109 protein-coding genes, 2 pseudogenes and 1 riboswitch (1 of these 112 only partly in view) are annotated in these 112,883 nt (G+C 70.1%); of the genes and pseudogenes, 44 read left to right on the top strand and 67 right to left on the bottom strand.

Annotation, left to right across the window (positions count from 1 at the left end):
* The 6 genes in view from QE377_RS14685 to QE377_RS14660 are tightly spaced (each overlapping or abutting the next) and all read left to right on the top strand, a layout consistent with a single transcriptional unit that may run on beyond the window.
* Positions 1 to 1,017: the 3' portion of a polyprenyl synthetase family protein gene (locus tag QE377_RS14685; RefSeq protein WP_307324639.1), read on the top strand. Its footprint begins 42 nt before the window's first position; the window shows 1,017 of its 1,059 coding nt (coding positions 43-1,059); its start codon lies beyond the left edge, outside the window; its stop codon occupies positions 1,015 to 1,017.
* Entirely contained in the window at positions 1,014 to 1,886 is an 873-nt protein-coding gene (locus QE377_RS14680) for a squalene/phytoene synthase family protein (RefSeq protein ID WP_307324637.1), read from the top strand. Before QE377_RS14685 ends, QE377_RS14680 begins: the two co-directional genes overlap by 4 nt.
* Positions 1,883 to 3,436 carry a phytoene desaturase family protein gene (gene crtI, locus QE377_RS14675; RefSeq protein ID WP_307324634.1) on the top strand — a complete coding sequence of 518 codons (1,554 nt, stop codon included), beginning with the start codon at positions 1,883 to 1,885 and terminating at the stop codon, positions 3,434 to 3,436. Before QE377_RS14680 ends, crtI begins: the two co-directional genes overlap by 4 nt.
* The gene (locus QE377_RS14670) at positions 3,436 to 3,762 is read left to right on the top strand and encodes a lycopene cyclase domain-containing protein (RefSeq protein WP_307324633.1); all 327 of its coding nucleotides are present in this window, start codon (positions 3,436 to 3,438) and stop codon (positions 3,760 to 3,762) included. The genes crtI and QE377_RS14670 overlap by 1 nt, the downstream gene beginning before the upstream one ends.
* The gene (locus QE377_RS14665; protein WP_307324631.1) at positions 3,759 to 4,064 is read left to right on the top strand and encodes a lycopene cyclase domain-containing protein; all 306 of its coding nucleotides are present in this window, start codon (positions 3,759 to 3,761) and stop codon (positions 4,062 to 4,064) included. Before QE377_RS14670 ends, QE377_RS14665 begins: the two co-directional genes overlap by 4 nt.
* Positions 4,061 to 4,945: a prenyltransferase gene (locus tag QE377_RS14660; RefSeq protein ID WP_307324628.1), complete on the top strand. Its 885-nt coding sequence runs from the start codon at positions 4,061 to 4,063 to the stop codon at positions 4,943 to 4,945. Before QE377_RS14665 ends, QE377_RS14660 begins: the two co-directional genes overlap by 4 nt.
* A 1,040-nt stretch (positions 4,946 to 5,985) precedes the next feature.
* Here the strand turns inward: QE377_RS14660 and QE377_RS14655 are convergent.
* Entirely contained in the window at positions 5,986 to 8,886 is a 2,901-nt protein-coding gene (locus QE377_RS14655; RefSeq protein ID WP_307324626.1) for a UPF0182 family protein, read from the bottom strand.
* A 63-nt stretch (positions 8,887 to 8,949) separates the two neighbouring features.
* A complete protein-coding gene (locus QE377_RS14650; RefSeq protein ID WP_307324624.1) occupies positions 8,950 to 10,071 on the bottom strand; it encodes a PDZ domain-containing protein in 1,122 nt (373 codons plus the stop codon).
* 123 nt (positions 10,072 to 10,194) lie between these two features.
* Here QE377_RS14650 and QE377_RS14645 point away from each other — a divergent pair, with 123 nt between their 5' ends.
* Positions 10,195 to 11,550 (top strand): zinc-dependent metalloprotease, encoded by a 1,356-nt coding sequence (locus QE377_RS14645; RefSeq protein WP_307324622.1) that lies wholly within the window; start codon positions 10,195 to 10,197, stop codon positions 11,548 to 11,550.
* Between the two features lie 720 nt (positions 11,551 to 12,270).
* On the opposite strand, the gene QE377_RS14640 is transcribed toward QE377_RS14645, so the two are convergent.
* Both QE377_RS14640 and nudC read right to left on the bottom strand, forming a co-directional pair.
* Positions 12,271 to 14,031 carry an ATP-dependent helicase gene (locus QE377_RS14640; protein WP_307324620.1) on the bottom strand — a complete coding sequence of 587 codons (1,761 nt, stop codon included), beginning with the start codon at positions 14,029 to 14,031 and terminating at the stop codon, positions 12,271 to 12,273.
* On the bottom strand, positions 14,028 to 14,918 hold the full coding sequence (nudC, locus tag QE377_RS14635; protein WP_307324618.1) for an NAD(+) diphosphatase: 891 nt from the start codon (positions 14,916 to 14,918) through the stop codon (positions 14,028 to 14,030). Before nudC ends, QE377_RS14640 begins: the two co-directional genes overlap by 4 nt.
* A 63-nt stretch (positions 14,919 to 14,981) precedes the next feature.
* Between nudC and QE377_RS14630 the strand changes: the two genes are divergently transcribed.
* Positions 14,982 to 16,232, top strand: coding sequence for a phosphotransferase (locus tag QE377_RS14630; protein WP_307324614.1), 1,251 nt, complete (start codon positions 14,982 to 14,984; stop codon positions 16,230 to 16,232).
* 18 nt (positions 16,233 to 16,250) lie between these two features.
* Here QE377_RS14630 and QE377_RS14625 read toward each other — a convergent pair whose 3' ends face one another.
* Entirely contained in the window at positions 16,251 to 19,553 is a 3,303-nt protein-coding gene (locus QE377_RS14625; RefSeq protein WP_373459537.1) for a UvrD-helicase domain-containing protein, read from the bottom strand.
* The gene (locus QE377_RS14620; RefSeq protein ID WP_307324607.1) at positions 19,514 to 22,645 is read right to left on the bottom strand and encodes an ATP-dependent DNA helicase; all 3,132 of its coding nucleotides are present in this window, start codon (positions 22,643 to 22,645) and stop codon (positions 19,514 to 19,516) included. The genes QE377_RS14625 and QE377_RS14620 overlap by 40 nt, the downstream gene beginning before the upstream one ends.
* 149 nt (positions 22,646 to 22,794) lie before the next feature.
* Here QE377_RS14620 and QE377_RS14615 point away from each other — a divergent pair, with 149 nt between their 5' ends.
* The 3 genes from QE377_RS14615 to QE377_RS14605 are packed head-to-tail and all read left to right on the top strand — an operon-like array spanning position 22,795 to position 23,728.
* Positions 22,795 to 23,019 (top strand): DUF3107 domain-containing protein, encoded by a 225-nt coding sequence (locus tag QE377_RS14615; RefSeq protein WP_307324605.1) that lies wholly within the window; start codon positions 22,795 to 22,797, stop codon positions 23,017 to 23,019.
* Positions 23,020 to 23,022: 3 nt separating this feature from the next.
* Positions 23,023 to 23,313 (top strand): hypothetical protein, encoded by a 291-nt coding sequence (locus QE377_RS14610; protein WP_307324601.1) that lies wholly within the window; start codon positions 23,023 to 23,025, stop codon positions 23,311 to 23,313.
* Between the two features lie 4 nt (positions 23,314 to 23,317).
* A complete protein-coding gene (locus tag QE377_RS14605; RefSeq protein ID WP_307324598.1) occupies positions 23,318 to 23,728 on the top strand; it encodes a RidA family protein in 411 nt (136 codons plus the stop codon).
* Between the two features lie 18 nt (positions 23,729 to 23,746).
* Here the strand turns inward: QE377_RS14605 and QE377_RS14600 are convergent, their stop codons facing one another.
* On the bottom strand, positions 23,747 to 24,463 hold the full coding sequence (locus QE377_RS14600) for a ferritin-like fold-containing protein (protein ID WP_307324596.1): 717 nt from the start codon (positions 24,461 to 24,463) through the stop codon (positions 23,747 to 23,749).
* A gap of 175 nt (positions 24,464 to 24,638) precedes the next feature.
* Here QE377_RS14600 and QE377_RS14595 point away from each other — a divergent pair, with 175 nt between their 5' ends.
* Positions 24,639 to 26,093: a DEAD/DEAH box helicase gene (locus QE377_RS14595; RefSeq protein WP_307324593.1), complete on the top strand. Its 1,455-nt coding sequence runs from the start codon at positions 24,639 to 24,641 to the stop codon at positions 26,091 to 26,093.
* Between the two features lie 23 nt (positions 26,094 to 26,116).
* Here QE377_RS14595 and QE377_RS14590 read toward each other — a convergent pair whose 3' ends face one another.
* Positions 26,117 to 26,986, bottom strand: a complete 870-nt coding sequence (locus tag QE377_RS14590) for a PHP domain-containing protein (RefSeq protein ID WP_307324590.1) — start codon at positions 26,984 to 26,986, stop codon at positions 26,117 to 26,119.
* A 77-nt stretch (positions 26,987 to 27,063) separates the two neighbouring features.
* Here QE377_RS14590 and QE377_RS14585 point away from each other — a divergent pair, with 77 nt between their 5' ends.
* On the top strand, positions 27,064 to 28,074 hold the full coding sequence (locus QE377_RS14585; protein WP_307324587.1) for an endonuclease/exonuclease/phosphatase family protein: 1,011 nt from the start codon (positions 27,064 to 27,066) through the stop codon (positions 28,072 to 28,074).
* Positions 28,075 to 28,107: 33 nt separating this feature from the next.
* Positions 28,108 to 29,517, top strand: coding sequence for an aminopeptidase P family protein (locus QE377_RS14580; protein ID WP_307324584.1), 1,410 nt, complete (start codon positions 28,108 to 28,110; stop codon positions 29,515 to 29,517).
* 30 nt (positions 29,518 to 29,547) lie between these two features.
* Here QE377_RS14580 and QE377_RS14575 read toward each other — a convergent pair whose 3' ends face one another.
* Positions 29,548 to 30,174, bottom strand: coding sequence for a general stress protein (locus tag QE377_RS14575; protein WP_307324582.1), 627 nt, complete (start codon positions 30,172 to 30,174; stop codon positions 29,548 to 29,550).
* Between the two features lie 70 nt (positions 30,175 to 30,244).
* Between QE377_RS14575 and QE377_RS14570 the strand changes: the two genes are divergently transcribed.
* The 3 genes from QE377_RS14570 to QE377_RS14560 are packed head-to-tail and all read left to right on the top strand — an operon-like array spanning position 30,245 to position 33,235.
* Positions 30,245 to 31,495, top strand: coding sequence for a magnesium transporter MgtE N-terminal domain-containing protein (locus QE377_RS14570; protein WP_137417397.1), 1,251 nt, complete (start codon positions 30,245 to 30,247; stop codon positions 31,493 to 31,495).
* A complete protein-coding gene (locus QE377_RS14565) occupies positions 31,495 to 32,094 on the top strand; it encodes a DUF1003 domain-containing protein (RefSeq protein WP_307326042.1) in 600 nt (199 codons plus the stop codon). The genes QE377_RS14570 and QE377_RS14565 overlap by 1 nt, the downstream gene beginning before the upstream one ends.
* A complete protein-coding gene (locus QE377_RS14560) occupies positions 32,084 to 33,235 on the top strand; it encodes an Mrp/NBP35 family ATP-binding protein (RefSeq protein ID WP_307324580.1) in 1,152 nt (383 codons plus the stop codon). The genes QE377_RS14565 and QE377_RS14560 overlap by 11 nt, the downstream gene beginning before the upstream one ends.
* Before the next feature lie 12 nt (positions 33,236 to 33,247).
* On the opposite strand, the gene QE377_RS14555 is transcribed toward QE377_RS14560, so the two are convergent.
* Entirely contained in the window at positions 33,248 to 33,628 is a 381-nt protein-coding gene (locus tag QE377_RS14555; RefSeq protein ID WP_307324578.1) for a Sec-independent protein translocase TatB, read from the bottom strand.
* Between the two features lie 71 nt (positions 33,629 to 33,699).
* Here QE377_RS14555 and QE377_RS14550 point away from each other — a divergent pair, with 71 nt between their 5' ends.
* The gene (locus QE377_RS14550) at positions 33,700 to 34,338 is read left to right on the top strand and encodes an O-methyltransferase (protein ID WP_137417399.1); all 639 of its coding nucleotides are present in this window, start codon (positions 33,700 to 33,702) and stop codon (positions 34,336 to 34,338) included.
* A 57-nt stretch (positions 34,339 to 34,395) separates the two neighbouring features.
* Here the strand turns inward: QE377_RS14550 and QE377_RS14545 are convergent, their stop codons facing one another.
* The 3 genes from QE377_RS14545 to dapE form a co-directional block, all read right to left on the bottom strand.
* The gene (locus QE377_RS14545) at positions 34,396 to 34,566 is read right to left on the bottom strand and encodes a DUF3117 domain-containing protein (protein ID WP_137417400.1); all 171 of its coding nucleotides are present in this window, start codon (positions 34,564 to 34,566) and stop codon (positions 34,396 to 34,398) included.
* A gap of 68 nt (positions 34,567 to 34,634) precedes the next feature.
* The gene (locus QE377_RS14540) at positions 34,635 to 35,840 is read right to left on the bottom strand and encodes a hypothetical protein (protein ID WP_307324575.1); all 1,206 of its coding nucleotides are present in this window, start codon (positions 35,838 to 35,840) and stop codon (positions 34,635 to 34,637) included.
* Positions 35,825 to 36,898, bottom strand: coding sequence for a succinyl-diaminopimelate desuccinylase (gene dapE, locus QE377_RS14535; protein WP_307324572.1), 1,074 nt, complete (start codon positions 36,896 to 36,898; stop codon positions 35,825 to 35,827). The genes QE377_RS14540 and dapE overlap by 16 nt, the downstream gene beginning before the upstream one ends.
* A gap of 43 nt (positions 36,899 to 36,941) precedes the next feature.
* Between dapE and dapD the strand changes: the two genes are divergently transcribed.
* Positions 36,942 to 37,880, top strand: a complete 939-nt coding sequence (dapD, locus tag QE377_RS14530; protein WP_307324570.1) for a 2,3,4,5-tetrahydropyridine-2,6-dicarboxylate N-succinyltransferase — start codon at positions 36,942 to 36,944, stop codon at positions 37,878 to 37,880.
* The gene (gene ppk2 / locus QE377_RS14525; RefSeq protein WP_307324568.1) at positions 37,877 to 38,677 is read left to right on the top strand and encodes a polyphosphate kinase 2; all 801 of its coding nucleotides are present in this window, start codon (positions 37,877 to 37,879) and stop codon (positions 38,675 to 38,677) included. Before dapD ends, ppk2 begins: the two co-directional genes overlap by 4 nt.
* Positions 38,678 to 38,682: 5 nt before the next feature.
* Here the strand turns inward: ppk2 and ddaH are convergent, their stop codons facing one another.
* The 7 genes from ddaH to QE377_RS14490 all read right to left on the bottom strand — a co-directional run bounded on the left by ddaH (position 38,683) and on the right by QE377_RS14490 (position 43,786).
* Positions 38,683 to 39,444 carry a dimethylargininase gene (gene ddaH / locus QE377_RS14520; protein ID WP_307324566.1) on the bottom strand — a complete coding sequence of 254 codons (762 nt, stop codon included), beginning with the start codon at positions 39,442 to 39,444 and terminating at the stop codon, positions 38,683 to 38,685.
* Between the two features lie 2 nt (positions 39,445 to 39,446).
* Positions 39,447 to 40,745 carry a citrate synthase gene (locus QE377_RS14515; protein WP_307324563.1) on the bottom strand — a complete coding sequence of 433 codons (1,299 nt, stop codon included), beginning with the start codon at positions 40,743 to 40,745 and terminating at the stop codon, positions 39,447 to 39,449.
* 168 nt (positions 40,746 to 40,913) lie between these two features.
* Positions 40,914 to 42,026 carry a succinyldiaminopimelate transaminase gene (gene dapC / locus QE377_RS14510; protein ID WP_307324561.1) on the bottom strand — a complete coding sequence of 371 codons (1,113 nt, stop codon included), beginning with the start codon at positions 42,024 to 42,026 and terminating at the stop codon, positions 40,914 to 40,916.
* 8 nt (positions 42,027 to 42,034) lie between these two features.
* Positions 42,035 to 42,355: a ferredoxin gene (fdxA, locus tag QE377_RS14505; RefSeq protein WP_137417408.1), complete on the bottom strand. Its 321-nt coding sequence runs from the start codon at positions 42,353 to 42,355 to the stop codon at positions 42,035 to 42,037.
* A gap of 9 nt (positions 42,356 to 42,364) precedes the next feature.
* On the bottom strand, positions 42,365 to 42,742 hold the full coding sequence (locus QE377_RS14500) for a histidinol dehydrogenase (protein ID WP_307324557.1): 378 nt from the start codon (positions 42,740 to 42,742) through the stop codon (positions 42,365 to 42,367).
* Positions 42,743 to 42,776: 34 nt separating this feature from the next.
* Entirely contained in the window at positions 42,777 to 43,091 is a 315-nt protein-coding gene (locus tag QE377_RS14495) for an AzlD domain-containing protein (protein WP_307324555.1), read from the bottom strand.
* Positions 43,088 to 43,786 carry an AzlC family ABC transporter permease gene (locus tag QE377_RS14490; protein WP_307324553.1) on the bottom strand — a complete coding sequence of 233 codons (699 nt, stop codon included), beginning with the start codon at positions 43,784 to 43,786 and terminating at the stop codon, positions 43,088 to 43,090. The genes QE377_RS14495 and QE377_RS14490 overlap by 4 nt, the downstream gene beginning before the upstream one ends.
* Before the next feature lie 64 nt (positions 43,787 to 43,850).
* Between QE377_RS14490 and QE377_RS14485 the strand changes: the two genes are divergently transcribed.
* Positions 43,851 to 44,399, top strand: a complete 549-nt coding sequence (locus QE377_RS14485) for a helix-turn-helix domain-containing protein (RefSeq protein WP_307324551.1) — start codon at positions 43,851 to 43,853, stop codon at positions 44,397 to 44,399.
* 7 nt (positions 44,400 to 44,406) lie between these two features.
* Here QE377_RS14485 and typA read toward each other — a convergent pair whose 3' ends face one another.
* The 7 genes from typA to QE377_RS14450 form a co-directional block, all read right to left on the bottom strand.
* Positions 44,407 to 46,320, bottom strand: a complete 1,914-nt coding sequence (gene typA, locus QE377_RS14480; RefSeq protein WP_243227493.1) for a translational GTPase TypA — start codon at positions 46,318 to 46,320, stop codon at positions 44,407 to 44,409.
* Between the two features lie 76 nt (positions 46,321 to 46,396).
* Positions 46,397 to 46,837 carry a PH domain-containing protein gene (locus tag QE377_RS14475; protein WP_307324548.1) on the bottom strand — a complete coding sequence of 147 codons (441 nt, stop codon included), beginning with the start codon at positions 46,835 to 46,837 and terminating at the stop codon, positions 46,397 to 46,399.
* Between the two features lie 101 nt (positions 46,838 to 46,938).
* Positions 46,939 to 48,609, bottom strand: coding sequence for an ABC transporter ATP-binding protein (locus QE377_RS14470; RefSeq protein ID WP_307324545.1), 1,671 nt, complete (start codon positions 48,607 to 48,609; stop codon positions 46,939 to 46,941).
* A complete protein-coding gene (locus QE377_RS14465) occupies positions 48,606 to 49,556 on the bottom strand; it encodes an ABC transporter permease (RefSeq protein ID WP_137417416.1) in 951 nt (316 codons plus the stop codon). Before QE377_RS14465 ends, QE377_RS14470 begins: the two co-directional genes overlap by 4 nt.
* Positions 49,546 to 50,475 carry an ABC transporter permease gene (locus QE377_RS14460; protein ID WP_307324540.1) on the bottom strand — a complete coding sequence of 310 codons (930 nt, stop codon included), beginning with the start codon at positions 50,473 to 50,475 and terminating at the stop codon, positions 49,546 to 49,548. Before QE377_RS14460 ends, QE377_RS14465 begins: the two co-directional genes overlap by 11 nt.
* Before the next feature lie 171 nt (positions 50,476 to 50,646).
* The gene (locus tag QE377_RS14455; protein ID WP_307324538.1) at positions 50,647 to 52,269 is read right to left on the bottom strand and encodes an ABC transporter substrate-binding protein; all 1,623 of its coding nucleotides are present in this window, start codon (positions 52,267 to 52,269) and stop codon (positions 50,647 to 50,649) included.
* A 194-nt stretch (positions 52,270 to 52,463) separates the two neighbouring features.
* Positions 52,464 to 54,209: an ABC transporter substrate-binding protein gene (locus tag QE377_RS14450; RefSeq protein ID WP_307324536.1), complete on the bottom strand. Its 1,746-nt coding sequence runs from the start codon at positions 54,207 to 54,209 to the stop codon at positions 52,464 to 52,466.
* Between the two features lie 131 nt (positions 54,210 to 54,340).
* Between QE377_RS14450 and QE377_RS14445 the strand changes: the two genes are divergently transcribed.
* Together QE377_RS14445 and QE377_RS14440 are read left to right on the top strand one after the other, a co-directional pair.
* Positions 54,341 to 55,171: a CPBP family intramembrane glutamic endopeptidase gene (locus tag QE377_RS14445; RefSeq protein ID WP_307324533.1), complete on the top strand. Its 831-nt coding sequence runs from the start codon at positions 54,341 to 54,343 to the stop codon at positions 55,169 to 55,171.
* 253 nt (positions 55,172 to 55,424) lie between these two features.
* Positions 55,425 to 56,393: a hypothetical protein gene (locus tag QE377_RS14440; RefSeq protein ID WP_307324530.1), complete on the top strand. Its 969-nt coding sequence runs from the start codon at positions 55,425 to 55,427 to the stop codon at positions 56,391 to 56,393.
* Positions 56,394 to 56,530: 137 nt separating this feature from the next.
* Here the strand turns inward: QE377_RS14440 and gcvP are convergent, their stop codons facing one another.
* The 4 genes from gcvP to QE377_RS14420 all read right to left on the bottom strand — a co-directional run bounded on the left by gcvP (position 56,531) and on the right by QE377_RS14420 (position 62,439).
* Entirely contained in the window at positions 56,531 to 59,344 is a 2,814-nt protein-coding gene (gcvP, locus tag QE377_RS14435) for an aminomethyl-transferring glycine dehydrogenase (protein WP_373459565.1), read from the bottom strand.
* A gap of 53 nt (positions 59,345 to 59,397) precedes the next feature.
* Positions 59,398 to 59,778 carry a glycine cleavage system protein GcvH gene (gcvH, locus tag QE377_RS14430; protein ID WP_307324525.1) on the bottom strand — a complete coding sequence of 127 codons (381 nt, stop codon included), beginning with the start codon at positions 59,776 to 59,778 and terminating at the stop codon, positions 59,398 to 59,400.
* Complete coding sequence (locus tag QE377_RS14425) at positions 59,775 to 60,971, bottom strand: glycine cleavage system aminomethyltransferase GcvT (RefSeq protein WP_307324523.1); 1,197 nt, start codon at positions 60,969 to 60,971, stop codon at positions 59,775 to 59,777. Before QE377_RS14425 ends, gcvH begins: the two co-directional genes overlap by 4 nt.
* Before the next feature lie 133 nt (positions 60,972 to 61,104).
* A riboswitch (glycine riboswitch) is annotated at positions 61,105 to 61,199 on the bottom strand.
* 55 nt (positions 61,200 to 61,254) lie between these two features.
* Positions 61,255 to 62,439, bottom strand: a complete 1,185-nt coding sequence (locus QE377_RS14420; protein ID WP_307324521.1) for a MarP family serine protease — start codon at positions 62,437 to 62,439, stop codon at positions 61,255 to 61,257.
* A gap of 110 nt (positions 62,440 to 62,549) precedes the next feature.
* On the opposite strand from QE377_RS14420, the gene QE377_RS14415 reads away from it, so the two are divergent.
* From QE377_RS14415 to QE377_RS14390, 6 genes are read left to right on the top strand one after another with little or no spacing between them, the layout of a single operon-like run.
* Complete coding sequence (locus tag QE377_RS14415) at positions 62,550 to 63,308, top strand: NUDIX domain-containing protein (RefSeq protein ID WP_307324520.1); 759 nt, start codon at positions 62,550 to 62,552, stop codon at positions 63,306 to 63,308.
* Positions 63,305 to 64,630, top strand: a complete 1,326-nt coding sequence (gene nadA, locus QE377_RS14410; protein WP_307324517.1) for a quinolinate synthase NadA — start codon at positions 63,305 to 63,307, stop codon at positions 64,628 to 64,630. Before QE377_RS14415 ends, nadA begins: the two co-directional genes overlap by 4 nt.
* The gene (gene nadB / locus QE377_RS14405; RefSeq protein WP_307324514.1) at positions 64,627 to 66,141 is read left to right on the top strand and encodes an L-aspartate oxidase; all 1,515 of its coding nucleotides are present in this window, start codon (positions 64,627 to 64,629) and stop codon (positions 66,139 to 66,141) included. The genes nadA and nadB overlap by 4 nt, the downstream gene beginning before the upstream one ends.
* A complete protein-coding gene (gene nadC / locus QE377_RS14400; protein WP_307324511.1) occupies positions 66,135 to 67,001 on the top strand; it encodes a carboxylating nicotinate-nucleotide diphosphorylase in 867 nt (288 codons plus the stop codon). Before nadB ends, nadC begins: the two co-directional genes overlap by 7 nt.
* Positions 67,002 to 67,009: 8 nt before the next feature.
* Positions 67,010 to 68,146 carry a cysteine desulfurase family protein gene (locus QE377_RS14395; RefSeq protein WP_307326040.1) on the top strand — a complete coding sequence of 379 codons (1,137 nt, stop codon included), beginning with the start codon at positions 67,010 to 67,012 and terminating at the stop codon, positions 68,144 to 68,146.
* A complete protein-coding gene (locus tag QE377_RS14390; RefSeq protein WP_307324508.1) occupies positions 68,143 to 69,108 on the top strand; it encodes a glycosyltransferase family 2 protein in 966 nt (321 codons plus the stop codon). Before QE377_RS14395 ends, QE377_RS14390 begins: the two co-directional genes overlap by 4 nt.
* A gap of 7 nt (positions 69,109 to 69,115) precedes the next feature.
* On the opposite strand, the pseudogene QE377_RS14385 reads toward QE377_RS14390, so the two are convergent.
* A pseudogene (locus QE377_RS14385) lies at positions 69,116 to 70,980 on the bottom strand (ABC transporter ATP-binding protein).
* Positions 70,981 to 71,182: 202 nt separating this feature from the next.
* Here QE377_RS14385 and QE377_RS14380 point away from each other — a divergent pair.
* Complete coding sequence (locus QE377_RS14380) at positions 71,183 to 72,682, top strand: DHA2 family efflux MFS transporter permease subunit (protein WP_307324505.1); 1,500 nt, start codon at positions 71,183 to 71,185, stop codon at positions 72,680 to 72,682.
* Between the two features lie 21 nt (positions 72,683 to 72,703).
* Here the strand turns inward: QE377_RS14380 and QE377_RS14375 are convergent, their stop codons facing one another.
* Positions 72,704 to 72,826, bottom strand: a complete 123-nt coding sequence (locus QE377_RS14375; RefSeq protein ID WP_307324502.1) for a hypothetical protein — start codon at positions 72,824 to 72,826, stop codon at positions 72,704 to 72,706.
* Positions 72,827 to 72,874: 48 nt separating this feature from the next.
* On the opposite strand from QE377_RS14375, the gene QE377_RS14370 reads away from it, so the two are divergent.
* Together QE377_RS14370 and QE377_RS14365 are read left to right on the top strand one after the other, a co-directional pair.
* A complete protein-coding gene (locus QE377_RS14370) occupies positions 72,875 to 73,204 on the top strand; it encodes a hypothetical protein (protein WP_307324500.1) in 330 nt (109 codons plus the stop codon).
* A 35-nt stretch (positions 73,205 to 73,239) separates the two neighbouring features.
* Positions 73,240 to 73,773, top strand: a complete 534-nt coding sequence (locus tag QE377_RS14365; RefSeq protein WP_307324497.1) for a gluconokinase — start codon at positions 73,240 to 73,242, stop codon at positions 73,771 to 73,773.
* On the opposite strand, the gene QE377_RS14360 is transcribed toward QE377_RS14365, so the two are convergent.
* The 4 genes from QE377_RS14360 to QE377_RS14345 form a co-directional block, all read right to left on the bottom strand.
* A complete protein-coding gene (locus QE377_RS14360; protein ID WP_307326037.1) occupies positions 73,749 to 74,540 on the bottom strand; it encodes an SDR family NAD(P)-dependent oxidoreductase in 792 nt (263 codons plus the stop codon). The two genes, QE377_RS14365 and QE377_RS14360, sit on opposite strands and share 25 nt — an antisense overlap.
* 120 nt (positions 74,541 to 74,660) lie before the next feature.
* Entirely contained in the window at positions 74,661 to 74,960 is a 300-nt protein-coding gene (locus QE377_RS14355) for a DUF6510 family protein (RefSeq protein WP_307324495.1), read from the bottom strand.
* Complete coding sequence (locus QE377_RS14350) at positions 74,960 to 75,682, bottom strand: FAD-binding oxidoreductase (protein WP_307324493.1); 723 nt, start codon at positions 75,680 to 75,682, stop codon at positions 74,960 to 74,962. Before QE377_RS14350 ends, QE377_RS14355 begins: the two co-directional genes overlap by 1 nt.
* On the bottom strand, positions 75,679 to 76,272 hold the full coding sequence (locus tag QE377_RS14345; protein WP_307324490.1) for a sulfite oxidase-like oxidoreductase: 594 nt from the start codon (positions 76,270 to 76,272) through the stop codon (positions 75,679 to 75,681). Before QE377_RS14345 ends, QE377_RS14350 begins: the two co-directional genes overlap by 4 nt.
* Before the next feature lie 208 nt (positions 76,273 to 76,480).
* Here QE377_RS14345 and QE377_RS14340 point away from each other — a divergent pair, with 208 nt between their 5' ends.
* Entirely contained in the window at positions 76,481 to 77,695 is a 1,215-nt protein-coding gene (locus QE377_RS14340; RefSeq protein ID WP_307324487.1) for an MFS transporter, read from the top strand.
* Complete coding sequence (locus QE377_RS14335) at positions 77,692 to 78,042, top strand: UBP-type zinc finger domain-containing protein (protein ID WP_307324485.1); 351 nt, start codon at positions 77,692 to 77,694, stop codon at positions 78,040 to 78,042. Before QE377_RS14340 ends, QE377_RS14335 begins: the two co-directional genes overlap by 4 nt.
* Positions 78,043 to 78,072: 30 nt before the next feature.
* Here the strand turns inward: QE377_RS14335 and QE377_RS17390 are convergent.
* The 4 genes and pseudogenes from QE377_RS17390 to QE377_RS14315 form a co-directional block, all read right to left on the bottom strand.
* Positions 78,073 to 78,781, bottom strand: a pseudogene (locus QE377_RS17390) (alpha/beta fold hydrolase).
* Positions 78,782 to 78,826: 45 nt separating this feature from the next.
* Positions 78,827 to 79,741, bottom strand: a complete 915-nt coding sequence (locus tag QE377_RS14325) for an alpha/beta fold hydrolase (protein WP_307324480.1) — start codon at positions 79,739 to 79,741, stop codon at positions 78,827 to 78,829.
* Complete coding sequence (locus QE377_RS14320) at positions 79,741 to 80,901, bottom strand: helix-turn-helix domain-containing protein (protein WP_307324479.1); 1,161 nt, start codon at positions 80,899 to 80,901, stop codon at positions 79,741 to 79,743. Before QE377_RS14320 ends, QE377_RS14325 begins: the two co-directional genes overlap by 1 nt.
* Before the next feature lie 81 nt (positions 80,902 to 80,982).
* Positions 80,983 to 81,840 (bottom strand): helix-turn-helix domain-containing protein, encoded by an 858-nt coding sequence (locus QE377_RS14315; RefSeq protein WP_307324477.1) that lies wholly within the window; start codon positions 81,838 to 81,840, stop codon positions 80,983 to 80,985.
* A 187-nt stretch (positions 81,841 to 82,027) separates the two neighbouring features.
* Here QE377_RS14315 and QE377_RS14310 point away from each other — a divergent pair, with 187 nt between their 5' ends.
* Both QE377_RS14310 and QE377_RS14305 read left to right on the top strand, forming a co-directional pair.
* On the top strand, positions 82,028 to 83,077 hold the full coding sequence (locus tag QE377_RS14310) for a Dyp-type peroxidase (protein WP_307324474.1): 1,050 nt from the start codon (positions 82,028 to 82,030) through the stop codon (positions 83,075 to 83,077).
* A 17-nt stretch (positions 83,078 to 83,094) separates the two neighbouring features.
* On the top strand, positions 83,095 to 83,895 hold the full coding sequence (locus QE377_RS14305) for a family 1 encapsulin nanocompartment shell protein (protein ID WP_307324472.1): 801 nt from the start codon (positions 83,095 to 83,097) through the stop codon (positions 83,893 to 83,895).
* 5 nt (positions 83,896 to 83,900) lie between these two features.
* Here QE377_RS14305 and QE377_RS14300 read toward each other — a convergent pair whose 3' ends face one another.
* The 3 genes from QE377_RS14300 to QE377_RS14290 are packed head-to-tail and all read right to left on the bottom strand — an operon-like array spanning position 83,901 to position 86,778.
* Positions 83,901 to 84,488, bottom strand: a complete 588-nt coding sequence (locus QE377_RS14300; RefSeq protein WP_307324470.1) for a TetR/AcrR family transcriptional regulator — start codon at positions 84,486 to 84,488, stop codon at positions 83,901 to 83,903.
* 35 nt (positions 84,489 to 84,523) lie between these two features.
* Entirely contained in the window at positions 84,524 to 86,191 is a 1,668-nt protein-coding gene (locus QE377_RS14295; RefSeq protein WP_307324468.1) for an AarF/ABC1/UbiB kinase family protein, read from the bottom strand.
* A 41-nt stretch (positions 86,192 to 86,232) separates the two neighbouring features.
* Positions 86,233 to 86,778 (bottom strand): PadR family transcriptional regulator, encoded by a 546-nt coding sequence (locus QE377_RS14290; RefSeq protein ID WP_307324466.1) that lies wholly within the window; start codon positions 86,776 to 86,778, stop codon positions 86,233 to 86,235.
* A 169-nt stretch (positions 86,779 to 86,947) separates the two neighbouring features.
* On the opposite strand from QE377_RS14290, the gene QE377_RS14285 reads away from it, so the two are divergent.
* Positions 86,948 to 87,604, top strand: a complete 657-nt coding sequence (locus QE377_RS14285) for a hypothetical protein (RefSeq protein ID WP_307324465.1) — start codon at positions 86,948 to 86,950, stop codon at positions 87,602 to 87,604.
* Positions 87,605 to 87,623: 19 nt separating this feature from the next.
* On the opposite strand, the gene QE377_RS14280 is transcribed toward QE377_RS14285, so the two are convergent.
* The 6 genes from QE377_RS14280 to QE377_RS14255 all read right to left on the bottom strand — a co-directional run bounded on the left by QE377_RS14280 (position 87,624) and on the right by QE377_RS14255 (position 95,621).
* The gene (locus QE377_RS14280; RefSeq protein WP_307324464.1) at positions 87,624 to 89,003 is read right to left on the bottom strand and encodes an HNH endonuclease signature motif containing protein; all 1,380 of its coding nucleotides are present in this window, start codon (positions 89,001 to 89,003) and stop codon (positions 87,624 to 87,626) included.
* A 364-nt stretch (positions 89,004 to 89,367) separates the two neighbouring features.
* Positions 89,368 to 91,104, bottom strand: a complete 1,737-nt coding sequence (locus QE377_RS14275) for a glycoside hydrolase family 3 protein (protein ID WP_307324461.1) — start codon at positions 91,102 to 91,104, stop codon at positions 89,368 to 89,370.
* A complete protein-coding gene (locus QE377_RS14270; RefSeq protein ID WP_373459564.1) occupies positions 91,101 to 92,648 on the bottom strand; it encodes a carboxylesterase/lipase family protein in 1,548 nt (515 codons plus the stop codon). The genes QE377_RS14275 and QE377_RS14270 overlap by 4 nt, the downstream gene beginning before the upstream one ends.
* Positions 92,645 to 93,949, bottom strand: coding sequence for an MFS transporter (locus QE377_RS14265; RefSeq protein ID WP_307324456.1), 1,305 nt, complete (start codon positions 93,947 to 93,949; stop codon positions 92,645 to 92,647). The genes QE377_RS14270 and QE377_RS14265 overlap by 4 nt, the downstream gene beginning before the upstream one ends.
* Positions 93,950 to 94,126: 177 nt before the next feature.
* Positions 94,127 to 95,128, bottom strand: a complete 1,002-nt coding sequence (locus tag QE377_RS14260; protein ID WP_307324453.1) for a LacI family DNA-binding transcriptional regulator — start codon at positions 95,126 to 95,128, stop codon at positions 94,127 to 94,129.
* 79 nt (positions 95,129 to 95,207) lie between these two features.
* On the bottom strand, positions 95,208 to 95,621 hold the full coding sequence (locus QE377_RS14255; protein ID WP_307324451.1) for a VOC family protein: 414 nt from the start codon (positions 95,619 to 95,621) through the stop codon (positions 95,208 to 95,210).
* Between the two features lie 6 nt (positions 95,622 to 95,627).
* On the opposite strand from QE377_RS14255, the gene QE377_RS14250 reads away from it, so the two are divergent.
* Entirely contained in the window at positions 95,628 to 96,047 is a 420-nt protein-coding gene (locus tag QE377_RS14250; protein ID WP_307324448.1) for a LysR family transcriptional regulator, read from the top strand.
* Between the two features lie 32 nt (positions 96,048 to 96,079).
* Positions 96,080 to 96,628 carry a dihydrofolate reductase family protein gene (locus QE377_RS14245; protein ID WP_307324445.1) on the top strand — a complete coding sequence of 183 codons (549 nt, stop codon included), beginning with the start codon at positions 96,080 to 96,082 and terminating at the stop codon, positions 96,626 to 96,628.
* On the opposite strand, the gene abc-f is transcribed toward QE377_RS14245, so the two are convergent.
* The 6 genes from abc-f to QE377_RS14215 all read right to left on the bottom strand — a co-directional run bounded on the left by abc-f (position 96,615) and on the right by QE377_RS14215 (position 102,555).
* Positions 96,615 to 98,255: a ribosomal protection-like ABC-F family protein gene (gene abc-f / locus QE377_RS14240; protein WP_307324441.1), complete on the bottom strand. Its 1,641-nt coding sequence runs from the start codon at positions 98,253 to 98,255 to the stop codon at positions 96,615 to 96,617. The genes QE377_RS14245 and abc-f overlap by 14 nt on opposite strands.
* Before the next feature lie 27 nt (positions 98,256 to 98,282).
* Positions 98,283 to 99,131, bottom strand: coding sequence for a transposase (locus QE377_RS14235; RefSeq protein WP_307324439.1), 849 nt, complete (start codon positions 99,129 to 99,131; stop codon positions 98,283 to 98,285).
* Positions 99,132 to 99,631: 500 nt separating this feature from the next.
* Positions 99,632 to 100,297, bottom strand: coding sequence for an alpha/beta fold hydrolase (locus QE377_RS14230; protein ID WP_307324437.1), 666 nt, complete (start codon positions 100,295 to 100,297; stop codon positions 99,632 to 99,634).
* A gap of 111 nt (positions 100,298 to 100,408) precedes the next feature.
* Positions 100,409 to 100,870 (bottom strand): aromatic ring-opening dioxygenase LigA, encoded by a 462-nt coding sequence (locus QE377_RS14225; protein WP_307324434.1) that lies wholly within the window; start codon positions 100,868 to 100,870, stop codon positions 100,409 to 100,411.
* A 91-nt stretch (positions 100,871 to 100,961) separates the two neighbouring features.
* Positions 100,962 to 102,038, bottom strand: a complete 1,077-nt coding sequence (locus QE377_RS14220; RefSeq protein WP_307324432.1) for a hypothetical protein — start codon at positions 102,036 to 102,038, stop codon at positions 100,962 to 100,964.
* Between the two features lie 70 nt (positions 102,039 to 102,108).
* Positions 102,109 to 102,555, bottom strand: coding sequence for a TetR/AcrR family transcriptional regulator C-terminal domain-containing protein (locus tag QE377_RS14215; RefSeq protein ID WP_307324429.1), 447 nt, complete (start codon positions 102,553 to 102,555; stop codon positions 102,109 to 102,111).
* Here QE377_RS14215 and QE377_RS14210 point away from each other — a divergent pair.
* Complete coding sequence (locus QE377_RS14210; RefSeq protein WP_307324426.1) at positions 102,545 to 103,906, top strand: MFS transporter; 1,362 nt, start codon at positions 102,545 to 102,547, stop codon at positions 103,904 to 103,906. The genes QE377_RS14215 and QE377_RS14210 overlap by 11 nt on opposite strands.
* Positions 103,907 to 103,917: 11 nt before the next feature.
* Here the strand turns inward: QE377_RS14210 and QE377_RS14205 are convergent, their stop codons facing one another.
* From QE377_RS14205 to QE377_RS14190, 4 genes are read right to left on the bottom strand one after another with little or no spacing between them, the layout of a single operon-like run.
* Positions 103,918 to 104,283, bottom strand: a complete 366-nt coding sequence (locus QE377_RS14205; protein ID WP_307324423.1) for a cupin domain-containing protein — start codon at positions 104,281 to 104,283, stop codon at positions 103,918 to 103,920.
* A complete protein-coding gene (locus tag QE377_RS14200; protein ID WP_307324421.1) occupies positions 104,280 to 104,759 on the bottom strand; it encodes a GNAT family N-acetyltransferase in 480 nt (159 codons plus the stop codon). Before QE377_RS14200 ends, QE377_RS14205 begins: the two co-directional genes overlap by 4 nt.
* Entirely contained in the window at positions 104,756 to 105,220 is a 465-nt protein-coding gene (locus QE377_RS14195) for an FAD-dependent monooxygenase (RefSeq protein ID WP_307326035.1), read from the bottom strand. Before QE377_RS14195 ends, QE377_RS14200 begins: the two co-directional genes overlap by 4 nt.
* Positions 105,123 to 105,992 (bottom strand): FAD-dependent monooxygenase, encoded by an 870-nt coding sequence (locus QE377_RS14190; protein WP_307324419.1) that lies wholly within the window; start codon positions 105,990 to 105,992, stop codon positions 105,123 to 105,125. The genes QE377_RS14195 and QE377_RS14190 overlap by 98 nt, the downstream gene beginning before the upstream one ends.
* A gap of 66 nt (positions 105,993 to 106,058) precedes the next feature.
* Here QE377_RS14190 and QE377_RS14185 point away from each other — a divergent pair, with 66 nt between their 5' ends.
* Positions 106,059 to 106,553, top strand: a complete 495-nt coding sequence (locus tag QE377_RS14185; protein ID WP_307324416.1) for a hypothetical protein — start codon at positions 106,059 to 106,061, stop codon at positions 106,551 to 106,553.
* Between the two features lie 39 nt (positions 106,554 to 106,592).
* Positions 106,593 to 107,147 carry a GrpB family protein gene (locus QE377_RS14180; RefSeq protein WP_307324415.1) on the top strand — a complete coding sequence of 185 codons (555 nt, stop codon included), beginning with the start codon at positions 106,593 to 106,595 and terminating at the stop codon, positions 107,145 to 107,147.
* Positions 107,148 to 107,162: 15 nt separating this feature from the next.
* On the opposite strand, the gene QE377_RS14175 is transcribed toward QE377_RS14180, so the two are convergent.
* Both QE377_RS14175 and QE377_RS14170 read right to left on the bottom strand, forming a co-directional pair.
* Positions 107,163 to 107,594 carry a hypothetical protein gene (locus QE377_RS14175; protein WP_307324413.1) on the bottom strand — a complete coding sequence of 144 codons (432 nt, stop codon included), beginning with the start codon at positions 107,592 to 107,594 and terminating at the stop codon, positions 107,163 to 107,165.
* 286 nt (positions 107,595 to 107,880) lie between these two features.
* Positions 107,881 to 108,102 carry a hypothetical protein gene (locus QE377_RS14170; RefSeq protein WP_307324410.1) on the bottom strand — a complete coding sequence of 74 codons (222 nt, stop codon included), beginning with the start codon at positions 108,100 to 108,102 and terminating at the stop codon, positions 107,881 to 107,883.
* A 306-nt stretch (positions 108,103 to 108,408) separates the two neighbouring features.
* Here QE377_RS14170 and QE377_RS14165 point away from each other — a divergent pair, with 306 nt between their 5' ends.
* Positions 108,409 to 108,741: a hypothetical protein gene (locus QE377_RS14165; protein ID WP_307324408.1), complete on the top strand. Its 333-nt coding sequence runs from the start codon at positions 108,409 to 108,411 to the stop codon at positions 108,739 to 108,741.
* Positions 108,742 to 108,795: 54 nt separating this feature from the next.
* On the opposite strand, the gene QE377_RS14160 is transcribed toward QE377_RS14165, so the two are convergent.
* Entirely contained in the window at positions 108,796 to 109,212 is a 417-nt protein-coding gene (locus tag QE377_RS14160) for a hypothetical protein (RefSeq protein ID WP_307324405.1), read from the bottom strand.
* Between the two features lie 52 nt (positions 109,213 to 109,264).
* The gene (locus tag QE377_RS14155) at positions 109,265 to 109,831 is read right to left on the bottom strand and encodes a hypothetical protein (RefSeq protein WP_307324402.1); all 567 of its coding nucleotides are present in this window, start codon (positions 109,829 to 109,831) and stop codon (positions 109,265 to 109,267) included.
* A 32-nt stretch (positions 109,832 to 109,863) separates the two neighbouring features.
* Here QE377_RS14155 and QE377_RS14150 point away from each other — a divergent pair, with 32 nt between their 5' ends.
* The gene (locus QE377_RS14150) at positions 109,864 to 110,220 is read left to right on the top strand and encodes a hypothetical protein (RefSeq protein ID WP_307324400.1); all 357 of its coding nucleotides are present in this window, start codon (positions 109,864 to 109,866) and stop codon (positions 110,218 to 110,220) included.
* Positions 110,221 to 110,723: 503 nt separating this feature from the next.
* Here QE377_RS14150 and QE377_RS17385 read toward each other — a convergent pair.
* From QE377_RS17385 to ychF, 3 genes are all read right to left on the bottom strand, one after another.
* Positions 110,724 to 111,071, bottom strand: a complete 348-nt coding sequence (locus QE377_RS17385) for a ribonuclease E inhibitor RraB (protein ID WP_373459536.1) — start codon at positions 111,069 to 111,071, stop codon at positions 110,724 to 110,726.
* Positions 111,072 to 111,208: 137 nt separating this feature from the next.
* Entirely contained in the window at positions 111,209 to 111,526 is a 318-nt protein-coding gene (locus QE377_RS14140; protein ID WP_307324394.1) for a glutamyl-tRNA amidotransferase, read from the bottom strand.
* A 31-nt stretch (positions 111,527 to 111,557) separates the two neighbouring features.
* Positions 111,558 to 112,631, bottom strand: coding sequence for a redox-regulated ATPase YchF (gene ychF / locus QE377_RS14135; RefSeq protein WP_234075039.1), 1,074 nt, complete (start codon positions 112,629 to 112,631; stop codon positions 111,558 to 111,560).
* Positions 112,632 to 112,883: the final 252 nt, after the last annotated feature.

Genomic DNA, 112,883 nt, shown 5'->3' with positions numbered 1-112,883 from the left:
GCCGCCGTCGATGCGGCTCTGGCCCGCATCCGTCGTCGCGCGACCGACGGCGCAGAAGCGTACGCCGCGCTCACCGCGGCGGTGACGCGCGCGGCCACCGGCGGCAAGCGGTTCCGGCCGGCGAACGTGGTGGGCGCGTATCTCGCGTTCGACGGCCCGGACGAGGCGCTGACGCCCGTGTACGAGGTCGCCGCCGCCTTCGAACTGCTGCACGCGGCCTTCGTCGTTCACGACGACGTGATCGACCACGACGTACAGCGCCGCGGCGTCCTGAACATCTCCGGCGAGTTCCGCACGCGAGCCGCCGCCGCCGGCGCGTCCGCCTCGGGCGCCGACGATCTCGGCGACGCGGCCGCGATCCTCGGCGGCGACCTGCTGCTGTACGAAGCCACTCGCATCCTCGCGCTGGTCGATGTCCCCGCGGCGACGAGGACAGCACTCGTGGAGCTCTTCGACGATGCCGTCTCGGTGTCGGCCGCCGGCGAGCTCGCCGACGTCGAGAACGCGCTCGGACTGCACGCGGCGGAGGCCGCCGCCGTGCTCACCACGGCGCACGACAAGACCGCCGTCTACTCCTTCGATGCGCCGCTGCGTGCCGGTGCGCTCCTGGCCGGTGCGAGCGAGCCCGAGCTCGAGGCGCTCCGCCGGGCCGGCGGCGCTCTGGGGCTCGCCTTCCAGCTCGTCGACGATCTGATCGGCGCCTTCGGCACGGCCGACCAGGCCGGTCGGGATGTGGGCAGCGACCTTCGCGAGGCCAAGCGCACTCCCCTCGTCGTCCTGGCGCAGCAGGGAGCAGCCCGCGACGCGGTCGCGGAGGCCCTCGCGGTCGCGCACACGGGCCCGGTCGCCGTGCTCGCCGCACAGCGCGCGCTGGACGCGACCGGCGCCCGCGAGCGCCTCGCGGTCCTCATCGACGAGACGCTCCGCTCCGCTCGAGCCGACGCCGCCACACTCTCACCGGCGGCTCTCGGGCTCGTCGACGAGCTCGCGACCCGCATCGCGGAGAGGATGCCGTGAGCGCACGGGACCAGCCGAGCGGACTCTCCCTCTACGACCGGACGGCGGTGGCCGCGGCCGCATCAGTGATCCGCGCGTACTCCACCTCGTTCGCCCTGGCGACGGGTCTGCTCAGCCCGCGCACCCGCCCCCACATCCGCAACGTCTACGCGCTCGTCCGCGTCGCGGACGAGATCGTGGACGGACCGGCCGGCGAAGCGGGTCTGGTCCCCGATCAGCAAGAGGAGATCCTCGACGCGTTCGAACGGGAGACCCGCGCGGCCGTCGAGCGGGGCTTCAGCGCGAACCTCGTCGTGCACGCGTTCGCCCTGACGGCCCGGGAGTGCGGAATCGGCGAGGACCTGACGGCCCCGTTCTTCGCCTCGATGCGCACGGATCTCGGCGTGCGCGAGCACGACGACGTCTCGCACGACACCTACGTCTACGGATCGGCGGAGGTGGTGGGACTCATGTGCCTCGCCGTCTTCGAGAATGCGGGGCGCCGTTCCCCCTCCGCTCCCCCGGCAGATCTCATCGCCGGGGCGCGAGCTCTCGGGCGAGCCTTCCAGGACGTCAACTTCCTTCGCGACCTGGAGCACGACGCGGGCGCTCTCGGGCGTGACTACCTCGCCGTCGACGGCGTCGAGCGCACGAGGGACGACGTGCTCGACCGGATCGACGCCGACCTCGCCATGGCGGCCGCCACCATCCCCCTCCTCCCCCCGGACTGCCGCAGGGCCGTCACCGCAGCCCACGACCTCTTCGCCGCACTCTCCGTGCGCCTCCGAGGGGCGAGCACCGAGGGGCGGGTGCGCGTGCCCACGTCGCAGAAGGCCGTTCTCGCCGCACGCGCCTGGCTGGGCGCCGGACCACTGAAGGAACGCTCATGAGTCGTACCGTCGTCATCGGAGGCGGCATCGCAGGGCTCGCCACGGCCGCGCTGCTCGCGACCGACGGGCACGACGTCACCCTGCTCGAGGGGCGTGCCGAGGTGGGCGGCCGGGCGGGATCGTGGGAGCGCGACGGCTTCCGCTTCGACACCGGCCCCAGCTGGTATCTCATGCCGGAGGTGTTCGACCACTTCTTCCGGCTACTCGGCACGACGACCGCGGAGCAACTCGATCTCGTCGACCTGGTCCCCGCCTACCGCGTCTACGCCGAATCGCACCTGGACGAGGCGCCCGTCGACGTCGTGTCGGGTCGCGAGGAGGCGACCGCGCTGTTCGAGTCGATCGAACCGGGAGCCGGCGCGCGCCTGGACGCATACCTGGACTCGGCCGGCGAGGCGTACGACCTCGCGGTCGACCGCTTCCTCTACGACACGTACGAGTCGCTCGGCAACCTCACCGACCCCGCGATCCTGCGCCGGCTGGGCCACCTGACGCGACTGCTCACGCAACCACTGCAGTCCAGGATCGACAGACGTTTCACCGACACCCGGCTCCGCCAGATCCTCGGCTACGCAGGAGTCTTCCTGGGCGGCTCGCCGTATCAGCTGCCGAGCCTGTACCACCTCATGAGCCACCTCGATCTCGACGATCGGGTGCGCTACCCGCAGGGCGGCTTCACCGCGCTGATCGACGCCATCGCGCGCCTCGCCACGGAACGCGGTGTCGTGATCGAAACCGGCGCGAGCGTCGAGCGCATCCTCGTCGCCGACGGCGTCGCGCGCGGAGTCGTGACCGCCGACGGGCGCCGCTTCGACGCCGACGTCGTGGTTTCCAGCGCCGACCTGCACCACACCGAGACCCGCCTCGTCCCGGAGCGCTACCGCACCTACCCGGAGTCCTGGTGGCAGTCGAAGACACCCAGCTACGGCGCGCTGCTCGTGCTGCTCGGCGTGAAGGGCGAGCTTCCCGAGCTCACGCACCACACGCTCCTGTTCACCGAGGACTGGCGCACGAACTTCGCCGCGATCTTCGGCGATGCGACCCGCATCCCGGATCCGGCGTCGCTGTATGTCTGCCGACCCAGCGCGACCGACCTCTCCGTCGCGCCGGAGGGCCACGAGAACCTGTTCGTCCTGGTGCCGATCCCGGCCGACCCGGGCCTCGGCCACGGCGGTGTCGACGGGGCCGGTGACGCCGTGATCGAACGCGCGGCGGATGCGGCCATCGATCAGATCGCCGCCTGGTGCGGCGTGCCCGACCTGCGCGATCGCATCGTCGTGCGCCGCACGATCGCCCCCGGCGACTTCGAGACCGACCTGCACGCCTGGCGCGGCAATGCCCTCGGTCTCGCGCATCCGCTCAGGCAGAGTGCGCTGTTCCGCCCTCGCAACGCGTCTGCGAAGGTGGACGGGCTGTACTACGCGGGCGCCTCCGTGCTACCGGGGATCGGGCTTCCGATGTGTCTCATCTCCGCCGAGCTCGTCGTGAAGCGGATGCGCGGCGACCGCACCGCGGGCCCCCTCGCCGAGCCGGCGGCCGAGGCGGTGTGATGCCGGGTCTCTACCTGCTGGCGCTGCTCATCAGCATCGCCGGGGTGGGCGCACTCGACGCTCGGTTCCGGCTGGCGCTGTGGGCGCGTCCGGGGCGCACAGCGGCCGCCGTCGGCATCGGCACCGCCTTCTTGCTGCTCTGGGACGCCGTCGGCATCGTGACGGGTGTCTTCGTCAAGGGTGGCAGCCCGCTGCTGGTGGGCATCGACCTTGCGCCGCACCTCCCCCTCGAGGAGCCGGTGTTCCTCGCGTTCCTGTGCTACCTCGCGCTCGTCGTGCACGCCGCATCCCTGCGGGTCGCCCAGCGCCGACGGGACGCGGCATGACCTACCCGCTGATCGTTCTGCCCTTCGTCCTGGTGACCGCCGTCGTGACCGCGATCAGTGCCCGCCGGCCCGGCTTCGCCCGAAGGATGCGGGCCAGCGTCGTCGCCGCCGTCGTGCTGTTCACGCTGACCGCCGTCTTCGATAACGTGATGATCGCCCTCGATCTGTTCACCTACCCCGCGGAGCATCTGAGCGGCATCCGGATCGGACTGGCGCCGATCGAGGACTTCTCTTATCCGCTGTGCGCAGCGTTCGGCGTTCCCGCCGTGCTCTCGCTGCTCCCGACCCGGAAGACCGCATGACCGACCTTCGCCCCGCCGGCGTGCTTCGCACGCTGTTCGTCTCGTCGCGCCCCGTGAGCTGGATCAACACGGCGTTCCCGTTCGCGGCGGCCGTGGTGATGACCACGCGCACGGTCGATCTGACGCTGGTCGTCGGCACGCTGTTCTTCCTCGTCCCGTACAACCTCGCGATGTACGGCGTGAACGACGTCTTCGACTACGAGTCGGACCTGCGCAATCCGCGCAAGGGCGGCGCGCACGGAGCCGTCCTCGATCGCCGGATGCACCGGATCACGCTGTGGGCGGCAGCTCTCTCCTGCCTGCCGTTCGTCGTCTACCTCGTCGTCGTCGGCTCGCCCGCATCCTGGGTCGTGCTCGCGATCAGCCTGTTCTTCGTGGTGTTCTACTCGGCGCCGCCGCTGCGCCTCAAGGAGGTGCCGTTCGCCGATTCGATGACGAGCAGCATCCACTTCTTCTCTCCCGCGGTCTACGGCCTCGTGCTCGCCGGCGCGACCTTCACGCCGGGCCTCATCGCCGTCCTCGTCGCCTTCGCGCTGTGGGGCGTCGCCTCCCACGCGTTCGGCGCCGTGCAGGACGTCACTGCCGACCGCGAGGCCGGCATCTCCTCGATCGCGACCGTGCGCGGCGCACGGTGGACGGTGTGGTTCGCGCTCGGGTGCTATCTCGCAGCGGGTCTCGTGATGCTCGCGTCGGCCTGGCCGGGACCGCTCGGCGCCCTGCTCGTCATCCCGTACCTGCTCACCCTCTGGCCCTACCGCTCGATCACCGATGAGACGTGCGAGCGCGCCACGGTCGGGTGGGGTCGGTTCCTGTGGCTCAACCAGCTGGGCGGCTTCGGCACGACCCTGCTGCTCATCTGGTACGCCATGCTCACCGCCTGACGCGCGCCCCCGCATCCTCCTCTCCGCACCGCGAGACTGCATCTCGAGCACGAGATCACGGGTAAGTACCGTGATCTCGTCGCGAAGATGCAGTCTCGCGGGGTGGTGAAGACGAACGCGCCGGCCCCGCGAGATGCGGGACCGGCGCGAGCCGAAGCGGATGCGGCTCAGCCGCCGAGCTGGATCAGCTTGTCGACCGCGGCGGTGAGCCGGCTGTCCGCCTCGCCGTACTTGGTCCAGTCGCCGGCCTTGAGAGCGGCATCGCGGTCGAGCAGCGCCTGTCGGGCATCCTGCAGCGCGGCCTGGTAGTCCGGGCTTCCGGTCGCGCCACCGGACGAGCCGTCGCTGCCACCGGTCTGCTCGGGCGAGGGAGTCGTCCCCGGATCGGGCGCGACGTCCTGATCACCCGCGTTGGCGCCGGAGTCGCCTCGGTGCTATCTCGCAGCGTCTCGCGGGGTGGTGAAGACGAACGTCTCATCGGTGATCGAGCGGGTAGGGCCAAGGGTGAGCAGGTACGGGATGACGAGCAGGGCGCCGAGCGGTCCGGCCAGCCGACGCGAGCACACGAGACCCGCTGCGAGGATAGCACCCGAGCGCAACCACACCGTCCACCGTGCGCGGCGCACGGTGGACGTGTGGTTCGCGCTCGGGTGCTATCTCGCAGCGGGTCTCGTGATGCTCGCGTCGGCCTGGCCGGGACCGCTCGCGCCCTGCTCGTCATCCCGTACCTGCTCACCCTCTGGCCCTACCGCTCGATCACCGATGAGACGTGCGAGCGCGCCACGGTCGGGTGGGTCGGTTCCTGTGGCTCAACCAGCTGGGCGGCTTCGGCACGACCCTGCTGCTCATCTGGTACGCCATGCTCACCGCCTGACGCGCGCCCCGCATCCTCCTCTCCGCACCGCGAGACTGCATCTCGAGCACGAGATCACGGGTAAGTACCGTGATCTCGTCGCGAAGATGCAGTCTCGCGGGGTGGTGAAGACGAACGCGCCGGCCCCGCGAGATGCGGGACCGGCGCGAGCCGAAGCGGATGCGGCTCAGCCGCCGAGCTGGATCAGCTTGTCGACCGCGGCGGTGAGCCGGCTGTCCGCCTCGCCGTACTTGGTCCAGTCGCCGGCCTTGAGAGCGGCATCGCGGTCGAGCAGCGCCTGTCGGGCATCCTGCAGCGCGGCCTGGTAGTCCGGGCTTCCGGTCGCGCCACCGGACGAGCCGTCGCTGCCACCGGTCTGCTCGGGCGAGGGAGTCGTCCCCGGATCGGGCGCGACGTCCTGATCACCCGCGTTGGCGCCGGAGTCGCCGCCGAACAGCGCGTTGAGCGCTTCGTTTAGGGTGTCCTCGAACGCGACCTCGGTGCCGAAGGCGACGAGCACCTTCTGCAACTGGGGCAGCTGCGTACCGCTGGAGGCCTGCACGAACACCGGCTGCACGTACAGCAGTCCGCCACCGACGGGCAGGGTCAGCAGGTTGCCGTTGATGACGTTCGACTGGCCCTGCTTCAGGATGTTGATCTGCGCAGAGATCCCGGGATCCGAGTTGAAGGTGTTCTGCACCTGGCCGGGACCGGGGATGGTGGCGCCGGCCGTGATCTCCAAGAGCCTCAGCTTGCCGTAGTCGGGGCTCTTCACGCCCGCCTGACTGCCGGCATCCGAGTCGACCGAGAGGTAGCCCATCAGGACGTTGCGCGACTCCGTGCCCGTCGACTGCGGGATGAAGCTCGTGAACATCGAGTAGCTCGGCTCGTCCTGACCCGGCATCTTCATGCTCAGGTAGTACGGCGGCTGGTTGACGTCGGGGTTCTGCGGGTCGGCCGGCGTGGACCAGGCGTTGTCGCGCTCGTAGAGCGACTGGGCCGTGTCGACGTGGTACTCGCCGAGCATGGCGCGCTGCACCTTGAACAGATCGGTCGGATACCGCACGTGGCTCATGAGGTCGGCGGACATGTCCGAGACCGGCTTGATCGTCGTCGGGAAGACGTTCTGCCACGCCTTCAGCAGCGGGTCGGTGTCGTCCCAGGCGTAGAGGGTGACCTTGCCGTCGTAAGCGTCGACGGTCGCCTTCACCGAGTTGCGGATGTAGTTGACGTTGTCGAGCGCGACGCGCGGAGTCGGGTTGTTCGCGTCCTCGATGGCCTGCGACATGCTCGTCGCCGTCGAGTACGGGTACTGGTCGCTCGTCGTGTAGCCGTCGACGATCCACACCACGCGGCCGTCCACGACGCTCGGGTACGGGTCGGAGTCGAGAGTGAGGTACGGCGCTGCCTTCTGCACGCGTACCGCGGGGTCGCGGTCATACAGGATCTGCGACTTCTCGTTGATGGAGTCGGAGAAGACGATCTGCTCCGACTGGAACTTCAGTGCGTAGATCAGGCGGTTGAACATGTTCCCGATGGACGGGCCGCCGTCGCCGTCGAAGGTCGTGCGGGTGTCGTTGCCGCCGTCGCTCGCCGACGGGTAGTCCAGCTCGATCGGCGTCGTGCCGTCTGGCGCACCCACGATGGAGTACGCCGGGGAGTTCTCGCCGAAGTAGATCCGCGGCTCGTACTTCTCGTCGGTCAGGAACCCGGATGCGGGAATGCTGCCCTCGATGAAGACGGGGTCGCCGTCGGTCGTGCGCTCGTTGCCCTTGGCGACCACGAGACCGTAACCGTGGGTGTAGACGAGGGTGGAGTTCTGCCACGACGCCGCATCGCCGAGACCAGCGGTGTTCACCTCGCGCACCGAGACCACGGTGTCCTGCGTCTGACCGTCGATCTTGTACCGGTCCACATCGAGCGGGTCCTCGAAGCGGTAGTACGGGCGATACTGCTGCAGCTGGCGCACGGTCGGCTGGATGATCGCGGGGTCCATGATGCGGATGGATGCGGTCGTCTCGGCGTCCGAGCGCAGCTGTCCGGGCTCGGCATCGGTCTTCGCGTCGTACGACGTCGTGTCGAGACCCTCGATGTTGAACGCCGCCTTCGTCGCGTCGAGGTTCCGCTCGAAGTACGGCATCTCGAGCGTGCGCTGGTTGGGCCGCACCTGGACGGTGTTGAGGATCCACGGGTACGCGACCCCGACGACGAGCGAGGTGACCACCAGCAGCGCGGTCGCGATCAGCGGGTAGCGCCAGCGTCCGATGACGGCCGTGACGAAGAAGAGGACGGCGACGAAGGCGGCGACGATCGAGAGGATCGTGAGCCCGGGGATCGTCGCGTTGACGGTCGTGTAGCTCGCACCCGTGATCCGGTCGCCCGCCTGCGTCAAGGTGCCGAAGCGGTCGAGGAACAGGCTCGCGCCCTGCAGCAGCAGGTAGAGACCGGCGATGATCGCGAGCTGGATGCGGGCAGGCTTCGAGATGCGCAGTTCGCGCTGGCCGATGCGCACCGAACCGTACAGGTAGGACACGAGCGCCGTCACCAGCAGCGCCACCAGCACGACGGCCGAGGCGAAACCGACCGCCCCCTGGTAGAACGGCAGCGCGAACAGGTAGAAACCGGTGTCCATGCCGAACTGCGGGTCGGCGGTGTCGGTGTGCACGCCGCCCAGCCAGAGCGCCGCTGTCTCCCACTGCGCGGAGGTCGCGAAGCCTGCGAAGAAGCCGAAGAAGACCGGGATTCCCCACATCGCGAGGCGGCGCAGCGGCTCGACGACCTCCTGGTACCGGTCGAGCTGGGAGCTCAGACGCACATAGACCGGGCGCAGCCGATACGCGAGCTGGATCGTGATCCAGATGGGGATGGCCATCCCCAGGAAGCCGACGACGAACATCGCCGCGCGCCAGAGCCACTGCGTGGTCAGAACCGACGAGTAACCGAGCTGGTCGTACCAGAGCCAGTCGGCGTAGAGGCTCGCGAAGAGGAAGAACGCCACCGCGAGCGCCGCGATGACGGCAAGCGAGATCGCGATCACCCGCCGGGATCTATTGACAGGGACGGGCGTCGGCGCTGCGGTCGAAGTCACCCCTTCATCCTACGAGGGGCATACGCCGACGGTCGCCGTGAGCCCGCTATGCACGGCGATCGGTCAGCTGCAGGTGGGAAGCGCGTCCAGATCGGCGTCGGAGGAGATCGCACCCAGCACGTCCACGGCGTCATCGAGCGTCGACACCGAGAAGACCCGGAGACCGTCGGGGATGTGACCCACGACCTCGTCGCAGTTGCTCTCGGGGGCGAGGAAGTACTGGGCACCCGCGTCGTGCGCGCCCCACAGTTTCTGGCGGATACCGCCGATGGGTCCCACCTGCCCGTCGGCGCTGATGGTTCCGGTCCCGGCGACCTGCGCGCCTCCGTTGAGCTCGCCCGGTGTGAGCTGATCGATCATTCCGAGTGCGAACATCATGCCCGCCGACGGCCCCCCGACGTTGTTGAGCTGCACCTGCACGTCGAAAGGGAAGGTGTAGGAGACGGTGAGGGTGATGCCGATCTGCCACACGCCCGCGGCCTCGCCCGTCCCCTCCTGCGGTGTGACCGTGACGGTCTCCTGAGCACCGCCGCGGTCGACGAGGACCTGGACGGGGGCGCCTGCGCCGTCGTTGATGATGCGCCGCAGACCCTCGGCGGTCGTGACAGCCGTGCCGTTCGCCTGCAGGACGCGATCACCCGCCTGGAGCTGACCGCTCGCGGGCGATCCGTCGGCGACGGCGGTGACTTGAAGCTGCGGGTTCACGTCGTAGCCGAGATGCGTGAGCGCGGCGGCGGTGGCATCCGCCTGCGAGTCCACCATCATCGCGGTGTTCTGCTCCGACCGCTGCTCGCTCGTCTGCCCGGTCGGAAAGATCTGCTCCATCGGGACGACGGCCTTGGTCGGGTCGAACCACGCGACGGCCGCATCCAGCCAGGACAGCCGCTGCTCGGGCGAGCCGACGACCTGCACGGTCAGCAGGTCCAGCGATCCGTCCGTGGGATAGGTCTCGGCACCGTCGATGGCGATCAACGGCACGTCCTTGCCGTCGGCGTCGGTGACCTCGCCGAGCGTGTTGTAGACGGGCCCGGGACGCTCGATCACGTACGGGCTCGGCAGGAAGGACATCCCCAGCAGCGCCAGCAGAGCGACGACCAGCGCCCAGATTCCGGCCACCGCGCCCCGCGGCATGCGTCGACGCGGCGGCTCGGGCGCGAGCGCGCCGGGGGTCTCGAACAATGTCACTGTGCCTCTTTCGTCGGCCGTTCGCGGCCGGCGTACGGCGAAGTCGTGTTCGCCCGGCTGTGCGATGTATCCCTGCGACTAGCGTAGAACGGGACGTTATCCCCCGGCTGAAAGGCGCCTGACGTGGCAGACGAGGACGACCGGAGCCCCGAAGACCAGTTCCAGGAGCTGCTTCGCCAGCTGTTCGGAGCCGACGGTCTCGACCCGGAGCAGCTACGACAGCTCCAGCAGATGGGCATCGATCCCGCGATGATGCAGCAGATGATGGGCCAGATGCAGCGCGCCTTCACGAGCTCGGACGGCTCCATCGCGTGGGACGCGGCCGAGCGTCAGGCTCTGCACATCGCGAACCAGAGCGACCTCGGCGTGGCCGCAGGATCCCGCAGCGACCTCGACCAGGCCTTCTCGCTGGCCACTCTGTGGCTGGGTGAGGCCACCACGATCTCCGAGCTCGCCGAGGCGCCTCGCGCTCTCACCCGCGGCGCCTGGGTCGAGGCGACGATGCCGGTCTGGCGCGAGCTCGCCGAGCCGGTCGCCACGAGCATCGCCGACGCCCTCACGGCGACGCTGGCCGAGCAGGCCCCGGAGGACATGCAGGCCATGCTCCAGGGTGCAGGACGCATGATGCGCTCGATCGGCGGCTCGCTGTTCGCCACTCAGCTGGGCCAGGTCGTCGGGCGACTTTCCATGGAGGTCGTCAGCGGCGGCGACGTGGGGCTTCCCGTCATGCCCGCCGGTGCCGCGGCGATCCTGCCGCAGAACTTCGCCGACTTCGGCCAGGGTCTGGAGATCCCCGAGGACCAGCTCGCGCTGTACGTGGCGACACGGGAGCTCGCCCACGCCCGCCTCTTCCGCCATGCCCGCTGGCTGCGACTGGATGTCATCGCCCAGGTGACCGAGTTCGCCCGCGGCATCCACGTCGACACGAGTCGGCTCGAAGAGCTCGCGGAGCGGTTCGATCCCAGCCAGCCCGAAGAGCTGCGCCAGGCTCTCGAGAGCGGCGCGCTGCTTCCCGAGCGCACTGAGCAGCAGGATCTGGCCCTCACCCGCCTCGAGACCCTTCTCGCGCTCATCGAAGGCTGGGTCGACATCGTGACCGCCGACGCGACCCACCGGCTGCCCAGCGCCGACCGCATCGCGGAGGTCGTCCGGCGCCGGCGTGCGGTCGGCGGTCCCGCCGAGAAGGCGCTGGGCTCTCTCGTCGGCCTCGAACTGCGTCCACGGCGGATGCGGGAGGCCGCGGCGATGTGGCGACAGGTCACCGACGCGGTCGGTGTCGCCGGTCGCGACGCCCTCTGGGACTATCCGGACCTGCTCCCTGGCGCAACGGACATCGACGACCCGACGGCACTGATCGAGCGACTCTCCGCCCGTGCGCGGGGCGAGGCTCCGGAGCGGGATGCGATGGACGAGGCTCTCGAGCAGCTGCTCGCCGAAGAGGAGGGCGGTGAGGGACCCGAGGGTCCCCGTCCCGTCTGATCTCTCCTCCCCAGCCGGCCCGCACGCGGCTCCGGCGGTGTGGACAACCGCGGCGTCGGTGTCGGCGGGAACAGAATCGGGGCATGCTCCGACTCGATCCCGCCTATCCGCCGGTGTGGCGCGACGAGCGCACGCTGCAGTTCGGATACCCGGCCCGCGTCGAGATCACAGCGGCGGAGCCGTGGCACGAATGGCTCGTGCATGCGCTTCGCGCAGGTGTCAGCGCCAACGACGCGATGACCCTCGCCGCCTCGCTCGGGGCCGACCGAGCGGCCGTCGCCGACATGCTGGAACAGCTCGCGCCCGTCCTGTGCTCGGACGCTCCGCGCACGCGCGTGGGCTTCGAGGTCTCGGACGCCATCGACGGCGCCGTCGCCGTCGCCGTGATCCGACTGCTCGACACCTCGGTGGAGCTCGTGACCGATCCCGACGAGCGCTGCACCGTCATCATGCTGGAGTCGTTCGTCGCGGACCCCGGACGCTATCGCGGGCATCTGCGGGACGAGCGGCCGCACCTGCCGGTCATCCTCGCCGGCGACCAGGTGCACGTGGGGCCCCTGGTCACGCCCGGCGACGGTCCCTGCCTCGCGTGCGAGGCCGCGCATCGTCGTGACGAGGATGCCGCGTGGCCGAGCATCGCGGCGCAGCTCATGTCCCAGCCCGCGCCGCCGGTGACGGCGGCGCTCGTCGGCGAGGCCGTCGCCTACGCCGCGCGCCTGCTCACCGGTCAGTTGCCGCCGTCGGCCGCCCGGCGCCGGATGACGTTCGCTGCTTCCTCACCCCACCGGCGGTCGGCCTGGCCGGTCGTTCATCCAGCGTGCGCGTGCCGATCTCTTGCAGAAATCTCGACGGCTGACGCGCCTGACGCGCCGACTGCGATGCCCACGAGAGCGACAGCGTACGCGCGGCCCGCGTGATGCCGACGTACGCCAGCCGCCGCTCCTCGTCGATCTGCTCGAAACCCTGCGCGTAGGAGATCGGCAGCAGCCCCTCCGACAATCCGACGAGATGCACGTGGTCCCACTCCAGCCCCTTGGCCGCGTGCAGCGTCGCGAGGGTGACCGTGGCCAGCGAGGGCTCGTGCTGGTCTCGAGCCCTGGCCATCAGATCGTCCGTGAACGCGCGCAGCGTGGTGTCCTCGGGTTGCTCTACGGCGAGCGCCAGCAGCGCGGCGCGCGCCTCCCACGCGTCGCGCAGGGCCCCGCCGACGGCCGGCGGCTCGTCGGTGTACCCGCATCCGCGAAGCACGTCGCGAACCGTGTCGCGGAATCCTCCCTGCATCGGCGCCACCGTCGCGGCCCGCAGCGCCATGACGGCCTGGCGCACCTCCGGCAGGTCGAAGAAGCGTTTGCCGCCCATGACACTGGTGGGAACGCCCGCATCCGCGAGTGCCGTCACGAGCTCCGCCGACTGGGCATGAGCCCGGTACAGCACGGCGATCTGGCGCGGATCCACCCCGTCGTCGAGCTGGGAACGGATGCGGGCGGCCACACCCGCGGCCTCGTGGGCGTCGTCGTCGAAGCGGGTCACCGTGGGCACGGGAGAGTCCGCGCCGCGGTCGGTGACCAGCTGCAGCGCGCCGGGACGGCCTCGCATGAGAGCGTTGGCCACCCGGAGCACGGGCTGGTCGCTGCGGTAGTTGTGCTCGAGGGTGAAGCTGCGCGCGTCAGGGTGGTGCCTGGGGAAGTCCAGGAGGTAGTCGGCGCGCGCGCCGGCGAAAGAGTAGATGGTCTGGCTCGCGTCGCCCACGACGCACAGGTCTCGTCGCTCGCCGAGCCACAGCTCGAGGAGTCGGTTCTGCAAGGGCGAGACGTCTTGGAACTCGTCCACCGTGAAGTGCCGGTACTGCTCGCGCACCGACTGGGCGACGCGCGGCTCCGCCTCGATCATGCCCGCGCAGGCGAGCAGGACGTCCTCGAAATCCAGCTGATGACGTTCGTCCTTCAGCTTCTCGTAGGCGGCGTGCAGATCGCGGATCTGTCCGGTGTCGAGTGTGCCGATCGTGACGGGGCGCGTGCTGCCGATCTCGTCGATCCGCTGCATCGCGACCTTCCGCTGCTCGATGTGGGACGCGACGTCGCGCAGCGTCGCGGTGTCGAGGTGCAGACGCTGCTGCTCCGCCGCCTGCGCGAGAAGGCGAACCTTGTTGTCGACGATGCGCGGGGCGGGGGCGCCCGCCACCTGCGGCCAGAAGTAGTTCAGCTGGGACAGGGCGGCGGCATGGAACGTGCGTGCGGCGACACCCACGATCCCGAGCGCGCGCAGGCGCCCACGCATCTCGCCGGCCGCCTTCGCCGTGAAGGTCAGAGCCATCACACGGCCCGGTGAGTACGTGCCGCTGTCGACGCCGTAGGCGATGCGCCGCGTGATGACGCGGGTCTTGCCGGTGCCCGCTCCGGCCAGGACCCGCACCGGTCCCCGCACCGCCATCACCGCCGCGTGCTGCTGCTCATCGAGTCCGGCCAGGATGTCGACGCTCACGCGCGCTCCTCGTACCACTCGCGGATCAGACGCCAGGAGATGGATGCGGAACCGGGCAGCACGACCTCTCCCCTGCCCTCGAGCGCCTCTCCGATCTCCTCGCGCGTGAACCAGCGGACCTCGACGATCTCGTCGCCGTCGGGGCGCGCCGCGTCCGCCACCCGCGCGGCGGCATGGAAGCCGAGCATCAGCGAACGCGGGTACGGCCAGGCCTGGGATCCGCGATAGCGCACCCCGACCAGCTCCACCCCGGCCTCCTCCGCGACCTCGCGGGCCACGGCGTCCTCCAGCGACTCGCCCGCCTCCGCGAAGCCGGCGAAGCAGGAGTACCTTCCCACGGGCCAGGCGGCGTTGCTGCCCAGGAGCAACCGATCCGGATCGTCGGCATCGTGCACCGCGACGATGATCGCGGGGTCCGTGCGCGGGAAGTGCTCTCGCCCGCAGTGCGGGCAGTGACGGGCCCAGCCCGCCTGACGCAGTTCGGTGCGCGTACCGCAGAACGGGCAATACCCCTGTTCACGCAGCCAGCTGCTCAACGCCACGGCGGTCGTCGCCGCATCCGATTCCGCCTGCGGAAGCAGGCCGCCGATCTCCCGCAAACGGGCGAACGGCTCGGCCACGGTCTCGGTCAGCGCCGCGAGCACGCCTCGCCCATCGGCTGTACGCCCGAGGAAGGCCCACGCGGATGCGGTGACTCCGGCCGCGTCGACCAGGCGCAGACGGGGGCTCTCGGCGCTGCCGGAGATCGACACGAGGTCACCCGCCACGGCCAGGGCGAGGGTCGTCGCGTCGGCGCGCAGCCTGTCGACCAGCGCCGGATCCTGCCGCTCGTCCGCGGCGCGCCGGAGTGGGAACAGAGCCTGTGCACCGGTGTCGGAAACGCTCACCGATACCTCCTCGACGGGCGTGGCGACCGGCTCGGGCCAGGGGTGGACGCCTACCCTGAGTGCATGCCACGCTCACCTCTCACTCTAGCCGCGTCGGTGACGGCGGCTCTCCCGGAGGCCGTCGTCGTGAGCGCGGGGCAGCTGGGCAGCACAGACGAGGCCGGCACCGCCGCGGCCCTCGTTGACCTCGCCGACGGTCGCCGCGTCGTGGTACGCGTGGCGGGAGACGACGAAGCCGGTCGCACGGCTCGCGCCGACGCCCGCGTGCTCTCCTCGCTGAGCGCCGGTGTGCGCAGTCTGCTCCCCTTCCGGGCCCCCACGGTACTGGGCGAGACCTCGATGGGTCCCGACCAGGTCATCGTCACCGACTACCTCGTCGGCTATCGCGTCGACGCCGCCGACCTGCCGCCTGGTCCCGGGTTCACGGGACTCGTCGGCCGAGCGATCGCCGCCGTGCACGACCTCCCCCTGACGGTGATCCGCGCCGAGGGCTACCCGGTGCGCTCCGCGCAGCAGGTGCGCGCCGACGCCCGGCGCCTCGTCGAGCGCGCGGACGACACCGGTCGCCTCGTGTCCGAGCTCCGGGAGCGCTGGCTGAGCCTTCTCGACGACGACGCCGCGTGGCAGTACGAGCCCACGGTCGTTCTCGACGGTCTCGATGTGTCCTCCTTCGTCTTCGACGACCTGGACGGGACGCCCGAGGTGGTCGCCCTTCTCGACTGGCAGGGCCTGTCGATCGGGGATCCCGCGGTCGACCTGAGGTGGCTGGGGTCCGCACCGGAGTCGGTCGAGGGCGTTCACGCGGGCTACACGGCCGCGTCGCATCACTCGCCCGACCCTGCCCTGATCTCCCGTGCGCGATTGTTCGCCGAGCTCGAGTTCGCCAAGTGGCTGGTGCACGGCGTCGACCGGGGCGACGAGTTCGTCGTCGAGGACGCCACGAAGCTTCTGGTGTCCCTCGCCGATGCGACCGCGGGCACCGACCTCGTTCGGACCGGTTCCGCCGATGTCGACGACGCCATCGCCCTTCTCGGGCGGGTGCCCGAGACCGAGCCCGCCGGTGGGCAGACCTCGATGCAGACCGACGCCTACGACCCGGTCGAGCTGGGCGCGTACCTCGCGGAGGAGCAGGACCGATCGGGATCTGGGTCTGCGGAAGGCACGCCGACGCTGCCGGTCGACCTCTCCGAGTGGACGGGACGGCCGCAGCCTGCGCACGAGGACACCGCCGACACCGCGGAGGACGACGAGGCGAGCCGCGAGGAGACCGCGCGCGCGTCCCGCGAGGCGCTGCGCCGCTGGACCGAGGGCTGAGCGGGCTCGAGCGCCGGATCAGTCGCGGATGACGAGATCGTCGGCGACATAGTAGAGCGCCACGTCGATCTGCTCGATCGGGACGCCGTGCCGGGCGTGATACGCCTGACGGTACAGCTCGAGCTGCACCAGACGCTCACGTCGCTCGGACTCCGAGCGCGGAGCGCGTCCCGTCTTCCAGTCGACGATCTCGATGCGCTCGCCCCGACGGTAGACCGCATCCAGCTTGCACACCACGACGTGGGGCCGTTCGTCGAGGCCGATGTAGCGGAAGTCGATCTCCGTCTCGACCTCGATGGGCTGGAGCGCCCCCCATTCGCTCGCCTCGAAGATCTCGACGAGACGATGGAAATCCGCATCGTCTCCGCCCTGCTCGGCATCGGTCGACCAGAGCGGGTCATCGAGCGAGGCGGAGGCGCTCACTCCTGAGCGGCGTTCCACCCACGCGTGGAACCGCGTGCCGAGCGAGGTCTCTCGATACGGCCGCTCCGGCATCGGGCGCTCGAGCGCCGCGACGGCGGCGTCGTAGTCGGTGACGAAGTCCTTGTACGCGGATGCCGGGATGCGCACCGGCGCACCGGAGCGCGCGGGTCGCAGGCGTTCGGTGCGCTCGGCGAGCAGCAGGGCGAGCTCGTCGTCCGCCTCGCCCGGGTCCGCGCGCGCGGCCTCCACCGCCGCGGCGGCATCGGTCACCCGCGGCCTGCGCGCGCCGAGGGCGTCGAGCGGCCAGTGCAGTGTGCGTGCCGCATCCGCCAGCGGGTTCTCGCCCGGATCGATGCGGGGATCGCCCTGATCGAGCGCCTCCGCGATCTCCACAGTGAAGCGGCTCAGCTCGCGCGGCTTCGTCGTTCCCGCCCAGGGCGATCCGCTCAGCAGCAGATGGTCGCGCGCGCGGGTGACCGCCACATACGCGAGACGCCGATCCTCCTCGAGCGCGCGGTCCCGGTGGGCGTCGACGAACGCGGTGCGGCGATCACGCAGCTGCTGCTGGCTCTCGGCGCTCTGCCACGGATACAGCGGCAGCCACGCGGAATCCCCCCGGAAGACGTAGGGCAGCACCCCCGCGCCGAGCCAGCCTCGCGTCTCCTTCGGCGTCGAGGGCAGCTCGCCCTCGACGAGCCGGACGACGGCGACCGCATCCCACTCCAGCCCCTTCGAACCGTGGATGGTCAGCAGCTGAACCACGTCCGACTCCGGCGGATCGGTCCGCGGGGCCAGGTCGTCGCTGCGCTCGGCGTGCTCGAGCCAGGCCAGCAGGCTCGTGAGGGATCCGTGTTCGTCGGCCGCGAGGAACGCGTTGACCTCGTCGACGAACGCGCGCACCTGGGCAGCGGCCGTGCGCGCCGGCCCGCGGCTCTCGTTGGCGGCGAGCTCGATGTCGAGCCGCAGCTCCACCTCGATCGCGCGCACGAGCTCCGTCAGGGGCAGTGTCGACGCGACCTGCCTGAGTCCGGCGAACACCGCCGCCGCCTCGCGCAGTCGATCCCGCGCCGCGGGGGTGAACGTCTGGAACCAGGAGTGTTCCGGGCGGAGCCTCGTGAACAGATCGAGGGCGTCGATGAGCGATCCGGTCTCGATGCGTGCGCTCTGACGCAGCCGCGCCAGCAGATCCGGCTCGCCCTCGCCGGCAGCCTGGGAACGCACCTGGCGTCGGGCGAGATCGTTCAGAGCGGACAGGTCAGCCAGCCCGATCGCCCATCGCGGACCGCTCAGCAGGCGGATGAGAGCGGAGCCCTGCGTCGGATCGCTGACGACGCGCAAAGCGCTGACGATGTCGACGATCTCGGGCGTGCTCAGCAGTCCGCCGAGGCCGAGGATGCGATGCGGGATGCCGTGACGGGCAAGTGCTTCGGCGAAGCGCGGCATGTGCTTCTTGGCCCGGAAGAGCACGGCGCCCGTCGTCGAGCGTCCCTCGGCGCCGCGCACGCGGATCACCTCGGCGAACCAGCGCGCGACCGCATCCGCTTCGCTCTCCAGGTCGGGCTCCGTCACGATGTCGACCCGCCCGTCATCGGCGCCGGGCCTGGCGCGAAGGGTGCCCACAGCGACCGCGCTGCGTTCCGCGAGCGGCGCCAGCACCGCGGTAGCCGCGCGCAGCACGGCGGGAGCGTTACGCCAGCTCGTGAGCAGGTCGAAGCGGGCGCACGTGCCGTGGCTCGAGAAAGCCGCTGCGAAGCCCGCCAGGTTGCCGGCGCTGGCGCCGCGCCACCCGTAGATCGCCTGGTGAGGGTCGCCCACCGCCATGACCGCCGAATCGGCGAACAACCTCGACAGCAGCAGGCTCTGTACGACGGAGGTGTCCTGGTACTCATCCAGCAGCACGACGCGGTACTGCTCGCGCAGCTCGTCGACCAGCCTCGGATCGCCCCGCACGATCTCGTAGGCGCCCGCGACCTGATCGGCGAAGTCGATCACCCCGGTCCGGCGCTTGTTCCGGTCGTACTCGCGGGCGAGGCGCGCGTAGAGCGGGAGCTTGCCGACCGCTGCGACGTCGTCCAGCACGTCCTTGTAGACCGTGGTGCGCGCGCTCTCCGAGGGGATGTCGACGACGCGGGCGAACCTCTCGGGGAATCGTTCGAGGTCGTCGAGATCGACGAGGTTGTCGACGGCGTCGCGCGCGATGCGCAGCGCGCGATCGACCAGGGTCCGCAGCGACTCCTCGGTCGTCTCGAGCTCGGGATCTTCCGACGCGAGCACGGTGCGGCGCATCAGCAGCCAGGCGGCGGACTCGGACAGCACGACCGCCTCCGCGTCGCGCCCGATACGGGCCGCGTGTTCGCGCACGATGCCGTCGGCGAAACTGTTGTACGTCGAGACGGTGGGCCGATCGAGCAGGTCGTCGGCGTCGGCGGCGGGCGCGGTGTCGACGGCGTGCTCCTCGGCGAGGCGATCCAGCAGTCTGCGTCGATCGTCGTCGGATCCACTGGACCGCTCGATCTCGCCGAAGCCCTCCAGCTCGCCCCGATGGTGGAGCTCCTCGAGGCTGCCGAGAAGACCGCGCCGCTCGAACTCCGCGAGACGCGCCAGGCGACGCTGGATGCGCTCGGCCAGCTCCCCCGCCGCCTTGCGCGTGAAGGTGAGCCCCAGGATCTGGTCTCGGCGGACCAGACCGTTCGCCACGAGCCACACGACGCGACCCGCCATCGTCTCGGTCTTGCCACTGCCGGCTCCCGCCACCACGAGCGCCGGCTCCAGATCGGACTCGATCACGGCCGCCTGCTCGGCCGTCGGAGGGAACTGCCCGAGGGCGGCGGCGATCGCCGCCGCCCTGATCAAGCCGGTCACGGGGCGCTCACCGGCGCGACGGTGTGGATGCGGCATACGCCGTGCGAGAAGTCGTCACGGCAGTGCGTCTCGTAGTGCGCCTCGAAGGAGCGCGCACTCATCGCTGTCGCCGCAGCGTTCAGTCGGCCGAGGAAGGCGGCGCGCGCCGCATCGTCGAGGGGAGGCTGCGTGGGCGTCGCGAAGATCGACCGGGACGACGTGGGCTGCAGGACCAGCAGCTTTGCCCCCGCGCTCTCCCGCCCCTGCGCGTCGGGCACCATGCCCGCATCCACCGCGACCTGGTAGGCCGCCAGCTGGGCGTTGTCGGCGACCTTCGCGTCCGTGCTCGCCACGGATCGCCCGGTCTTGAGATCGACGATCTCCACGCGCCCGTCGGGCAGGAGCTCGACGCGGTCGATGGTTCCCGACAGCACCATGGGCTGAGCCCCGTCGCCCGCCGGATGCGGCAGCGCCACCTCGAACCTCGACTCGGCTCCCAGCAGCATCCCGCCTCGTGCCTCGAAGTCCCGGAGGTAGGCCGAAAGCCGCCGGACCAGGTCTCGCGCGCGGTCCCGTTCGACGCGCTCGCGCCACGGCGCATCGAACTCCAGTTCGTCCCAGCGCTCTTGGACCGCTCGCCAGAGCGAGTCCTCGTCCGGCCCCGCGGTCTCCATCGCATGGTGCAGGAGCGTCCCGAGGCCGGCCGTCGTCTCGGTGCGCGCACCGCCGAGATCCGCGATGACCCAGTCGAGCTGACAGGTCTCCAGCGCTTCGAGTCGCGAGGGCGAGAGTCGCACGGACGTCTCCGCGGCGTCGTGCAGCGGAGCGTCTGACGTGGCGGGAGGCATGCCGTACCACTGCGCGGGTGCGGCGCCGGCGACGCGGGCATCGGCCAGATGAACGAGCTGCCGCGCCGCGTGCGAGCGCGCCGCAGGGGCCGTCGCGGTGGTCAGGGTGCGCCGGTGGGCGGCAACGAGTCCTCTGAGCGACAGCGGGTGCCGGGTGGGTGCGGGCTGGGCGTCCGGCAGCAGCTCCAGGAGCGGACTCGGAACCGACGTGTCGTCCGAGACCGCGGTCACCACCACACGGCCGCGCGCGCGGGACAGCGCCCGGGCGAACAGACGCAACTCGTCGTGCAGTACCTCTCGTCGCCGATCGCGAGTGCTCGGAGCGGCCGCGCCGATGCGGGCCTCCGCGAGCCGCCATGCCTGCAGCAGAGTGCCGCGCAGACGCGTGTTGGGCCACACGCCCTCCTGCACACCGGCGATCACGACCGTGTCGAACTCGGCGCCCAGAGCCGCCGCCGGCGTGAGCACCTGCACCCGCTCCCGGCGGCTCGGCGGGGCGAAGAGATCCTCGGCCACATCGCTGTCGAGCACGCCGCGCACGAACACCATCGGATCGCGGGGGCCGCCTTCCTCGGCACGCTCTCCGAAGCGTTTGGCGGCTTGGAAGAGCGCCACGACCGCATCCAGGTCGCGGTCGGCCTGTTCGGCGAGCGGACCCGATCCGCGGGCGAGCGTCGACCATGCGGACTCGAGCCCGCTGCGCGACCACGCGGTCCACAACAGCTCGTGAGCCGTGGCACCGCGCCCGAGGTCGTCCCGCAGCCGCGCGAGCGTCTCGGCGATGGCCGCGGCACGCGATCCCTCGCGTGTGCCGAGCGCCTCCAGGCGCGCGGGCTCGTGCAGCGCCTCGACGAGCAGTTCCGCGACGGGTCGCGTCCCCGCCACCAGCACCTCCGCGCGGCGCAGCGCCGCTCGGAGCCTGCGGAGGTCCACGGGGTCGAAGCCCGCGGACAGGAGCGTCTCTGCCGGATCGATCTCCTCCGCGGCCGCGCGGACGACCGTGAGCAGACGCCTCACGCTCCCCCGGGTCCCCAAGGGCTCGACGAGACCCGGCGCGCGCGCAGGCACCTCCCGCGCACCGAGCTCTGCCTCCAGGGTCGCGACCTGCCGCGAGTCGTGGGCGATCACGGCGCAGTCGGCCCACGCCACCCCGTCGCGCAGGTGTCGCTCCCGCAGCACCCTTGCGATGAGGTCGTGCTCCTCGGGCGCGGAGCGCGCGAGATACACCCGGAGGCTCTCATCGACGGGCGCCCCCTGCGGAGCCCGCCGGTGGGCGACGACCCCCGCGGCGCCGATCCTGCTCGTGACGCGCCGCACGGCATCCGTCTGCAGAGCGGTTCCGCGATGGGCCCGCTCGAGCACCGCGGTGCGTCCGAGGGAGGCGGCAAGACGCGCGAAGTGCTCGGGACGCGCACCGCGGAAGGCGCCGGAACCGATGTCGGGATCGCCGAAGGCCGTGACCGCGATCCCTCGCTCGTGCAGCGCCTCCAGCAGAGCGACGGCGCCCGGGGTGAGCTCCTGCGCGTCGTCGACCAGCACGGTTCGCAGGCGCCGCACGGCAGCGAGTGCCGGGTCTGCTGCCTCGAGCCGGCCGAGCAGCGATACGGCCTCGGCCACGAGCCCCGCCGCATCGCGGTGCGAGGAGCGCAGATGACCGCGGGCATCGTCGTACTCGACGAGGAACGAGCTGAGCGCCTCCCACACCGGCACGCCTTCGGATGCGGCCAGCCCAGCGAGCTCCGTCGCGTCGATGCCCCACGTGGTGCATTCGGCGAGGAACGCCCGCAACTCGCTGCGGAAGGCTCGCGAGGAGCGCACCGCGGCGCCGAAGCCTTCCGGCCAGCGGGATGCGGCGCCGTCCTGCTCGTCGAGTTCATCGCCGCGCAGAAGATCGTGCACGATCTGGTCGTCGTCCGCTCCCGTGAGAAGACGCGGCGCGGGGCGGTCATGGCGCACCTCGTGGGTACGCACGATCTCGAACGCGAGAGACGCGACCGACCGGGCGGGCGCACCCGATCGGGCACCCGTCATCGCGAGCGACAGGCGGTCGCGCAGCGCGGTCGCGCTCTGGCGTGTCGAGGTGAGCACCAGCACCTCGTCGGGATCCAGTCCTCGGGCCGTGAGCTGCGCCACACGCGCGATCAGCAGGGTGGTCTTGCCCGATCCGGGCGCGCCGACGACCACCAGCGACCGGTCCGCGTCCGCGTCCAGCACCGCCCGCTGCGAAGCATCCCAATCGGGCGTCTCGAACACCGGCTCGGCGTCGGCGGCGGCGCTCGCGGAAGCGGAGAGAAGAGGCATCGGCAAAACGGTAACCCGCCCCGGCGACACGAGCCCGAAGCGACGCGTTCGCCCACAGCGTGCACCGTCAGCCGCCCCGCCGGGCATCGGCATTCTGCGGTGCCGTAGAGTCGGAACGTCCCCGAAGACAGACGAGAGAGGCGACATCCGTGGAGATCCGCATCGGCATCGCGAACACCGGCCGCGAGCTCAACTTCGAGACCGACCAGGCAGCCGACGACGTGAAGAAGTCGCTCGCCGACGCCCTCGGCTCGGGCGCTCCGTTCGTGTCGTTCTCCGACACCAAGGGAAACTCCTACATCGTCCCCGCCGCGAGCCTGGCCTACGTCGAGCTCGGCACCGAAGAGGCCCGTCGGGTCGGCTTCGTTGCCTGAGCGATGGAGATCCTGCTCGCGCTGATCTACGGCGCGGCCGTGGGCACCGCGGCGCATTTCGCCCTCCGCGGCCGTGAGCTGCGCGGCGTCGCGCTCGCGCCGATGATCGGGGCCGTCGTCAGCGGTGCCGCCTGGCTCGCGCTGACATGGGCCGGCACGACCACGGCCGAGCCATGGCTGTGGCTGGCCGCGCTCGTCGCCGCCCCGGTCATCGTCGTGCCCGTTCTCGTGGTCGTGGAACGCGTCCGCTCGGCGCACGATGCGCGCCAGCGCCAGCGCCTCCACATCGGCTGAGCGGATGAGCGCCTCCGCGGTCCGCCTGATCCGGGCGGAACAGCTGAGCGGTGTGGCCGAGTACGCCTACGCGGCCACCGCTCCCGCCGGCACCCGTCTGATCTTCCTGGCGGGAGCGTGCCCTCTCGCCGACGACGGTTCCACCGTCGCGGTCGGCGACTATGCAGGTCAGGCGTCTCGATGCGTCGAGACGCTCATCGAGGCCCTCGCGGCCGCCGGCGCCGAACTGCACGACGTGATCAGCACCCGCGTGCTTGTCGCCTCGGCACGCCAGAGCGACCTCGTCGCGGCGTGGGAGGTCGTCAGGGACGCGTTCGGCGATCATGACGTCCCGAGCACCCTGATGGGCGTGACGGTGCTCGGCTACGACGACCAGCTCGTCGAGATCGAGGCGGTCGCCGCCGTCGCGGACTGACACCGGCCGCGCCGCCCGTCAGGACGAGAGGCCGAGCGACTCCATCCGACGCGCGTGCGCCGCCATGAGCTCGGTGAACACCGGCTCGACGGTCTCCTGGATCGCCGTCGGATTCTCGGTGCCCTTCAATGCCGCGCGCGCGATCAGCAGGGTGTCGCCGACGAGTCGGCGTCCCCACAGCGCGAGCAGAGACGGCCACTCCTCGCTCTCGCCGAGGGTCTCACGCAGGATGTCGACGAGCGCGCTGCGGGCATCGTCCGCCTCCAGCGCGCGAGCGACCCGCAGCCCCGTCTCGCCGTAACTCGCCGAGAGGGCGAGGTAGAAGTCGTCGAGCATGCCCGCGGTCAGGTGCACCGAGAGCATCGTCTCCGGCCACCGCACGCCGTGCACCTGGGCGCGGAACGCGTCGAGCGGCTCGCGGAAGGGCAGCATGAGCGCGGTCGGATCCTCGTCACGATCACGGATGACCGCGACGAGCTCCTCGTGCTTGCGCAGTGCAGCGCCCGCGGCGCGCGAGATCGCTTCTTTGCGGGCGAGCTCGGGCGTCAGCGCGATGAGCTCGGTGAGCGTCTCGAAGAAGCCGAGCTGCAGATAGGCGGCCTGTCCGAGGAAGGTGTCGGTGTCGGGGGCGAGCTCGGCGAAGTCGACGCGCGTGATGCCGTCGTACTCCCCCCGTGAGCGCAGGCGCAGCGTGCGACCCGCAGGCCTCGAACGACGTCGGAACCAATCCCACACACGACCAGCCTAGAAGGTTCCCTGCCCGCGCGCCGGAGCGCCAGGCGGACCCGAGGGCGTGCTCCGGTATCCTGGTGGGGTCCCGGCATCGGATCGGGACCTGCGCGCCTGGGGCTGACAAGGGCGCGGACATCCGGCGGCGCGCCCCGCGCCCACAACCAGACAGGTGCATATTGTGACGACCTTCGCCGAGCTCGGCGTCGACCAGGACATCGTCGACGTTCTCGCCGCTCGCGGCATCGCCGACGCGTTCCCCATCCAGGAGCAGACCATTCCGCTCTCCCTGCCCGGGCAGGACATCATCGGCCAGGCCAAGACCGGCACCGGCAAGACCTTCGGCTTCGGGATCCCCGTCGTGCAACGCCTCGGCGCCTCGCCGGAGCCCGGCGTGAAGGCCCTCATCGTGGTTCCCACGCGCGAGCTCGCGGTGCAGGTCTACGAAGACATGGACCTGCTGACCTCGGGTCGCAGCACCAGCGTCGTTGCCATCTACGGCGGCAAGGCCTACGAGGGCCAGATCGACCAGCTGAAGGCCGGCGCGCAGATCGTCGTCGGCACGCCGGGCCGGCTGATCGACCTCGCGAACCAGCGTCTGCTCGACCTCTCCCACGCGACCGAAGTCGTCCTGGACGAGGCCGACAAGATGCTCGATCTCGGCTTCCTGCCCGACATCGACAAGATCTTCTCCAAGGTGCCCGCGGTGCGCCACACACAGTTGTTCTCCGCCACCATGCCGGGGCCGATCGTCGCGCTCGCGCGACGCTTCATGTCCAACCCGATCCACATCCGCGCCAACGACCCCGATGAGGGTCTGACGCAGGCGAACATCCGCCACCTGGTGTACCGCGCCCACAGCCTGGACAAGGACGAGATCATCGCCCGCATCCTGCAGGCCGAAGGTCGCGGCAAGACCGTCGTGTTCACGCGCACCAAGCGCGCGGCGCAGCGCCTGGTCGACGAGCTCAACGACCGCGGCTTCAACGCCGGCGCCGTCCACGGCGACATGAGCCAGGAGTCGCGCGAGCGGTCCATGGCGGCCTTCAAGGCGGGCAAGAAGGATGTCCTCATCGCGACGGATGTGGCCGCGCGCGGCATCGACGTCGACGACGTCACGCACGTGATCAACCACACGATCCCCGACGACGAGAAGACCTACCTCCACCGTGCCGGCCGCACCGGCCGCGCCGGCCGCACCGGCATCGCGGTGACCTTCGTCGACTGGGAGGACCTGCACAAGTGGGCCCTCATCAACCGCGCCCTCGAGTTCGGACAGCCCGAGCCCGTCGAGACCTATTCGTCGAGCCCGCACCTGTTCACAGAGCTCGACATCCCCGAGGGCACCAAGGGGCGCCTGCGCAAGGCCCCCGCCACGGCCACCGTCACGACCGTGTCCGGTGACGCACCCGCCGCAGACGGCGCGCCGCGCAAGCGCCGCCGTCGGCGTACGGGCTCGGGCTCGGGCTCGGACGCATCCGCTGCGCCCGCCGCATCCGGTTCCGAGGCGCCGCGCACGGATGGTGGCGGCACGCACGACGGCGGCGGTGCCGAGCACCATGACGGAAAGCCCGCGGCGCGGCGTCGGCGGCGCCGGCGCGGTCCCCGCCCCGACGCATCGGCCCCCTCGGCCTGAGAGCTCGCAGCGCGCCGGTCCCCTCAGGGATGGATCGGCGCGCTGCCGCTTGCGCGGGCGATGATCCGAGCGAGCATCTCGGCCGACGTCGTGTTCTCGCCCGGCCGGTTGGGCTTGCCCGCGCCGTGATAGTCACTGGAACCGGTGACGATCAGACCGTTCTCGTGCGCGACCCTGCGCAGCACCGCCTTGCCGTCCGGCGTGTTCTCGCGATGCTCGATCTCGAAGCCGCCCAGTCCGTGCGCGATGAGCTCGTCGATCACGGGCATCGGCAGCATCCGGTCACGACCGTGAGGGGTCGGATGAGCGATGATCGGCACGCCGCCCGCGGCCACCACGAGGTCGACGGCGGTGAGCGGGTCGGGCGCGTAGTGCGGCTCGTAGTAGCCCGCGCGCGGATGCAGCACGCCGTCGAACGCGGCACCGCGGTCGGCGACGATGCCGCGCGCGACCAGCGCATCCGCGATGTGCGGGCGCCCCACGGTCGCGTCGGCGCCGGTCTGGGCGAGCACGTCCGCCCAGGTGAGGTCGTAGTCGCGAGCGAGGCTGGCAACGATGCGCTCCGCGCGGCCGATGCGGTCGTCCCGGATGCGGGCGAGCTCCGCCGTCAGCGCCGAGTCCGTGGGATCGAACAGGTACGCGAGGACGTGGACGCTGCGCCAGCCCTGGCGCGCGCTCATCTCCATGCCCGGCAGGAACGCCATACCCAGTCGCACGGCCTCGGCGGCCGCCTCGTCCCACCCCGCGGTCGTGTCGTGGTCGGTGAGCGACACCGTCGCCAGTCCCGCCGCGCGCGCCTGGCGCATGACCTCGGCCGGAGACTCGGTGCCATCCGAGCGGGTGGAGTGCAGATGCAGGTCGGCGGGCGTCGATACGCGGCCGTCTGCACTCATCCCCCGAGCGTACCGCGCGCCCGGACGCGCCCTGCTGCGTGCGGCCGACGCTCAGGTGTGCTGCCTAGGCTCGGAGGGTGTCACGTCTGCTGGGAATCCTGCTGAGCCTGCTCTGCGCGATCGCGGCGGCCGTGCTCACCTGGCCGGAGTTCTTCCGCCTCTCGCGGACGTTTCCGCTGACCCAGATCGTGTCGTTCCGCTCTCTCGTCGCGCTGGCGTTCGCGGCCCTCGCCGTCGTCGCCCTGCTGCTGTCGGTCGCACGCCCGCTGCGTCGCGTCGTCCTGCCGATCGCTCTTGTCGCCGTGCTCGCTGTCGGCGCCAACGCGGTGATCATCGTCTCGCGCGGCACGGGCACGACGGCGCTTCCCGCGAAGACCGAGAACAGCATTCGAATCATGACGTGGAACACCGCCGGCGACGCCACCTCCCCCCAGACGATCGCGCAGACCGCCATCGCCATGGGCGCGGACATCGTGAGCCTGCCCGAGACCACGATCGAGACCGGCGCGGAGGTCGCGGTCGCGATGCGGGATCTCGGCAGTCCCATGTGGGCGCACCACACCGAGTACGGCACCGATGGGTGGGCGGCGGATTCGACGACGCTGCTCATCAGCCCGTCGCTCGGCACCTACTCGGTCATCGCGTCCTCTCAAGAGGGCACGAGCACAGTTCCGAGCGCCGTCGCCATGCCGACAGACGGCAACGGCCCCACGGTCGTCGCCGCCCACGCTGTGGCCCCTCGGGAGGACCACATGGAGCAATGGCGCCATGACCTGCAGTGGCTGGCCGACCAGTGCGCGGGTGGCGACGTCATCATGGCGGGCGACTTCAACGCCACCCTCGATCACATGGCGGGCCTCGGAACCGACGGCGGAACGCTCGGCGCGTGCCGGGATGCGGCATCGCAGACGGGCAACGGCTCGGTCGGCACCTGGCCCACCGACCTCCCGGCCCTCGCGGGCGCGCCGATCGACCACGTGCTCGCCACGCCGCAGTGGACCCCCACCGGCTCTGTGGTGCTGAGCGGGATGGACGACGCCGGCAGCGACCACAGGCCGCTGGTCGTGCAGTACGAGCGCACCGGCTGAGCGCGCCGCCGAGGAGGGTGGGAGACTGGAACCATGTCGGAATCCACGGACACCTCACCCGCGACCACTGAAGAGCCGGTCGTCTCGAACCGCAAGCAGCCCTTCCCCCAGGGATTCCTGTCGACGATCTCGACCGGATGGGCCGAGCGCGCGGAGACGATCGCTCCGCCGCGCATCGAAGCGGCCTACGCCGCCGCACGCCGCGTCGCACTCTCCGCGCTGTTCCCGGGCTCGCGCCTCGTGATCCCCGCCGGCGAGCTCAAGCAGCGCAGCAACGACACCGACTACCCGTTCCGTGCGCACTCCGCCTTCGCCCACCTGACCGGATGGGGCGCGGACAGCGAGCCGGGCTCCGTGCTCGTCTTCGAGCCCCGCGGCGACGAGGGCCATGACGTCATGCTCTACTTCCGCGAGCGCGCCGACCGCACCACGAGCGAGTTCTACGCCGATGCGAGTGTGGGCGAGTTCTGGATCGGTCCGCGCCCGTCGCTGGCCCAGGTCGCGGCGGATCTCGCCATCGCGACGGCTCATCTCGACGCGTTCACGGCGAGCGACGCGGACCGCGTGGTCGACGAGGACGCCGAGCTGAGCCGCATCGTGTCGGAGCTGCGCCTCATCAAGGACGAGCACGAGATCGCCCAGTTGCAGCTGGCCGTGGACGTCACCGGTGCCGGCTTCGACGACATCGTCCGAGAACTCCCCCGCATCGTCACGCATCCTCGTGGCGAACGGGTCGTGGAGGGCGTCTTCCACCAGCGGGCTCGCAGCGACGGCAACGGGGAGGGCTACGACACGATCGCGGCGTCCGGCCCCCACGCCTGCTACCTGCACTGGACCCGCAACGACGGCCGCGTCCTGCCGGGCGATCTCATCCTGATCGACGCCGGCGTCGAGGTGGACAGCCTGTACACCGCCGACATCACCCGCACGCTGCCGGTCAACGGCCGCTTCACCGAGGTCCAGCGCCGCGTGTACGAGACGGTGCGCGAGGCCGCCGACGTCGCCTTCGCCGCCGCTCGTCCCGGCGTGAAGTTCCGTGAGATCCACGAGGCGGCCATGTCGGTCATCGCCGCCCGCGTCGCGGAGTGGGGCCTCATCCCGGTGACGGCGGAGGAGGCACTCGACGCCGACCGCGGCGGTCAGCACCGGCGATACATGGTGCACGGCACGAGCCACCACCTCGGCCTCGACGTACACGACTGCGCACAGGCGCGCCGCGACATGTACTACGAGGGCGAGCTCGCTCCCGGGATGGTGTTCACGATCGAGCCCGGCCTGTACTTCCAGGCCGACGATCTCACCGTCCCCGAGGAACTGCGCGGCATCGGCGTGCGCATCGAAGACGACATCCTCATGACGGCGGAAGGTCCCGTCAACCTGTCCGCGGGCATCCCCCGCACCGCGGACGAGATCGAGGCGTGGATCGCGCGCCTGTCCGACTGAGCGTCGCGGCCCGGGCCGGATGCGGCGCGCTCAGGCGCGGTCGTCGTCCTGATCCGGCTGCGGCTCTGCCGGCGCGGGCCGCTCGACCGGTGCCGCCTGCGGCGGCTGGCCGCCCGGCGTGATCCGCTCGCCGTAGCGGGGCGGGGTGTCGAGCCGCTGCGGTGCCGCCGCCGGCCGCGTCGCGGCCGGCGCGGTGCCGAGCGCGGCGCGGGCCTTGTGCACACTGGCGGGCGCGACCTTGACCTCGTAGTGGTCCGCGACGACCTGCATGACGGAGGCGTAGTCGCGCCGACGGCGCACGATCGAGAACATCAGGATGTTCAGCAGCATCCCGAGCGCGATGCCGACCAGCAGCACGCCGACGAAGGCCTGGATCGGAGCGGCGGGTGAGCCGAGCACGAAGATGAACGAGAAGAGCACACCCAGCATGAGGCCGTTGATCGCGCCCGACCTGGCGGCGGTCGCGTAGCCCAGTCGGCCGGTGATGCGCTCGATGGAGCGCAGGCCTGCGCCCACGATCGCGATCTCCTTGGCCGGGACCTCGGCCGCGATGAGAGCGGACACGGCCTTCTGCGCCCCCTCGTACTGCGTGAACGACGCGACGGTCTCGCCCGTCTCGGCGGAGCCTTGCGAGAACGGTGCACCCTGGTTGCTCATCACCCCATCTTCCCACGCCGTGCCGCAGCGCTCCCTGCTCGGTCATCGGGGCCGGGGCTAGGCTGGTCGGGTGAGCACACAGCGGGTTTTCGTCGCGCGTCTGGCCGGATGCGCGGTCTTCGATCCCGCCGGCGACCGCCTCGGACGCGTGCGCGACGTCGTCGTGATCTACCGCCCCGACGATGCTCCCCGGGTGATCGGCCTCGTCATCGAGATCCCCGGTCGACGCCATGTCTTCGTCTCGATCGGGCGCGTCACCTCGATCGACACCGGCCAGGTCATCACGACCGGCCTCATCAACGTGCGCCGTTTCCAGCAGCGCGGCGGCGAGGTGCGGGTTCTGGCCGAGCTCGTGGGACGCAAGGTGTCCCTGCGCGACGGCTCCGGCCAGGCCGTCATCGAGGATGTCGCGATCGAGCGCAACCGCCTCGGCGAGTGGGACGTGTCGCAGCTCTTCCTGCGCAAGCCCAAGACGAGCCCCTCGCCCTTCGCGAAGGGCGCGACGACCTTCGCCTCGTGGCATGACGTCAACGACGGACAGACCCGCGGCGAAGCGCAGTCCGCCGAGCGGCTGGTCGCCAGCTACGCCGAGCTCAAGGCCGCCGACCTGGCCAACACCCTGCTGGATCTTCCCGAGGACCGTCTCCTCGAGGTCGCGGAGGAGCTTCCCGACGATCGTCTCGCCGACGCTCTGGAAGAGATGCCGGAAGAGGAGCAGGTGCACATCCTCGAGGCCCTGGGCGATGAGCGTGCCGCCGACATCCTCGACGCGATGGAGCCCGACGACGCCGCCGACGTGCTCGCCCAACTGCCGGCCGAACAGCGCGAGGAGCTGCTCGAGCTGATGGAGCCGGATGAGGCGGAGGATGTGCGCGCCCTCCTGCAGTACGGCCCCGACACAGCAGGTGGTCTCATGACGCCGGAGCCCATCGTGCTGTCGGCCGACAACACGATCGCCGAGGCGCTCGCGCTCATCCGCCGGCACGAGACGCACCCGGCCCTCGCCGCGGCCGTCTTCGTGACGCTGCCCCCCTACGAGACTCCGACGGGCCGCCTGCTCGGCACGGTGCACTTCCAGCGGATGCTGCGCTATCCCCCGCACGAACGGCTCGGCGCGCTGCTCGATGATTCGCTCGAACCCGTGCCCGCCACCGCCTCCGCGGCCGTCGTCGCCCGCCTGCTGGCGACCTACAACCTCGTCTCCGTGCCGGTCGTCGACTCCGCACAGCGTCTCGTCGGCGCCGTGAGCGTCGACGACGTGCTCGACTACCTCCTTCCGGAGGACTGGCGCACGGGAGACTCGGAAGGACGGCCGCAATGATGGCCCGGTCCCCCCGCAAAGGAGCACTGGACGCACCCCGGGGCCGGGGCGGCATGCTGTCGCGGTCCTCGCAGCCCTCGCGCGATCGCTTCGGGCGGTTCACCGAGGTGATCGCCCGGGGCATGGGCACGCCGTGGTTCCTGGTGGGCCTGAGTGCGTTCTGCGCCGCCTGGCTCGCCTGGAACACCATCCTGCCCCCGGAGCTGCGCTTCGACTCCTCCGACAACGGCTTCACGGCGCTGACACTCGTGCTCTCGCTGCAGGCGTCCTACGCCGCACCCCTGATCCTGCTCGCGCAGAACCGACAGGACGATCGCGACCGCGTGCAGATCGAGCAGGACCGTCAGCGCGCGGAGCGCAACCTCGCCGACACCGAGTATCTCGCCCGCGAGATCGTCGCGCTCCGGATGGCGCTGACGGACGTCTCGAGCGAGTCGGTCACGCGCGAGGTGCTCCGCGACGAGCTGCGCGCGCTGCTGGAGGATCTGCAGGCGCACGAGGCCGGTGAGAAGCCGGAGCAGGTGCGAGCCGAGCGCGAAGAGAAGCGCCGTCGGGCCGAACGACGCGAGAAGGCGGAGCGCGAAGCCCGTGAGCTCTGAGACCAATCGCGTCGCCCGGGTCAGGGAGGCGGTCGGCGCCGTCACCGATCCCGAGCTGAGACGCAGCCTCGCCGACCTCGAGATGCTGCGCGAGGTGACGGAGACCGCCGACGGCGGTGTGCGCGTCGCTGTGGCGCTCACGATCGTCGGCTGTCCCGCATCCGATCGCATCGAACGCGACGTGCGCGCTGCCGCCGAGCGAGTGGTGGGAGAGGCCCCGGTCGAGGTCGCGCTGGGCGTCATGAGCCCCGACGAGCGGGAGGCGCTGACGACGCGCCTGCGCGGCGGTCGGCGGCGGGGGAATCCCTTCACACCCGAGTCGCTGACGCGCGTGGTCGCCGTCACGAGCGGCAAGGGCGGCGTCGGCAAGTCGACGCTCACCGCCAATCTCGCCGTCGCCCTGGCGGAACGCGGGAGACGCGTGGGCGTCGTGGACGCCGACGTGCACGGCTTCTCGATCCCTGCGCTGCTCGGGCTCGTCGACGCCGACGGGGCGAGTGTGCGACCGACCCGGATCGACGAGCTCATCGTCCCGCCGGTCGCCTTCGACGTGAAGGTCGTCTCGATAGGGATGTTCCTGCCCGAGGGCGCCGCCCGCAGCGCCGTCGCGTGGCGCGGCCCCATGCTGCATCGCACAATCCAGCAGTTCCTGACCGAGGTGTACTTCGGCGACCTGGACGTCCTGCTCATCGACATGCCCCCCGGTACGGGCGACATCGCCATCTCGATCGGACAGCTCCTGCCCCACGCCGACGTCCTCGTCGTCACGACCCCGCAGGCGGCCGCATCCGACGTGGCGGCGCGCAGCGCGCTCGTGGCGAGACAGACCGGTCAGAGCGTCCTGGGAGTCGTCGAGAACATGACCGCCATGACGCTGCCGGACGGTACGAGATTCGATCTGTTCGGCTCCGGCGGCGGGGATCACATCGCACGGGAGCTGAGCACCGACGCCGAGACGGTCGAGGTGATCGCGCGCGTGCCGCTGAGCCCTGCCCTTCGCCACGGTGGGGACACCGGCGAGCCGGTCGTGCGCAGTGCTCCGGAGGATGCGGCCTCGCTCGCGATCCAGCAGGTCGCCGACCGCATCCTGCGATCCGGACGCTCGCTCTCCGGCAGACAGCTGCCCGTCACACCGCGCTGAGCGCCGGAGGCGTCAGGTCGCCTCGTCGTCGAACGGGGGCCGCTCCCCCGACTCGAGGTCGAAGCTCTCTGCCGCGCGCGTCGTCGACACGGTCATGGCCGCCGTCGCACCGGCGGCACGCACGGTCGCCGTGGGCGGATCGTCGAGCAGCGCCTCCCGGATGATGCGCCGGGGGTCGTACTGGCGCGGGTCGAGCTTGCGCCAGTCCACCTCGTCGAACTCCGGACCCATCTCGTCCTTCACGCGGCTGCGCGCACCGCGCAGGAACTCGCGGGAGCGGTTCGTGAACCGTGCGAGGGCCTCCGCATAGCGAGGCAGTCGTTCGGGTCCGATGAGGAAGGCGGCGATCACGGCGATCACCAGCAGCTTCTCGATCGTGAGCCCGAACACCATGCCTTCAGATTACCGCCGCGCCTGACCGCCGCCGCCCATCGGCGACCGTAGGCTTGCCGAGGAGGAACACCATGGCCGGACATGACGCGAGCGACCGCTTCGCTCGCGAGGCGACCGTCGAACCCGACGCGATCGCCCGCGCACGCACGCACGCTCTTGAACTGGGTGCGGATCCGGTGAGCCCGCCGATCGGTGCGCAGCTCGCGCTGCTCGCGCAGGTCTCACGCGCCCTGAACATCGTCGAGATCGGCACGGGCGCGGGTGTGTCGGGGCTGTGGCTCATGCACGGGGCGCCGCGGGCCATCCTCACGACCATCGACAAGGAGCCCGAGCACCTCCAGGCGGCCCGTCGCGCGTTCTCGGACGCGCGCATCGCGCCGGCTCGCGCCAGATTCATCACCGGTCGCGCCTCCGATGTCCTGCCGCGCATGAACGAAGCCTCCTACGACATCGTGCTCGTCGACGCGGATGCGGACGGCGTGATCGAGTACGTGGAGCACGGGCTGCGTCTCGTTCGCCCGGGCGGACTCGTGCTCGTGCCCCGCATCCTCGCCGGCGGCGCCGTGGCCGACCCGGTGCGCCGCGACCCCGTGACGACCGCCTACCGCTCGCTCATCCAGGAGACGCAGTCCTCCCCCGCGGTCATCGGCGCGCTGTCGATCGTGGGCGAGGGCCTCCTCCAGCTCACGACCATCGACGAGAACCACTGACATGCCACTGCGGCCGGTCCCGAAGGACCGGCCGCAGTGGAACAGGAAGTGAACAGCTCAGGCGCCGACGACCCCCGCGAGCACGTCGTGCAGTTCCTTGGCCTCGGCGTCGTTGACCGACACCACAAGACGCCCGCCGCCCTCGAGCGGAACACGAACGATGATCAGGCGCCCCTCCTTCACAGCCTCCATCGGCCCGTCTCCGGTTCTCGGCTTCATGGCTGCCATCGTGGCTCCTCTTCGTCAATGGTGAGTTCCCAGTTTATCGTGCGTGAGAGCGCGCCCGACGCTTGTCCTCAGGGGATCTGCCAGAGAGTGTTCCCGAGCGCGTACATGTTGTAGATCCACCACCACTGTGCGGCGAGACCCGCCACCAGTACGCCGATACGCCAGGCCGGATGACGCCCGACCGCGACGGCGCCCCACAGGGGCGACAGCGGCACGAGCAGCCGGAAGGTGCTCGACTGCGGGAAGAAGACGGCGAGCAGGTAGAGCAGGTAACTCGCCGACCACAACCGCACCTCGACGCCGAGCCGGCGCACCCCCGGCGCGAACAGCAGGACGGCGGCCGCCGCCAGCACGATCACGGTCAGCAACGCGAACCCGAGCCACAGCGGCCAGCCCCACAGCCGCGCCCAGAAGGCGGTGCCGGCGAGGAAGCCCTCGAACGGGAAGAAGTGAGCGGCCGCATCCGGGATCCAGTTGCGCCGCCACGCGAGCTCCGTCATCAGGTAGGCGCCCGGGTCGCCCGTCGAGACGGCCGCGATCACCTGCCAGGAAAAGCCGACGACCGTGGCCAGGGCGGCGAGGGCGACCAGGTGCAGGATCTCCCGTGCGGGGAGGGGATCCGCACGCCTGCGCAGCCAACGCCAGATGCCCACGAGCCCGAGCGTGAGGGCGAAAGCGAGGATGCCGGGGCGCGTGAACCCCATGAGCGGGACGAGGAGGTAGAGCCAGATGTAACGGCGCCGGAGCAGGGCGTCCAGCGCGAGGATCAGCCACAGGAGGAACAGCGACTCCGCGTAGGCGATCTGGAACAGCGCGGCCAGCGGACCCGCCACGAAGAAGACGACCGCCCAGGTCGACGTCGACCGGTCGAGACGCTGACGCATCAGGCGATAGAACGCGAGCGCCGCGAAGTAGCCGGCGATCAGCGCGACGAGGGGACCCGCCACGGGCCACCCGCCGGTGATGAGCCCCACTCCCTGCGACAGCCACGGATACAGCGGCAGGAAGGCCCACGCGTTCTCGGCAACCTGGCCCGCCTCGGTCAGCGGCAGCGGCGAGGGGTACCCGTTGGCGGCGACCACCCAGTACCACTGCGCGTCCCAGCCCATGAGCAGCTTGCCGATGCCGGGATCCACGCCGAACCGCGATGCCGGAGTCGACAGCGCGGAGGCGAGGGCGAAGAAGCCGAGCGTCACCAGACGCGCGGCGACATAGATCAGCCCGATCCGCGCGGCGGCGGGCCAGCGGCCGACGCGCGTCAGCTGCTCAGCCACGTGCGCAGTCCGCGCTCGACGTCCTCGATCTGCGCGATCGGCACGCGCTCCTGGTCGTGGTGGGCCAGGCTCGGGTCGCCCGGGCCGTAGTTCACCGCGGGGACTCCCAGCGCCGAGAAGCGCGCCACATCCGTCCAGCCGTACTTCGGATGCGGTCGGGCACCGACCGCGCGCACGAATTCCTGAGCGAGGGGGGCGTCCAGACCCGGCCGGGCCCCCGCGGACGCATCCGTCAGCTCGACCTCGTAGCCTGCCAGTACCTCGCGCACGTGCGCCTCCGCCTCGGCCACCGACCTGCTCGGCGCGAAGCGGTAGTTGATCTCGACCTCGCAGAGATCGGGGATGACGTTGCCTGCCACGCCGCCGGTCACGCGCACGGCGTTCAGGCCCTCGCGGTAGGCGAGTCCCTCGACGTCGATCGTCGCCGGCTCGTACGCGGCGAGGCGGGCGAGGATCGGAGCTGCGGCGTGGATCGCGTTCTCCCCCACCCAGGCGCGTGCGCTGTGGGCCCGGACGCCGTGCGTGCGCGCCACGACGCGCAGCGTGCCGTTGCAGCCTCCCTCCACCTGGCCGTTGGAGGGCTCGCCGAGAATGGCGAAGTCCGCCTCGAAGAGGTCGGGGCGCAGGCGCGCCACGCGTCCGAGACCGTTGAGGGAGGCTTCCACCTCTTCGTGGTCGTACCACATCCAGGTGATGTCGACGCGCGGATCGGTGAGCTCGGCGGCGAGCTTCAGCTGGACCGCGACGCCCGCCTTCATGTCGACCGTGCCGCGCCCCCAGAGGCTCGGCTCGCCCTCGTCGTCGATCAGACGGGTCGGGAGGTTGTCGTTGACGGGGACCGTGTCGATGTGCCCGGCGATCGCGACGCGCTGCGGCCTGCCGAGGCGGGTGCGGGCGACGATCGTGTCGCCGTCGCGGAAGACCTCGAGGTGCGACAGGGGCGCGAGGGCCGCGGCGATGGCGTCCGCCAGCGTCGCCTCATCTCCGGACACGCTCCGGATGTCGCAGATCGCCTGCGTGAGCTCGACGGCGGACGCGGACAGATCCAGCACGGGCATGAGCTCAGTCTATCGAGGCTCCCCGGGCCGATAACCTGAGGGGATGAGCATGAAGCGCACGGTGTGGGGCACGGGTCTGTCGACGACGAGCGAGGACGGCACCGTCCTCGACGCGTGGTTCCCGACGGTGGCGGTCCAGGCGCAGCCCGCCTCGACCGCCGACCTCGCGGAGTTCGCGGGCGCAGACACCCGCCGCCGGGTCACGGTCGCTCCCGTCGAGCTGACGATCGATGTGGATGCGGCCCCGGCATCCACGGTCGACGCCTACCTGCGTCTGCACGCCCTCTCCCACCGGGTCGTGGCCCCGAACGAGATCAACCTCGAGGGTGTCTTCGGCCACCTGCCGATCGTCGCGTGGACGACCGCGGGACCGATGCACCCCGCCGACGCCGAGCGTCTGCGTCCGGCGCTGACCCGCGCCGGTATCCAGGTGCACAGCCTCGACAAGTTCCCGCGGCTGCTCGACTACGTCACCCCGCCCGGGGTGCGCATCGCCGACGCCTCGCGCGTGCGCCTGGGCGCCTACCTCTCCCCCGGGACCACGGTCATGCACGAGGGATTCGTCAACTTCAACGCCGGCACCCTGGGCGCCTCGATGGTTGAAGGGCGCATCTCCCAGGGCGTCGTGGTCGGTGACGGCAGCGACATCGGCGGCGGCGCGTCGATCATGGGCACCCTCTCGGGCGGCGGCACCCACCGGGTCTCGATCGGATCGCGCACGCTCCTGGGCGCGAACGCGGGCATCGGCATCTCGCTCGGCGACGACTGCGTCGTGGAAGCCGGCCTCTACGTCACCGCCGGATCCAAGATCGTCCTCGCCGACGAGCAGCCGGGCGCCGACGGAACACGCCCCGTCGTGAAGGGCGCGGAGCTGTCCGGACGCGACGGCATCCTCTTCCGCAGGAACTCGGTGACCGGAGCGATCGAAGCCGTGCGACGCGCGGGCGTGGGAGTCACCCTCAACGAAGCGCTGCACGCATGAGCGCGCCGCGGCTGCCGAAGAAGCTCTACGAGCGCGAAGTCGCGCGTCTGCAGGCCCAGCTCGTCGACATGCAGGCGTGGGTGCAGGCGACCGGCGCGCGCGTCGTGGTGATCTTCGAGGGCCGCGACGCTGCGGGCAAGGGATCGACGATCAAGCGGGTGGCGGAGTACCTGAATCCCCGCGTCAGCCGCATCGTCGCTCTGCCGACGCCCACGGATCGCGAGAAGTCGCAGTGGTACTTCCAGCGCTACATCCCGCATCTGCCCGCGGCGGGCGAGATCGTGCTCATGGACCGCTCCTGGTACAACCGGGCCGGCGTCGAGCGGGTCATGGGCTACTGCACGGATGCGGAATACCAGAGGTTCCTGCGCCAGGCCCCGCTGTTCGAGCGGATGCTGGTCGAGGACGGCATCCTGCTGCTCAAGTACTGGTTCAGTGTCTCCGATGTCGAGCAGGAGGCGCGTTTCCGCTCGCGGGCCAGCGACCCGATGAGGCGCTGGAAGCTGAGCCCGAACGACGTGCTGTCCATCACCAAGTGGGAGGACTACTCACGGGCGAAGGATGCGATGCTCGTGCACACCGACATCCCCGAGGCGCGCTGGTACGAGGTCGACAATGAGGACAAGCGTCGTGGCCGGATCAACATGATCCACCATCTGCTCGGGCAGATCCCCTGGCAGCCGCTCCCGCACGAGACAGTGGAGATCCCGGAAAGACCCGCCTCACGCGGATACGAACGCCCGCCGCGCAGCGCGGACGCGATGGTCCCCGACTACGCCGCCACGCTGGAGCGCTGACGGCGTCAGTCGCGCAGCCGCACCGACAGACAGGTGACGCAGCCCTCGAGCTTCTCGAACTCGGTCACCGGCGTGGTGATGACCTCCAGCCCCCTCTCCCGGAAGAGAGCAGCGGATGCCGGAGCGTCCGCCGACATGAGCACGGTGTTCTCGTCGAGCACCACCACAGCAGTGCCGTGCTCCTCGGGAACCGGCAGGAACGCCGGGAACGCGTCGGCGTCGTCCACCAGCGGCGGGTAACCGATGACGGTGCCGTCCGGAAGTGCGGTGACCGCTGACTTCAGATGCAGCACCCGCGTCACGGGGACGCCCTGCACGTCCCACCCTCGTGGTTCGAGCAGTGCGCGCAGCTGCGCCACGGCGTCCTCGGTCGTGCGCGCCGACAGGCCCACGTAGACGGTACGGCCGATCTTCAGAACGTCGCCGCCGTCGAGCGTCGCCGGTGCGACGATCTCCGCCGTCGACAGCCCGGTCCGCGCGGTCGCGGCTTCGATCGTGGGGCGCTCACCCCGGCGCGAGTCGGCTCCGGCGCGGCAGAGGACGGCCAGATCGCCGAACACGACCACGGCATCCTCGACGAAGACGCCGTCCGCCTGCTCATCCGCCTCGGCGACCGGCACGATCTCCCACCCGCGGGCGCGGAACACGTCGACGTACGCCTCCCACTGCTCGCGCGCGAGCGCGGGATCCACCGGCACCCGCTCGAGGTGCGTGAGCTCCCCCTCCGCCAGTCGCGAGGACGGCGGCCGCACGAGAAGCCGCGGCATCGTCAGCCCACGCCCGGGTAGTTGCGCTCGGGAGCACCCACGTACAGCTGCTGGGGGCGACCGATCTTCGTCTGCGGGTCCTGGTTCATCTCCCGCCAGTGCGCGAGCCAGCCCGGAAGACGACCGATCGCGAACAGCACGGTGAACATGCGAGTCGGGAAGCCCATGGCCTTGTAGATGACCCCGGTGTAGAAATCGACGTTCGGGTACAGCCGGCGCGAGATGAAGTAGTCGTCGCGCAGGGCGATCTCCTCCAGCTCCTTCGCGAGATCCAGCAGCGGGTCGCTGACGCCGAGCTCGGCGAGCACCTCGTCGGCGGACTCCTTGACGAGCTTCGCGCGCGGGTCGTAGTTCTTGTAGACGCGGTGCCCGAAGCCCATGAGCTTCACGCCGTCTTCCTTGTTCTTGACCCGCTCGACGAAACGCTGCACGCTCTCGCCGGAGTCGCGGATGCGGCCCAGCATGTCGAGCACGGCCTCGTTCGCACCACCGTGAAGCGGCCCGGACAGAGCGTTGATTCCCGCCGAGACCGAGGAGAAGATGTTCGCGCCGGTGGAGCCCACCAGACGCACGGTCGACGTCGAGGCGTTCTGCTCGTGGTCCTCGTGCAGGATCAGCAGGCGCTCGAGCGCGCGAGACATCACGGGGCTGATCTCGTACTGCTCGCTGAGCACTCCGAAGTTGAGCTTCAGGAAGTTGTCGACGAAGCTGAGCGAGTTATCGGGGTACAGGAAGGCCTGACCGACGCTCTTCTTGTGTGCGTAGGCCGCGATCACGGGAAGCTTCGCGAGCATCCGGATGGTGTTGAGCTCGACGAACTCGGGGTTGTGCGGATCCGACTGGTTCTCGTAGTAGGTCGACAGCGCCGCGGTGGCCGCTGACAGCACCGACATCGGGTGCGCGGTGTGCGGCAGAGCCGAGAAGAAGCGCTTCAGATCCTCGTGCAGGAGGGTGTGACGCCGGATGCGGTTGTCGAAGTCCTCGAGCTCGCTCGCGCTGGGCAGCTCGCCGTAGATGAGCAGCCAGGCGACTTCGAGGTAGGTCGAGTTCTTCGCGAGCTGCTCGATCGGGTATCCGCGGTAGCGCAGGATGCCCTCGTCGCCGTCGATGAAGGTGACCGCGGATTTGGTCGCCGCGGTGTTCACGAACCCGTAGTCGAGGGTCGTGTGTCCGGTCTGACGCGTCAGTGAGGACACATCGATGCTGGGCACACCGTCCGTGCCCGTCAGCACAGGCAGCTCCGCGGTGTGCTCTGCGACGGTCAGACGTGCGGTCTTCTGCTGCGAGCCGGCTTCGGTCACGGCGCCTCCTTGCGATGGATCGTCGGCGAAAGGTGGGGATCCTCGGTCGCCCGGTGGCGACCTGCCCGGGCACACTACGTGTCGGCGCGCCCCTGCGATTACAGCCTAGCCGTGGCAGCGGCCTACGGTGAATGGCGCCAAAGGAATGGGAGATCCGTAAGAGGAAACCTACGAGCTCGCGGCACCGAGACGCATCGCAGCCGCGGCGATCCGCTCATCCGATGCCGTGAGGGACAGCCGGATGTGCTGCGGATGGTGCGGTCCGTAGAAGTGCCCGGGGCCGGCCAGGATGCCGAGATCGGCGAGGGCGGCCATGCTGTCCCACGCATCCTCGCCGCGCGTCGCCCAGAGATAGAGCCCGGCTTCACTGCGGTCGACGCGGAAGCCGGCGGCCTCGACGGCGGGCTTCAGCACCGCCCGACGGGCGCCGTAGCGCCCCTTCTGTGCGGCGACGTGCGCGTCGTCGCCCAGCGCGGCCACCATCGCGGCCTGCACGGGAGCGGGCAGCATGAGCCCCAGGTGCTTCCGCGCCGTCAGCAGCCGCGCGACCAGGCCGGGATCGCCCGCGAGGAAGGCGGCACGATAACCGGCGAGGTTGGACTGCTTGCTCAGCGAGTAGACCGACAGCACCCCCGACAGATCGGCTGCCACCACGGCGGGATCCAGGACCGACGGCACGGGGGCCTCAGCCCACGGCGCTTCCCATCCCAGCTCGGCGTAGCACTCGTCCGACACGAGCACCGCGCCGAGCTCTCGCGCCCGCTCACGGGCCACGCGCAGTTCGGCGACGCTCCACACCCGGCCGTCCGGGTTGCCGGGAGAGTTGATCCAGATGAGTCTGGTGCCGTCCGGCCACGAGGCCGGATCGTCCTCGGCCACCGCGGTCGCCCCGACCAGGCGTGCGCCGACCTCGTAGGTCGGATACGCCGCGACCGGATGCACGACGGTGTCACCGACGCCGAGGCCGAGCAGCAGCGGAAGCAGGGCCACCAGTTCCTTCGAACCGACGGTCGGCAGCACGTGGGCGGCAGTGAGATCCGCGACGCCGCGGCGACGCGCGTACCAGTCGACGATCGCTTCACGCAGCGGGGGCGTACCCACGGTCTGCGGATAGGCGTGCGCGTCGGTCGCGGCCGCGAGCGCGGCCTCGACGACCGCCGGAGTGCGGTCGACGGGAGATCCGATCGAGAGATCGACGATGCCGTCGGGGTGACGACGCGCGGTCTCGGCGTACGGCGCGACGGCGTCCCAGGGGTAGTCGGCGAGGTCGGCGACGCTCATCTAGGCGTTCACTCGCCCTGGGGCGGCAGCTCGGCGATGACGGGGTGATCCTTGTGGATCACGCCGACCTTGGCGGCGCCGCCGGGCGAGCCGATGTCGTCGAAGAACTCGACGTTGGCCTTGTAGTAGTCCTGCCACTCTTCCGGCAGATCGTCTTCGTAGTAGATCGCCTCGACGGGGCAGGCCGGCTCGCACGCTCCGCAGTCCACGCACTCATCGGGGTGGATGTAGAGCGAGCGGTCGCCCTCATAGATGCAGTCGACGGGGCATTCGTCGATGCAGGCACGATCCTTGACATCGACGCACGGAAGGGCGATCACATACGTCACGGCATCAGTCTAGTTCGCCTCGGCTGCCCGTCGGGGCGCGCGCGGCCACGCCACGACGACGGCCGCCAGCAGCGGGACGGCGCCCATCCAGATCAGCGCGAGCGTCTCATGCTCCACCGTGAACAGCACCGACCCACCCGTCGACGGCTGGGCGAACACGTACGTGATGACCATGACGCCCAGCGCGGCCGCAAGGGTCGTCCACCTGTCCGCCGTCAGGAGGCGCACGGCGATCAGCAGCGCACCGGCGCCGGTCACCCCGAGCAGGAGCCCGATCGGCACAGGTCCGATGAATGCCGCATGCGCGAAGGATCCGGCGGCGCCGTAGACGACGCCCACGACGAGAGCGATCGCCCAGGCGGCGATACGAGATGCAAGCGAGCCCACCCCGGGATCCTAGTCGCCGCAGGTGGGAGTCGTCTCAGGCGGCCCAACCCACCAGACGCAGCAGGGCGGCGACGGCGGCGGCCGCGACGACCACCACGAGGAACGGGGCACGCAGCGCGAGGAGCCCCGCGGCGACCAGGAGCGCAGGCAGGCGAGCATCGACCACGATCGCCTGCCCGGCGCCCAGCGCCTGCACGGCGACCAGCGCACCCAGCAGCGCGACGGTGAGCAGATCCGCGACGCGTGCCGGCCTCGGCGCCTCGACGAAGCGCGTCGGGATGGCGTATCCCACGGCTTTGAGGGCGAGACAGATCACCGCGGCCAGAAGGACCGCATTCCACAGCGTCACGATGCCGCCCCCGCACCGGGCCGGTCGGCCCACCCGACGACGACCGCCACGAGGGCGGCGATCAGCACGGGAACGCCCGGCATGAGCGCGGGCGTGAGGACGGTCGCCACCACGGCCGCGGCGACGCCGACCGCGATGGCCTGCCCGCCCACCAGCCGCGGCCACAGCAGCGCGAGGAAGGCGGCGGCGGCCGCCGCATCCAGGCCGTAGGCGCGCGGGTCGCCCAGGACATCACCCAGCAAAGCGCCTGCCAGCGTGGAGATGTTCCAGCCGACGTAGATGCCGACACCCGTGACCCAGAATCCGAGCGATCGGGCACGCGCATCCGTCTGTGCGAGCGAGACGGCGGTCGATTCGTCGATGGTGAATCCGGCGGCGGCCATCTTGCGCCACATCCCGTCGAACTGCGGCGACAGCCGCATGCCGTATGCCACGTTGCGCACCCCGAGAAGCGCCGCGGAGGCGATCGCTGCAGGTGCGGCGGCGATGCCGCCTGCGGCGATCACGCCGACGAAGGCGAACTGCGACCCACCGGTGAACATGAGCAGGCTCAGGACGCAGGTCTGCCAGACATCCAGGCCCGCAGTGACCGAGAGGGCACCGAAGGATATGCCGTACGCGCTCGTCGCCAGGGCCACCGCGAGGCCCTGGCGAACCGCGCGGCGGCCGGGGTCGGGCAGGCTGTCGGGGTCCATCTCCACATGATGTCCGCCGGAAAACCGTTCGTCAAACCGAACGCCTGTACGTCATACTGAACGAATGGAGACCATGGGTCCACGCATCGCCCGGTCGCTGCGGCGCGAGCGGGAACGCGCGGGGGTGAGCATCTCCGAGCTGGCGCGCCGGGCCGGAGTGGGGAAGGCCACGATCTCGCAGCTCGAATCGGGCACCGGCAACCCCAGCGTGGAGACCCTCTGGGCGATCGCGACGGCTCTGGCAGTGCCGTTCGCCGTGTTCGTCGAAGAGCCCGACGACGGACTGCGCCTGATCCGCGCGGGCTCGGACGAGGGCATCCCTGCGTCCGACTCCCCCTACAGCGCTCTGTTGCTCGCCGCGGGCTCGCCGCATTCTCGGAGCGACCTCTACCTGTTGCGGGCGGAGCCGGGCGAGCCTCGGCGGTCGCTGCCGCACACGCCCGGAACCGTCGAGCACGTCGTGCTGATCACCGGGCGCGCGGCCGCAGGGCCTGCCGACTCCCCCGTCGAGCTCTCTCCGGGCGACTACCTCCGGTATCGCGGGGACGCACCTCACATCTTCGAGGCGCTCACCCGCGATACCAGCGCGGTCCTCGTCTCCGAGGTCCGCTGAGTCCGACTCAGGCGTTGGCGTCCTGGCGCTTCAGACGGGATGCGGCGCGGCCGCGCTCGGTGGCGTCGAGCACGACCTTGCGGATACGCACCTTCTCGGGGGTGACCTCGACGCATTCGTCGTCGCGGGCGAATTCGAGGGACTCCTCGAGCGTCAGCACACGCGGCGGCGTCATCGACTCGAAGGAGTCGGAGGTCGACGAACGCATGTTCGTCAGCTTCTTCTCCTTGGTGATGTTGACGTCCATGTCGTCGGCGCGCGAGTTCTCGCCGATGACCATTCCCTCGTAGACCTCTTCGGTCGGCTGCACGAAGAAGCTCATCCGCTCCTGCAGCGCAATCATGGCGAAGGGGGTGACCACGCCCTGACGGTCGGCGACGATCGAGCCGTTCTGACGCGTCGTGATGGAGCCGGCCCAGTCGTCGTAGCCGTGGGAGATCGCGTTGGCGATACCCGTGCCGCGCGTGATGGTGAGGAACTCGCTCCGGAACCCGATGAGACCGCGCGAGGGGACGACGAACTCCATGCGCACCCAGCCGGTGCCGTGGTTCGTCATGTTGTCCATGCGACCCTTGCGCGCGGCCATGAGCTGCGTGATCGCGCCGAGGTGTTCCTCGGGGGCGTCGATCGTCAGGTGCTCGAACGGCTCCTTGAGCTTGCCGTCCTCGCCGCGCTTGGTGACGACCTGCGGCTTGCCGACGGTGAGCTCGAAGCCCTCGCGGCGCATGTTCTCGACGAGGATCGCCAGCGCCAGCTCACCACGGCCCTGGACCTCCCAGGCGTCGGGGCGGCCGATGTCGACGACCTTGAGCGAGACGTTGCCGATGAGCTCGCGGTCGAGGCGGTCCTTGACCATGCGCGCCGTGAGCTTGTGCCCCTTGACCTTGCCCATGAGCGGCGACGTGTTCGTGCCGATCGTCATGGAGATCGCCGGGTCGTCGACGGTGATGGCGGGCAGCGGGCGGACATCCTCGGGGTCGGCGATCGTCTCACCGATCGTGATGTCCTCGAATCCGGCGATGGCGACGATGTCACCGGGGCCGGCGGACTCGGCCGGGAAGCGCTCGAGCGCCTTCGTCTTGAGCAGCTCCGTCACGCGCGCGTTGGAGTGCGAACCGTCGTGGCGGACCCACGCGACGGTCTGACCCTTCTTGAGGGTGCCGTTGAACACGCGCAGGAGGGCCAGACGGCCGAGGAACGGGCTGGAGTCGAGGTTGGTCACCCACGCCTGCAGCGGCGCCTCGTCGTCGTAGGACGGTGCCGGCACATGCTCGAGGATCGCCTCGAACAGCGGCTCGAGGTCTTCGTTGTCGGGCAGCGACCCGTTCTCGGGGCGCGTGCGCGACGCGGCACCGGCACGACCGGACGCGTAGACGACGGGGACGTCGAGCAGAGCATCGACGTCGAGGTCGGGCACGTCGTCCTGCAGGTCGGAGGCCAGGCCCAGCAGAAGGTCGTGAGCCTCCTCCTCGACCTCGGCGATGCGCGCGTCGGGGCGGTCGGTCTTGTTCACGAGCAGGATGACCGGCAGCTTCGCCTCGAGCGCCTTGCGCAGCACGAAGCGGGTCTGGGGAAGCGGACCCTCGGAGGCGTCGACGAGCAGCACGACGCCATCCACCATCGACAGGCCGCGCTCGACCTCGCCACCGAAGTCGGCGTGACCCGGAGTGTCGATCACGTTGATCGTGATGGGGGTGTCGGTGTGGATGCCGTTGTACGTGATCGCCGTGTTCTTGGCGAGGATCGTGATGCCCTTCTCACGCTCCAGGTCGTTGGAGTCCATCGCGCGCTCTTCGACGTGCGCGTGTTCACCGAACGAGCCCGTCTGACGGAGCATGGCATCGACGAGAGTCGTCTTGCCGTGGTCGACGTGGGCGACGATCGCGACGTTACGCAGATCGGAGCGGAGGGCGCGCGCCATACAGGTTTCCTTGCAGTGAGGGAGGGTGGCCCGGGACTCCGGGCCCTTCAGTCTACCGCAGGCGGCTGTGGACCGGTCAGCCCGCCCCGACGACCGCCACGGCGATGCCCGCCCAGACGGCCAGGGCGATGAGCGCCACGAGCGCCGGAACATCCCACATCCGCAGGACGTGGGCGGGAACCGCGGTGGGTTCGAGGGCCGACTGCCAGTCGTCGATGATGCGCTCGGCGTCTTGCGAGCCGGCCGCGGGACGGTCCCCGCTGGGAGAACGGCGCGCGCCGCTGCGGGCGGAGACCGGTCCCCCGTAGCAGGTGAGAGTGCGGCCCTCCATCGTCTCGATGACGAGCTGGTAGCGCATGCGGATGTCGGCGATCGCGGAGAAGGGGATGCGCGTGACGCGCAGGAAGTTCTGCACGCGCAGACCGTCGGCGGAGCTGGTCACGCTGGACACGAAGACGCCGACGTAGATCCCCCACAGCGCGAGCAGGATCCACGGGGCGAGCAGGAGCGCGCTCACGATTCCGGCGCGGATCAGCGCGTCGCCGAGGAGGAAGGCGGCGGCGACCGCCGAGATGATGATCCCGACGGTCGCCGACGTCGACCGGTAGACGGTGCGGTTCAGTTGCCGCCTCCGAGGGGAATGGTTGCGCCGGGGATGGCATCCAGCAGGCGGCGGGTGTACTCCTCGGCCGGGTTGGCGAAGATCTCGTCGACCGTTCCCTGCTCAACGATGCGCCCCTTCTCCATCACCGCGACCATGTCGGCGGCCACACGAACGACGGCGAGGTCGTGGGTGATGAAGAGGTAGGTCAGCTCGAGCTCGGACTGCAGCTCGGCGAGCAGCTGCAGGATCTGGTCCTGCACCAGCACGTCGAGGGCCGAGACCGCCTCATCGAGCACGACGATGTCGGGCTTGAGCGCGAGCGCGCGAGCGATCGCCACCCGCTGACGCTGACCGCCGGAAAGCTCGTTCGGGTAGCGGGTCGCCAACTCCTGCGGCAGCGAGACCTGGTCGAGCAGCTCGCGCACGCGCTCACGACGCGACGCGTTGTCACCGACCTTGTGGATCTCCATCGGCTCGGCGATCGTGTTGCCAATGTTGCGCAGCGGGTCGAGCGAGCCGTACGGATCCTGGAACACCGGCTGCATCCGACGACGGAGCGCGAACGCCTGCCGGTTGGTCAGGCTCGCGATGTTGGTGCCGTCGATCTCGATGGACCCCGCGGTGGGGTCCTCGAGCTTCAGCACCATCTTCGCGACCGTGGACTTGCCCGATCCGGACTCGCCCACCAGGGCGAGAGTCTTCCCGCGCGGGATCTCGAACGAGACGCCGTCGACGGCACGGAAGGCTTCGCTGCGGAAGCCGCCCTGACGGATCTTGTACTCCTTGGTCAGATCCGTCACGCGGATCGCGGGAGCCAGACCCTCGATGTCCTCGGTCGTCTCGATGCCCCGACTCTCCGCGCGCGCCTGGATGCGCTGGGAGGCGAGCGAGGGAGCCGCCGCCACCAGGCGCTGCGTGTAGGGGTGCAGCGGGTTCTGAAGGATCTCGCGGCTCGGGCCCGACTCGACGATCTCGCCGTTCTGCATGACGATGATCTTCTCGGCGCGCTCGGCCGCGAGGCCCAGGTCGTGCGTGATCAGCAGCACCGAGGTGCCCTTCTCCCGCGTGAGCTTCGCCATGTGGTCGAGGATGACGCGCTGGACCGTGACGTCCAGTGCCGAGGTCGGCTCATCGGCGATCAGCAGCTTCGGGTCGGCCGCGAGGCCGATGCCGATCAGCGCACGCTGGCGCATGCCGCCGGAGAACTGGTGGGGGTACTGGTGCAGGCGCTTGGCCGCATCCGCGAGTCCGGCCTGCTGCAGCACCTCGATCGCCCGCTGGGTGACCTCCTTGCGGCCGGTGGCGATGCCGTTCGCACGGATCGCCTCCTTCACCTGGAAGCCGATCGACCACACCGGGTTGAGGTTCGACATCGGGTCCTGCGGCACGTAGCCGATCTCCCGACCGCGCAGGCGCTCCATCTGCGTGCGGCTGAGGCCGGTCAGCTCCCGCCCGTCGAGCGTGATGCTGCCCTGTGTGACGTGGCCGGTCCCGGGGAGCAGGTTCACGACCGCGGAGGCGGTGGTCGACTTGCCCGAGCCGGACTCGCCGACGATCGCGACCGTCTCGCCGGGGAACACGTCGAGGTTCACACCGTGGAGAACCTCCCGGCTGCCCGACTGGGTGTCGAAGGCGACGCGGAGGTTGCGGATGCTGAGCAACGGGGTTGCGGCGCTCTCGCTCATCGGCGGGCCCTCGCTCTCGGGTCGAGGGCGTCGCGGATCAGCTCGCCCAGGAGGATGAACGCGAGGACGGTGAGCGTCAGCGCGATCGACGGGTAGATGAGCGCCATCGGAGCGATGCGCAACGACTGCTGCGCCTCGGAGATGTCACGGCCCCACGACATGACGTCGGAGCCGAGGCCGACACCCAGGAACGCCAGTGTCGCTTCGGCGACGATGGCCGCCGCCAGGCTGAGGGTCGAGATGACCAGCAGCGGCGCGATCGCGTTGGGGACGACGTGCGAGAGCATCGTGCGGAACCGCGACTGCCCGAGAGCCCGCGATGCGGTCACGAAGTCCGCCTGCCTGACGCGCAACACCTCGGCGCGCACGACGCGGGCGGTCGAAGCCCACGAGAATCCACCGATCGCGATGGCGAGGGTGAAGACGTTGCGGAAGTCCGAGAACACGCTCATCACGACGACGGCGGCCAGGATGTAGGGGATCGAGAAGAAGATGTCGCCGACGCGGGAGAGCAGCGAGTCGAGCCATCCGCCGTAGAAGCCGGCCAGCGCGCCCATGATCAGACCGATCGAGGATCCGATGAGGGTCGACAGCAGACCGACCGACAGCGACGTGCGGGATCCCCACACGATGCGCGCGTAGATGTCGCACCCCTGGAACGTGAATCCCAGCGGGTGGCCGGCGGCCGGGCCGCCGTTGCTGTTGGACAGCTGGCAGTCGTCGTTGGGCGGCGTCTGGGTGAACAGCGTCGGCCACACGGCCATCAAGAGGATGAAGGCGACGACGGCGAGCGAGATCCAGAAGGTGGGGCGCTTGCGCAGGTCTCGCCATGCATCCCGCCAGAGGCTGGAGGGCTTCTCGTCTGCGATGCGGACGGCGTCGACCGTCAGCGACGCGTCCTTGACCTCGGCGACATAATGCGTCGGCAGTTCGGAGTTACTTGACATAGCGGATCCTCGGGTCGAGCAGACCGTAAAGCAGGTCGATCACCAGGTTGACGAGAACGTAGATGATCACGAAGACGGTGACGAACGACACGATCGTCGGTCCCTCGTGGCGCAGCGTCGCCTGGAAGAGCGTGTTGCCGACGCCGGGGACGTTGAAGATGGCCTCGGTGACGGTGGCACCCACCAGCAGGACACCGAAGTTGGTGGCCGAGTTGGTGATGACCGGGATGAGCGAGTTGCGCAGCACGTGGACGGGGATGACGCGTCGACGCGGCAGACCCTTGCTGTACGCGGTACGCACCCAGTCCTGGTTGAGGGTGTCGATGACCGAGCCGCGCATGAGCCGCATACTCGTGGCGTAGAGGCTGAATCCCAGCACCAGTGCCGGCAGCCACAGGTCGCCCCAGTTGTTGTTCCCGCCGACCGTCGGCTTGAACCAGCCGAACTGCAGGGCGAGGAAGTACTGCGCGAGGAAGGCCAGGACGAAGATCGGCATCGCGACGAACAGCAGCGAGATGACCAGCGCCACGTTGTCGAAGATCTTGCCCTTACGCAGGGCCGAGATGGTACCGATGATGATGGCGAGCGAGAACTCGATGGCGATGGCCATCACCGCGAGTCGACCGGTCACGGGCAGCGTTCGGGCGAGGACGTCATTGACCGATTGGCCCGAGAACGTGTTGCCCAGGTCTCCCTGGAAGATGCCGGTGATGTAGTAGAAGTACTGCACGATGAACGGTTCGTTCAGGTGGTACTGCGCCTCGAGTGCGTCGATCACCGACTGGCTCGGCGTCTTGTCGCCGAACAGAGCCAGGATCGGGTTTCCCGGCATCGCGAAGACGAGGAAATAGATGAGCAGTGTGGATCCCAAGAAGACCGGGATCACCTGCAGGATGCGTCTGAGGATGTAAGCGAGCATCCTCTCTCCCTCCGAGAAAGTGGCCGAGGAGTATCCTCGCACGATCGGTGCAAGAACCCCCCGCCCGACGAGAGACCGGCGCCCGCGGGGTGACGCGGACGCAGGTCCCTGGACAGGCCGCGAGGCGGTGACGGGATCGTCACCGCCTCGCGGTCGCGATCAGAAGAGCTATCAGCTCTTCGTGATCTGGTAGTACAGCGGAACCGAGTTCCAGCCGAACACGACGTTCTGAACCGTGTCAGCGTACCCGCCGTTCACGTTCGAGTACCACAGCGGGATGGCGGGGAGGTCCTTCAGCAGGATCTCCTGAGCCTTCTCGTAGTCGGCCGTGGCCGCGTCGACGCTGTCAGCTGCCGCGCCGGAGGCGAGGAGCTTGTCGAACTCGGGGTTCGAGTAGTCGCCGTCGTTCGAGCTCGCGCCCGTGCCGTAGAGCGGCGCGAGGAAGTTGTACAGACCCGGGTAGTCGGCCTGCCAACCGGTGCGGAACGCGGTGGTGATCGTACGGTTGGTCACCTCGGTGCGCAGCGAGGCGAAGTCGACGAACGGAGCGCCGGACGCGTCGATGCCGAGCGTGTTCTTGATCGAGTTCGTGGTCGCGTCGACCCAGGCCTGGTGGCCGCCGTCGGAGTTGTACGCGATCTGGAACGTGCCGCTCCAGGGCGAGATCTTGTCGGCCTCGGCCCACAGCTCCTTCGCCTTGTCCTGGTTGTACTTCAGGACGTCGGCACCCTCGAGCGAGTCGGACCATCCACCGATGACCGGCGACGAGAAGTCGCTGGCCGGCGTACGCGTGCCGTTGAAGATGGTCTTCGTGATCGCGTCGCGGTCGATCGCGAGCGAGAGCGCCTCGCGACGCAGCTGACCCTCTTCGCCCGAGAAGTGCGCGAGGCTCTCCGGGATCGTGAACGACTGGAAGATCGCGGCGGGCTGGTTGACCGCGCGCTCGCCCAGGTCGGACTCGAAGGTCGCCTGTGCGCTGGTGGGGATCGCGTCGAGGACGTCGAGGTTGCCCGACTGGAGGTCGGCGTAGGCGCCGTCCAGGTTGGCGTAGAAGACGATGTCCAGGCCACCGTTCTTGGCCTCGCGGCCACCGGTGTAGGCGTCGTTCTTCACGAGGTTGATCTCGACGTCGTGCTGCCACGCGCCCTCGCCGGCCAGCTTGTAGGGGCCGTTGCCGATCGGGTTCTCACCGAAGGCGGCGGGGTCCTCGAAGGCAACCTCGGGAAGCGGGTAGTACGCCGAGTAGCCCAGACGCTGCACGAAGTCGGCGGCGACGGGGTTGGAGAGCTTGATCGTGAAGGTCGTGTCGTCGACCTTCGTCAGACCGGTGAGCTCGGAGTCGGTCTCCTCGCTGTAGCCCTCGATGTCGGAGAACCAGGAAGCGTTCTTCTGAGCGTTCGACTTGAGCGCGCCGTAGTTCCAGGCCTTGATGAAGCTGTCTGCGGTGACGGCCTCGTCGTTGCTGAACTTCTGGCCCTCCTTGAGCTTCACCGTGATGGTGTTGGCGTCGTCGACGGTGATCGAGTCGGCCACGTCGTTGACGATGTTGCCTTCGCCGTCGTAGTAGGCCAGGCCCGCGTAGATCGAGTCGACGATCTTGCCGCCGCCGGTCTCGTTCGTGTTGGCCGGGAAGAGCGGGTTCTCCGGCTCCGAACCGTTCACCTTGATGATGGCACCGGCGTCGCCACCGGCAGGGGTCGGCTCGTCCGAGCCGCCACTCGCGCAGCCGGCGAGGGCGAGAGCCCCGATACCGGCCAGCGCCACGCTCGCGAGAGCGATCTTGCTGCGCTTCACTGTTCCTCCTGGAAAGGGATGATGCAGGCACGACGAGCTGTGAGAGCATCGTGCCGCGGATACCGAAACACTAAGCACGACCCACTGCTTGGTCAAAACGACCGCGCGAATAGTTACACACCCTTAACGAACCCCCGCGCGGATCGAGCATATTGCTCAAGCCCACCGATGACAGCCGGCCGCGCGGGCCGGAACTAACCCTCACCCGGTTTCGCTGTGCCGGACGAGGGACGCCATGTCGTGAACGTGGCGAGGATGCGGTCGCCCGACACCTCGGCCGGAGGCCCCGCGAGCGCGTCGGACCACACCGTCAGCTGCGGCACGGCGAACAGCGGCAGCGCCCACGCCTCGTCGGTGACGGCCTCGTCCAGTCGGGACAGAAGCTCGTCGCGCTGCGTGCGCTCCAGCGCGGACGACGCGTCGACGACCAGCGCGTCGACCTCCTCGTCGCTCCAGCCGTAGACGTTCTGCGCCGCGGCGGTGTGGAACACCGTCGCGTGCGCCACGGTGGCTGCGGGATCGGGACTCCAGGCGAACAGGGCTGCGTCGTACGCGTCCGGCTGGTCACTCAGCACATGCGCCCAGTCCGGCGAGGAGACGTCGACGAGGGTCACTCCCGCACGGGAGGCCGACTCGGACATGAGGGCGAACTCCGCGGCCCGCCGCGCGTCGCCCGCCGGATAAAGCACACGAACGGTCAGTCCGGCCGCATCCGTCGCAGGCGCGGCCTCACCGTCGGGTGTCGACGAAGGCGACGCGGCGGGCCCCGGTCCCGCGGCCTCGATCATGCCCCGCCGCAGGGCCTCATCGGCGAGCAGGGGGTGGATGAGCTCGTCCAGCATCTGCTGTCGCGGAACCGTGGTCAGGAACCCGGCGCGAGCGCGGTGCGCGCGATCCGCATCCCCGCCGTAGGACGCGGGGTCGAACACTCCCCCGCCCGCTGTCTGCAGATCCAGGTGATCGAAGGCATCCCTCGCTGACACGCGGGAGCCGCCCGCTGCGGCCGCCGCGTCGACGAGATCCTGGTCCGCCGCCGCGGCCGCCAGATCCACCTCGCCGCCGGCAACGGCCGCGACGCGTTCGGCCGGGTCCTCCATCGCGCGCACCCGCACCCGCTCCACGCGCGCGGCGCTGGGACGATCGGCGGCGGTGAGATCGATCGACCGGCCGTCGTCGGCGATGCGCGCGATGTCGTATGCACCGGCCGTGGTCTGCGCCGCATCCGGGACGTCGCCGTCGAGGCGGAAGTCCTCGCGGAAGGCGAGCGACACGGGCGCGAGCCAATCCAGATCGCCGGTCTCGACGGCATCCGCGAACGCGGCCTTCGCCGCCGCCGCATCCGCGTAACGCCCCGGGTAGGCGAGATCGACCAGAACGTGAGCGGCGACGGGCGGCGCGTCGAAGGCGATCTGCCAGTCCGCGTAGGGCGTGTCGTAGACGAGAGTCAGGCTGCGTCCGTCGTCGCCGATCTCGGGCACCTGCGACACGAGGTCGAGCCCCTGGCCGGCTCCGGCGCCCGCATCCCAGCGCGTCTCACCCGCGGCATCCGTGCGGTGCGTCGTACGAGCGGCCCATGTGAGCAGCAGGTCCGCGGCATCGACCGGTGCGCCGTCTGACCAGGTGGCCGAGCCGTCCAGCGCGTACCGGACGGTGAGCGGGTCGCGCGTGAGAACCCGGACGGTGCCGAACCGTTCGTTCGCCGAGCGGGTGCCGTCGGCCTCCCGCCGCCAGAAGCTGCCCGATGTCAGTGCCGAGAAGTCGCGGTCGGCGGAGGTGTCCTGCCCCAGCACGAACGGGTTGAGCGAGGTGACGGGCGCGGCCGTGGCGACGGTCAGGGACGAGCCCGGCAGGACACGGTTCTCCTCCGCCGAGCAACCGACCACTCCGCCCGCCAGCAGGCCGAGCAGAGCCAGGGTGGTCACGAGCGCACGACGCCGCATCCGTCCTCCTTCTCCGCGGCGGCCGTGATGCCGCACGCGGTCGTATGCGTAAGCCGCACACACCCTATGCGCGCAATCTGAGCGCTTTCGAAAGCGGGACCGGCCCGCATCCGCTATGCCATGCTGAGCGGATGACGACCCTGCCCGCGCGCGAACCGTTCTGGCGCACCGTGAGGGCCTTCGATCCGCCGCGCGCGACGGGGTTCACCCGTTCACGCGTGCGGTGGGAGATCTGGCTCGTGCTGGCCGTGACCGTCGGCAAGTCCGGGCTGTACTCGGTGCTCTCCTTCATCCGCACCCTGCAGCGCTCTCTGCAGGAGAACCAGGCGATCTCTTCGCAGCAGACCCAGCTCAACCCGGCGCGCGACACCGAGGCGCTCTGGGACGCGCTGTACCAGCTGCTCGACATCTTCTTCTCGCTCGCGCTGGTCGCGCTCGTCGTCTACCTGCTCTGGGAGCCGGGCGCCAACGCGCTGCGACGGATCGGGCTCGACTTCCGCCGCTTCGGCGGTGATCTCGGACTCGGCGTCGCGTTGATCGCGATCATCGGCATCCCCGGGATCGCCCTCTACGTGGCCGGGCGCCTCGCGGGCATCACCGTCGGCGTCGTCGCCTCCCCCCTGGATGCGGCCTGGTACACCGTTCCGCTGCTGTTGCTCTCCGCCGCGCGCGCAGGCCTCACCGAGGAGGTCATCTTCCTCGGCTACCTCTTCGATCGCCTTCGCCGCCTCGGCTGGGGCTGGTGGTCGATCATCCTCGCGACAGCGGCACTGCGCGGCGCGTACCACGCCTATCAGGGCGTGGGTTCGGTGGTCGGCAACTTCGCGATGGGCGTCGTGTTCGGCTGGTGCTACCGGCGCTGGGGCCGGGTGATGCCCCTCGTCATCGCGCACACGCTCATCGATGTGTTCGCCTTCGTCGGCTACCCCCTCGTCGCGTCCCTCTGGCCCGGGATCTTCTAACCGCCGCATCCTCCCCTGCCCGCTCTCCCTCCCCTTCCCGCGAGACTGCATTTCGAGCACGAGATCACGGGTAATGACAGTGATCTCGTGCTGAGAATGCAGTCTCGCGGGATCAGCGGGCGATGGGGGCGCCGCTGCAGGCGCGGGCGGCTGCACCGGGACCGGGCCTGCACAACCGCTCGGGGCCGGGGTGTCGCCCACGGATGCGGGACCCGGCGCGCACGGTGACCACCGACGCGCGCACGGTGGGGCGATGACCCAACCCATTCCCCTGCGCACCGGCGCCCAGCTGCTCCCCTCTCCCGCGCCGTTGCTGCGCGCGCACGACATGCATCGCCCCGACCTCGCGCTCCGCCGCGGCGACATCGTGCGCGTGCACCGCGGCGTGTACGCCCCGGCACTCGCGTGGAGCGCGCTCGCTCCCTGGGATCGCTATCTGGCCCGCGTGCACGCCGTGGCCCTCCAGATGCCGGATGCGGTCTTCGCACTCGAGTCGGCGGCGGCGCTGCGCGGTCTCCCGCTCGTCGGTGAGGGGGCCGACGTGCACATCCTCCGTCCCGCGGACGGTACATCACGGCAAGCGGAGCGGGTCCGCATCCACACACGCCGGGGCGGCGTCGAGATCACGGACGAGGGCGGCATCCTCACGACGGGTCCCATCGAGACCGTCGTCGCGTTGGCACGGGTTCGCAATCCCGCGCTCGCCCTCAACGTCGCCGATGCCACGCTGCGCGCGCATCCGGACCTGACGCCCGAGGTCCTCGTGGCTCACAACGAGCTCGCATCCTCCAGCCGTGGCCGTCGGCTCGCTCGATGGGCGCTGCATCGCGCGGATCCGCGCGCCGAGACGACGCTCGAGTCGCTGAGCCGGGCAGCCATCGAGTGGCTGGGCTTCGCGGCACCCGAACTGCAGTGGCTGGTGCACGGTGGTGGTGGCGTCGCCGACCGCGCCGACTTCGCCTGGCCGGACATCGGAGCCGTCGGAGAAGCCGATGGCCTCCTCAAGTACGACGGACGCTTCGGCGACCCGGTGCGCGCGCTGCAGGACGAGAAGCGGCGGGAGGACCGCATCCGTCGTCGCGTGCACGGCTTCGCGCGGTGGGGATGGGCCGATGTCCGCGAGCCTGAACGTCTCGGTGCGATCCTGGATGCGGCCGGCGTCCGCCGCGAGCGCACACCCGACGCGCTCGCCCTCCATGCCCTCGCCCGCACCCTGCGCTGAGCGCCACGCCCCCTCGCCGCTGTGCCCCTCCATGCCCTGCCCACCCCTCCGCGAGACTGCACCACCGTGACGAGATCACGGGTGATTACCGTGATCTCGTGCGGGAGATGCAGTCTCGCGGGAAGTGGGGCGGCGTTTCAGGCGAAAGCCTCCGGGGGCGGGCAGGCGCACACGAGGTTGCGGTCGCCATAGGCGTTGTCGATGCGACGTACCGGCGGCCAGTACTTCGTGCGCACGAGCGATGGGACGGGATAGATCGCCTCCTCACGCGAGTACGGATGCGTCCACTCGCCGCCGATGACCGACTGAGCCGTGTGCGGAGCGCCCACGAGCGGGTTGTCCGCTGCCGGCCAGCGCCCGGCGCCGACCTGCTCCGCCTCGGCGGCGATCTGGATCATCGCCTCGATGAAGCGCTCGATCTCGGCGAGGTCCTCCGACTCGGTGGGCTCGACCATGAGGGTGCCCGCGACGGGGAACGACATCGTCGGCGCATGGAAGCCGTAGTCGATGAGGCGTTTCGCGACGTCGTCGACCGTGATCCCCGTGCGCTCGCGGAGGGGGCGGAGATCCAGGATGCACTCGTGCGCCACCAGTCCGGCCTCGCCGGCGTACAGCACCGGGAAGTGCGCCTTCAGGCGGTGGGCGATGTAGTTCGCCGACAGCACGGCGGCACCGGTCGCCTCGCCCAGACCCGCTGCGCCCATCATCCGTACGTAGGCCCACGAGATCGGCAGGATGGATGCGGAGCCGTACGGCGCGGCCGAGACGGGACCGCCCTCGAACACGAAGCCGCCCGCGTGATCCGCGCGCTGCGCCAGCGGGTGCGATGGGAGGTAGGGCGCGAGGTGCGCCTTCGCGGCGACGGGGCCGACGCCCGGTCCGCCACCGCCGTGCGGGATCGCGAAGGTCTTGTGCAGGTTCAGGTGCGAGACATCGCCCCCGAGATCGCCGAACCGCGCGAAGCCGAGGAGAGCGTTGAGGTTCGCGCCGTCGATGTACACCTGGCCGCCCGCGTCGTGCACGGCCTGCGTGATGGCGAGCACCTCGTGCTCGTACACGCCGTGCGTGGACGGGTAGGTGATCATGAGCGCGCCCAGCTCGTCCGCGTGCTGCGCGATCTTGGCGTGCAGGTCGTCGAGGTCGACGTTGCCCGCCTCGTCGCACGCGACGACGACCACCCGCATCCCCGCGAGCACGGCGGATGCGGCGTTCGTGCCGTGAGCCGATGACGGGATCAGGCACACGGTGCGCTGTGCGTCGTCGTTCGCGAGGTGGTAGCCGCGGATCGCGAGCAGCCCCGCCAGCTCCCCCTGCGAGCCGGCATTGGGCTGCAGCGAAACGGCGTCGTAGCCGGTGACCTCGGCGAGCCAGGTCTCCAGCTGCTCGATCAGCGCGAGAGTCCCCCGCACGTCGGCTTCCGGCGCGAAGGGATGCACCCGGGAGAACTCGGGCCACGACACCGCCGCCATCTCGGTCGCGGCGTTCAGCTTCATGGTGCACGAGCCGAGCGGGATCATGCCGCGATCGAGCGCATAGTCGCGGTCGGCGAGGGTCTTCAGGTAGCGCATCATCGCGGTCTCCGACCGGTGCGCGTGGAAGACCGGATGCGTGAGGAACTCGTCCCGGCGGTGGAGGTCGGCCACGACGCCGGCCAGGGGCACCGCTTGCTCGACGTCGATCACGGTCTCGTCGGGCAGCCCGAACGCGGCCGCCACCGCGGCGAGGTCGTCGGCCGTGGTCGTCTCGTCGACCGAGATCCCCACCGTCGACTCGTCCGCGAAGAAGAGCTGGTACCCGCGGCGACGGGCCCGCTCGATGACGCGCTCGGCGGTGCCGGGGACGACAACGCGGAGCGTGTCGAAGAACGCGTCGTGCACGACCTCGAGGCCGCCTGCGCGCAGCGTCTCGGCGAGCGCCTGCGCCTTGCGGGCCACCTCGGTGGCGATCGCACGCAGGCCCTCCGGGCCGTGGTAGACCGCGTACATCGCGGCCATCACGGCCAGCAGCACCTGCGCGGTGCAGATGTTGGACGTGGCCTTCTCGCGGCGGATGTGCTGCTCACGCGTCTGCAGCGCGAGCCGGTAGGCGGGGTGGCCCGACGCATCCTGCGAGACGCCGACGAGGCGCCCGGGTAGCTGTCGCTCGAGCCCCGCGCGTACCGCGAGGTATCCGGCGTGCGGTCCGCCGAAGCCGAGCGGGACGCCGAAGCGCTGTGTGGTCCCCGCGGCGATGTCGGCGCCGAACGAGCCCGGCGAACGCAGGAGCGTGAGCGCGAGCAGGTCGGCTGCGACGACCACGAGCCCGCCCTGCGCCTGGACGGCGGCGACGAGCTCTGTGGGATCCCACACGCGGCCGCTCGCGCCGGGGTACTGCACGAAGGCCCCGAACACGGCGCCGGATGCGGCGGTCGGCTCCCAGGTGCGGGTGTCGATCTCGCGGATCTCGATGCCGACGGCGGCGGCGCGGTGATGCAGCAGCGCCTTGGTCTGCGGCAGCGCGTCCGCATCGACCAGGAACACATCGGACGCGGACTTCGAGGCGCGGCGCGCGACCAGCATCCCCTCGACGACCGCGGTCGCCTCGTCCAGCATGGACGCGCCCGCCGTGGCGAGGCCGGTGAGATCGGTCACCATGGTCTGGAAGTTGATCAGCGCCTCGAGCCGGCCCTGCGAGATCTCGGGCTGGTAGGGCGTGTACGCGGTGTACCAGGACGGATTCTCGAAGACGTTGCGGGCGATCACGGCGGGGGTGAAGGTGTCGTAGTAGCCGAGGCCGATCATGGCGCGTGCCGGGCGGTTGGCATCGGCGAGCGCGCGGAGCTCTGCCAGCGCCTGCGCCTCGGTGGCCGCGTCCGGGATGCTGCTGCTGGCGCGCGGCGCCGCGTGGACGGATGCGGGAACCGCCGTCTTCACCAGCGCGTCGACAGTCGCGTAGCCCAGCACGTCGAGCATGTGCCGCTGCGCGCCCGCATCCGTGCCGATGTGGCGTGCGGTGAAGGGAACGCTCACGCGGCGCCCTCGATGAGCGCCTCGTACCCGGCGCGATCGAGCAGGGGCGCGCTCTCGCCGTCGAGCTCGATGCGCACGAGCCACGCGCCGTAGGGGTCGGCGTTGACGAGCGAAGGGTCGGAGTCGACCTCGCCGTTGACCTGGATGACGCGTCCGCTGAGCGGGGCGTAGAGCTCGCCCACCGACTTCGTCGACTCGATCTCGCCGCAGACCTGACCGGCGACGACCGGGGCGTCGATCGCGGGGAGGTCGACGAACACGACGTCGCCGAGCTGTTCGGCGGCGTAGTCGGTGATGCCGAAGGTGGCGACGCCGCCGTCGATCAGCACCCACTCGTGCTCTGCGGTGTAGGACAGCGTGGTGGGATCGACGGTCATTTCTTCCTCCGGTAGAAGGGCGGTTCGGTCACGGTCGCGGGGATTCGCGTGCCGCGTACATCGATGAACAGGTCTGTGCCGATCGGGCTTCGGTCGCCGTCGACGTAGGCGAGCGCGATCGGGTGTCCGAGGGTGGGACTGAGCGCACCGCTCGTGATCTCGCCGACCACGCTTCCCTCGGCGTCGAGCACGGGATAGCCCGCGCGCCCTGCGCGCTTCCCCTCCGAGACGAGGGCGACCAGGACGCGTGCGTCGGATGCGGGCTCGGTCGCCCCCTTGCCGATGAAGTCGTCCTTGTCGGCGGCGACCACGCGCCCGAGTCCCGCCTGCGCGGGCCGCACGTCACGGTTCAGCTCGTGCCCGTAGAGCGGCATCGCCGCTTCGAGGCGCAGGGTGTCGCGCGCGGCCAGGCCCGCGGGAATGAGACCGAAGGGCTCACCCGCTTCCAGGAGGGCGTCCCACAGCTCTCCCGCCGCGCTCGCGCGGACGAGCAGCTCGACGCCGTCCTCTCCCGTGTAGCCGGTGCGCAGAATCAACAGCGACTCCCCGCCGAACCCCGCGGCGCGCACGCAGTAGTACCCGAGGTCGTCGAAGCTCCACGGCGTCGGCGGATCGCCCAGGCGCCGAGCCGGCTCGGCGAGCTCCAGCCCCGGCAGCGCCTCGAGAACAGCGATCGCTGCCGGCCCCTGGAGGGCCAGCAGCGCAGAGGCCTCCGACGCATCCTCGACGGTGACGTGAACACCCGCGATGAATCCGAACGAGCCGTCGGCGCCCACCGTGGGAGCGGGCGGCGTGAAGGATGCGCGCGCGTCGGCGAGCGCCTCGGCCACCGCGTCGTGGTTGCCGGCGTTGGCGATCACGATGAACCGGTCGTCGGCGAGACGATAGACGATGACGTCGTCGACGATGCCGCCGTCCGCGGCGAGCACGAGCGAGTACTTCGCCTTTCCGAGCCGCATGGTCGAGTGCCGTGCGGCGAGCGCGTAGTCGAGGAAGGCCGCCGCGTGCGCACCCGTCACGAGGAACTCCGCCATGTGCGAGATGTCGAAGAGGCCCGCGGCCTCGCGCACGGCTCGGTGCTCAGCGAGGTCGGACCCGTAGCGGACGGGCATGAGCCATCCGCCAAAGTCGGTGAAGGCGGCTCCGGCCGCCTCGTGGCGGTCTCGGAGGGGGGTGGAGCGTGGATCGGTCATGAGTTCTCCCGGGTGGATGCGGGTAGGCGAGGGCCTGAGAACTCCCCCTCTGTCATGGGCCTGAGAGTTTCGAACGCGCTGAGCGCGATCTTTCACCGTCGGCGGATCCGCGAGGATCGCTTTTCAGAGTCGCCCGACCGGGGCGGTACGCGTACCTGAGAGATTGGCGGGGAGGCTTGCTCCTTCGGTGCTCGGACAAGATCTCCGAGGCTCTCCCGCACCGGTCGTGGGGCCGATATTCACGTTGTCGGGCCAGCATAGCCCGCTGTGCCCGCGCGGGCGATCAGGGCACGCAGGCGCCGGAGCCGACCGCATCCGTCAGTGTGGGCGCGGCCTGCACGACCGGGGCGAGCTCGTTCGCCGTCGACGCGTAGCCGACCTCGGAGCCGTCGTCGGCGCGCGCGAACACGATGCCCACGGCCTCCCCGGCGGCGTTGAGCAGCGGCCCGCCGGAGTTGCCCGGGCGGACCGTCGCCGCCAGCGCGTAGACCTCCCGCTGATCGCGTCCCTGGTCGTAGATGTCGGGCACCGAGACCACCCCGACGGTCTGCACCGTGGCGCTGCCCATCGTGAACGGGCCGCCGTACGGGTATCCCTGCACCACGCCCGCGGCGCCCGGGCCGAGATCGGCGCCCATCGGCAATGCCGTCGCCTCCAGGTCGTCCACCGCGATGAGGGCGAGGTCCGCTGTGGCGTCGACGTACACGACGCGACCCTCGCGCGCCGCGCGCCCCGGCAGCTCCACCATCGGACGTTCGACGCCGGCGATCACGTGGGCGTTGGTGACCACGCGGTCGGGCGCCACGACGAAGCCGCTTCCGGTGAGGTTGCGTCCGCAGGAGTACGCCGTTCCGGAGATGCGCGCCACGGACTGGGCAGCCGTGCTCAGGGCGGGGTCGTCGAGGTCGACGGGCGGCGCCACCTCGGCGGGGGCGGTCAGCTCTCCGAACAACGCGCCCAACTGCGGAAGCCCGTCGTCGAGGACGCTCGATCGAACCTGCGCCAACGCCTCGTCGACGGGGCGCGGCGTGAGCGTGTCGATCGTGCGCAGCACCCCCGACGACGCGACCGCCGAAGACACGAACGGGATGCCGAGGGCTGCGACGCTCTGTCCGACGAGTGAGAGCACGAGGGCTGCGACGACCGTCATCGCCCCGGCTCCGAGGACCCGATCGATCCCACGCAGACGGATGCGGGTCGCTCCACGCCGCAGCGCCCGGCCGAGGGCTCCGCCGAGCGATGCGCCGAGCACGAGCAGCCCTACTGCGACGCCCAGCGCCGCCCAACCGCGCCAGGCGGCGTCGGGAACCCAGCGGGACACGACAGGCACGAGCCACCACGCGGCGGCCGCTCCGAGCACGAGTCCGGCGATCGTCCCGACGCTCGCCAGGAGCCCCCGTCGCCAACCCTGGATCAACACGAGCATCAGCACGACGACCAGCAGGATGTCGATCACGATCGGCGGCATGCGGTCAGCGTAGGCGGCCGCGCTGACAGGGTGCCGCGAGCCGCCGCGAACGGCGACGGATTTTGCTTCTGGTCGCGATGACATTAAGATCATCGCGAGTTAAGGTCACCATGACACGAACTAGCCCCTCTCCCGACATCGCCGACGCCGAGTCCACCGAGACGCGCGTGGCGGTCTCCACCGTGATCTTCAGCCTGCGGCGCGACGGAGACGAGGAGCCGCGGCTCGTCCTCCCCCTCGTCAAACGCACCCGCGATCCGCACGAGGGCCTGTGGGCCCTGCCCGGCGGCTGGCTGGACGCCTCGGAGAACCTCGATGACGCGGCTTCTCGCACCCTCGCCGAGACGACTGGTCTCAGCGCGAGCTACCTCGAGCAGCTCTACGCGTTCGGCGACATCGGGCGCTCCCCCAGTCGCGTCGTCTCGATCGTCTACTGGGCGCTGCTGCGCTCCGACGAGGTCGATGCGCAGAGCGCCGCGCACGAGGCCGCGGGAGACGCGCCCGAGAACGTCGACTGGTTCACGGTGACCGATCTCCCGGGCCTCGCGTTCGACCACAACGCGATCGTCGACTACGCCCTGTGGCGGCTGCGCAACAAGGTCGGCTACAGCCGCATCGCACACGGCCTGCTCCCGGACGCCTTCACCCTCGCGGATCTGCGCGAGGTCAACGAGGCGATCCTGGACCGCAAGCTCGACCCCGCGAACTTCCGCCGGCAGGTCGAGAACAGCAACACCCTGATCCCCACCGAGTCGTTCCGCACCGGGAGTCACCGGCCGGCACGGCTGTACCGCTACAACCAGGACGTCGAGCTGGCCGATCGTGGCCCGCTCGGCCGCCCGCGAAGTCACGAATCGAGCACGACATGAGCACGACGCTGACCATCCAGCCGCGTCCCATCGATCCGTCCGTCGATCACGAGATCCAGGCGATCGTCTCGGGCGCCGGGTCGGGGTCCACCTGCAACACCGACCTCGCGGCCGGCCCATGGGACTTCGACACGCGCCCCGGATACGGCCCCGGCGCCTCGATGGGCGATGTGATCCCCACCGGGTCCCCGCGTCAGGGCATGCTGCCCGCGGCCTACCGCGATGCGAGCGACGACGAGCTCGACGCCCGCATCCGCCGCGCGAAGGCGACCCTCGGCGACCGCGTGGTCGTTCTCGGGCACTTCTACCAGCGCGAAGAGGTCGTGCGTCACGCCGATTACGTGGGCGATTCGTTCCAGCTCGCCAACGCCGCGCTCGAGCATCCGAACGCCGAGGCGATCGTCTTCTGCGGCGTGCACTTCATGGCCGAGACCGCCGACCTCCTGTCGCAGCCCGAGCAGGCCGTCATCCTCCCCAACCTCGCCGCCGGGTGCTCGATGGCGGACATGGCCGACATCGACCAGGTCGAGGAGTGCTGGGAGCAGCTGGAGGAGCTCTACGGCGACATGGACGCCCCCGACGCCGACGGCCTCGTCCCGGTCGTGCCGGTGACCTACATGAACTCGTCCGCGGCCATCAAGGGTTTCGTCGGACGCCACGGCGGCATCGTCTGCACCTCCTCCAACGCGCGCACGGTGCTCGAGTGGGCCTTCGCCCGGGGCCGTCGGGTGCTGTTCTTCCCGGACCAGCACCTCGGACGCAACACCGCGAAGGCGATGGGCGTGCCGCTCGAGCAGATGCCGATGTGGAACCCGACGAAGCCCCTCGGGGGCAGCGACGAGCAGACGCTCGCCGACGCCCGCGTGATCCTCTGGCACGGCTTCTGCTCGGTGCACCGCCGCTTCACGGTCGACCAGATCGACAAGGCGCGCGCCGAGCACCCAGGCGTCCGCGTGATCGTGCACCCGGAGTGCCCGATGGCCGTCGTCGACGCCGCCGACGAGGCGGGCTCCACCGACTACATCCGCAAGGCGATCGCCGCGACCACCGAGCCCACGACCTTCGCGATCGGCACCGAGATCAACCTCGTGCAGCGCCTCGCCGCGCAGTACCCGCAGCACGAGATCTTCTGCCTCGACCCGGTCGTCTGCCCCTGCTCGACCATGTACCGCATCCACCCCGGCTACCTCGCCTGGGTGCTGGAGGGCCTCGTCGCGGGCGAGACGCTCAACCGCATCAGCGTGCCCGCCTCCGTCGCCGACCCGGCTCGTGTCGCCCTCGAGCGGATGCTGGCCGCCAAGCCCTCCGGCAGCGCGGCATGAGAGCGGTCGTCGTCGGCAGCGGCATCGCCGGGCTCACGGCGGCGCTCGCAGCGGCCGAGGGCGGAGCCGAGGTCGTCCTCGTCACGAAGGCCGCGGCGGATGCGGGCAGCACGGGGCACGCGCAGGGCGGGATCGCCGCGGTCACCGCGGCGAGCGACTCGCCCGACGCCCACTTCGAGGACACGCTGACCGCCGGCGCGGGCCTGAACGACCCCGCCGCGGTGCGGGTGCTCGTCGATGCCGGCGGTGAGACGATCCGCGCGCTGCTGGCGGCGGGCGTACCGTTCGACCGCGACGGCGCCGGCGAGTTGCGACGGGGGCTCGAGGCCGCGCACTCGGCGCCCCGTGTGCTGCACGCGGGCGGCGACGCGACGGGTGCGGCGATCGAAGCCGCCCTGCTCGCCCGGATCGCAGACAGCGACGTGATCGTGCGCGAGCACACGTTCCTCGCCGATCTCGTCGTCGAGGCGGGGAGGGTCTCGGGCGTCGATGTGATCGGCCCGTCCGGTCGACGCGAGCGGATCGATGCGGACGCCGTCGTGCTGGCCACGGGCGGCGCGGGCCAGCTCTACGCCCACACCACCAACCCCTCGGTCGCGACCGGCGACGGCATCGGCGCCGCGATCCGTGCCGGCGCCGCCGTCGCGGATCTGGAGTTCGTGCAGTTCCACCCGACCGCCTTCGACGGCGAGGACCCGTTCCTGGTCTCGGAGGCCGTCCGGGGCGAGGGCGCCGTCCTCCGGGATGCGGCCGGCCGACGCTTCGCGTTCGACGCGCACCCCGACGGCGAGCTCGCGCCCCGCGACGTGGTCGCTCGCGCGATCGCCCGGCAGTCCGCAGCCCAGCCCGGGATCCCCGTCGTGCTGGATGCGACGGGTCTGGGCGGCGCCGAAGCCCTCGCCGCCCGCTTCCCCACGATCGACCGTGCGCTGCGCGCACGCGGGATCGACTGGTCGACGACACCCGTGCCGGTCACCCCGGCCGCCCACTATCTGATGGGCGGGGTCCTCACCGATCTCGACGGGCGCACCAGCGTCCCCGGACTCTTCGCCGTCGGCGAGACGGCGCGCACCGGTGTCCACGGCGCGAACCGCCTCGCGTCCAACTCGCTGCTGGAGGGCGCCGTGTTCGGCGCTCGCGCGGCCGCGGCCCTGCTCGCCGATCCCGCGAGAGCGGCCGTGTTCCCGGCTGCGGAGCCGGCGCCGCCGGCTGAACCCGCGAGCGATGCCCCCGCGTTCAGCCGGGCAGGCCTGCAGCAGCTGCTCTGGGACCACGCGGGCCTGGAGCGCGACGAGGCGGGCCTGGCGTACGCCGCATCCGTCATCGCCGCGTGGCGGCGCGCGGCGCCGGTCGCCCGGACCGTGGCCGAGCAGGAGGACGCGAACCTCCTGCTCGTCGCCGAGCACCTCGTCGCCGCGGCACGTCGGCGCGCCGTCTCGGTCGGCGCCCACTTCCGTCGCGACGGCGCGCCGGCCGCCGCCGCCATCGCCCAGGAGGCCGAGGCATGCTGACATCCGCCACCATCGACCGGGTCGTGTCCGCGGCCCTCGACGAGGACGCCCCCTGGGGTGACGTGACGAGCGAGACGCTCATCCCGGCGGATGCGGTCGCCACCGCATCCCTCGTCGCCCGTGAGGGCGGCGTGTTCTCCGGCGGTGCCGTGTTCGCCGCCGCCTTCCGCCTGGTCGATCCTCGAACCCGCGTCGACCTGCTCCTCGCAGACGGCGACCGGTTCGAGCCCGGCACGGCGCTGGCCACCGTCACGGGCCCCGCGCGCTCGGTGCTCACGGCCGAGCGGGTGGGACTCAATTTCGTCCAGCGGATGTCGGGTATCGCAACTCTCACGGCGGCCTACGTCGCGGAGGTGGCGCACACCGGCGCGCGGATCGCCGACACCCGCAAGACCACGCCCGGACTTCGCGCCTTCGAACGCCACGCGGTCGTCAGCGGCGGCGGCCACAACCACCGCTTCAGCCTGTCCGACGCCGTGATGGCCAAGGACAACCACCTCGCGGTCCTGGCCGCGTCCGGCGTCCCCGTCACGCAGGCGCTGCAGGAGGCACTGGCACGCCTGCCGCACACGACCCACGTCGAGGTCGAGGTCGACCGTCTCGATCAGATCGACGACGTCCTCGCGGCGGGGGTCGGCACCATCATGCTCGACAACTTCTCCATCGAGGACCTGCGCCGGGGTGTCGAGCAGATCGCCGGGCGTGCCATCGTGGATGCCTCCGGCGGCGTCACGCTCGAGACCGTGCGCCAGATCGCGGAGACGGGTGTCGACGTGATCTCCGTCGGCGCGCTGACGCACGCGGCCCGGGGGCTCGACCTCGGTCTCGACATCGATCTGCGCCTCGCCGACCCGGTGTGAGCGGCGCGATGTACCTCGACAACGCCGCGACGACGCCCGTGCGGCGCGAGGTGATCGAGGCGATGATGCCGTACTGGCGGGGCACGTTCGGTAATCCGTCCAGCCACCACGAGGTCGGCGAGCAGGCGGCGTCCGCCCTCGCCGACGCCCGGGCGCGTGTGGCGGCGGTGCTGGGCGTGCGCACGGGCGACGTGATCTTCACCTCCGGCGGCACCGAGGGCAACAATCTCGCCGTCAAGGGGATATCCCTGGGCGCGATGCTAGCCCGTGGCCGTCGCCACATCGTCACGACCGCGGTCGAGCACGAGTCGATCCTCGAATCGGTGGCCGCCCTCGAACGCCTCCACGGCTTCGAGGCGACGATCCTGGATGTCGACGGCGTCGGCCGGGTGTCTCCGGATGCGGTCGCCGCCTCCCTCCGCGAGGACACCGCGCTCGTCACTCTCGGCTACGCGAACAACGAGACCGGCACCGTGCAGGATGTGCGCGCCATCGCGGCCGTCACGGCCGCGGCCCGGGTGCCTCTGCACCTCGATGCGGTGCAGGCGGCGGGCTGGCTGCCGCTGTCCGGCACGGGAGCCGACGCGATCACGATCGCCGGCCACAAGCTCGGCGCCCCGAAGGGGATCGGCGCCGCAGCCATCCGCGGCCGCCTCCCGGTCGAGCCGATCCTCCACGGCGGCGGACAGGAACGCGGCCGCCGCAGCGGCACCGAGGACGTCGCCGGCGCGGTGGGCCTGGCCACCGCTCTCGAGCTCGCGGAGGCGGAGCGCGCCGCATCCGCCGCCCGCGTCGGAGCCGCGCGCGATGCGTTCGTCGCCGCGGTGCTCGCGGCCGTGCCGTCCGCGGCGCTGACCGGCCACCCTGTCGATCGGCTGCCCGCGACGGCGAGCTTCACCTTCGAGGGCACCAGCGGTGAGGCCGTACTGCTCGAGCTCGAACGGCGCGGCATCGTCTCCTCCAGCGGCTCGGCATGCGCCGCCGGCAGCGACGACCCCTCGCACGTGCTCGTGGCGATGGGCATCGCGCCGGAGGTGGCGCAGACCGCCGTGCGTTTCACGTTCCCCCACGACCTGGCTCTCGATCTCGGCCCGGTCGCCGAGGCGGTGGCCGCATCGGTCGCGGCGGTACGATCGGCGACGTGAATCAGCGTCCCCTCGTCACGGTCGTCGTGCCGGGCCACCAGGTCGAGCCGTGGGCCCAGGCCGCCCTCGACTCGCTGCGTGCGCAGACGCTGTCGGGCTGGACGGCGGTGCTCGTCGACGACGCGTCCTCGGATCGCACCGGCGACCTCTTCGACGCGGCCGCCGCATCCGATCCGCGCTTCCGCGTGGTGAGGCTCCCCCGACGCGTCGGGCTCGGGGCCGCCCGCAACGCGGCGTTGGATCTGGTCGACACGCCCTACCTCGCCTTCCTGGACGCCGACGACGTCATGCTTCCCACGGCTCTCGAGCGCTTCGTCGCCACCCTCGACGGCAGCGGCAGCGATTTCGCGGTGGGCGCGTATGTGCGCCTTCGTCCGGACGGATCGGGCGGCTATTCCGCGGGCGACGTGCAACCGTGGGTCAGCCGGGCGACGGCGCCTTCGCGGACGGCGACGACCCTCGAGGAGCACCCCGAGGTGACGGCCAACGTCGTCGCGTGGTCGAAGCTGAGCCGTACCGAGTTCTGGCAGCGAACCGGCCTGCGCTTCCCCGAGGGGCGGCTCTACGAGGATCAGGTGGTTGCCCAGCAGATGTATGCGAGGGCACGCCGGTTCGACGTGCTGTCCGACGTCGTCGTGCACTGGCGGGAGCGCGCGGACGGCTCGTCGATCACGCAGCACGAGGAACGCCTCGACGTGCTGCGCGACTGTCTCGACGCGATGAGCGAGGGGATGCGGGTGCTCGACGGCACCGGGCACACGGCCGCGGCTCGGGCCCGTGCGGGGCAGCTGCTGCGCATGGACATCCCGCGACTCGCGCGGGTGGCGGCCGCGCATCCTGACGACGACTACCGCCGGCTGGTCGGTGCGTTCACCCGGTCGATCTCGGAGCGGCAGGATGCGGCGGCCATCGCCGTCCCCGACGATGCGCGGCCGCTGATCTCCGCGGCCCTGCTCTGGTGAGCGGCGCTCAGACGGTGAGCTGCTCGCTCGCGAGCGTGGCGTAGAGCCCCTGCGCCGCGACGAGCTCGGCGTGCGTGCCGCGCTCGACGATGCGGCCGTCGTCGACGACGAGGATCACGTCGGCGGCGACCACGGTCGACAGCCGGTGCGCGACGGTGATCGTGGTCCGGCCCCGGGCCGCCGTATCGAGCGCCTGCTGCACGACGCGCTCGCTGCGCGTGTCCAGCGCCGAGGTCGCCTCGTCCAGCAGCAGCACAGGCGGGTCCTTCAGCAGCACACGCGCGATCGCGATGCGCTGCTTCTCGCCGCCGGAGAGCCGGTAGCCACGCTCCCCCACGACGGTGTCGTAGCCTTTCTCGAAGCCGGCGATCACGTGGTGCACGTTGGCGGCCTCGCAGGCGACAGCGAGCTCCTCATCCGTCGCATCGGGCTTCGCGTACCGAAGGTTGTCGGCGATCGTGGCGTGGAAGAGGTACGTCTCCTGCGAGACGATGCCGATGCGATCGATGATGGATGCCGCGGTGAGCCCGCGTACATCGGCGCCCGCGAACAGCACCGCGCCGCCGTCCACGTCGTAGAAGCGCGGGATGAGCGAGAGCACCGTGGACTTGCCGGCCCCGCTGGGGCCGACGAGCGCCACGTGCTGTCCGGGATCCGCGACGAAGGACACCGCGTCCAGCAGCGGGCGCGAGGAGGCCGCCGACTCCGGGTAGCGGAAGGTGACGTCGCGCAGCTCGACGCGCCCCACCGGCCCCGGCGCCTCGGAGACGTCGATCGCATCGGGAGCGTCGCGGACGGCGGGTCGCAGGTCGAGGTACTCGAAGATGCGCGCGCGAACACGGCGGCAGAGGTCTGGACGTCGAGGGCGACGCGCATCAGGCCCATGAGCGGCTGCAGCAGGCGTGCCTGCACGGTGGTGAACGCCACGATCGTGCCGGCGGAGATCCCCGCATCCGCGCCGCCCGACATGAACAAGCCCGCCACCAGGTAGATCACGGCGGGAACGCTCGCCATGATGACGCCGACGAGCGCGAAGAACCCCTGGCCGCTCATCGCCTGGCGCACCTGCAGCCGGATCTGGATGCGGTTCTGCGCTCCGTAGCGCGCCGACTCGCTGCGCTGCCGGTTGAACGACTTCGCCAGCAGGATCCCCGAGACGCTCAGACTCTCCTGCGTGATCGCGGAAAGCTCGGAGAGCGATTCCTGCGTCTGTCCCGCGATGCGTGCGCGGACCTGTCCGACGCGGCGCTGGATCAGCGCCAGGATCGGCATCAAGAACACCGCGATGAGGGTGAGTCGCACATCGATCAGGACCATGGCGACGAGGGACGCGACGACGGTGACCGTGTTGCCGAGCACACTCGTGACCGTGTTCGTCAGGACGCCCGACACGGCTCCCACGTCGTTTTGCAGCCGCGACTGGATCACCCCGGTCTTCGTGCGCGTGAAGAAGCCGAGCTCCATGGACTGCAGGTGATCGAACAGGCGCACGCGCAGATCGCCCGTGACGTTGTTGCCGACCGTCGAGGTGAACCAGGTCTGCGCGACCTGCAGTCCGCCCGAGGCGAGGAAGAGCACCACCATGACCGCGACGAGGCGCACGAGCAGCCCCATGTCCACCCCCGACCCGTCGGCCGGGAAGAGCGCGTCGTCGAAAACCCGCTCGACGATGAGGGCGGGCACGACGGCGACCGCAGCACCGGCGACCACGAGCAGGGCCGTGATGATCAGGCGCGCACGGTAGGGGCGAAACAGCGCGGCGATCCGGCGTCCGAGGTGAGGGATGCGGGGAGCTTCGGCGTTGCGCAGGCGCTGGGCGGCCGCATCCACTCCGCGAAACCCCGGCGGATGCGACGGGCCGGCCATACTCATGCGCTCAGCCTAGATCGCCCCCGCGTACCCGGATCCGAACCGGTAGTCTTGTCCGACGCGCATCGGTGCCGGGCTCGGGCGACGACCAGGCCCGACCGGATTCCGCCGTCTCGGGAATGCTCCACCCGCTCGCCGCGTTGTCTGATTCGCTCGCCACTTCCGGCGGCCGTCCCCATCCCTTTTCGATTCCGAGGAGACGACCATGCACGCCGAATCCGTCCAGACCGGTTCCGTGGCCACCACGACCGACTCCACCCCCGCCGTCCGCTCCGGCGAGAACCGCATCATCTGGCTGCTGCTCGTGGCGGCCTTCGTCGCGATCCTCAACGAGACGACGATGGGTGTGGCGATCAAGCACCTCATCACCGATCTCGACATCACCGCCGTGCTCGCGCAGTGGCTGACGACCGCCTTCATGCTGACCATGGCCGTCGTGATCCCGATCACCGGCTTCCTGCTGCAGCGGCTGACGACCCGCACGGTCTTCCTGCTGGCGATGTCGCTGTTCTCGTTCGGAACGCTGATCGCCATGCTCGCACCGGGGTTCGAGGTACTGCTCGTCGCGCGCGTCGTGCAGGCGTCCGGTACGGCCATCATGATGCCGCTGCTCATGACGACCCTCATGACTGTGGTCGCGCCCGCCGCGCGCGGGCGGATGATGGGCCGCGTCAGCATCGTGATGGCGCTCGCTCCGGCGATCGGCCCGACGATGTCGGGCTTCGTGCTGCAGTACTTCGGCTGGCGATGGATCTTCGCGATCGTGCTGCCGATCGCCCTCGTGTCCCTCGCCATCGGCGCGCGATGGATCACCAACGTCGGCACGCAGACGCACGCCCGCATCGACGTGCTCTCGGTCGTGCTGTCGGCATTCGGGTTCGGCGGCGTCGTGTTCGGCCTCAGCCAGATCGGCGGAGGCTCTCATGAGGGCGCGACGGATGCGGCGGCAACCGCGTCGTCGATGACGCTCATCGTCTCGCTGGTCGTCGGCGTCGTGGCGCTCTCGTTGTTCGTATGGCGGCAGTTCGTCCTGCAGCGCGAGGATCGGGCACTCCTGGACCTGCGCGTCTTCCGGTTCACGAACTTCACGATCTCGGTGGCGCACTTCGCGGTGCTCTCGCTCGCCTTCTTCGGCACGATCACCGTCCTGCCGCTGTTCGCGCAGAGCGCGCTGAACCTCGACCCGCTGACGACCGGTCTGATCGTGCTGCCCGGCTCTCTCGCGATGGGTCTCGCCGGTCCTTTCATCGGCCGCATCTACGACCGCTGGGGCACGCGCGTGCTGCTCATCCCGGGCTCGATCCTCACGGTGTCGCTGCTGTGGGTGTTCACGACGCTGTCGGAGACGACACCGGTCTGGGAGCTCGTGGTCACCCAGACGCTGCTGTCGATCGGCCTCGCGATGTCGTTCACGCCGCTGTTCACCGCCTCGCTCGGCTCGCTCGCACCCCGCTTCTACTCATACGGCAGCGCGATCGTGAGCACCGTCCAGCAGGTGGCGGGAGCTGCCGGCGTGGCCGTGATGATCACGATCATGAACGCGGGCTTCGTCGCGAACGCGGCGTCGGGTGACGCGGCAGCATGGGCGGCGGGTGCGCGCAACGCCTTCCTGTTCGCCGCGATCGTGGCGATCCCGACCATCGTCGGGGCGCTCCTCATCCGCAAGCCCGCCGATTCGATCGGCGCTCCGCCCGCGGGTCACTGACGCCGAAGCGCCCGGGAGGGGTCAGTCGATGCTGCAGGAGCCGCCGCCGCAGCAGCCGAAGGACTCCTCCGGGCTCGGCCGGCCGTTCTCGTCCTCGGTGGGACGGACGTTCAGCAGCTGGATGGGCGAGGGCTTCGTGGACATGACGACCATGCTACGTCCGCTCGGCCGCGCTGTCTCCGTGGTGGGCAGATGAGCGCCGCGTGGTGCCTCAGCCGCTCCCGCGGCGCCGTCTGCACGAGACCCCGTGGTCACAGCGGCCTGCACAACCGCTCGGGAACGTCGCGGATGTGGTCGGACCGCGACGCAGATGCGCCCTTCTGCCCCGGCTCCGGCGATCCCGCGGCACCCGCGCCGCGCTTGCCCGACGGGTTCCCGCACGGCGCGGCGCTCTGCGGGATCTGTTGGGGCTTCGTCGCCCTGGAGGACGGCGTCCTCGCGCCGCACGACGCTTTCCGCGGCGTCGCGGATGCCACGGAAGGCGACCGGCGCAGCGCGTGGTTCAATGCCCACGGCTGGTGACAGGCTCTCGACTCGGCGGCCATAGGCTCGAGCGTATGAGCGACACGGGTCGGATGCGGATCGTCGTCATGGGCGTCTCGGGCGCGGGAAAGTCGACGGTCGCCCTCGCCCTGGCCGCGCGCCTCGGGGGTGTCTACCTCGACGCCGACGATCTCCACGACGATGCGGCTCGGGCCAAGATGGCGGCCGGCGTGCCGCTGACCGACGAGGATCGTGCACCGTGGCTCGGTCGCGTCGGGCTCGCCTTCGGCACGGCGAGCGAGACGGCGCCCGTCGTCATCGCCTGCTCGGCGCTGCGACGCCGGTACCGCGATCTGATCCGCGCCGAGGCCACGGAGCCCATCTTCTTCGCCGCGCTGGAGCTCGACGAGGCCACTCTCGCGAAGCGCATGGCGGCACGCACCGACCATTTCATGCCGGTCGCCCTGCTCGCCTCCCAGCTCGACACGCTCGAGCCGCTCGAGACGGACGAGTGGGGCGTGACGGTCTCGACGCGGGAGAGCGTGCCGGAGGTCGTCGCGCGGATCGTCGCGGCCCTCCCCGATCAGGGGACGATGGAGTCGACGTAACCGCCGTCGACGCGGACTGCCGCACCGGTCGTCGCCGAGGCGAGGGGCGAGGCGAGGTAGACGACCATGTTGGCGATCTCGCTCGGCTCGATGAGGCGCCCGAGCAACGACTGCGGCCGCGCCGTGCGCATGAACTCGCGCTGCGCCTCGTCCCACGGCAGGTCCCGCCCGACGACCTGCGCCACGAACTCCTCCACGCCGGGAGTGTGCGTGGGCCCGGCGATGACGGCGTTCACGGTGACCCCCGTTCCTGCCGCAGCCTTCGCGAATCCGCGTGAGGCTCCGAGCACGGCGGTCTTCGAGGTGCCGTAGTGGATCATCTCGGCGGGGATGACGACGGCCGAGTCGCTCGCGATGTTCAGCACGCGCCCCCAGCCCCGCTGAATCATCTGCGGGAGCAGCTCGCGCGTCAGGCGCACACCGGAGAGCACATTCGTCTCGAAGAAGCGCCGCCAGGCGGTGTCGTCGATCTCCAACGCCTCGGCAGCCTCGAAGATCCCCAGGTTGTTCACGAGCACATCGACGCGTCCCGCCTGCGCCACCAGTGTCGCCGCCCCGGCTTCATCGGCGGCGTCGGCCACGATGCCGCGCGCCGCGTCTTCGACCTGCGCGTTGATCTCGGCGACGGCACGCTCGACGGACTCCTTGTTGCGACCGTTCACGATGACCTCGGCTCCCGCCTCCGCCAGGCGCAGCGCGATCGCGAAGCCGATGCCGCCCGACGACGCGGTCACCAGGGCCGTCTTTCCCGTCAGGTCGATGGACACCATTCCGGTTCGTTCGAGTCGCATGCTCTCTCCCTCGTCTCCGCCCTCGTTCGGCGTCGGATGCGTGCGACGCTACCCGCCGCCTCCGAGGCCTGTCCCCCGACAGGAGTCGAGGGCTCGTCAGACGGTGGACGTGGTGGCGATCGATCCCCCGGCGGCGCGCACTTCGATACCGCCGTCACGGCGGAGGATCGTCGCGAAGGTGCGCGTGCAGCCCCGGCAGCGCACGATGGCGGCTGCCGCATCCATCTCCACCGACCATTCGGCGAGGGCGGCGCTGCGACCGCAATGACCGCACGTGAGCACGAGGAGGGCCGGATCGAGACCGGCGAAGGCGTCCAGCATGCCGGCGAGCGCGTTGCCGTCGACGCGTTGGGCGACGCGGCGCGGGTCGGGGCGGACGTGCGGCGTGCTGTCCATCAGGATCCTCCGAACCTCTCGGTCTTCACGCGCGCGGGATCGTGTCCCGCCGCGACCATCGCATCGGCGGCCGCCTCGACGAAGCTCGTCGGACCGCAGATGAACGTCAGCGGATGCTGCGCCGGCATCCACGTGGCCTGCGCGATGCGCTCCGCATCGAGGCGGCCCACGCGCCCCGGCCAGCCGGTCGGCGCCTGGCGGGTGTACGCCCAGGTCACATCCACCCCGGCGGCACCGAGCCGTTCGACCTCGTCCCGATACAACGCGTCGGCCGCCGTGCGCACCGAGTACAGCAGCCGGAACGGCGCGCCGGCGCCCGCCGCGGTCCGCGCGCGTGCCATCGCGAGCAGCGGCACGATGCCGGAGCCGCCCGCGATGAGCTGCACCGGCGACGGGTCGGTGTCGTGCCAGACAAAGTAGGCCCCGAGCGGTCCCTTGACCTCGAGCGCGTCGCCCGGCTCGGCGACACGCACGAGGTAGGGCGACACCTCTCCCTCGGGGATCTCGTCGACCGCGATCTCGACGCTCTCCCCCGGACCGGAGGAGGCGATCGAGTAGGAACGCTCGGCCTGGTAGCCGTCGGGCGCCGTGAGGCGGATGTCGAGATGCTGGCCGGGGGCGTTGCCCGGCCATCCGGGGACGGACAGCGTCAGCACGCGACCGTGCGCGGTGTCGGGGATGGCGGCGGCGACCCGAGCGGCGAGCCAGTCGCTGGTTCTCACCAGTAGCGTTCCTCTGTCCACGGGTCGCCGTGCAGGTTGTAGCCGTTCTGCTCCCAGAAGCCCGGGTCGTCGTGCTTCTGCATGCTGAGCCCACGCACCCACTTGGCGCTCTTCCAGAAGTACAGGTGCGGCACGAGCAGCCGCGCGGGGCCGCCGTGCTCTGGATCGAGGGGCTTGCCGTCGAACGAGTAGGCGATCCACGCCTTCCCGCCGCGCAGGTCGGCCATGGGCACGTTGGTCGTGTAACCGCCGTACGAGTGCGCCATGGCGTACTCATACGAGGTGTCGATGCCGGCGAACAGCGTGTCGATCGAGACGCCGCGCCAGGTCGTGTCGAGCTTGGACCACCGCGTCACGCAGTGGATGTCGGTGTGGACGTCCTCGGCCGGCAGCGCGAGGAACTCGGACCAGCTCCAGGAAGTGACCGCGCCGGATTCGGTGCGGATCGAGAACGACCACTCGCTCTCCGGGATCCGCGGAGTCGGCCCGGCTGAGAGGACGGGAAAGTCCGCCGTGAGGTACTGACCCGGCGGGAGCCTCGGGTCCGACTCTCGCCGCCGCCCGCCGAATCCGCGTGTGAACTCCGCCATGACCGTCTCCGTCTCCTCGTTGGCTCAGGCTAGCGCCGCCGCCCGCGGCACAGAACCCTCTCCTGCCATCGAAGTCTGCCGGGTTCTGCCGAGGCCGCACGACACCTGTGTCGAGGCGATGCTCGACACGGGTCGCACCCCCCGCGTCCACCCGGCCCTAGCCTGTGAGGGATGGGGCCGTGCACGCGGACGGCCGGGAAGGCGGAGCATGTCGCAGGTGCGCAGCAGCAGTCGGAAGGTGTCCCACGGGGCCGGATTCTGGATCGTGGCGATCGCCTTCCTGCTGGTGATGGCGTACTCGACGGTGCCGACACCGCTCTATCCGCTGTATCAGGAGCTCGATCACTTCCCGGTGTCGATCGTGACGGTGATCTTCGCCGCCTACGCCGTCGGCGTCGTCTTCAGTCTCTTCTTCCTCGGGCACATCAGCGACTGGACCGGGCGGCGACGCATGCTGGTGATCGCCGTGCTGGTGTCCGCAGTGTCGGCGGTCATGTTCCTCGCCGTGATGAGCGTGCCGGGTCTGATCGCCGCCCGGCTGGTGAACGGCGTCAGCGTCGGGATCCTGACCGCGACGGCGACGGCGCACCTCGGCGAGCTGCGCCAGGCGGCACGGCCGGACGAGAACGCGATCGTCGCGGCGTCCGTCGCGGGTGCCGCGAACATCGGGGGCCTTGCACTGGGCCCGCTCATCGGCGGGTTGTTCGCCGAGTTCCTGCCCGATCCGCTCGTCTTCCCTCACGCGGTCTTCCTGGTGCTGCTGCTGCTCGCGGCGGTGGCCCTGCTCGCCGTCCCCGAGACCGTGGCGACGCGGGAGCCGCGGCCCGCGTACCGTCCGCAGCGCCTCGCGACGCCGCCCGCATCCCGCCGGATCTTCATCGCCGCGGGCTTCGGCGCCTTCGCCGGCTTCGCCCTGTTCGGCCTGTTCACCTCTCTCGCCCCCACCTTCCTCGCCGGGACCTTCGACCAGCACGATCACCTGGTCGCCGGCGCGACGACGTTCTCGGTGTTCGGCGCGGCGGCCGCGGCGCAGGTGCTGCTCGCACGCGTGCCTGTGCGCGTGCAGCTGGGCATCGCCCGGCTCGCGTGCGCCGTGGGACTCGTTCTGGTCGCTGCGGGCGCGGTGCTGCCGAACCTGGCGCTCTTCCTGGTCGGCGGCGTGGTGTCGGGGGTGGGCGTCGGTCTCCTGTTCAAGGCGTCGATCGCGACCGCGTCGGCCCTGGCGGACCCCGCCCGCCGCGGGGAGACGCTGGCGCTCATCTTCCTGATCGCCTACTGCGGGCTGGCGCTCCCCGTTCTCGCCGTCGGCGTATTCCTCACCTTCGTCGACCAGACGGTGGTTCTTCTGATCTTCGCCGCGCTGGTCTTCATCGCGACAGTGGTGGCTGCCACGATGATGCGAGCGAGAAAGGCACAGGCATGAACGATTCGCCTCAGATCAGAACGGATGTGCCTCCCAGCGGCACGGGATGCGTCGAGTGCGAGCAGACGGGCAGCTGGTGGCTGCATCTGCGCCGCTGCGCCGGCTGCGGCCATGTGGGCTGCTGCGACGACTCCCTCGGCAAGCACGCCACGGCGCACTGGCGCACCACGGGGCATCGCATCATCCAGAGCTTCGAGCCCGGCGAGGACTGGTTCTGGGACTACGAATCCGAGACGATGGGGACCGGTCCCGAACTCGCTCCGGCCCACTCGCACCCTCTGTCGCAGCCCGCCCCCGGCCCCGCCGATCGGGTGCCCGCCGACTGGCAGGCTCTGCTGCAGGAGTGACCGACCGGCACCGCGCGCGGAGGTTCGTGCTCAGGCGAGCGTCGCGGCCACGCGGACGATGAGCGCGGCCACCTCGGCGGGATGCGTGTGCATCAGCAGGTGAGGGCCGTCCAGTTCGAGGACCTGGCGGGCCCCGGCGCGTTGGTAGGCCCACCGCAGGGCATCGGGGTTCACGACGCGGTCGTCGAGACCGATCACGCCCCACGCCGGGGTGGTGCGCCACGCCGCGGCCTGAGCCGGTTCGCTCAACACTGCGGTATCGAGCGGACGCTGGGTCACCGCCAGCACCTCGGCCTCGTCGTCGGGCAGGCCCGCTGCGGCAAGGAAGGCGAACTCCTTCTCGTCCACCGAGGTGTCGCGGCGTGTGCCGTCGCCGAGCTCCGGGTAGGCGACCTCGCCGGAAGAACTCGACCGCCGGCGCCGCGGGGAAGCGGGCATGGATCTCTGCTGCGCTCTCGCCCGCATCCAGCACGTATCCGCTCACGAAGACCACGGCGGCGACGTTGTCGCTGCGTCCGGCCACTCCGACCACCGTGGCGCCGTAGGAGTGCCCGACGAGCACGACGGGCCCGGGGATGCGGGAGACGAACGCACTGACGTAGTCGGCATCGTCGGCGAGGCTTCGGTTGGAGATCGCGGGCACCCGCACCTCGAAACCCGCTCCCTGGAGTCTCAACGCGACGGGCGACCAGCTGGCCCCGTCCGCGAACGCACCGTGCACCAGCACGATCGTCGGCATCTCCGCCACCACGATCACCTCGTCTCGCATCTGATGGCTTCGACGCTAGGCGCGCACAGGCTGCGAAAGCTGCGACCGGGTGTCCCCTCTTTTCTCGACGCCTGTCGAAGCGCTGCTCGTCACACCACTCAGGAACGCCTCGACGAGTCCGTTGAACGATTCGGTCGCCTCGAGGAACGGAAAGTGCGACGACACCGCATCCCGCTCGAACACGTGCACGACGGCGCCGGGGATGCGGGCAGCCAGCTCGCGTTGCGAGCGCACACCGACGTGGCTGCCCTCGCAGCCGATCACGAGGACCGGGACATCGATGAGTCCGAGAACGTCCGTCCAGTCCTGCGCGGCATGATCGAGCAACAGCGGGACGGCGGCGTGCACGGGCGTCTGCCGGATCTGCTCCGACACCACGCGCCATACGCGCTCATCGACCGGTTCGCTGAACATGGACCTGACGAAGCTCTGCACCACGTCACCGTCCTCATCCGCGGCGATGGATGCGGCGAGCTCGGTCAGCCCGTCGATCGGCAGGATCGCTCCCGTCTCGGCCGAGCGTTCCTCGGTGGTCCACGGCCATGCGAGGACAGCGGCGGGCTGATCGACCAGAACGAGCGAGCGAACGCGGGCGGAGCCGAACAGCTCGAGGTAGGACCAGATGACGGATGCACCCATGGACCACCCGAGAAGGTCCGCCCGCTCGATGCCGAGTCCCTCCAGCACGTCGCGGAGATCGGCCGCGAGCCGCGCGATCCGGTAGCCGTGGTCGGGTTTGTCGGAGAGCCCGTGTCCGCGCATGTCGTACGCGATCACTCGGCGCGAGTCGGCGAGCCCGACCAGCTGACCCTCGAAGAGCGCCGCCGTCTGACCCCAGCCGTGCAGCATGACGAGAGGGATGCCGCCGCCACCGGTGTCCGACACACGCAGCCGCACGCCGTCCGACGTCGTGATCACGCTGCCGGCCATCAGATCCTCCCCGAGTGCTCCCAGTACGCGGCGAGTTTCAGCGCGAGATGCAACGTGCTGCGCGACAGGCCGTCATCCAGCGCCTCGCGCACCGGGTCCGGCATGTTCTCGAGTCGGTAGTAGAGCGTCGTCCGGTGGATGTGCAGCACGTCGCAGACCTCGCGGACACGACCCGCGCCGTCGAGGAACGCTTCGATCGTCTGCCGGCGCAGCGGATCGGCGTCGTTCAACAGCACGTGCGCCGCCGGCGAGAACCGGGCGAGCCGGCTCGGGTCGGCGACGATGTCGGAGATCAGCAACCAGGGTCCGATGTCCTCCGCAGCGGCCCGACCGCCCAGGGCGGGAAGCACCTCGGCGACAGCGGCGGCGGCGATGGCACGATCCGCGACCTCGCGCAGGTCGTTGTCCTCACGCGTGAGGCTGGCGGAGCCGATGGCGCGCAGCAGCACGTCAGCCGCGGCCGTCTCGGCGGCGATCGCTGCATCCGTCGCGTCGGTGTCGGCCGCGTGCCCGAGGAACAGCAACGAGGCGCCGTCCTCCCCCAGGAACGTGAGCCGCACCCCGGGGAGACTCTCCAACGACCGTCCGAGCGCCGCCCGCTGCACCACGCCGGTGTCGTAGCCGACGGCCACCGCGCGCACCACGCTGCCGGGTCCGCGTTCGACGCCGTATGACCGCACGGCGGCGGTGAGGGCCTCGCGGCGGGCGAGCACGTCGGCTGCCAGCAGATCGCGCATGACGGCGGTGCGCACCGAGACCGTCGCGGTGCGTGAGTGGGTGACGAGCAGGTCGCGCGAGACCGCGACGGCGGCATCGATCGCGCGGTAGTCGTGCTCCGTGAGCGCGGGCATCTCGCCCGTGATGAGCCACAGGACGCCCACCGGCTCATCGTCCGTCCAGATCGGGATGGCCAGGCGCTCGCGGGCGTTGAACCGTGTCAGATCGATCGTGAGCGGTCGCCGCGACTGCAGCAGCCGCAGGCTCTCCAGGTACGCCCGCTCGACCGGAGCGGTCTGGCGACGGAGCAGGGCGCGCGCCCGGACCTCGTCGATCTCGTCCCCCTGCGCGGAGGCCGCGACCGGGCGGTAGGCGAGGTCGTTGATGACGACGGAACGACCGAGGGTCTCGGCCAGCTCGTCGACGACGTCTTGCAGGTTCATCGCGGAAGGGCCGCTTGGACGGGGGAAGACGCGGGGGGAAACGTCATGGGTGCTCCTTCGTGAGGATCGACACCCGGAAGGCTACCGAGGGGGGTGAAGCGGCTGGGAGGCCCGGGTAGTACCACTTTCCGCCGCCGCCAATCGCTCGACGAGCCGTGAGAAGACGCTGGCCGCGAGTGACTGCGGCGGCGCCGCCATGACGGTCATGATGTAGCCAGGGAGGGACCTCACGCCGAAGTTCTGGATCTCGACATCGAGCGTGCCGAGCCCTTCGACGATGATCGAGATCTGCGCGTCCTCCGGGCCCGACACATCGTGACGTTCCCAGATGCGCACGAAATCCTCGTCGTGCGAGAGCTCCTGGATGATCTCCTTCAGCCGGGGCGAGTCGGGATCCGCATCACGCCGGAGGGTCGCGACGGCCGCCCTGGTCATCGACTCCCACTGATCGAGGGTGCGCTTCATCCGGTCGTTGAAGAGGTTGATCACGACGTTCTGCCCGGCCGCCAGCCCGCCGAAGCCGAACGCCGCGGCGAGCGGGTTGGCCACGACGACGTCGCGGTGACGGTCCGACATGTACGCGGGCGTGTGCGTCCACTGCGCCAGCACGCGCGCGATCTGGTCCGCGACCGCCGCGTCCTCCGGGACCGGCAGAGCGGGCGTTCCCGCGGCCAGGCGTCCGAGGTAGGCACGGGATTCCGCATCCAGACCGAGGACACCCGCGAGCGCGCGCAGCACCTGGTCGGACGGACGAGCACCGCGCCCCTGCTCGAGACGGAGGTAGTACTCCGCGCTGATGCCGGCCAGCTGCGCGACCTCGTCGCGGCGCAGTCCCGGCACACGCCGGCCCGGAGCGCGCTCGAGACCCACCTCTTCGGGCTGGCGGACGTTGCGTCGGGCGCGCAGATAGTCGCCCAGCGCGACGCGTTCTCGTTCCATGGCTCTCCTCCCCGCACAGAAGAATGTACGTGATGGAGCGGCCGCTCCACATCCCCGGTCGGCTCCGCCGTCGACCGAGATCTCGCCCGGTGTCGGGCGGACATTCGTCGAGTGTCGGAGCGCTCCCACGCGCTGCGACGCCATACTGGCGACGACGGTGCTCCTGCGGCCGTCGGAAGGGAACCCGATGGCAGAGAACGTGCGCCGCGCCGATCCCTCCTCGTTCGTCCCGGGAGCCATGCAGCAGTTCGGCTCGCCGCTGTCGACGCATGCCGTGTTCCTGGTGCTTGGTGTGGCAGCCGGAGCGGAGGCGCTCGACCGCGTGCGCGGAGTCCTCGCGGACCTCTCGGGCACGATCATGGCGGTCGCCTTCCGCGACCCCTCGGCGACGCTGACCTGCACCGTCGGCATCGGGAGCGAGATCTGGCCGCGGCTCGTGGGCACCCCGCGCCCCTCTCAACTCCGTCCGTTCGCGCCCATCGCCGGAGAGGCGCACACGGCGCCGGCGACGGCAGGCGACCTGCTCTTCCACATCCGCGCCGATCGAGCCGACATCTGCTTCGAGTTCGAGCGGCAACTCATGGATGCGCTCGGCGACGCGGTGTCGACCGCGGACGAGACGGCGTGCTTCCGCTACTTCGACCGTCGGGACGTGCTCGGGTTCGTCGACGGCACGGCGAACCCGGTGGGCGAGGACATCGCCGACACCGTGCTCGTCGGCGATGAGGACCCCGACAATGCAGGGGGCACCTACATCGTGACGCAGAAGTACCTGCATCCGCTCTCTGCCTGGCGGGCTCTCCCCACCGAGGTGCAGGAGGCGATCATGGGCAGGTCGAAGGCCGACAACATCGAGCTCGACGATGCGACGAGTGGGCAGAGGGCCCACAAGACGCTGGCGACGATCGTCGACGACGACGGCGTCGAGCACGACATCCTCCGCGACAACATGCCGTTCGGCCGCCCCGGTGCCGCCGAGTTCGGCACCTACTTCATCGGGTGCTGCCGCGATCTCTGGGTGATCCAGCGGATGCTCGAGCGGATGTTCATCGGAGACCCGCCCGGCCTGCACGACCGGCTGCTCGACTTCTCGTCCGCGGTGACCGGGAGCGTGTTCTTCGCACCGCGCCCCGATGTGCTGGACGGGCTCGACGATGAGCCGCCGACCGCATCCCCCGCATCCGGGCCTCCTGCGCCCGTCACGGACTCCTCGCTCGGCATCGGCGGGCGCTCCTGACGATCGGAAGGACTCTCATGGATCACCTCTATCGCGACCTCGCGCCCATCACCGACGCGACCTGGGACACGCTGGACGATGAGGCGCGCACCCGCTTGCAGCCGGCTCTCGGCGCCCGGCGCCTCGTCGACTTCGTCGGTCCGCTCGGCTGGCAGCACTCGGCGACGGCCCTCGGGCGCGTCGGCGCGAGCTTCTCGACGCCGTTCGCGGGCGTGACGGGGCGTTCACGCCAGGTGCTGCCCCTCGCAGAACTGCGCGCGGACTTCTCCCTGTCGCGCAGCGAACTCGACGACGATGCCCGCGGCGCCGTCGACACCGACCTGACGCCGTTGGACGAGGCCGCTGTCGCGCTCGCGAGCGCGGAGAACGCGGCGGTCTTCCACGGATGGGATGCCGCGGGGTTCGTCGGCATCATCCCGTCGTCACCGCACGCGCCGCTCAGCGCTGCCGGTGAGCCGGACCGGCTCGCTCCTCTGGTGGCCGACGCGATCGCCACGCTGTCGGGCGCCGGGGTCGGCGGACCGTACGGCCTCGCCGTCGACACAGCGACGTGGACAGAGATCTCCGGCGGGAGCGACGCGGGAGGCGCCGTGCTGCAGCGTCACCTGGAACGCATCCTCGGGGGCCCGGTGGCGTGGACGCCCGGCATCACGGGCGCGGTGGTGGTGAGCCTGCGAGGCGGCGACTTCATCCTGGAGTCCGGCCAGGACATCTCGCTCGGATACGCTGCGCACAGCCGGGACGCGGTCGAGCTGTACCTGATCGAGAGCCTGACCTTCCGCGTCGCGACGCCCGAGGCGGCGATCGCGATCCGCTGACCCGATCAGGCGGCGAGCACTCCCGACGCGGCGAGCGCGACCTGCTCACTCATGCGGGCGAGCTCCCTCTCATCCCGGCCGATGCGCCACAGCTGGATGAGCGACTGCGAGATCGCGACGACGTTGGCTGCCGCGGCGACGACGTCCTCGTCGCACCGGTCGCGACCGGCAGCCTCGGCCAGCGCCTCGGCCATGCGCTGCTCCATCTGCGTCATGGTGCCGGCCACGATCCGCGCGATCTCCTCATCCGACCCGAACTCGGCGATCGTGTTCAGCATGAGGCAGCCGCGACGGTCGGGGTGAGCCGCGCAATCGGCGCGCACGGCGGCGAGGTAGGCGCGGACGGTGTCTGCCACATCCTGCCCCGGAGCAAGGGCGGCCTCGACGAAGTCGAGGCGACCGGCGCAGTAACGCCGGAAGACCACCAAGAACAGCGCCCACTTGCTGCCGTAGGCCTGGTAGAGGCTGCCGTTGGCCACGCCGGTCGCGGCCGAGAGATCGGTCAGAGCGGACCCCCGGTATCCATGGATCCAGAACCGTTCCGTGACCGCATCGAGGAAGAGCTCTTCGTCGAAAGATCGGGCGCGGGGCATGGCCCCCACCGTATCGTGCGTCAGGTGTGGCCGGTTCAGCGCCTGCCGAACAACCCGGACAGCACGACGTGTGCGAGCGGCAGCAGCGAGAGCAGCATGAGGACCGAGCCGAGCACCTCGTCGGAGGGACGCAGGAGCACGCCCGCGATGAGGGTGCCGGAGAAGATCACGCCGCTCACGGCGCGCGTCGCCAGCTTCTCGGTCCGCGCGAAGCGTCGTTCGAGACGCGAGAAGTCGACAGTGAGGCGTCCTTCCTCGAGGCGCGTGATGAGAGCGTCCGCGCGCCGCGGCAGGCGCGCTGTGATCGCGGCGACCGATGCCATCTCACCGAGCATGTCGCGCACCAGGTTGCCGCTCTCGGCCCGCAGGAGCTCGGATGCGTAGGGTTCGACCGCATCCCACACGTTGAACGCCGGGTCGAGAGTGCTGCACACGCCGGACGTGATCGACATCGAGCGGATGATGAGCAGGAAGTTCTCGGGCAACTGGAACGGCATCTCACGGGTGACGTCGCCGAACTGCTCGGCGAACTCGCGGAACTCCCGCGGATCGACATCGCGGAGCTCCGCGAACCCCATGCCGCCGAATCGCGCGAACAGCGTGCTCATGGCGCGTTCGAGCTCCACGGTGTCCGCGTCGGGCAAGAGCACGCCGACTCGACCGATCCCCTCCACCAGACGCTTGCTGTCGCGCGCGGCGACGGCGATCAGGAGGCTGCGGAGTCCGTCACGCAGGGTGTCGGGCACCTCCCCCATCATCCCGAAATCGATGAACGTCAGCCGGAAACCGCCTTCCGCGGCGGCGTCCGGTGTGACGAAGACGTTGCCGGGGTGGGGGTCGGCGTGGAAGAACCCGCGGCGGAACAGCTGGTCGAACATGACCCGCGCGAACAGCGTCGCCACCGCTGCCGGATCGATGCCCGCCGCGCGGAGGGTGTCCGCATCCGAGATCTTGATGGCGGTGACGTCCGCCAGGGTGAGCACCCGGCGCGTGACGCGCTCCCACACCACGATGGGGGCGTCCACGCGCGGATCCTCGGCGACGTCGGCGGCGAAGCGCTCCGCCCACGCCGCTTCATGGAGGTAGTCGGTCTCGGCGAGGCTGGTGGCGGCGAACTCCTCGACCAGCGCCGGTGCGTCGACGCGCTCCGACACGACGCGGATGCGGCGCAGCCAGCCGCCCACGCGGCGAAGGGCAGCGAGGTCGACCGCGACGATGTCGTCGATGCCGGGACGCTGCACCTTGACGACGACCTCGGCGAACCCGACGTCATGGGCGAGAGCGTCGTGGAGGCGCGCGCGATGCGCCTGCCCGAGGGATGCGGCGGCGACCGGTGCCGGATCGAACCGCGCGTACGCGCGTTCGAGCGGCATGCCGAGCTCCGCCTCCGCGGCCGTGCGGATCGCCGCGAACGGGAGCGGGGGCACCTCGTCCTGCAGGCCTTCGAGCTCCTTCGTGATCTCCGGCGGCAGCACGTCGAGGCGGGAGGACAGGAACTGTCCGACCTTGATCATGAGGCCACCGAGTTCGAGCGCGAGGGCGTGGAACCGACGGGCCAGCCGCGTCATCCGCTGCGGCTGCCGTCGCATCGCGAGACGCGTCAGGCCCAGGCGTGGCAGGACGAGCTCGAACCACCACACCTGGACGAGGGCGCGCGCGGCGAAGCGGATGATCCGGTTGTAGCGTGCCCGAGTATCGGTCATCACCGTGTCCGCTCCGCCGTCAGCTGCCGGCGGCACCGGGTTCAGTCCTCGGCGAGGATCGCGTACAGGCGCCGGCGGGTCTCGCCGAGCGCGTCGACCGCCGCCTGCACCTGCTCCGGCGAACCGGTGCGGGCGACCTGAGCGACGACCTGGGCAAGCTCCATGCCGGCCTTCGGCAACGCGGTCATGCGTCCGCTGTCGCGCAGCCCCGGCGCCTCCCACGGGGCGTCGGACTCGGCGGCCTCCTCGGCCTCGGCGGCGCCCGCCTCGGTGAGCGAGTAGGTCTTGCGCCCGCCCGCCTCTTCGGCGACGATCAGACCCTCGTCGGCCAGCAGCTGCAGCGTCGGATACACGGATCCGGCACTGGGCTTCCATGCACCACCGCTGCGCTCGGCGATCTCATTGATGATCTGGTAGCCGTGCATCGGCTGCTCGGCCAGCAGGAGCAGGACGGCGGCGCGGACATCGCCGCGACCGACCCGGAAGCCGACCCGCTTGTCGACCGACGACCGCATCTGCTCCATGGCGTCCCAGAGACTTCCCGGCAGCCCGCCACCGAATCCTGCACCCGCGAATGGATTGCTCATCGTGACCTCCTCAGATCGTGAACGATACTTCACGATATATCGTTAACGCGGAGGTTTGTGCTGTCTTCAGAAGACTCTCAGCGGGCGGCGCGAGGCTCCCCGAACCGATGCAAGTCTGTGACTCGTCTATGCACGCGTGTCGATCGATCGGAGCAATAGCGTCGCAGTCATGAAGCGGAAACTCCTGTTCTCCACCGTCGCCCTGGCGCTTGTCGCGCTCTCCGGCTGCGCCGCGACGCCGGCGCCGGCGCCGTCCGTGCCGACCGGCATCGCGGGGAGCACGACAACCGCGACCCCCACGCCCGAGCCCGAACCGGCTCGGCTCGTGATCGGCATCCAGGCGATCGGGTACGAGCACGACGGACAGACTCAGGTCGTCTCCTACAGCGAACCAGTTGACCTCCAGATCCTCCTCCGCTCGATCAGCGATGAAGATCCCATCCAGACCCCGATCGACGATCTGCCCGGATACAACCTCCAGCTGCAACGCTTCGACTACGACGGGATCGTCGTCGTCTCGGGTCCCGACGGCCCCGCACACGTCGCGGTGACGACCGCGAGTTTCCACGGTGTGCCCGTCGCCACACAGGAGGGCATAGCCGTGGGCTCGTCGCGGACGGAAGCGATGGATGCGGGAGCCCGCGACGGCTTCGACCAGGACGGCGACGGTGTCGCGGACTGGCTCGATCTCGGTTCCGTGGAGATCTCCGGCACCCAGTCGCTCACGAACCCCGGCTCCGTCGGCATCCAGTTCGTGAGGCTCGGCCTCGACGGCGACACGGTGCGCGAACTGCAGGCTCCCGCCGACGACTTCTCGGATCTCTGACCCGCGCGAGAAACACCACTCAGAAGGGCGGCGCGTCTCCCTCGGGCGCGCCGGACGCCCTCCCCGCGGACGCGGGGACGAAGCGGGGTGTTCGTCGCTCAGGTTCGACGCGGTAGAGACGACCTGCGGGTGATGTCCACACGATCACGCCGTCGGGGTGTTGTCGGGTCTGCCATCCGCCGCGGTGCTTGACGGTGTGGTGTCCCTTGCACAGCGGGGTGAGGTTGTCGGCGCGCGTCTCGCCCCCGTGCTCCCACGCCACGGTGTGATCGATCTCGCAACGGCCGGCGGCGATCCGACATCCGGGCGCGGTGCACCGCGCTGCCCGCCAGCGCACCAGGCGCTGCAGGTCGACCGGCGGGCGGTACCGCGTGCGCCCCACGGAAAGCACGACGCCCGTCTCGGGGTGGGTCAGCACCCGCATCCATCCGTCCGCGGCTCCGCAGAGGGTGCGTGCGGTGCCGATCGGGATGGGCCCGACGCCGTCGAGTTCGGCCGGCGCCCTCACCGCGGCATCATCGTCGAGCAACGACAGCACCGGCACGGTGACAACGACGGTGGCACGCACACCCCGCACCGCCTCGGGATGATCGCTCACCTGCGCGTCGACCAGCAGATCGCCGAGCAGATCGGCGCGCACCTGATCGAGCGTTCGCGGCGCAAGCGTCCCGTCGACCTCGTCGCCGATGCTGGTCTCGGCGAGGTCAGCGCCGGCGGCGTGCTCCCGCTCGGCCGCCAGGAGAGCGCCACCCATCGCGGTGAACCGATGGAAGATCGCCCGAGCCTCGACCGCCGGCAGATACGCGGACAGCCAGGCCATGCCGTCGCCGTCCGCCTCGACCGAGACGCGCCGCATGCGCACCGCGTCGTCGTGGCGCTGGTCGAGCGAGACCGCCCTCGCCCGTTCGACGAGCGCGCGGACCGCGGAGCGGAAGTGACCGACCGGCATCCGCTCGGCGAGTTCGAGCGCGAGCGTCGCGAGCTCACCGCGCAGCGGCGCCTCTGCCGCATCCACCGCGTCGACCAGGATGCGGGCGTGCTGCTCCGTGATCGCGCCGCGCCCCAACGCGTCGAGCACGCGATCGTAGCGCTCGGTGAGCGCGACCGCCTGCGACACCAGACGCTCGGCCGTCGACTCGGTCACGCGCAGCGCCTGCGAGAGTTCGAGCCGGAACGAGCGCTCGGCGATGCCGCGGTCTCCCCCGCGCGAGGCCGACTCGATGAGTGCCGCGGAGCGCGCCTCGGCGATCGCGACCGCCCGCTGCGCGGCGAACGACGACACCAGCGAAGCCATACCCACGACCTGGTCGATCAGATCCGGCTCATCGAACCCGGACGGCGGCGCCTCCCACGACCGCGCGATGCGGCGGTCGTCGTCGAAGGTGTCGTCCTCGTCCATACCCCCACGCTAGGCGGGACCTCCGACATCGCGCCCCGACTCAGACCCCCGCGCCGATGACCGTCAGAAGCCGCGGCTTCTCGGCACTCTCCGAGCCCGGAGACGCCGTGTGCACGAGGAGGGAGGGCGACTGCGCCGGATCCACCACCGTCTGGCGTTCCGGCTCCAGTGCCCCAGCTCGCGATGCGCGAAGCGCTTCGTCGATCGCGTGCGCACCCCGACTTCCCCCAGCGATGAGAGGTCGCGATCTTGCGCAGGCCGGAGAATCACAAGCGCGAGAAGAAGCGGACGGCTGGCTGGGCCGTGTCCCAGGAGCTCACCGGAGCGGCGTGCCCGACGGTTTGACCGTGGGCGGCGCCTCAGGTCACAGGCGCGCGTCCCAGTATCCGCAGAACGGGTCGACCGGGTTGATTCCACCGAACGGGCTTCGACCGGTGAGGGCGTCGACGACCGCATCCACCGTCGCGTCGTTGTGCGCGTAGGCGTTCACGAAGATGCGCACCCTGGGCACGTCCTGAAGATGGAACGGACTGCCGAGAGAGACGAAGATCGTGGGGACCTCCGTCACGTACTTCGGAACGTTCGCCGCCGTCTTGTAAGCCCAGTCGAGACGGGCGGTCGGAACGTTCGAATGCGGCCACACATCGGCGAGGTAGATGACGACGTCGAACTCGTCTCGCAGCTGCTGGCCGATGATGCCGCCGTCCTTGCCGAGGACCATGGTGTTCGTCGGGTCGGCAGATTCGGGCTCGAAATGTCGGACAGTGAACCCGCTCGCCTCCATGCCGTCGATGAAGCGCTCGACGGGAGCGAGCGTGGCATCTCTGCTGCGCAGTGAATAAAGCAGGATGCGAGGTGTCTTCTCCGGCCGAAGCGGGAGGACGCCGGGCTCCTTGGACTTCACCAGCGTGATCGCCGCCCGGGCCGAGTCCCGCGCCCACTGTTCGTGGGCATCCGTGTCCACCGCGTCATAGTCGTCGGGCACGAGATCGTCGAGTGTCGTCGCCCGATGCAGGCCGAGCGCAGCCTTGACCGCGAGAACACGCGTGACAGCTTCGTCGAGACGCTCGATCGTGACAGTGCCGTCATGCACGCCCGCCAGCATGTACCCGTAGTCCTCGGCGTAGTCGGTGGAGAACAGGAACATGTCGCATCCCGCGGCGACCGAAACAGGCACGAGTCGACGGCGCGGCATCGGCAGCTGCATCCCGGCCATCGTGCTCGCGTCGGTGACGATGAGCCCGCGGAATCCGAGCCGGCCGCGCAACAGGTCGAGATTCAACTCGGGCGCCAGGCTCGCGGGGAGGATGTCTTCGTCTCGGATGCCGGGACGAAGGGCGCGGGAGTATTCGGGAAGGGCGATGTGCGCCGACATCAGGGTCAACGCGCCCTCGTCGATCGCGTCGCGGTAGATCGCCCCGAACGTCCGCTCCCACTCGGCGACCGAGAGCGTGTTCACCGAGGTCACAAGGTGCTGATCGCGATCGTCGACGCCGTCACCCGGCCAGTGCTTGATGGAGGCCGCTCCCCCCGCGTCCTGGATACCGCGCACGAACCGGCGACTCATCCGGGACACACGTTCCGGATCCGAACCGAACCCTCTGGTGAGCACGATCGGGTTTCGGAAGTTCATCTGCACGTCGAGGATGGGCGCAAAGGCCCACCGGCACCCCAGTGCGCGTGCTTCTCGTGCCGCGACGTATCCCATGCGATATGCATTGTCCGCGTCGTCGGTTGCGGCCACCTGAAGCGGGCTGCCGAACGACGTGGAGTCCGTCGCGAGCCCCTCGGCCCCGGTCTCGATGTTCGCCGCGATGAGCAGCGGGACCGTTGCCTTGCTCTGCAGGTACCTGTTCAGGCCGACGATCTGCTCTCGCGGAGCGGGGCGCCTCATGTATCCGCCAGGCTCGGCGATGGCGAAGTCCGCGTCGATGTGCTCGGGGGTCGGCGGCACCGCGAGAAGACAGAACAGCTGACCGACCTTCCGCTCTATCGACATCTGCTCGCGCGTGCGATTCACCCATGCGATCGCGTCCTCATCGAGATGGAACGGAGCGGCCGCGAGATCGACCGACACGACGCCCGAGCCGCGGCCGCTCACGCCAGGGCCTCCGTGCCCTCGGAATCCGGCGCAGCCGAGAGTCGCGCCTCCCGACGGGGCGCGGGGATCCGAGCCTGCGCGTACGGGTCGGGCGCGACGCGACTCTCGACGTCGAAGACCATGCCGAGCGGTTGCGCGGAGCGATTTCGCGGCCACCCGGGGTCACCTGTTCGAATGAACGCCACCCACGCGTCGTGCATCGTGCGCATGAGGTCCGCGGGTGGCGCGTCGCCCACGAGCGCCCGAGCAGACTCCTCGTCGGCGACGCCCCACATGAAGGGGAGGTCGATGCAGTGCATCGCGATGCCGAAGGCGGGGCTCGACCATCGGAAGTCGTAGAGCCACGTGCCGCCCGGGCGCGCGATGCCGGCGACCTCCCGCACCGGTCGGCGGAACGTGGTGTCGGTGGTCATCCGCCCGAGGGCCTCATGAGCGGCGGTCAGCTCGTTCGCGGCCGCGTAGTCGCGGGCCGAGCGCGGCGCGAGTCCGTGGGCCACGAGGAAGTCGACCGCATCCGCCGATCCGAGCAGATCCTGCGCGCCCCACGCCGTCATGACGAACTCGTCGTGCGTCGTGCCGATCAGCAGCGGCTTACTTCCTCCCACGCCCCGACGCAAAGACTCGACGGTCTGTTCCGCGAGAAGCTCACCGTCGCGGACCGGGCCGAACGCCGTCCCCAGCGCGAGATCGTCGCGAAACGCCGCGTCGATCTGCGATGCGAGATCCGCCTCGGCATCCATGGCCGCCTTCTGAGCGTCCAGGATGGCGGCTTCCGCCACCTCGCCCCGACGCAGCCGCTCCGCATCGAATCCGCCGATCTGCCGCACGCGTCGCCCTCGCTCACGCGCCGTATCCGGCTCGATGAGCCCGATCGCGGGCGACTGTGCGATCGCCTGGGCGAACAGATGCTGCTGCGACTCCATCCCCAGCAGCGTCATGACTGCGCCGCCGCCCGCACTCTGGCCCGCGATCGTCACTCGCGTGGGATCCCCTCCGAACACGTGAATCTCGCGCTGAACCCACTCCAGCGCGGCGATCCAGTCCCGGACTCCGCGATTGGCGGGCACGCCGGGTACGTCGCCGAATCCCACAACGCCCAGGCGGTAGGAGATGGATACGACGACGATGCCGTCACGCGCGAACGCGTCGCCTCGATACCACGGTGAGGATGGGCTGCCGGCGAAGTAGCCTCCCCCGTGGATCCACACCAGCACCGGCATTCGGGCCTCGAGATCACCCGGAGCGGTCGTGGCCACGTTCACGAGCAGCGTGTCGTCACCGGCGATGGAAGGTTCGGGCACCGTGCTGAACTCGGAGAAGGGACGTCGTTGCGGTGTAGGCCCCGGCCGACGCGCATCCCGGACATCCCGCCACACCGACCGGGGCTCGGGGGCAGCGAACTGACGCTCTCCGACCGGAGGTTCCGCGAACGGGATCCCGTAGAACATTGTCACGCCGTCGGAGCCGGTCGCTCCGGCCAGTTTTCCGGTAGAAATCGTCACGTTCACGTCGTCACTCTCTGATCGCTGAGAAGCGGGGTTCAGCGGGCCTTTTTGATGGGGAGGACGAACACGATCGCGAGCAGGACCCAGAAGATCGCCCAGGCGAAGAGCGCCGGATATCCCCAGGTCGCCGAGATCCCCGCGGCCAGGACGGGGCCGATCGCCTGCGGAAGGACGGTCGCGATGTTCATCACGCCGAGGTCCTTCCCGAAGCGCGCCGGGTTGGGAAGAACATCGATGATGAGCGCCATGTCGATTGCCATGTACGCACCGAATGCGAATCCGTTGATCGCCGCCCAGACGTAGAACGCCTCGAGAGTCGGCGAGAGCATGGGAATGGCGAGCGCGATCGCCATGACGATCGACGCGCCGATGACGAAGGGCTTGCGCCGTCCGATGCGATCCGACAGACGCCCGAAGAGGACCGAGGCGACGAGCGCTCCCGCCATCGTGATCAGGCCGAGCGTTCCCATCTCGATGTTCACCTGCGTGAACTCGAGCGAGGGCTGGACATACGCCAGCAGCAGGTTGAACTGGAAGACCTGCACAGCCCAGTAGCCGAGCATCATGAGGAAGCGAGCCGCGAACGCCCAGGCGAAGTCGGGCGCCGTTCGGGGGTTCACCCAGAAGGTCGACAGGAAGTCCTTGACAGTGACTCGCTCGCGCGGCTCCCCTTTCGAGGACCGGTCCGGGCTGACAAGGACGAACGCGAGCATGACGACCAGAACGATGAGCCCCAGGATCGTGAAGCTGGCATCCCCGACCGCGTTGCTCAACCGACCGGCGATGATCGCGCCCAAGGTGCCGCCGACGATCGCGGTGACACCGATGAGCGAAGAGGCGATCCCCCGACGTTCGTTAGGGACGCGGTCGGCAACGGTCGTCTGCAGCGGAGCCTGGATCACATTGAGGCAGATCTGCACCAGGACCCAGAACACGGTGACCGTGACGACCGAATTGGCGACCTGGAGTCCGTAGGTGAACGCGAGGCCCCCGATCGCTCCGACGAGGATGTACGGCGTGCGCTTGCCGAAGCGGCTGCGCGTGTTGTCGGAGATCATGCCCACGAGCGGCTGGGCGACGAGCGTGAAGATCGCAGCGACGGCCAGCACCTGCGCAAGGGCCGCGTCTCGGGCCACGGCATCCTCAGGGAAGAAGCCGTAGATCTTTCCGGGAAGGAGCACGCCGGCGAAGCCGGACGGCGCCATCATCAGCACCGTGCCTGTCACCAGGAGCGAAACGAGGTAGGTGTTCAGACGCGCACCGATCCGGTAGTGCGTCGTCGCCGAGGGCGGGGCCTCCGTGGGAGAAGCCGGTGTCGTGGTGGTCGGGTTGTCGGGCATGTCTTGTCCTCTGCGTTGAGGGATGAGAGCGCAGCATCTCGCTGGCAGACGCGAGACTAACACGTGTTAGTTCGGGAGAGCCACCTGTATTTTCGCTGCGCGCCGACGGCGGGTCTCGTCCGAAGATCGTCGCGAGCGCGGCGGTGTGCGGAGGCTGCAGATACGGAATGCGCGGGGTCAGCTGCTTTCGCGCGCAATCATCGAGGGCGGAGTCGCGAACGTGATCCCCCCGCTCTCCCGATTCCCCTGAATGATGTCCTCGACGATCGACGCGACATCTGCCGCCGGCGGGAAGGCGATCCGCACCGTGGACAGGGACGGACTGGCGAGCGAGCCTTCGACGAGGTCATCCGTACCGACGACAGCGATGTCGGTAGGAACGGCCACCCCCGCTCGGGCGAAGGCACCGAGCAGCAGCAGCGCAAAATCGTCGTCGTACGCATAGATGCCGTCGAGCCCGGCAGCCAGAGCCGCATCCGCGGTGGCGATCGCGGACTCACGGTCGTACGACATCGGCAGCTCAAGGGTGCTGGCACCTCGCGACGTCGCGACAGCGTCGGCTCTCGTGAACCTCTCCCGCCCCATCGCCTCCAAGCCGCGGGCGCGCGGCGTCACGATGCCGATGCGGCGACGCCCACGGTCCACGAGGTGCTCGACGGCGACGGCGCCGGCATCAGCCTGACCGGTGACGAGCACGTGCGTGCCCTCGATCGGATGCTCTCCCGTGGAGAGAAGCGCTCGCGTGCCGTTCGTGCGCATCACCTCTGAAGCCTCAGGTGTCAGCGGCGTGGACCCCAGGGTCAGCACCGCGACAGGCCGCAACCGCGACCAGGCTCGCGCCGCGTCCACCGGACCGAGTCCCCTGCTTCCATAGATCACGAAAGTCAGACCGAGGGCGTTGAGGGCATCCTCAAGATCCGTCGTCCACGCGGCGACGATGCGACCGAGTGCCGTTGCGGCGGACGGCATCAGCACGACGCCCGAGTATCCCGAGCGCAGTGCTTGAGCGCCCGAATGCGGAACGTAGCCGAGCTCTTCCGCGGCACGGCGAACCCGGGCTTTCGTGGAGTCGGCGAGCGAGATCGTGTCCACGCCGTTCAGCACGAGCGACACCGTCGTTCGCGATACGCCTGCGGCCCTGGCTACGTCGGCACTCGTCACCGGCTTACGATCGATCACCTCTGCATTCTCTCGCGCAATCGAGCGCACCTCGCGCCGGCGGATAACGGGCACTGCCTTGCACCGCGCGCCGCCTCCGTCATTCCCCGCTGACGGCGCCGCGGGGCGGATTGTGCATGAACTCGATGCGGATGCCGTTGGCGTCTTCGAGGAACGACGCGTAGTACCGCTCGGTGAAACGCGGATACTCCTTCGGATCGCGCACCGCGACCCACCCCGCCGCGACGGCGATCTGGTGCAGGCGCTCGACCTCATCGCGCGAATCCACGGCGAAGGCCAGATGCTGCCATCCGACGCGGCCATGCACGTGCGGTCCGGACCCGCTCTCGCGCGCCGGCATGAGGATGAGTTCGGTCTCGCCATCGCGCCACCAGGCGACCGACGTCTCGGCGTCCTCCCGCGTGTACCCGAGCGCCGCCATGATCGGATCGAACTGCGCAGTCGCACTCGGCACGTCCTCGACGGTGATTCCCAGGTGATCGAAGATCGGCATGAGTCGATGGTCTCAGCATCCGCCGACACGGCACACGAGGACCTGCTGCGACAATGGAACGTCGGCGATCGGAAGGCCCCCATGAAGCTCGAGCACCTGGTGAGGTTCGTCGCTCTCGCCGAGCATCTGCACTTCCCGCGCGCGGCGCAGGCACTGGGCGTTTCTCTGCCGGCGCTCTACAGCGCCGTCGACAAGCTCGAGGAGGAGGTCGGCCAGCCGCTCGTCATCCGTGACGCCCCCACTCGTCTCACCCCCGCCGGCGCGCTCCTGCTCGATGAGGCGCGCGCTCGCATCGCCGACGCGCCCGCCGCGGCGACACGGCCGAAGGCCTCCGGCGGCGGAAAGGCCAAGGCGTCGAAGGGCAAGGGCCGCGCCCCCATCGTGAAGGGGCAGCCGAAGCCCTACAAGAAGCGCCAGGGGCGCTAGCCGCGAGCGCCCGACCGCCCTACCCTGACGCCATGGGCATGCTGCGCTACTCGATCAACGTCACACTCGACGGATGCGTCGATCACCGCTCCGCGACTCCGGACGAGGAGCTGCACCGGCGTGCGGCCGAGTACATTGCGCGGGCGGATGTGCTGCTGTTCGGTCGCGTCACGTACGAGATGATGCAGGATGCGTGGCGACCACCCGCATCCGACGCTCTCCCCGAGTGGATGAAGCCGTTCGGACGCACGATCGACGCCGCCCGCAAGTACGTGGTGTCACGCACGTTGGAGGACGTCGACTGGAACGCCGAGCTCCTGCACGGCGATCTGGCCGCCGCCGTGCGCGAACTGAAGCGGGATGCGGACGTCGCGACGGGCGGCGTGATGCTTCCCACGGCTCTCGCCGGGCTGGGCCTCATCGACGAGTACGAGTTCGTCGTTCACCCGCGTGTCGCCGGTCACGGCCCGAGGCTCTTCGACGGGCTGAGCGAACCGCTCGATCTGGAGCTGACCGGACGGATCGAGTACGGCTCGGGAGCCGTTGCGTCGCGATACGTGCCCCGCGCTACAGCTCGGTGAGCCGCCCGGCCTCGACGCGCCAGTTGCGGTCGGTGTCGACGGCGGCGAGCATTCGGCGGTCGTGCGTCACGAGCAGGAGCGTTCCCTCGTAGGACTCGAGCGCCTGCTCCAGCTGCTCGATCGCGGGCAGATCGAGATGGTTCGTCGGCTCATCGAGCACCAGCAGGTTCACGCCCCGCGCCTGCAGCAGCGCCATTGCGGCGCGCGTGCGCTCGCCCGGCGAGAGTTCGTCGACGGCACGGGTGACGTGGTCGGCCTTGAGTCCGAACTTGGCAAGCAGCGTGCGCACCTCGGCGGCGGCCATTTCGGGCACAAGATCGCCGAATGCCTCGGCAAGCGGTCGAGCGCCGGAGAGAAGCGCCCGGGCCTGGTCGATCTCCCCGATCTGCACGTTCGCGCCGAGGGCGGTGCGCCCCGCATCCGGCTGCTGACGACCCAGCAGACCCCGCAGGAGAGTCGACTTGCCCGCGCCGTTGGGTCCGGTGATGCCGATGCGCTCGCCCGCGTTGACCTGGAGCGAGATCGGGCCGAGAACGAAGTCGCCCTGGTGGAACTCGGCGTCCGACAGGGTCGCGACGACCGTGCTGGAGCGCGGCGCCGAGCCGATCGTGAACTCGAGCTGCCACTCCTTGCGCGGCTCCTCGACCTCCTCGAGCCGGGCGATGCGGCTCTCCATCTGGCGCACCTTCTGCGCCTGCTTCTCGCTCGACTCCATCGACGCTTTGCGCTTGATCTTGTCGTTGTCGGGCGACTTCTTCATCGCATTGCGCACGCCCTGACTCGACCACTCCCGCTGCGTGCGGGCGCGGGCGACGAGGTCCGCCTTCTTGTCGGCGAACTCGTCGTACTTCTCGCGCGCGTGCCGACGCACCGTCGCGCGCTCCTCGAGGTACGCGTCGTAAGCGCCGCCGTAGAGCCGGTTCGTGTTCTGCGCGAGGTCGAGCTCGAGCACCCGCGTGACGCAGCGGGCGAGGAACTCGCGATCGTGGCTGACGAGCACCACTCCGCCACGCAGCCCGCGCACGAACGTCTCGAGCCGCTCGAGGCCGTCCAGGTCGAGATCGTTGGTCGGCTCGTCCAGAAGCACGATGTCGAACCGGCTGAGCAGGAGCGCTGCGAGGCCGACGCGCGCCGCTTGACCGCCCGAGAGCGAGGTCATGAGCACGTCGGCGTCGAGCTGGAGCCCGAGGTCGGCGAGCACCGCCGGCACGCGCTTCTCGAGGTCGGCCGCGCCGCTCGCGAGCCACCGCTCGAGAGCCGTGGCATACGCGTCGTCCGCTCCGACCGCGTCGGGGTCGGCGAGGGCGGCGGCGGCCGCATCCATCTGCACGGTCGCCTGGGCGCAGCCCGTGCGGCGCGCGATGTACGCCGACACGGTCTCGCCGGCCACGCGCTCGTGCTCCTGCGGCAGCCAGCCCACGAAGGCGTCGGCAGGCGCGAGCGAGACGCTGCCGCCCTGCGGCTGGTCGACACCCGCCAGCAGGCGCAGGAGCGTCGACTTGCCGGCGCCGTTGGCGCCGACCACACCGATGACGTCACTCGGGGCGACCGTAAGCTCGAGGCCCTCGAACAGGGTGCGATGGCCGTAGCCGCCGGCGAGCTGATGGGCGACGAGCGTTGCGGTCATCCCTCGATTCTCGCAGGCGGACGCGGGTTAGTCCGGCACCGCGTCGCGGGCGCGCTCCGCCTCCGCCGCGGCGGCCTTCGAGGCGGATGCGGCCTCTCGCAGCCGTTCCTCGCGACGGGCGAGCTCCTTATCCGCCGCCTCCTCGTCCGACATGAGCCGCTCGAGTTGCGCGCGGACCTCGACGACCCGCTCGCGCACCAGGTCGGCGTGCTCTCGCGCCTTGCGCTCGGCCGCCTCGGCGGCAACCCGCTCCCGTTCCGCAGCCGTCGCGGTGCGCTCCGCATCCCGCGCCGCGCGTTCCGCCACCTTGCGCGCACGGCGCACCGCGAGCTCGTCGGGATCGGATGCGGGGCGCTCGGCCGTCTCGCCGGGCGGGGAGCCCGCGACGACCTCCGCCGCGTCGAGGTCGTCGAGCGTTCCGGCATCCAGCGGCTTGCGGAGGCGCCCCGTGAGGACGGCCGCGGCGGCGCGGGCATCCATGACGGCCGCGTTGATCGTCTGAGCGACGGCCTCGCGGGCGGCATCGGCGAGCGGGTGCCCCGCCCCCGCGGCGAGCGCCGCTGCGCGTTTCGCCAGAGACGCCACGAGCTGCTGGCGCTGGGTGCCGAGCCGGCGAAGCTCCGCCGCATCCAGATCGTCCTGCGCCTCGCGGAGCGCGGCGGCGAGGTCGACGGCCTCCGCCAGCTGCCCGTCGGCGACGAGCAGATTCACCGCCCACGCAGCGACGACGGGTTTGCGCAGCGCCTTGATCCGTACGGCGTCGGCCGCATCCGCCGTCGCTGCCCGCTGGTCGCGGGCGGCGATGAACGCGTCGGGCGGCAACCGGTACAGCGCGACGGCGACCTCGTCGACGGAACTCCCGGATGCGGCGGCCATGGGCCCATTCTGCCGCGGCGCCGGTGGCTGCCGGCCGGGCGTTGCCTCGCACGGGCGTTCGCCCGTCTCGGCTCACTCCGGTGGGCCGTCCGAACTCCTGCAAAACAGCACGCAGGGAGCACAGCAGTGGGCGACTGGGTTCGGATTGCAGGAGTTCGGGCGCGGGAGGCGCCGGGCGCGGGAAGCGCCGGGCGCATGACCCTCTGCAGCCAGAACCGGGGCGGGCGGGCCCGCGCGGTATCGAAAGCGACGGCACCAACTGAGTTGCGCGCGAGGCGACGTGTCGTCCCGCTTCGGCTGTCCGTCGCGCAGACGCGCAGACGCGCAGCCCGAACTCCTGCAGATTCGGATGCGCGCCGCCGCCGCGACGCCGCAGGCGCTCGGTCTGCAGGAGTTCGGTTGCAGGAGTTCGGGGTCGGATACGCCCCTTGGGACGAGGAAGCAGGAACGACGAAGGGCCGCGCATCCGCAGACGCGTCGGCCCTCATCGAGGTATGGGATCAGTCCCAGTCGAGGTAGTCCTCGATCGCCCACGACACGGCGCCGGTGTGGGTCGCGGGGAACAGGTGCTTGCCGCCGTCGACGTTCACGACACTCACCAGCTCGGGCGCCGATGCACGCAGGTCCTCGCCGTTCGACGGGGGCGTGATGCGGTCGTCCGCGCCCTGCACCACGAGCACCGGAACACCGGCTGCCAGCGCGGGGAGCTCACCGAGCGCCTCGCGGGCGGCGCGCTGCAGGCCGTCGACGTCGGCGTCACGGAGCTCCTCCGGCGCGTCGGAGAGGTCGAGCTCGTCGGAGCCGGCCGCCCCCTCGACGCCGAGCAGAAGGACGCCGTTCACCCGGTCGTGGTGGTCGATCGCGACCAGACGCGCGACCGTGCCGCCGAAGGCGTGCCCGCCGATCCAGGCGTGGTCGATACCGAGGTGATCGAGCACATCGACGACGTCCTGTGCGAGCTCATGCAGCGAGACGGCCGCATCCGTGGGGCGACGCGTGCCGATGCGCACGACACGGAAGTCCTCCTGCGCGACGGAGTGCCCGAGCGCCTCGAGGTAGCCGATGTTCAGGCCCTGCGCCGGCAGCAGCACCAGGCCGGGACCGTCGCCCTCGACCGCGAACGGGATGGCGCGGCCGTCGGGCTCGAAGATCTGGGTGTCCGTCATGCGGGAGTCCTCTCGCGGAAGGCGGGATCGAAACGGCGATCGGGAACCGGGGCACCGTGTGCCGCAGCGGTGATCGCCTCGGAGAATTTACCAGCCGCGGATGCGGTCGCCTCAGCGCCCGGCGCGGCGCAGCTGCCCGCCGATCACGACGAGCAGACCGCCCATGCCCGCGGCGAACGCTGAGACGCCGTAGGCCAGCACGGACGTGAACAGCGAGGTACGCAGGGCGGATGCGGTGGACAGGGCGGCACTCTGCTTGCGCAGGTCGGTCTCCTCCTGGCTCCCCTTCTCGACCTTCTGCAGCGCCGCGCTGATGTCGGCGTAAGTGCGACCACCGGCACCGCGCTCCGCGTTGCCCTTGATGACCTGTGCCTCGATGTAGGCGGTGACCGGGCCCTGGACGGGCGCCCCGGCGAGCGCGGGTGCGTTCGCCGGCACGGTGATCTTCTCGGCACGCAGCTGGCTCGTGACCGTGGCCCACGCGGCGGCGCCCACGGCGGCGAACAGCGTGCCGGCGGCGATGGCGTAGCCGCCGGCACGACGGACGGAGGAGAGGTCGGAGCGCGTGCTCATGCGGGTCCTTTCGACGGAGACTGTCGTGTGCATCATCCCAGGCCGACGGATGCGGCGCGCGAGTCGCGGCCGTGTGATTCGGGTGGTCGGGTCACGGCAACCACCCGACGATCAGATCATGGATGAGATTGACCAACCCGAAGACGGCGAACGCGGCCCCGAGAACCCACCACCAGTCCTCCTTGACCGACAGCCGGCGCCCCTGCCGCGCGACCCCACGGCCGCGCCCCGGCCCGCTGGGGAGCTCGCCCGCGAGATCGGCCGAGTGCTGCAGGCGATCATCCCGCCAACCTTCCCACCGCAGCAACCGCTCGGAGAGGGCGTCCACGGTGGTCAGCAGCCGCTCCCACAGCGCCGGATCGAGTGTCGCGAGTTGACCGGGATAGTAGAGGAACAGGTAGTCGTCGACGAGTTCGACGTCGAGACGAGCCGCCTCGTCGACGAAGACCGCCATCGTGTCGGGCGAGAAGAGATACAGCGCATCCGTCTCGTACCCGTCCGGGCAGTAGAGGGTGAAGAAGCGGTCGAAGTCGCCCTCGAGGGACAGACGCTGGTTCTTCGCGAAGGCGATCGGCAGCCTCGGCCGACCGATTGTGTTGTTGCCGTGCGCGTCGAGCACGATGCGCGGCAACGCGACGGGAAGGCGCATCGCCGCATAGCCCCACCGATACGTGCTCGTACTCCTGCCCGAGCCCGTCGTGCATGTGTGATTGCCGATCTCCAGCGCATATCCCGCGCGGCGCCGAAGGATGTCGGTGACGAACGCAGATGACTGCCCGGGCCGTGTGAAGATCACCCCCGGCAGGGGCGGGGCCGGCGCGTACGGTTCGTAAGTGAATCCATTGGCGTCGGCGAAGCCGTTCAGCCGGTACGGACGCACTCCCATTCGGCGCCGGACCGCGTCCACGAGCACCACCACGCCGATCACAGGCGGTATCGCGAGCGGAAAGAGGATGACGATCAGCCCCCAGTCCTCGTCGGCGAAGAACGACCCGTCAAGGATCACCAGCCACATCACGAGAAGCGCCAGCGGGAAGGCGATGAGGACCACGGCGCGTGTCAGGACGCCGGCCAACCGCGGACGGACAGTGGACGGAAGGGAGCGCCGGTAGTCGCGGAGCTGCCGACGATCGATCCGCGAGGTCAACGGAGCGATGTCGACGGTCACGCGCGTCATCCTAGGATCGCCGCGTTCATGTCAAGGCTCGCCCGCGGCCTGCGGCCGTGCGATTCGCAGATCAGGCCCCCTCGCCCCGCGCACTCGAGAGGATGCCGTTCACGATCGCGCGCGTCGCCCAGCGGCTGCGCTCCTCGGGGCTCCCCGCCGTGAACAACGCCGCTCCTGCTGCACGCAGCTCGGGATGGCGGCGCGGCTGTGCCGCATCCAGGATCTGGGTGAGATCGGACAGCTCCTGCCCGCCGCTCGCACGCGCCGCCCACTCGGCCGCGGATGCGGTGGCGTGCTGCAGAAGCAGATCGACGCCGCGCGCCGCGTCCTCACCGTCGACCCCTGCCGAGCGGAGGAGCCGCATCAGGAGTTCGAGCAGGTCGAGGTAGTGAATGCCGTCCGGCCACGTGGTGAGCGCCGCAGATGCGAGACCCGGCTGGCTCGCCAACAGCCGCGCGTAGTCGTCGAGCACGCGCTCTAGACGGTCTCGCCACGGCTCGCTGTGGTTGACGCTCATCGTCGTTCTCCTGGCGGATGCCATGGATCTCGTCGACTCGACCATCACGAACATCGCGGCGCCATCGATCGTGGCCGATCTGGGTGCGGATGCGAGCCTGATCAAGTGGCTCGGCGCCGCCTACGCCCTGGCACTCGGTTCGCTTCTCGTTCTCGGCGGGAAGGTCGGAGACAAGTTCGGCCAGCGCGGCACCTTCCTCGTCGGGATGAGCGGATTCATCGCCGCATCCGCTGTCGCAGGACTCGCTCCCACACCGGAGATACTGGTCGCGGCGCGCGTGGGGCAGGGTCTGTTCGGAGCGTTTCTCATCCCTCAGGGCATGGCGATCATGACGGCCACCTTCCCGAAGCCGATGCTGCAGAAGGCGTTCAGCGTCTTCGCGCCCATGCTCGGCGTCTTCGCGGTGGCAGGTCCGATCCTCGGCGGTCTGCTGATCGACGCGGATCTGTTCGGTCTGCAGTGGCGACCGGTCTTCCTCATCAACCTCGTCCTGGGCGGGATCGCCCTCGTCATGGCCGTGAAGTACCTGCCCCACGTCCCCGCGCGCCCCGTAAACCGCATCGACGTGCTGGGCAGCGTGCTGCTCGTCGTCGCGCTGTTCGCCATCCTGTTCGGCCTCATCGAGGGATCGAGCGAAGGATGGAGCGCGCTCGCGCTGTCGGCTATCGCGGTGGGCGCCGTGGTCTTCGCCGGCTTCGTCTGGCGTCAGGCCCGGACGAGCGAGCCGCTGCTGGCTCGCAGCCTGCTCGCCAACCGCGGCTTCACGGCGGGACTCATTGTCGGCCTGCTCGTCTTCGCGGCCTTCAGCGGACTGATGTACGTCATCTCGCTGTTCTTCCAGTTCAGCCTCGGCTACACCCCGACCCAGACCTCGCTCAGCCTCATCCCCCTGACGATCGGGATCATGGGCGGATCCGGCATCGCCGCGGCACTCATCGTCAAGCTCGCCCGGAGACTCGTCGTCCTCGGCCTCGTGGCCGTGCTCGCCGGTATCGGCCTCATGCTGTTGTTCGTCACGATCGCGGGCACGAGCGTGGCGTGGTGGCAGCTCGCCGTGGCGACCCTGTTGATGGGCGTCGGTGCGGGGATCTGCTTCAGCTCGATCTTCAACACCGCACTCGGCGACGTCGACGCGCAGGATGCGGGGTCGGCGAGCGGGTCGCTCAGCGCCGTGCAGCAGGTGGCGAACGGCATCGGATCGGCGCTCGTCACGAGCATCTTCCTCACGCTCCTTCCCACCGGGGACATCGGCGCCGTCTCGGTGACGCTCGTGGCCTTGCTGGTGGTCGTCGCCGTGTGCCTGCTCGCCGTGCCGCTTCTCCCGCGGACGGCGGTCGCCGAGGTGGAGTGAGGATCCGCGCGTCAGGGAGCGTCGACCGCGCGGCGATCCCCACGCGTCGAGGGCGCGCTCACCACGAGGAACCGAACGTCCGCGGGTCCCGGGTTCGCGAAGCGATGCGGCACGCCGGCCGGAACCTCGACACCCTCGCCCACCGAGAAGTCGATGACGCCGTCAGCGGTGTGCAGGTGAGCACGACCTTCGAGAACATAGAAGAACTGTCGCGCGGTGTCGTGGACATGCCACTGCTCCCCCGCCCCCGCGGGCACCCGTTCCTCGATGACCGAGAGGTCGGGGCCGTCGACGAGGCGCCATCCCTCGGACACCTCGCCCCAGCTGTAATGCGCGGCACTCTGGCGGCTGACCGGCGTGAGCTCCTCGCCCATCATGAAGGGCCGATGACCATGAGGCGGCCGGGGTCGGGGAACGGTTCGAAGCCCACGCGGGCGTAGAGCTCGTGCGCGTCGAGCGTCGAGAGCATGAGGCGCTTCAGACCGAGCGGGCGCATCGCATCCACCACGGCGGAAGCCAGGGCCTTGCCCAGCCCGCGGCCGCGCGCTTCGGGTGCCACGTACACGTCGCACAACCATCCGAAGGTGACGCCGTCGGTGACGACGCGGGCGTAACCCACCTGCGCGCCTCTCAGGTCGTAGACACCGAAGTTCACCGAGCCGGCAGCTGCGCGCTGCACGACGTCGAAGGAACGTCCGATCGCCCAGAACGCATCGGTCGACAGCCACTCGTGCACCCGCTCGAGGTCGATGCGGTCGCGGTCGGTGTCGATCTCGTAGGCGCCCGCCAGCGGGATGCGGACGCGAGGGATGAAGGCGTCTGTGTCCAGTCGGGAACGGTCGTCGTCACTCACGCAGCCAGCGTAGGACGATCGCTCGGCCGGAGGCGTTCGGGGCGGAAGCCGTAGCCCACCAGGCGCGGCAGGAGGCGGCGCGCGAGCGGGATGGCGATGCGCAGCACGATCCGCTCCCGGCGCGTCGGCGGATTGTGCAGGATGCGGGCCCGCGGGCGTCCGATCGCGCGGTGCACGACCTGCTGGAGACGCTGCATCGTGCGCGTGGGCAGGACTCTCCGGCGCTGTAGCGCAGCACACGCCCGGTCGATCGCAGCGGGTCCATCGCCGAGTGCGGGAACGAGGAGGCGCGCCGCGGCGACCGCATCCTGGATCGCGTAGTTGATGCCGACGCCGAACGCCGGGGACATGGCGTGCGCCGCGTCACCGATGAACAGCAGGCCGGGCTGCCACCAGCGCCGCAGGTGGTTGATCTCGACCGAGAGGAGCTTGACGTCGTCGAAGGAGGCGACGGCACCCAGCTCGGATGCGATCGGCGGCGCGGCCCGCGCCACCCGCATCCGGAATGCCTCGATCCCCCCCCTCGCGGATCACGCCGAACGAGCCCTTGCCCACCACGAGCCCGCACTGGAAGTACCCCGGCCGCGGGATCGTGATGAGCATGCCGCTGCCGGAGAGCCAGGCGAGCGTGTCGGGCACAAGCGTCGCAGGCTCGGGCACGCGGAACCACAGCACGTCGATGCCGACGCCCGTCACCACCGGCGACACACCGACCGTCTCGCGCAGTGTCGAGCCGCGGCCGTCGGCCGCGACCACGAGTGCCGCGTCGACGCGGAGGGGACCGTCGGCTGTCACGGCGTGCACCCCGCTCACGCGAGAGCCCGTGCGCACGAGATCCGTCACGTCCGCGCCCATCAGCAGCGTGAAGCAGGGCTCGCGCCGGGCGGCATCGGCGAGGAGATCGAGCAGATCCCACTGCGGCATGAGCGTCAGCATGCGGTTCGCACCGCGGAGGGTGCAGAAATCGATCGCGTGCAGCCGCACACCGTTCACCACGGCGTCGAGCGTCTCGAGCGGCCGGTGCTCGATGGCGTCGAAACCCCTGCGCAGACCGAGCGCGTCGATGATGTCGAGCGTCGACGGATGCACCGTGTCGCCCCGGAAGTCGCGGAAGAAGTCCGTGTGCTTCTCCAGCACGACGACCTCGACCCCGGCACGGGCGAGGAGTAGCCCGAGCATGATGCCGGCCGGACCTCCCCCGGCGATGCAGACCTGGGTGCGAAGGGTGCGCATGCGCTCAGTGTCGCGGATGCGGGGAAGCGAGGCCAGTGTCAGGTGGCGCGTTGCTAGGTTCAGACCGTGAGCACATCACCCGCGAGGCCGTCGCCGCGAACGGACGCCGCGCCGATGGCGTTCACGTTCCGCGAGTTCGCGCGCGGGGCGTGCAGGGCGTGGCTGTGGTTTCTGCTGCTGTCGACACTCGCGTCGACGGCGATGTTGCATTGGGGTGCGCTGGTCGCGCTCATGTACGCAGTGCCGTGGTCGGTCGCCGCACTCCTCATCGGTTCACCACTGGCGTGCGCCCTGGGGTGGATGATGCGGCGCACCGCTTCCGTCCCCCGTCACCTGGTCGCGTTCACCGCCTTCGGCGCGGTGGTCGGCATCGGCACGACCACCGTCGCCTTCGCGGCACCCTGGTCCGACCTTTCGGGCGATGGGATGAACGCGGTGTCTGTCCCCGCCGTGGCGATGTGGATCGCGGCGACCGTCGCGGTTCCGCTCGGCTGGCGGTTCACCTCGAAGCGCGCGCTACGCGGCGACGCCGCAGAGCTCGGCGTCGTCTCCCCCGCGTAGATCCCACGCGGTGCGGCCTGCGACGCGCGATGATGAACCATGCCCGGTCGCCGCCGTCCCGATGTCACATCGCTCGAGCTGGTCGGCGGACCGGAACCGGTGACCGTCGGCATCCGCGACTACGACCCGAGCTGGCGCCTTGCGTTCGCGGAGCATCGCGACCGCATCCGTCTGGCACTCGCCGACCGGTACGTCGAGATCACGCACATCGGCTCGACGTCCGTGCCGGGTCTCGCCGCGAAGCCCATCATCGATGTCCTCGTGACCGTCGAGGACATCACCGCGGAAGAGGACTACCTGGACGCGCTTCTCAGGTCCGGCTACGAGCTGCGCGTACGGGAGCCCGGTCACCGCCTGGTGCGCACACCGGAGCGGAACGTGCACGTGCACGTCTACGAGCACGACGCCCGCGCCGTGGACGAGTACCTCCTGCTGCGCGACCGGCTGCGAACGGATGCGGCGGATCGCGCGCTGTATGAGCAGACCAAGCGCGAGCTCATGCAGCGCGACTGGGAGGACATGAACGCCTATGCGGATGCGAAGACCGCTGTCATCGATGCGATCAAGGAGCGCGCCCGGGCGGCTCGGCGCTAGCCGCCGGCACCGTTCTCAGGACGTGGTGGACGCCGCCGGATGCGTGCGCTCGACACTCTCGACGAACTGCCGGAGGCTGTCGATCTCTGGAAGGTCGACCCAGAGCCGGATGCCACCGTCCTTGGCGCCCGCGCCGTTGACGACGGCGGCACCGCCCAGACGGTCGATCAGCGGCCCCACCTCGCGGGCCGCGGCGGCGGGGAGATATCCCACGCCGCGTCCGTTCGAGGTCACCGAGATGCCTCCTCTGTCGCGGCGCGAGTGCTTTGCGCGACGCAGGACGTAGGTGCGACGCTCGTCGCCGTGCCGCTCGCGGTCGTTGACGATGTAGTGCGTCCGCTCGAGCGCCACCGGCTGCGAAGGCAGGTGCCGCAGGTCCGGCAGATCAGCGTGACGGCCGACGCGACCCGTCGTGATGTGCAGCAGTTCTTCCCACCATGTCGGCATGTGCGCCCTCTTCTCGGTTCGATATGCCATCACCGAGGCGGAGCACTCCCCTACTGTGTCACGTCCCGCTGGGCGCCCCTGACCGGCATCATCCATCAACGCTCGCGCCGCAACCGCAGCTGACACGTCTCGTCAGGCCGGCGATTCGGCTGCGCTGCTCGACGAGCGGGCAGCCGAACACGTCGCGCTCGCTAGGCGAGTGCGGTGAACTCGCTCGCGCCGCGAGGAGCGTGGGCGGTTCGGGGCATGGTCGCGCGGAACTCGTTCATGACCCTCGCCGCCCCCATCACGAGCGCGGCGTACGCTCGTGACCGCCCTCACCGTCCCACTCGGACAGCTGCGCCGCATCCGCGTCCGACTGCCCAGACGCACGGAAACGCACGGACTCGGCAAGAGCGACCACGGCGCCTGCTCGCGTGTGCTCGTGATCGGCCGCATCCTTCATGCGCACGTCCGCGGCGTCGCGCACGGCACGCACACGCTCGCTGATCTCGGCCAGTCGGTCCATCAGGACAGCGGCGAGTCCGTCACGCAGTTCCTCGAGGTTCGTGTTGGCGATCTCGAGCCGCCGATCCGAGGCCCAGCGTGGCGGCGTCTGCGCCGCCCGTTCGTGTCTGTGTCTCCATAGCCGGACGTTACGCCTGCCACATGTACCTCTCACAGGTTGGGCGAAACGTCGGCGCGCCGCGCTTCGCGCACCACTGTTGTCCACGGATCGTGCGCCTCTGGCGAAGTTCTTCGGCTCTTCCGGTTACGATCGCGGCAACGGCGCGGTTCTGCAGGTCCGCGCCCATGCAGAACGCGAGGACCCACGGTGCCCTTCAGAAGCAAAGCGACGCTCGAGACCTGGCTCGACGAGTTTCACCGTTCACGCGAGGCGGGAGACCTCATCCGGGTCGCGGTCCAAGACGGATCCGAGGGCGGTGACACCGGGCTCGTGCTCGTTCCGCTGCGCACCGCGCACATCTCGATCTACATGGAGCCGATCGAGATCGGCGACGCACGCTGGCGTGTGACGTTGGAACCGCAGACGGAGACGACGGTGCTCACGAGCTTCGAGTTGCAGCATCTCGCCGCGGAACTCTCGGTCGCCGCCGAACTCTGTGCGTTCCTCGAGGCGAAGTCCGTGGGGCACGTGGAGGACTGACGCTCCCGGGCGCAGAGCGCACAGCGGGCCGAATGCCTCACGGATCTCCGCGTATTACTCTTCGGTCGACGCTGCGTAGACATTGTGCGAGATCGCGACGAACCCCTCGGGGGCGGGCTGCCCGTCGGGAACGACGACGAACCTCTGCGGACCGCGTCCCGAGACTGTCATCTGTCCGCCTGCTCCCCCGCATCCTGTCGCCCAGTGATCGTCATCAGGAGAGAAGAGGATGCAGACCTCCGCTGGTCTGCTCCCCCGCGCCAGCCAGACCTCGGTGCCCTGGTGCTCGGCAACCCATCTCATCGATTCGAGATCGAAATTCGCCAGCGTATCCTCCGGCACTGTGTCCGGCAGCCCTCGCGTCTCGGTGCTGTCCAGATCGGAGTAGCCGGCCGCACTCGTGCAACCGGCGAGCGCCAGCGCTGCCGCGGCGAACGCGAGAGCTGGGGCGAATCGTCGTCGAGGCGTCATACCCCCACTCTGGCAGCAGCACAGGGTGCGCTGCATCACGGATTCCCCGTGGTCACCCGTCGAACTCGTGGATCGGCACGTACTGCGCGCCATCGCCCAGACGGTCCACGAGCACCTCGGGGCACGGCTGCTCTGGATCGTCCCACGGGCGATGCCAGTCCATGAGGCGGTCGTCGAGGAACCGGATGCGGACCGAGAAGCACGTATAGATGGCGGGCGGCCCGGCGTAGGCCATGACGGCCGCGGCGCCGACGTCGCCGTCGTGCCGCGGCGCCTCGTCGCGGAGCCCCGAGGAGGCGAAGACGTCGACCACGAGCACGATCTCTTCCACGAAGGACGCGTCGCCAGACTCCCACCGGTAGCTGTGGGTCAGAACGGCCGGAGCCGTGGGGCCGAGCGATGTGGGCGCAGTGCCGCCGTCCCAGTACGTGTCCCGTTTGAGGGCAGCCACCGCATCCGCCCGCGTCGCCCCGGTCTCGCGCAGATCGGTGATGCGGGCGACGAGGCCGCCCTCCATGGCATCCATCTGTCGCCAGAGGACGCCGTCGTAGGACTGCGCGCATCCGCTGAGCGCCAGAACAGCGACGGCCACAACGACGGCGACAATACGACGGATCACGCGTGCAGACTATTCGCGATTACGGTGGGGCCATGGATGCGAGCTGCGACGTCTGCGAGACCGCGCTCGTGCACAACGACGGAAGGCCTCCGCACGACATCGCCATCCAACGCACGAGCGAAGAGCTGCAGCGACGTGTGAACGACGGCCGGATGCGGTTCATCCGCGGCGACGTGGCACTCGGCGACATGCTCGCGCTGGCGGAGTCCGATCTGAAGTTCACGATCATCAGCTACCTGGAGTGCCTGACGTGCGGCCGAACCTGGTTCTGGGGGCTCTGCATCCGTGGAGCGCCGATCTACCGGGCCGTCGATGCCGACGCGCCGTTGCGGGAGCGGTGGGAAGAGGTGCCGCCGCGCGAACGGTGGGCACGCGACGCCGCATCCTGAGCTAGACGGCCGGCGTCATCCGTTCGACCGGAAGCCACAGCTCGGCATCCAGAGCCCTCTGAACGGTGTCGCCTCCGGATCGCCGCGAGCGCAGCCGCGAGGCGCACGTCAGCGTCGGAAGCAGTCTCCAACGCGGAGAGCCGCTGATCGAGGACGAGCAGACGCTCCTCGACCCCTGCCCCCTCGAGGCGAACCTCACGCGCGCCGATGTCGCTCGGATAAGGATCTCCCAGGACGCCCATCACCTCACGAAGGACGTTCTCCCATTCACTGCCGAGGAACAGCGGAAGAGCGCGCAAGGCCTCTTCGGCGGTGTCGCCGCCCCAGTACCGGAAGTAAGAACCGAATCCGCCAGAGCTGACCTCCTGGCGCATGTCGAGAATGGCAAGGATCCCGCGCTCCTGATCTGAGAGTGACGCGCGGCCGGTCTCAGATCGGGCTTCGTAGAACTGCCAGAGGTCGTTCGCTGACCTCGAAGCACGTCCGCTCTGGGGAGTCGCCTGTCATGATTCTTCATCCACGGGAACGATGGTTCCGCCGAATCCGTCGTAGCGACCTCCGTGCGTCGCGGCGATACCCACGAATTCATGGATGACGCGCGCAACATCGGCGTCGGTGAGGGCATCATCTCTGGAGGCGGTCAAGGATGTACGCAGCAGCCCCGGCTCGACGGAGACTCGGAAGTCCGCATCTGCGAGCGCCTGAGCCGCGGCCTCCGCATTCGACCTTCTCCGAAAGGAGAAGAAGTGATCGAGCTCTCGGTGCTGCTCGAGTCGGTCACCGAGCTCGCGCCGTTGTTGCTTCTGAGCCAGCCAGTTGGCCAGGTGGTCGGAAGGGGACGAAGCACGCATACGGACATTCTGTCGGTCGGCCGACTCGGCTGTGGCAAAGCCCTATCTTCGGCCCATGATCGCGTCAGCGAACCGGGCACGCATGCCTGCTCGCCGGATGCTGCGAGGAAGTGAACTCGACGACCTCGCTCTCCCGGTCATCCGTCGAGTTCAACGCGGGTGCCGCCACCCATATCGGCATCGGTGTCCGTCACGGTCGCGTAGACGCCCGAAGGCACACCGGGCAGGGCTGCTACCTCGCGGGCCAATGCGATGAGATCCGCCTCGGGCGCGCCGTGAACGAAGAACAGATACTCATCACCGAGCTGCTCTCCGTCATCGAACATCTCGCCCTTCGACCCGTCGAGTTCGAAGAGGAACTCCATCACGGAATCGATCCAGGGAAAGGGGTACTCGCCCTCTGGCACGCCGCTCGGCGTCAAAGGCACGTGGATTTCGACAAGGAGCTCGGCCATGGAAGCGATAGTGCCAGTCCGCGCGGCTCGCTCAGTTGTTGAAGCGGAACTCCACGACGTCGCCGTCCTGCATGACGTAGTCCTTGCCTTCGAGGCGTGCCTTGCCCTTCGCACGGGCCTCGACGACCGATCCCGTCGCGACGAGATCGTCGAACGAGATGACCTCGGCCTTGATGAAGCCCTTCTCGAAGTCGGTGTGGATGACGCCGGCGGCCTGCGGCGCCTTCCAGCCCTTGCCGATCGTCCAGGCACGCGCTTCCTTCGGACCCGCGGTGAGGTAGGTCTGCAGGCCCAGCGTGTCGAAACCGATACGCGCGAGCTGGTCGAGACCCGACTCGTCCTGGCCCGTCGACGCGAGCAGCTCAGCGGCTTCCTCGGGGTCGAGGTCGATCAGCTCCGACTCGATCTTCGCGTCGAGGAAAACCGCCTGCGCGGGGGCGACGAGCGCTGCGAGCTCGGCCTTGCGGTCCGCATCCGTGAGCACGTCCTCGTCCACGTTGAAGACGAAGATGAACGGCTTCGCTGTCAGCAGGCCGAGCTCCTTGATGGGAGCCAGGTCGATTCCGGATGCCGACAGCAGCTGCCCGCGCTCGAGCGCGTCCTTCGCTGCCTGCGCCGTCTCAAGGACGATCGGCTCGAGCTTCTTGCCGCGCACCTCTTTCTCGTATCGCGTGATCGCGCGCTCGAGGGTGTCGAGGTCTGCGAGCTGCAGCTCGGCGTTGATGGTCTCCATGTCGTTCTTCGGGTCGACGTTGCCGTCGACGTGCACGACGTCGGAATCGGCGAATCCGCGCACGACCTGCGCAATCGCGTCGGCCTCGCGGATGTTGGCGAGGAACTTGTTGCCGAGCCCCTCCCCTTCACTCGCGCCGCGCACGATGCCCGCGATGTCGACGAACGACACGGCAGCCGGCAGGATGCGCTCGCTGCCGAAGATCTCGGCGAGCTTGTCGAGGCGCGCATCGGGCAGGTTGACGACACCCACGTTCGGCTCGATCGTCGCGAACGGGTAGTTCGCCGCGAGCACCTGATTCTTGGTCAGGGCGTTGAACAGGGTGGACTTGCCGACATTCGGCAGCCCGACGATTCCGATGGTAAGAGCCACGGGCATCAAGTCTAGGCGTCCCACGGCTCGGCACCCGCCGGGGGCGCTGGGTTGGCGCGCCCGGTCCGCCCCAGCGCGCGCCACACGAGCCAGCCCGCCGCATCCGCAGCTCGGAGGAACGCACGAATTTCGGAGGATGCGGCACAAAACCTCCGACGTAACGCCGAATCTCCGACGTCCGTACGCCCGAGCAACCACCGCCCGGACTACCAGCCCCACCACGCAGCCCCGGATGCCCCGACCCCGGCGCGC

The organism is Microbacterium sp. SORGH_AS_0862 (assembly GCF_030818795.1).
GTDB lineage: Bacteria > Actinomycetota > Actinomycetes > Actinomycetales > Microbacteriaceae > Microbacterium.
The sequence above is the reverse complement of the archived record's forward strand: the minus strand, read 5'-3'. Positions and strand labels throughout refer to the sequence as shown.

Bases quoted from the DNA above. Each gene is read 5' to 3' on its own strand.
- crtI (WP_307324634.1), top strand. From the start codon at position 1,883: ATGAGTCGTACCGTCGTCATCGGAGGCGGCATCGCAGGGCTCGCCACG.
- QE377_RS14670 (WP_307324633.1), top strand. From the start codon at position 3,436: ATGCCGGGTCTCTACCTGCTGGCGCTGCTCATCAGCATCGCCGGGGTG.
- QE377_RS14665 (WP_307324631.1), top strand. From the start codon at position 3,759: ATGACCTACCCGCTGATCGTTCTGCCCTTCGTCCTGGTGACCGCCGTC.
- QE377_RS14660 (WP_307324628.1), top strand. From the start codon at position 4,061: ATGACCGACCTTCGCCCCGCCGGCGTGCTTCGCACGCTGTTCGTCTCG.
- QE377_RS14630 (WP_307324614.1), top strand. From the start codon at position 14,982: ATGCCACGCTCACCTCTCACTCTAGCCGCGTCGGTGACGGCGGCTCTC.
- QE377_RS14625 (WP_373459537.1), bottom strand. From the start codon at position 19,553: ATGCCGCATCCACACCGTCGCGCCGGTGAGCGCCCCGTGACCGGCTTG.
- QE377_RS14620 (WP_307324607.1), bottom strand. From the start codon at position 22,645: ATGCCTCTTCTCTCCGCTTCCGCGAGCGCCGCCGCCGACGCCGAGCCG.
- QE377_RS14610 (WP_307324601.1), top strand. From the start codon at position 23,023: ATGGAGATCCTGCTCGCGCTGATCTACGGCGCGGCCGTGGGCACCGCG.
- QE377_RS14605 (WP_307324598.1), top strand. From the start codon at position 23,318: ATGAGCGCCTCCGCGGTCCGCCTGATCCGGGCGGAACAGCTGAGCGGT.
- QE377_RS14590 (WP_307324590.1), bottom strand. From the start codon at position 26,986: ATGAGTGCAGACGGCCGCGTATCGACGCCCGCCGACCTGCATCTGCAC.
- QE377_RS14580 (WP_307324584.1), top strand. From the start codon at position 28,108: ATGTCGGAATCCACGGACACCTCACCCGCGACCACTGAAGAGCCGGTC.
- QE377_RS14575 (WP_307324582.1), bottom strand. From the start codon at position 30,174: ATGAGCAACCAGGGTGCACCGTTCTCGCAAGGCTCCGCCGAGACGGGC.
- QE377_RS14565 (WP_307326042.1), top strand. From the start codon at position 31,495: ATGGCCCGGTCCCCCCGCAAAGGAGCACTGGACGCACCCCGGGGCCGG.
- QE377_RS14555 (WP_307324578.1), bottom strand. From the start codon at position 33,628: ATGGTGTTCGGGCTCACGATCGAGAAGCTGCTGGTGATCGCCGTGATC.
- QE377_RS14550 (WP_137417399.1), top strand. From the start codon at position 33,700: ATGGCCGGACATGACGCGAGCGACCGCTTCGCTCGCGAGGCGACCGTC.
- QE377_RS14545 (WP_137417400.1), bottom strand. From the start codon at position 34,566: ATGGCAGCCATGAAGCCGAGAACCGGAGACGGGCCGATGGAGGCTGTG.
- dapE (WP_307324572.1), bottom strand. From the start codon at position 36,898: ATGCCCGTGCTGGATCTGTCCGCGTCCGCCGTCGAGCTCACGCAGGCG.
- dapD (WP_307324570.1), top strand. From the start codon at position 36,942: ATGAGCATGAAGCGCACGGTGTGGGGCACGGGTCTGTCGACGACGAGC.
- ppk2 (WP_307324568.1), top strand. From the start codon at position 37,877: ATGAGCGCGCCGCGGCTGCCGAAGAAGCTCTACGAGCGCGAAGTCGCG.
- ddaH (WP_307324566.1), bottom strand. From the start codon at position 39,444: ATGCCGCGGCTTCTCGTGCGGCCGCCGTCCTCGCGACTGGCGGAGGGG.
- dapC (WP_307324561.1), bottom strand. From the start codon at position 42,026: ATGAGCGTCGCCGACCTCGCCGACTACCCCTGGGACGCCGTCGCGCCG.
- QE377_RS14490 (WP_307324553.1), bottom strand. From the start codon at position 43,786: ATGGACCCCGACAGCCTGCCCGACCCCGGCCGCCGCGCGGTTCGCCAG.
- QE377_RS14485 (WP_307324551.1), top strand. From the start codon at position 43,851: ATGGAGACCATGGGTCCACGCATCGCCCGGTCGCTGCGGCGCGAGCGG.
- typA (WP_243227493.1), bottom strand. From the start codon at position 46,320: ATGGCGCGCGCCCTCCGCTCCGATCTGCGTAACGTCGCGATCGTCGCC.
- QE377_RS14470 (WP_307324545.1), bottom strand. From the start codon at position 48,609: ATGAGCGAGAGCGCCGCAACCCCGTTGCTCAGCATCCGCAACCTCCGC.
- QE377_RS14465 (WP_137417416.1), bottom strand. From the start codon at position 49,556: ATGTCAAGTAACTCCGAACTGCCGACGCATTATGTCGCCGAGGTCAAG.
- QE377_RS14460 (WP_307324540.1), bottom strand. From the start codon at position 50,475: ATGCTCGCTTACATCCTCAGACGCATCCTGCAGGTGATCCCGGTCTTC.
- QE377_RS14450 (WP_307324536.1), bottom strand. From the start codon at position 54,209: ATGCGGCGTCGTGCGCTCGTGACCACCCTGGCTCTGCTCGGCCTGCTG.
- QE377_RS14445 (WP_307324533.1), top strand. From the start codon at position 54,341: ATGACGACCCTGCCCGCGCGCGAACCGTTCTGGCGCACCGTGAGGGCC.
- QE377_RS14440 (WP_307324530.1), top strand. From the start codon at position 55,425: ATGACCCAACCCATTCCCCTGCGCACCGGCGCCCAGCTGCTCCCCTCT.
- gcvP (WP_373459565.1), bottom strand. From the start codon at position 59,344: ATGCTCGACGTGCTGGGCTACGCGACTGTCGACGCGCTGGTGAAGACG.
- gcvH (WP_307324525.1), bottom strand. From the start codon at position 59,778: ATGACCGTCGATCCCACCACGCTGTCCTACACCGCAGAGCACGAGTGG.
- QE377_RS14425 (WP_307324523.1), bottom strand. From the start codon at position 60,971: ATGACCGATCCACGCTCCACCCCCCTCCGAGACCGCCACGAGGCGGCC.
- QE377_RS14420 (WP_307324521.1), bottom strand. From the start codon at position 62,439: ATGCCGCCGATCGTGATCGACATCCTGCTGGTCGTCGTGCTGATGCTC.
- QE377_RS14415 (WP_307324520.1), top strand. From the start codon at position 62,550: ATGACACGAACTAGCCCCTCTCCCGACATCGCCGACGCCGAGTCCACC.
- nadA (WP_307324517.1), top strand. From the start codon at position 63,305: ATGAGCACGACGCTGACCATCCAGCCGCGTCCCATCGATCCGTCCGTC.
- nadB (WP_307324514.1), top strand. From the start codon at position 64,627: ATGAGAGCGGTCGTCGTCGGCAGCGGCATCGCCGGGCTCACGGCGGCG.
- nadC (WP_307324511.1), top strand. From the start codon at position 66,135: ATGCTGACATCCGCCACCATCGACCGGGTCGTGTCCGCGGCCCTCGAC.
- QE377_RS14395 (WP_307326040.1), top strand. From the start codon at position 67,010: ATGTACCTCGACAACGCCGCGACGACGCCCGTGCGGCGCGAGGTGATC.
- QE377_RS14380 (WP_307324505.1), top strand. From the start codon at position 71,183: ATGCACGCCGAATCCGTCCAGACCGGTTCCGTGGCCACCACGACCGAC.
- QE377_RS14375 (WP_307324502.1), bottom strand. From the start codon at position 72,826: ATGTCCACGAAGCCCTCGCCCATCCAGCTGCTGAACGTCCGTCCCACC.
- QE377_RS14370 (WP_307324500.1), top strand. From the start codon at position 72,875: ATGAGCGCCGCGTGGTGCCTCAGCCGCTCCCGCGGCGCCGTCTGCACG.
- QE377_RS14365 (WP_307324497.1), top strand. From the start codon at position 73,240: ATGAGCGACACGGGTCGGATGCGGATCGTCGTCATGGGCGTCTCGGGC.
- QE377_RS14355 (WP_307324495.1), bottom strand. From the start codon at position 74,960: ATGGACAGCACGCCGCACGTCCGCCCCGACCCGCGCCGCGTCGCCCAA.
- QE377_RS14345 (WP_307324490.1), bottom strand. From the start codon at position 76,272: ATGGCGGAGTTCACACGCGGATTCGGCGGGCGGCGGCGAGAGTCGGAC.
- QE377_RS14340 (WP_307324487.1), top strand. From the start codon at position 76,481: ATGTCGCAGGTGCGCAGCAGCAGTCGGAAGGTGTCCCACGGGGCCGGA.
- QE377_RS14335 (WP_307324485.1), top strand. From the start codon at position 77,692: ATGAACGATTCGCCTCAGATCAGAACGGATGTGCCTCCCAGCGGCACG.
- QE377_RS14325 (WP_307324480.1), bottom strand. From the start codon at position 79,741: ATGGCCGGCAGCGTGATCACGACGTCGGACGGCGTGCGGCTGCGTGTG.
- QE377_RS14320 (WP_307324479.1), bottom strand. From the start codon at position 80,901: ATGAACCTGCAAGACGTCGTCGACGAGCTGGCCGAGACCCTCGGTCGT.
- QE377_RS14315 (WP_307324477.1), bottom strand. From the start codon at position 81,840: ATGGAACGAGAACGCGTCGCGCTGGGCGACTATCTGCGCGCCCGACGC.
- QE377_RS14310 (WP_307324474.1), top strand. From the start codon at position 82,028: ATGGCAGAGAACGTGCGCCGCGCCGATCCCTCCTCGTTCGTCCCGGGA.
- QE377_RS14305 (WP_307324472.1), top strand. From the start codon at position 83,095: ATGGATCACCTCTATCGCGACCTCGCGCCCATCACCGACGCGACCTGG.
- QE377_RS14300 (WP_307324470.1), bottom strand. From the start codon at position 84,488: ATGCCCCGCGCCCGATCTTTCGACGAAGAGCTCTTCCTCGATGCGGTC.
- QE377_RS14295 (WP_307324468.1), bottom strand. From the start codon at position 86,191: ATGACCGATACTCGGGCACGCTACAACCGGATCATCCGCTTCGCCGCG.
- QE377_RS14290 (WP_307324466.1), bottom strand. From the start codon at position 86,778: ATGAGCAATCCATTCGCGGGTGCAGGATTCGGTGGCGGGCTGCCGGGA.
- QE377_RS14285 (WP_307324465.1), top strand. From the start codon at position 86,948: ATGAAGCGGAAACTCCTGTTCTCCACCGTCGCCCTGGCGCTTGTCGCG.
- QE377_RS14280 (WP_307324464.1), bottom strand. From the start codon at position 89,003: ATGGACGAGGACGACACCTTCGACGACGACCGCCGCATCGCGCGGTCG.
- QE377_RS14265 (WP_307324456.1), bottom strand. From the start codon at position 93,949: ATGCCCGACAACCCGACCACCACGACACCGGCTTCTCCCACGGAGGCC.
- QE377_RS14255 (WP_307324451.1), bottom strand. From the start codon at position 95,621: ATGCCGATCTTCGATCACCTGGGAATCACCGTCGAGGACGTGCCGAGT.
- QE377_RS14250 (WP_307324448.1), top strand. From the start codon at position 95,628: ATGGTCTCAGCATCCGCCGACACGGCACACGAGGACCTGCTGCGACAA.
- QE377_RS14245 (WP_307324445.1), top strand. From the start codon at position 96,080: ATGGGCATGCTGCGCTACTCGATCAACGTCACACTCGACGGATGCGTC.
- abc-f (WP_307324441.1), bottom strand. From the start codon at position 98,255: ATGACCGCAACGCTCGTCGCCCATCAGCTCGCCGGCGGCTACGGCCAT.
- QE377_RS14235 (WP_307324439.1), bottom strand. From the start codon at position 99,131: ATGGCCGCCGCATCCGGGAGTTCCGTCGACGAGGTCGCCGTCGCGCTG.
- QE377_RS14230 (WP_307324437.1), bottom strand. From the start codon at position 100,297: ATGACGGACACCCAGATCTTCGAGCCCGACGGCCGCGCCATCCCGTTC.
- QE377_RS14225 (WP_307324434.1), bottom strand. From the start codon at position 100,870: ATGAGCACGCGCTCCGACCTCTCCTCCGTCCGTCGTGCCGGCGGCTAC.
- QE377_RS14215 (WP_307324429.1), bottom strand. From the start codon at position 102,555: ATGAGCGTCAACCACAGCGAGCCGTGGCGAGACCGTCTAGAGCGCGTG.
- QE377_RS14205 (WP_307324423.1), bottom strand. From the start codon at position 104,283: ATGATGGGCGAGGAGCTCACGCCGGTCAGCCGCCAGAGTGCCGCGCAT.
- QE377_RS14190 (WP_307324419.1), bottom strand. From the start codon at position 105,992: ATGCGCACCCTTCGCACCCAGGTCTGCATCGCCGGGGGAGGTCCGGCC.
- QE377_RS14180 (WP_307324415.1), top strand. From the start codon at position 106,593: ATGCCCGGTCGCCGCCGTCCCGATGTCACATCGCTCGAGCTGGTCGGC.
- QE377_RS14175 (WP_307324413.1), bottom strand. From the start codon at position 107,594: ATGCCGACATGGTGGGAAGAACTGCTGCACATCACGACGGGTCGCGTC.
- QE377_RS14170 (WP_307324410.1), bottom strand. From the start codon at position 108,102: ATGGACCGACTGGCCGAGATCAGCGAGCGTGTGCGTGCCGTGCGCGAC.
- QE377_RS14160 (WP_307324405.1), bottom strand. From the start codon at position 109,212: ATGACGCCTCGACGACGATTCGCCCCAGCTCTCGCGTTCGCCGCGGCA.
- QE377_RS14150 (WP_307324400.1), top strand. From the start codon at position 109,864: ATGGATGCGAGCTGCGACGTCTGCGAGACCGCGCTCGTGCACAACGAC.
- QE377_RS17385 (WP_373459536.1), bottom strand. From the start codon at position 111,071: ATGCGTGCTTCGTCCCCTTCCGACCACCTGGCCAACTGGCTGGCTCAG.
- QE377_RS14140 (WP_307324394.1), bottom strand. From the start codon at position 111,526: ATGGCCGAGCTCCTTGTCGAAATCCACGTGCCTTTGACGCCGAGCGGC.